Below are 114,669 nucleotides of genomic sequence, written 5' to 3' on the forward strand. Positions count from 1 at the left end.
ATGCATCGCACTTGCTTGGCCACCGCGGGGTCATGCGCGACAGCGCCAGTTCTCGCAGGCGATGCAGCCGGCGTAGCGGAGCGGAGCAGGCGTCGCGAGCCCACCCCGGCACCCGCGGGCATGCATCGCACTTGCTTCGCCACCGCGGGGTCACGCGCGACAGCGCCAGTACTCACCGGCGATGCAGCCGGCGTAGCGAAGCGGAGCAGGCGTCGCGAGCCCTCCGACTGGCCGGTTGGCGCTCAGGTGTGGGTGGGTACTGCGCCTAGTTGGTTGGCTCGGGTGCGGATGTGGGCTGGGACCAGGAGGTCGCAGTCGGGGTTGGTGATCGGTTCTTCAGCGACGACCCGGAGCGGGATGACGCCGGTCCAGTACGGCAGGTCGAGGTCTGCTTCGTCGTCGTTGGCGGCACCGGCGCGGCTTTTGACCGAAGACTCGGTCAAAGGAAGCGCCAGGACGGACGTCTTGGCCAGCTCCTTGCGGCTCGGCGGCCGGACCGAGCTCGAGCGACCTGGGACCAGGTGGTCGACGATTCGGTTGAGGCCGTGGAGCTTTTCGTCCGGGTCGGTGAGGAGGGTTGGTACGCCGAAGATGACCGCCGAGCGGTAGTTGACCGAGTGGTGGAAGGCGGAGCGGGCGAGCACGAGCCCGTCGGCGTGGGTGACGGTGACGCAGATTGTCTGGTCGGGGGACGCGACCACGCTCCGGGCGGCGACCGAGCCGTGCAGGTAGAGCGTGCCGTCGTCGCCGGCGTCCAGGTCCACCCCGTACGCCGTCGGCAGCACCAGCGGGGCTCCGTCGACGACGACTCCGAGGTGGCAGAACATCCCGTCGCGGAGGACGTCGTGCAGGGCGGCGCGGTCGGTTGCGGCGCGGTCCTTTTCCCTGCGGAGTCTGGTCCGGTCGGTCGGCGAGAGCGGCGTGGTGATGGTCATGGTTCCATCGTGGCGGCTCAATGGCATGCTGGCACGGTCCATTCCCGAACGAATCAGGTAGTCCACTTGGACAGCTCGCTCCCACTCGTCCTGGCCCGCGACGGCAGCGGCCCGCTGCATCTCCAGCTGGCTGAGCAGTTCCGCGCGGCCATTCGTGACGGCCGACTGCAGGCCGGGCACCGCCTGCCGTCCACCCGCGACCTGGCCAGGGACCTGTCCGTGTCGCGCTCGGTGGCGCAAGCGGCGTACGACCAACTGCATGCCGAGGGCTGGATCGCGGGGCGGACCGGCTCGGGCACCTACGTGGCGGACGTAGTACCGCTGCAGCCGGTACTGCGGACACCCGCGCGCAGTCCCGAGCCTGCTGGGCCGCCGTTGCTGACACTGCGTCCGGGGATCCCGTACATCAGCCCCGTGGCCGATGCCGGCTGGAAGCGGGCTTGGCGGGAGGTGTCGACCCAGGCGCCGGCCAGCGGCTATGACCATCCCGCCGGCCTACCGGAGCTCCGCTCCGCGCTGGCTGAGCATGTAGGACGCGTCCGCGGCATCGCCTGCGGCCCGGAGAACCTGCTGATCACAGACGGCACCTCACACGGCCTGCGACTACTGCTGTCCGTGACCCGACAGCCGGGCGACCGCATCGCCATCGAGGACCCCGGCTTCGCTACAGCGGTCTCAGCTGCCCGCCAGCACGAGCTCAAGGTTGTGGACATCGCTGTGGATGAGGACGGCATCCTGGTCTCCGACCTCGGCCCGGACCTGTCGGCGGTCTACGTGACGCCCTCGCACCAGTACCCTCTCGGCGGCCGCCTCCCCGTCGCCAGGCGCAACGAACTGATCCGCTGGGCAAGGCGCACCGGGGCGACGCTGATCGAGGACGACTACGACAGCGAATTCCGGTACGACGTAGCGCCACTGCCCGCGCTCGCCCAACTGGATCTCGACCGGGTGGTCCACCTGGGCACACTGTCGAAGGTGCTCAGCCCTGCCCTGCGACTGGGCTGGCTGGTGGCATCACCCGACGTGGTCGACCGGCTGGCGGCGTACCGGGAGGAGGTCGGCGACTGGCCCGGCTGGCCGATGCAGGCGGCATTCCTGGCCATGCTCAGGGACGGGTACCTCGACCAGGTCATCCGCAGATCAAAACGCCTGTACTCCGAACGCCGCAACCACACCTGCGCAGCACTCGCCCCCTACGGCCAGATCGTCGGCCAGGACGCAGGGCTCCACATCACCCTGCTACTACCCGGCACAGACGACCGGGCGCTCTCAGCCGAGGCAAGAGCGGCTGGAGTCGTGGTTGCTCCACTCTCGGACTACCAGCGCTCTGTCCCCGGACCTCCGGGCCTGGTGATCGGCTACGCCACCCCTCCTGACGACGTAGCCTTCCACCAGGCCCTGGACGTGCTCTCCGAAGTGCTCAGTCGCCATTCAGCGGGTCGAGGAACCAGACCGGACCCCAGCGGAAGTTGACCGCGTCCGGGAAGCTGCCGGTGGTCTTGCCAAGGCGGTTGATGACGGTGGACGCACCGTTCGCGTGACCGACGGCGTACAGGAAGCCGGACTTGGTCTCCTTGTCGATGGCGAGCAGCAGGGTGCCGTACTGGCCACACTTGTTGGCGATCAGCTTGTCGAGGCTGCCCCAGCCGGACCCGCGGACCTTGGTCACGATCGGCTTCATCGGCGACGTCGCCGGGATCCGGATGGTGTAGAGCGCTCCGCTGCGAGTGTTCGCCAGGAAGGTGTCGTAGGTCGCCGTCTTGCTGATCAGCGCCAGCGACTTGACCGAGCTGAAGCCGGCGGCGGAACCCTTCGCGCGCCAGACGTTCCGGGCGATGTCCCACCGCAGCAGCGTCCCGTCACTGCGCAGCCCGTACGCCGAGTGGCGGGCCCGGCTCTTGTCCTCCCACGACGACGTCTCCAGCGCGACGAAGTTCGTCCAGCCGCCGCCGACCCGCTGGAAGGAGTTCGGGACGCTCTTGTCGATGCCGCCGGCGCCCGTCTGCCAGTAGGTGTGCCAGTAGAGGCTGTCCCCCTGGATGACGTAGCCGGCGACATCCATCCCCGAGATGTTCGGCTCGTGCGCGTACGTCGACGTGATGCGCGCCTTCCCCGGCTGGAACACGCCGGGGACGGTGTGCTGGTCAGTCTTGGTCGGCGGCGTAGCGGCGGTGACGATGCTGCTCGCATGGCCACCGGTAGCCGTGACCGAGCCGGGGTTCATGGAGCAGGCCGCAGTGGTGCTCTGCGCGCTCGTGGAGGCGGCATGGGCGGGTGTCACCAGCGCTGCGGCACCCAGCAGGGACGCGCCGGCCAGAGTGAGGCCGGCGCGGATGAGGTTTTGTCGTATCGAGGTCACACTTCAGGTGATGCGGCGTGGTACGGAAAAGTTAGGGCTTCTCCGGGATTTCTTTCCTCGGTGCCTGGACGACCGGGACATCGCCGTTCCAGGTGAGCTCGGACAGCCACATCGTGCGCCCGGGCGGATCGACGCCGATGAGGGACGGGTCCCAGGCGTGGTAAACGAACCAGTAGCGGTCGTCCTTCATCAGCACCATGTTGTGGCCGGGGCCGGCCGCGTCGTCCGAGGTCGTGAGGATGGGGTCGCCCGACTTCACGCACGGACCGGCCGGCGTGCCGCAGAGCGCGTGCCCGACCGCGTACTCGGCCTTGTCGTAGGCGTTGGCCGAGTAGAAGAGGTGGAACTTTCCGTTGCGTTCGACAACATACGGCGCCTCGACCAGGTTGCCCTCCCACGGCAGCGTCTGCTTGATCAGGCGGGTGGTCTCGCCGGTCAGCCTCAGCCCGTCGTCCGACAGCCGGGACACGGAGATCCAGGTGTCGGCGCCGATCGCGTTGCCGTCGTTCTTCCAGTACAGCCAGCGCTGACCGGTCGAGTCCCGGAACGGGCTGGCGTCGATCGACCCACCCTCGGCTACCTGACAGATCAGGGGATTACTCGATTTGTCGACAAAGGGACCTTGGGCCTCGGTGGCCACCGCGACACCCACGCACTGACGCCCGGACTTGTCGTCGGACGTCGTGTAGTACATGACAAAACGGTCAGGTCCGTGCACCGCGACCTCTGGCGCCCACACCTTGCCCGCTGAGGTCCATGCGGGGAGCGAGGGCAACGCGTCGCCCACTTGTTCCCACGAAACCAGGTCCGTGGACTTCAGCGTCTGGATGTTGCCGAGCGGCCCGTTGGTCGCGTAGGCGTAGTACTCCGAACCGACCGCGATCACGTGCGGGTCGGCGAAGTTGTTGTCGTACACAGGGTTCGTGAAGCCCATTTGGGTCCCTTCGGCACCGCCGGGGTTGTCGTCGCTGCTGCATGCCGAGACGGCAAGCAAACACAGCAACAACAACCCCAGCCGGCGCAGCATCACTTGCTCGTGTAGAACCGCAGGTAGTCGAACGTCGCAACCGGCGGCGGGTTGGACCCAGTCTGGTCGCCATGCGCGTACAGACCGAGCTTCGGCGTAGTACCGGCCGGCAGCACCCAGGACGCGCCCCACGTCCACTTCTTGCCGTCCACGCTCGTTCCGGCCCGGTAGACGTGCTCCCCAGCCGCATTGCGGTGGTAGGCGAGCCGTATCCACATGGTCGGCGCCGGTCGTCCGATGGCTGCCCCGCCGTAACTGGTCGCGCCGTCAGCCCGCGCCACCAACTCCCGGCCGAACTCCGTCTGCCGCGTCCGCCAGATCGCCACATCGCCGAGCCGGGCGAAGTCGTCGTCGTTCAGGTACGCGATCATCCCGGCCTGCTGGTAGTTGCGGATGTCGCCCTCACCCAGATCGAGGTGCAGCTTCGTCTCCGCGATCCAGCTGTCCAGCGCCGGCGTCTGGTGGAACAACAGGCTCGCATTGTTGCCCGAGCCAACCAGGTCGGTGTTCTGCAGCGGCCACGACAATTTGCCATCGGCAACTACTGCCCGCGAGTGCGGTCGGACCCACGACCACTGATCCCCAAGCCCGCCAGAGAACTCGTCACCAGCCAGCAACTCCCCAGCAACCGGTACTGCGGCGGCGCGGCGTACCGGCTCCGCCACGGGCCGCACCGTCAAGTTGTCCAGCTCAGCGGTCCCAAGCCACCGCACAGGTGCAGCACCGACCTTCAGCCCCGGTACTACGAGTCGCGCCTCGGCGTACAGGTCGCCGAGCCCGGCGTCGTTCACCCGAGCCGTCACGGTGTTGCCAGAGACCTGGACGATCAGGTTGTTCCACTGCGACCGGTCGAAGTCCGCAGGCAACGCGGCATTCGCAAACCGGCCGCCCGCAACGATGCTGATCTTGTTGCTGCCAACGGTCACCACCACGGCACCGCCACCCACAACGGTGGTGAAACTGCTGCCGAGCTTCACATCGGCCTCGACCCGCAGAGATCCACCGGGCGCGGACTGCCTCGTCGCAGCCACACCACGGATCGAAGCAGTCGGTCCACCAAGCGAGTCACCAGCCAGCCTGGTCGCGCCCCACAGTCCACTCGCCGGATCGGCCGAGTCGATGCCTGCACCCGAGCCAGTGGTCGGTGCGGGCTGAGGCGTGTCCGACGGACCGGCGCCGGCCCGGGTCCGCGGCCAGCCGTCGATCCAGTCGATCCGGTCGATCAGCATCGGCCGCCGGTTGATCCCGAACGGGTCGGTCAGCCACGGCGTCGCGCGGTCGATCGCGTGGTAGACGATGTGGTCCTGACCGGCCGCGTCGGTGATGAACGCGTGGTGGCCGGGCCCGATCCACTTGTTGCCGTTCTGCGTGATGACCGTGGTCCCGCCGACGCGGGACTCGTTCATCGAGGCGCCGTCGGCGTCCAGGAACGGGCCGCGGGGCGACTTGGAGCGGCCGGCGAACACGGAGTACCCGGTGGTCGGGCCCGCGCAGCAGTTCATCGACGAGCCCATCAGGTAGTACCAGCCGTCCCGGTAGACGACGTACGCGCCCTCGTAGCGGTCGCCTACGGTCACCTGGGTCGGAGTACCGACTGAGGTCAGGCCGTCGGGGGAGAGCTCTGTGACGGAGATGCCGCCGTAGAAGCCGCCGGCGTACAGGTAGCGCTTGCCGTCGGCGGCGGTGAGCATCGCGGGGTCGATGGTGCCGAAGTAGCCGCCGTTGCCGTCCGGCTTCGGTGCGACGACCGGGCCGTCCGTTGCCGTCCATGGGCCGGTCGGCGTCGGCGCGGTGGCGACACCGATCGCAGGATCGCCACCAGGGTTGGCGAGGGTGTCGGTGACGGTGAAGTACATGACGTACCGGCCACCGAAGTACCGGATGTCCGGTGCCCAGAAGAACGAGCCGGGTGCGGCCCACTTCGGTTTGGTCTCGTCGTTGAAGACCGTGCCGAGGTACTCCCAGGAGCCGAAGTCCTTGGTCCTGGCCATGTGCATGAGACCGAACGGGCCGTTGGCAACCAGTGGGTCGGAGGTGGCGTAGGCGTACCAGTAGCCGTCGCGGCCCTGGATGACCGCCGGGTCGGCGAAGGTGTCGGCGAAGGAGGACGAGATGGCGTTCTGAGTAGTGATTGTGGGCGGAGGTGAGGCGGTAGCGGCCGTAGTACCGGTGGCAACAGCGGCGACAGCGAGTGCTGCCACCAGTAGACGTCTAGGAGGCACGGGCGGGGTCCTCTCAGGGGAGTGGGTCAGCCTTTGATGCCGCTGCGCGCGACACCTTCGATGACGTAGCGCTGGACGAACACGTAGAGGATCAGGACCGGGACGGCGGCCACGGTGGCACCGGCCATGATCACCGGGTAGTCGGTCGTGTAGGCACCCTGCAGCAGGGTCAGGCCGGCCGGCAGCGTCAGCCGCTCCGGACTGAACAGCACGAACAGCGGCCAGATGAAGTCGTTCCAGTTGGTCAGGAACGACAGCACGGTCAGCGTGGCCAAGGCGGGTTTGGCGTTCGGCAGGATGATCCGGGTGAAGACGGTCCAGGCGTTCGCGCCGTCGATCATCGCGACCTCCTCGAGCTCCTTCGGGATGGCCAGGAAGAACTGCCGCATGAAGAACACCCCGAACGCACCGGCCGCGCCAGGGACGATCAACGCCAGCAGCGTGTCCAGCCAGCCGAGGTTGTCCATCAGCAGGTAGTTCGGCATCAGGAAGACGAAGCCGGGCACGAACAGGGTCAGCAGGATCACCGAGAAGATGGCGTTCTTGAACCGGAACTCCATCCGGGCCAGGGCGTAGCCGGCCATCGACGAGACCACGACCACCAGCAGCGCGTGGAACGCTGCCGCGCCGAAGCTGTTCAGCGCCCAGCGCAGTACCGGGTTCTGGCCGCCGGTGGTGAGGATCTCGCCGTACGCCCGGCCGGTCGGGTCCTGCGGGACGAGGGTCGGTGGGTCGGCCTGCGACTCACCGATCGTCTTGAAGGAGGTGATCACCATCCACAGCAGCGGGACGATCACCAGCACGGTCAGCAGGATCACCAGGACCCAGAACGCGGCAGACGGTCGGCGCCTCATGACTTGCGCTCCCTCAGCAGGGCGAAGTTGATCAGCGAGACGACCGCGAGGCAGAGCGCCAGCAGGTAGCTCATCGCGGTGGCCTGGCCCATCCGGAACTGGCTGAAGCCGGTGTCGGTGATCACCATCAGCGCGGTCGCGGTGGAGTCACCGGGTCCACCCTGGGTGATCAGCACCGACTGGCCGAACATGTTGGCACTGGCCAGCAAGGTGATCGTGATGATGAAGACGGTGACCGGCCGCAGCCCGGGCAACGTGACGTTGCGGAACTGCTGCCAGGTGTTCGCCCCGTCCAGCTCGGCCGCCTCGTACTGCTCGGCCGGGATGTCCTGCAGCCCGGCCAGGTAGATGATCGCGTTGAAACCGGCCGTCCACCACACCGTGACCGCGACCAGCGAGACGAACGCCCAGGGCTGGTCGTTCGTCCAACCGATCTCGGAGACGCCGAACAGCCCGAGGAAGGCGTTCAGCAGACCGAAGCTGGTGTCCAGGATGTAGCGGAACATCAGGCCGATCACGGCCACGCCGAGCACGAACGGCGCGAAGTACACGGCCCGGAAGAAGGTCCGGCCCGGGAACTTGCGGTTCAGCAGCACGGCCAGCCCGAGCGGCAACGCCACCAGGAACGGCACCGACGCGACCGTGAAGATCCCGGTCGCCCGCATGCCGTGCCAGAACGGCTCGGCCGTCGCCGACAGCGGGTCGAACAGGTCCTTGTAGTTCTGCAGTCCGACGAACGGCTTGCCCGGCAACTGGAAGTCCCAGTCGTGCAGACTCATCCAGAAGCCGAAGATGGCCGGCCCGATCACGAACATCAGGAACAGCAGCAGGTACGGCGCCAGGAACAGGTACGGCGTCGCGCGGCCGTACCCGCGGACGGCGGAGGAGGCGCGGGCACGGCGCTTCCGGAGCGTGCCCGCGCTGGCCTGGACCGCCATCGCTTACGCGCCGTACTTCTTGCGGTTGGCCTCCAGGATCTTGTCTGCCCGGGCGGCAGCGTCGGAAAGGGCCTTGGCGGGCTCGGCCTTGAGCAGGACGGCCTCGTTGACCGCCTTGTTCAGCTCGGTCAGCGCGTCACCGATGCCGGGGATCGGCGGCGGGAAGTGCAGGTCGTCGATCTGGGTCGCCAGTGCGGCCTGGTCGGTGAGTGCCTTGAACTCGGCCGACTCACGCACCTGCTTGCGAGCTGGGACCTGACCACCCTTGGCCCACTCCAGCGACTTCTGGCTGACGTAGTTGACGAACACGCGCGCGGCGGTGGACTTGTTCTGGTCCGGCGTCTTCAGCTTCGGCAGGCAGAACTGGTGCGAGCCGGCCCAGGCCGCCTTCTTGCCGCCGATGTTCGGCAGCGGCGCGACGCCCCACTCCAGGCCCTTCTTCTCCTTGAAGGTGTTGATGTTCCAGATGCCGTTCCAGATGAACGCGTTCTTGCCGTTCATCACCGCGATGTTGTCGGCGTCCTGGGCGACGTTCTTCGGGCTGTAGCCCTTCTTCACCAGGTCGGTGAACCAGGTCAGCGCCTTCACCCCGGCCTCGTCGGCCCAGGTCGCCTTGCTGGAGTCGTCGTTGAACAGCTCGCCACCGAACTGCCAGAGCAGCGCCTGGACAGTGAGCACGCCGGTGAACTGGAACGGAGTCGCCCAGTGGCCCATGATGCCCTTGCCCTTCAGGGCGTCCAGCGCGGCCATGTACTCGTCGGCGGTGGCCGGCGGCTTGGCCGGGTCCAGGCCGGCCTGGCTCATCAGCGTCTTGTTGTAGAAGAACCCGAGCGGGTGCACGTCCAGCGGGATGCCGTACCGCTTGCCGTTGTACTCGCCGGCCTTCCAGACCACCTCGGAGAAGTCGTCCTGCTTGAGGTCGAGCGCCTTCGCCACGTCGTCGAGCGGTTCGATCACGTTGCGTGCCGCGTTGGTGGCCAGCGAGTCGACGTGCATGATCGCGACCGCGGGACCGCGCCCGCTGCTGACCGCGGTGGGCAGCTTCGTGTAGTAGTCGGCCCACTGCATCACGGTCATCTTGATCTTGATGTTCTGGTTCTCGGAGTTGAACTGGTCGACGATCTTGCGCATGAACGGGCCGTCACCACCGGTGAAGCCGTTCCAGAAGTCGAGCTCGACGGCCGGGCCGTCGTACCCCTTCGCGCCGCCGTCGCCGGCCGCGGGGCCCGCGCCGGGCTTACCTGCCGAGCCTGAGCCGCAGCCGGCCAGCACGCCGGCCGCCCCCAGAGCGCCGAGTCCGCCCAGCACCAAACGCCGGTTGATGGTGTTCACCGTGTACCTCCAGGGGAGAGCCTGATCATGTGCCACGAAGCAGGGGGCAACGTGGCCGTACAGCTGTCGTTGCGGACCTCGGTTCCGTCGATCCGGCGAGGGACCACCCGGTCGGGATCTTCCGCGGTGTTGACCGCGCTGCGGTCGTCGTCGTACAGGGCGAGGTGCTCCACCACCCGCAGTCCGGGGCGCAGTGGGACCTCCAGGTCGACCTTGTCGGTCTCGCTTCGATTCACCACGAAGAGCACCACCTCGCCGGTGGCTTCCTCGTAGGTCGCGGTACTCCACACTGCCGGTACCCGGCCGTACTCCGCCGTGTCGATCTCGGGGCCGGCCACCTCGGTCCGCAGTACCGTCGAGCCCGCGTACTGCGCGGTCAGCGCGAACGGGTGGAAGATCGTCTGCCGCCAGGCCCGGCCGTCGGGCTCGGTGCGGATCGGGCCGATCACGTTCACCAGTTGCGCCAGGCAAGCGATCTTCACCCGGTCGGCGTGCCGGAGGAGGGTGATCAGCAGGCTGCCGACCACGACCGCGTCGTCGACGGTGTAGGTGTCCTCGATCAGCGGGCTGACCTCGCGGATGTCCAGGCCGAGCTCGCCGGGGAAGCGCTGCTGGTACCAGACGTTCCACTCGTCGAACGAGAGGGTGATCTCCTTTTCGCTGCGCTTGAGCGCCTTGACGTGGTCGGCGGTGGCGACCACCTCGGAGATCATCCGGTCCATCTGCTCGGCGGCCGCGAGGAAGCTCTGCTGGTCGCCGTTCTTCGGCTCGTAGTACGCGTGCAGGCTGATGTGGTCGACCAGGTCGTAGGTGCGCTCGAGCACCGTGCGTTCCCAGTCGCCGAAGGTCGGCATGTACCGGTTGCTCGATCCGCAGGCGACGAACTCGACCCCGGGGTCGACCCGGCGCATCGCGTTCGCGGTCTCCTCGGCCAGCCGGGCGTACTCCTCGGCGGTCTTGTGGCCGATCTGCCAGGGCCCGTCCATCTCGTTGCCCAGGCACCACACCTTGATGCCGTACGGCTCCTTGTTGCCGTTGGCCACTCGGCGGTCCGGCAGCTCGGTACCGGCGGGGAGATTGGTGTACTCGAGCAGCTCGACGGCTTCCTTGATCCCGCGGGTACCGAGGTTGACCGCCCAGATCGGCTCGACGCCGGCCTTGCGGGACCAGCTCATGAACTCGTCGGTGCCGAACTGGTTCGGCTCGATCGCCCGCCAGGCCAGGTCGAGCTTGCGCGGCCGTTGGTCCTTCGGGCCGACGCCGTCCTCCCAGTCGTAGTTGGAGACAAAGTTGCCGCCCGGGTAGCGGACCGCCGTCACGCCCAGCTCGCGGACCAGTGCCAGCACGTCCTCACGGAACCCTTCCGGGTCGGCGGTGGCATGTCCCGGCTCGTAGATGCCGGTGTAGACGCAGCGGCCCATGTGCTCGACGAACGAGCCGAACAGGCGCCGGTCCAGGGCACCGACGACAAACGCGGGATCGACCGCAAGACGCGCCACAGATCCTCCACAGGAATCTTTACAACGATTAACCTGAGTTTTTACAACGATTGACATCGGCTGTAAAGAGCTGACCATTGGATCTACTGGTCCTGTCGCCGTCTTGTGACCGCACGAAGCGCCGCACCGGCATGACAGACTGCGATCGTTCGGGTGGAGGGAGGACCGTATGGTGACCAGGCTGAGCGACGTGGCAGCTCGCGCCGGAGTATCGGTGAAGACGGTCTCCAACGTGATCAACGACTATCCGCACATCACCGCCCGGACCCGGGCCAAGGTCCAGGCCGCGATCGAGGCCCTCGACTACACACCCAACGTGAGCGCCCGGTCACTGCGCAAGGGCAGGTCGGACTTCATCGCCCTGGCCATCCCCGAGATGGCTTCGCCGTACTTCGCGGAGCTCGGCGCCGCGATCAGCCGGGCCGCGAAGAAGCGCGGCATCACCGTGCTGATCGACCAGACCGAAGGTGAGGCGGCCGCCGAGAAGCTCGTCCTCGGCGGAATGCGCGGCCAGCTGATCGACGGCATCATCTTCTCCCCGATCACCACCGCGCCCACCAAGATCGCCCGGACCGACACGGCCAAACCGCTGGTCCTGCTCGGCGAACGGCACGCGGGCGGCACCCTCGACCACGTCGCGGTCGACTCGGTCCAGGCCTCCTTCGACGCGACCACGCACCTGATCTCGATCGGCCGGCGCCGGATCGCGGCCATCGGAGTCGGCGGCGGCGCGGGCACCGGCGCAGTACGGCGGAAGGGGTATCGCAAGGCGCTGAAAGCCGCCGGGCTGCCGCACGATCCGACGCTGGAGCTGGCCGGGACGGGCTATCACCGCGAGGACGGCGCATCGTCGATGCGGGAGTTGCTCGCCTTGCCCGAGCCGCCGGATGCGGTCTTCTGCTTCAACGATCTGCTGGCGATCGGTGCGCTGCGGACGCTTGCTGAGGCAGGGCTTTCGGTGCCGCGGGATGTCGCCGTGGTTGGGTTTGATGACATCGAGGACGGGCGCTATCACTCACCGTCGCTGACGACGATCTCGCCGGACATGGAGTGGCTGGCCGAGCAGGCCGTCGGGCTGTTGCTGGACCGGATTGCCGGAACCGGTGAGGTCGACCGGCGCGACCTCACCGTCCCGTACACGTTGCAGATTCGCGAGTCTTCGGCTGGTTAGAACGCTGCCGCGCAGGTGGTGAGGTTGGCTGTGACGGATGCGCCGCGCGCCACGGTGATCTGGCGGGTTTCCAGCACCTGGCCGGTCGGGCGCTCACAGGTCAGCGTCCACGACTCGGTCCCGCCCTGCTGGACGACGATCGGCCGGGTCGACGGGTTCGCGTGGTACGTGTAGGTGCCACCCGCCGGTACGGTCATCTTGGTTTCCAGGACATCGGGGATGTTGGTGCCGTTCCACGTCTTGGTGTTGAACGACTTCTTCAGCCGCAGTACGGCGCCGGCCGGGCCCGTGCCGGTGATGACCGAGTGGCGGGCCGGGTTGATCGTGCTCTCCGCCGCGATCAGGTAGGCCTCGCGGTTTCCCTTGCCCGCGGTGCTTCCCGAGCCGAAGTAGTAGTTGGGGATGTTGGAGAAGGCGGGATGGAAGCTGCTCGCGCCGTGCTCGAAGGTGAAGCCGAGACCGCCGGTCGCGTAGTACGACCAGTCCTCGGTGGTGCCGGTGGTGTCGTAGAGCTCGTAGCCGAACTGGCTGCTGTAGCCGTTCTGCGCGGCCATCTGGTCACCGAGCGACTTGTAGAGCGGCTCGTCGGGCGTCTTGCCGGCGCTGGCGTAGCCGGGCTCCCGTAGTACGAGGTTGGAGTAGGTGTGGTTGGTGATCAAGGTGGTCGCCTGGTACGACGAGACGAGCGCCTGGATGTTGCGCGTCTCGGGCTCGCTGAACGCGCTCGGGCCGCGGTACGTCTCGGAGGTGAGGCTGGTCGAGGCACCGGGTCCGCCCCAGAAGCCGGAGTAGTTCCGGTTCGGATCGACGCCGCGCGACTGGTTGGCTGACTGCGCGCACTGGCCGGGCGTCGGGAGTTGCCCATTGGTGATCCGGCAGTTCTTCCGCTTCATCTCGTAGCCGAGGGTGCGGCTGAGGTTGAAGCCGTCGGGGTTGACGACCGGGACGATGACGATCCGCGCTTTGTCGAGGATGTTGGTGATCCGCGGTACGACGCCGTCGTTCTTCAGCAGGTCGTAGGCGAACTCCATCGTCAACTCACCGGACGGCCACTCGCGGGCGTGATGCAGGCCCATCATGATGAAGACCGGCTTGCCGTCACTGACCTCGACGTTGCGGCTGATCTCGATCCCGCGAACCGCACGGCCCTCGAGCGAAGTGTTCTTGAGGGTGATCTGCTTGACCTTGCTTGGATATTGCGACGCCAACGAAGCGAGGTCGTTGTTGTAGTCGGCCAGCTGCCGGTACGCCGTACGTCCACTCGGGAGAGTGGCCAGAATCTGCTTGTTTCGCACGGCTTTCGCGTACGCCGCGTCTGCTGCCTCGCGTTCTTTGTCGGCGCCTTTGAGGTCGTCCTCGAGGGTTGACCAGGTGAAGCCGGCGAGCTTGAGCAGGCGCTGATCTTGCTTGCCGTAAGCAACAACGTCGACGTAGCCGGGGCCGGCCGACTCGGCCAGATCGAGGTCGAGGGTGGTGAGGCGTTTGCGATCGGCCGCTGTGGGGGTGTTGATCCGGAGTAGCTGGATCAGCTCGGAATTTTCGGTGGCCTGGACTTTGCGGTCGGGTGGCGCAACAGCCTGCACCTGACTGCCGGCGCCGACCACAACCACAGCCGCCAAGGCGAGAGGAACAAGTCGGTGCCATCGGGCGGGATGGAACACGGTGACCTCCAGTAGTGAACTAGTCGCAATAGGTAACTGGAGAGTAGGGCTCCGCTGCTACTACCGGAAGCGATTCCCGTGGGAGCACGGGGAAACCCGCGCAAGAGCCTTCGAGGGGCGGGCTCGCGACGCCTGCTCCGCTCCGCTACGCCGGCTGCATCGCCGGTCGAGTGCTGCTGGCGCGCACAACCCCGCAGTGGCGGGCCGGACCGAGCGGAGCAGACGGCTCGCGACGCCTGCTCCGCTGCGCTACGCCGGCTGCATCGCCAGCGAGTACTGGCGCTGGCGCGCACAACCCCGCGGTGGTGAAGCCGAGCGCGCAACGCCAGCTCGCGCGGAGGGCTCGCGACGCCTGCTCCGCTTCGCTACGCCGCCTGCATCGCCTGCGAGTACTGGCGCTGACGCGCACAACCCCGCGGTGGTGAAGCGAGCGCGCAACGCCAGCTCGCGCGGAGGGCTCGCGACGCCTGCTCCGCTTCGCTACGCCGCCTGCCTCGCCAGCGAGAACTGGCGCTGGCGCGCACGACCCCGCGCGGTGAAGGCATGCGCAACCAGCGAGGCCGGTGAAGGAACCGGAACTGCTGGATGAACCCCGAGCGGTGCGAGCACGGCAGACGGCGCGCAACCCTGCGATGGCGAGCCATGCCCGCGGATGCCGGCTACGCGGCGGGCTCGCGACGCCTGCTCCGCTCCGCTACGCCGGCTGCATCGCCAGCGAGAACTGGCGCTAGCGCGCATGACCCCGCCGTGGTGAAGGTGTGCGCCACCGGCACCATCGCACGAGCGCGGGCGATGCGGGTATGCGGAGGGCTCGCGACTCCCGCTCGGTTCGCTACGCCGGCTTCAACGCGCGGCCGCGACGTTCTGGTTGGCCAGTTCGTCGTCGACGTCGCTGACGAGGACGCAGTGAAGTGCGAGTACCGACGTGGTCGCCAACTGGTGAAGCGACATGGGGAAGCGACGAGTCGGGCCCCGCTGGACCGAAGGTGCTGTGCCACAGTGAGGCTCATGGGCATGTTCAAGACGCCTCAGGTCGTCCTGTTCAGCAAGGATCTTCTTCGCGCCGCCGAGTTCTACAAGGGTCTCGGGTTCGAAGAGGTGTTCAGGACTCCCACGGATGGACCTCCGATCCATGTCGATCTCGCCCTCGACGGATATCGACTCGGATTGGCGAGCGAAGGTTCGACCCGTGACGACCATGGCCTCGACCCCGTCGTCGAAGGTCAGCGGGCAGCTGTGATCTTGTGGACTGACGACACGTCATCGGCGTACGAGACGATTCAGGCCCTGGGCGCGGACCCCGTCAAGGAACCGGCCCCATGGCTCGGACGGCTGCTCATCGCCTGGGTCAAGGACCTGGACGGGCACCTCATCCAGATCGTCCAGCCCACGAACTGAACCCCTCGGGTTACGCGTGCACTCGACCAGCGGCGACGCCGGCCGCGTGGTCACGCGCCAGCGCCAGCACTCACCGGCGAAGCAGCCTGCGTAGCGGCGCGGAGCAGGCGTCGCGAGCCCACCACATGCCCACACCTGCGGGTCCTCTTCACCACCGCGGGGTCGTGCGCGCCAGCGCCAGTTCTCGCTGGCGATGCAGCCGGCGTAGCGAAGCGGAGCAGGCCGTTGCGAGAGCCCACCCCGGCATCCGCAGGCACGCATCGCGCCTGCTCCACCACCGCGGGGTCACGCGCGACAGCGCCAGCTCTCGCCGGCGATGCAGCCGGCGTAGCCGAGCGGAGCAGGCGTCGCGAGCCCACCCCAGCACCACGGGCACAGTTCGCGCCTGCTCCACCACCGCGGGGTCACGCGCGACAGCGCCAGCTCTCGCCGGCGATGCAGCCGGCGTAGCGGAGCGGAGCAGGCGTCGCGAGCCCACCACCCCCCCCGCACCCGGGGTCCCCTTCACCACCGCGGGGTCGTGCGCGCCGGCGCCAGTACTCACCGGCGAAGCAGCCGGCGTAGCGGAGCGGAGCAGGCGTCGCGAGCCCACCCGGACCGGCTAGCGGTGGTCTATGGCGGCTAGTTGGTGGGCGAAGCGGCTGCGGAAGGTGGGGATGTGGGAGAGGAGGTGGAGGGCTGCGTTGCGGGCGGGGCGGAGGGGAGCGGGGACTGTGGCTAGGCGGGTTAGGCGGTGGGCTAGGGCTACTACTCGGAGGGCTTCCTCGCGACTGGTGGTGGCGTAGTTGTTCAGGTTGGTTTCGTCGCCAGTGGTCAGGGCGGTTGCTAGCGCCTCGCCCAGGGTGATGGCGTCGCGCAGGCCGAGGTTCATGCCTTGGCCGCCTGCGGGGCTGTGGGTGTGTGCTGCGTCGCCGGCCAGCACGACTCGGCCCTCGCGGTACCGGTCCGCCACCCGTTCGTGGATGCGGAACCTCGATCCCCAGATCACCTCGGTGACCCTCGCGGTGCGGCTTCTCGGGCCGCGGGCGTTCAGCAATCGCTGGGCGTAGGCGACGTCCGGGTGCTCCGGCGCCTCGTCCACCTTGGCCACCAAGCGGAAACTGCCGTCGGGCAGTGGCGCGGCGACCAGGATGCCTGCCTTCGAGAAGTACAGCAGCACCTCCTCCCTCGGCAGGCCGTCCTCCACCCTCACATCCGCCAGCGTGAAGTTCAGGGGCAGTGTGCCGTCACCGCTGAAGCCGAGTCCGGCGAGGTCGCGGATCTTGCTGTGCATCCCGTCGGCGGCCACGACGTACTGCGCCTTGATCACCTCTCCCGACTCCAGAGTGACCTCGGCCCCCTCCTCGGTCTGCCGCAGACCGGAGGCGACGTACGGGCGGTGGACCTTGCCGCCGAGCTCCTCCAGCCGCTCGAGCAGGACCTGCTCGGTGGTGCTTTGCGGAACCATCAGGACATACGGGTACGCCGTCGGCAGTTTGTCGAAGCGGACCGGGACGAGGGTGCGGTCGCCGTCGGCGATGTTGAACTGCTTGGCGTGGATGCCGAGGCCGGCCAGGCGGTCGCCGACGCCGATCTGTTCCAGCATCTCCAGGGTCCGCGGGTGGACGACCGCTGCCCGGGAGGTGTTCGCACCCACCGCCTGACGGTCGACGACGGTCACCTGACGCCCCTGACCGGCCAGCGACGCGGCGACCGCCAGCCCTACCGGTCCGGCTCCCACCACCAGTACTTCGGTCTGTTCCGGGATCATCTTCGACTCCTTGGGTCAAGGTCAACGCTTGTTGGCCAACGCCTGTTGACACGACAGTAGAGCGCCGGACTGGCCAGGTCAACACCTGTTGACCTACGGTGTGGAGATGAGTCAGACAGGCGAGCGGCGCTCCGACCGGACCCGGGCCGGCATCCTCACGGCGGCGCGGGAGCGGTTCGCCGCCGACGGCTACGAGCGCGCGACGATCCGCGCGATCGCGGCCGACGCGGCAATCGACCCGGCGATGGTGATGCGGTACTTCGGCAGCAAGGAGAAACTCTTCGCGGCAGCGGCGGAGTTCGACCTGCGGCTGCCCGACCTGAGCCGGCTCCCGCGCGAGGAGATTGGCGCGGCGCTCACCAACCACTTCCTCGACCGCTGGGAGGAGGACGACTCCCTCCAGGCGCTACTCCGCGCCAGCGTCACCAACGCGGTGGCGGCCGAGCGGATGCGCGAGCTCTTCGCCGACCAACTGGCCCCACTGATCGCCAGCTTGCACCAGCCCGCGCCGAGCGCCCCCACGACCGCTGCCCCAACAGGCACCGCACAGGGATTCCCTTCAGACGCCGCGCAGGCAGGACGCCAGACGACCGCGCAAGATGGAGAGCCGCTGGCCAGCGCAAGCATGCCCGGCAGACAGCCGGTCAGCGCGAGCATGCCGGGCGGACAACTGGCCAGGGCGAGCATGCCGTCCGAGGTCGCGACTCGAGCCGGCCTGGTCGCCACCCAAGCCCTCGGCTTCGCACTCTGCCGCTACGTACTGGCCCTGCCGCCAGTAGCAGCCCTAACCCGCCCTGAGGCAGTCGCCTGGCTAGGCCCCACCATCACCCGATACTTGACGGGCACAGCCAGCGACTGACCCCCACTGACAATGTCGAGACGTGCATCCTCACTCCGACGTCCCCGGTGAACGGGCAGCCAACCCGGCCGCCCCTCACTGAGGAGGTCCAGGATGTTCGGCAAGGTCAAGGCGTACAGCGGTTTCTCGGTCGACGACATCCCCACGGCCGAGACCTTCTACCGGGACACCCTCGGCCTCACGGTCAAGGCGGCCCACGGCATGCTCACCCTCGAACTCGCCACCGGCGGTTCGGTCCTGATCTACCCGAAGGACGATCACGTCCCGGCCGAGTTCACCGTCCTGAACTTCCCGGTGGACGACATCGAATCCACCGTGCGCACGATGGTGGCCCAAGGCATCACCTTCGAGCGCTACTTCGACCACCACGACTCCCTCGGAATCGCCCGCGGTGACGGCCCGCCCATCGCCTGGTTCAAAGACCCGGCCGGCAACATCCTCTCGGTCATCGAAGAATGACGCGACACCAGACGCAGTTGTCCTACGGCGGAACACCGTCCACCAGCAACTCCCCAGCGTGGAAAGGTGGCCCGCGACTCGTTCAACGCCAGCCGTTCACCCCTCGGCCGGCGTCACACGATTCGCGCTGGCTTCACCGCAGCCGTGTCGCGCGCGCCAGGGCCAGTACTCGCCGGCGATGCAGCCGGCGTAGCGCAGCGGAGCAGGCGTCGCGAGCCGTCCACGCACCCCGGCAGCCCCGGGCCAGTTTCCCGTCGCAGGGTCGACCGTGTCGGCTTCAGCTTTACCGGCGATGCAGCTGGCGTAGCGCAGCGGAGCAGGCGCCGCGAGCCCACCCGACACGCCAGCCCCACCCACTTGCTCCGGCCACCGCCGGAGTCGCGCGCGCCAGCGCCAGCACTCACCGGCGATGCAGCCGGCGTAGCGAAGCGGAGCAGGCGTCGCGAGCCGTTCACGTACCACCGGCAGCCGCGTGCCAGCTTGCCATCGCAGGGTTGTGCGGGTCGGCTTCAGGTTTTACTGGCGATGCAGGCGGCGTAGCGCAGCGGAGCAGGCGTCGCGAGCCCACCGGCACGCCAGCTTCACGCAATCGATCCGCCACCGCGGGGTCGCGCGCGTCAGCGCCAGTACTCGTCGGCGATGCAGCCGGCGTAGCGCAGCGGAGCAGGCGTCGCGAGCCGTCCACGCACCCAGCAGCCGCGGGTCTGCTTCGCCATCGCGGGGGTTGTGCGGGTCGGCTTCAGCTCTTACCGGCGATGCAGCCGGCGTAGCGCAGCGGAGCAGGCGTCGCGAGCCCGCCGCGGGGGCGGTCAGCGGTTGATTTTGGCGCGGCGGCGTTTGGTGTCTTGGAGGTAGATCCAGGCGATGGCCGCGCCGGTGACGAAGCCGCCGAGGTGACCCTGCCAAGAGATGTTCGGGACGATGAATGAGAGCAGCGCAGTCACCGCCACGTAACTGATGATCCAGCTGATGTCCTGCCCTTGCGCCCTGCTGATGACCAGCAGCGCGCCGACCAGACCCAGTACTGCGCCGGATGCGCCGAGGGTCGCCCCGATCGGCGACGAGAGCAGCCAGACCGCGACCCCGCCGCCGAGGCCGGAGACGAGGTAGAGCAAGGCGAACCGGAGCCGGCCGAGCATCTGCTCGAGTTGTGGGCCAAGCATCCACAACATGAACAGGTTCGAGAGGATGTGGAAGATCTGCACGTGGGTGAAGGCCGACGTGATCAGTCGCCACGGTTCGGATTCGACGAAGACCGGGACCAGTACCAGGTCCTGCAACACCCGCGGGCTGCCTGATCGGACCGCGATGAAGACCAGCACGTTCAGCACGAGCAGGGTGATCGTGACGACCTGGTTGTTCGCGCGGGCGACTCCACCCAGCGCCGTACGCTTCTGCGGGATCGACTTCACGCCCTCGTTGAAGCACGACGGGCACTGGAACCCGACCGCTGCACTGTTCATGCAGGCAGGACAGATCGGCCGGTCGCAGCGCTGGCAGCGGACTCCCGCGCGCCGATCCGGGTGCCGGTAGCAGACGGTCTCGGTCACGCCCTGGTCCTCCGCGGTCGGCCGGCAGTCTTCGAGAATGGGTACGGACCGGCCGCCGTGGAGGCAGCCGGTCCGCGGTGGATCAGACGGTCTTGCGCTCGATCTTGACGCTGTTGATCACGATCGGCTCGGTCGGCCGGTCGCCGGCCGTGGTGGGCGCGGTCGCGATCGCGTCGACGACCTTCTTCGAGTCGTCGTCGACGACCTCACCGAAGATGGTGTGCTTGCGGTTCAGGTGCGGGGTCGGGACCACGGTCACGAAGAACTGCGACCCGTTGGTCCCGTGGCCGTTCTGGATCCCCGCGTTGGCCATCGCCAGCAGGTACGGCCGGTTGAACTGCAGCTCGGCGTGGATCTCGTCGTCGAAGCTGTAGCCCGGCGAACCGGTGCCGGTACCGAGCGGGCAGCCGCCCTGGATCATGAATCCGTCGATGACCCGGTGGAAGCCGAGGCCGTCGTAGAAACGGGCGGTGCTGGGCTGACCCGTGGTCGGGTCGGTCCACTCCTTGGTTCCCTCGGCGAGGCCGACGAAGTTCTGCACCGTCTTCGGGGCGTGGTCGGGGAACAGCTTGATGACGACGTCGCCCTTCGTCGTCTGCAGCGTCGCGAACAGTTCTTCGGCCACGGGTTACTCCTCATCGGGTTACGGCTTACGGCTTCGATCCTGTCATGGGCATCAAGTTCTGGCCGCATCGACGTGCCCGGGGAGGGCTCAGGGTGATGTCGGAGTGACGGTCCGGCTCCGCCTCGGACGTTTAGCACCCGGGTACGTCGTACGATGCAGACGAAGCCGGATTTGTCCAGAGTCGATACAGCAGCGTCCATGCCGCCGATGGGCTGGAGAGCCGTCCAGCGACCGCGGGGCGGCACCGAGGAGGAACCGTGGGTTTGTTGAAGTCCAAGGGCCGGGTCGAGACCGCGAAGGACAAGGTCCGACCGCTGGCCGAATCGGCCGTGGGCAGCGCACGGGAGCGGGTGTCGCCGTACGCCGAGAAGGCGGTCGAGCGCGGCGCCGCTGTCGCCCACGCCGCAGTCGAGAAGGCAGGGCCGGTGATCGACGACGCGTTGAGCAAGGTCGGGCCGGCCACCGAGCACGCGGCCGAGAAGGCGCGCGAGCGGTTCAACGACGACCTGATGCCGAAGGTGACCGCGGCGCTGGCGACGCTGGCCGCCGCGGCCGAGCCGGTCATCGAGGAGAGCTCACGCCGGGGCAAGGCCACCGCGGCCGCGCTCAAGGGTGAGATCGACGTACCGAAGAAGAGCCACAAGCTGCGCAAGGTGGTGCTGTTCCTCGGCTTCGGGGCGCTGGCCGCCGCAGCCGTGAAGAAGCTGCTCACCCCGCCGGAGCCGGCCTGGCAGTCGACCCCGACGAGCGGCCGCGACTACAGCTCGGCACCCGCCGGTACTACGTCGCGCCCCGCCGCCGACAAGCCGGCCAGTGCCGCGCCGAAGGCCGAGTCGGCCAACGGGCAGACCGAGGACGAGAAGACCGACGCCAAGTCGGACACGTCCGGGACGTCCGGTGCCGCCGGTTCCCAGGCCGACGACGCGCCGAAGTCCGCGTCGAACGGCGCCGCCAAGAAGACCAGCACCACCCAGCGTCGCTCGACCGACAAGCCGACCGACTCCTGACGCACCACCCCGCAACGGCAAAGGCCGCGACCCCCAGGTGGAGGCCGCGGCCTTTGTTCGTTCGTACACGCCATGCGGTGGCTCAGACAGTCGTCCGCTGGTTGTTCGAACCTGCTGGATAACGCATAGCTGCCGACCCTTCCCGCAGGCCGTCCGCAGACTCCGAGTCCCACGCCTCCGCCGCGTCGATGAGGCGGACCCTCGTCGCGGTGGCTGAGGTTGTCGTCCGCCTGTGCGGGACCAGCAACTGCCTTTGCAGGTTGCGCGCGTCGGCCCGGCCGTTGTCTGGCCGCTCCGCCACCTAGCTGTTAGGCGGGCGAGGGGTCTTCGGTGGGGTGGGTGGGGCGGGTGATGGGGATTCGGCCGGCTGAGAGGAGTTGGGTGGCGTAGCGGTGGGTTATGCAGGGGTAGCTGCCGCCGCACTCGCGGCAGACGGCGTGGTTGCGGTGCAGCCAGGGCAGGACGCCGAAGCGTTTGATCCAGGTCAGCGGTTCGCGGTCCGGGGCGTGCAGTTGCATCGCCGAGCGGGCGGCGTCCTGGATCTCCGGCGCGGACCACTCGTCCGCGCTCTTGTCCATCAGGTCGCTCAGGTCGTCGTGGGGTGCCGAGCTGGACGAGGGTTGGGTCATCTCTTTCGTCTCCGGGCAGGGTGCGGGGGCGGAACCAGGGTGCGGCAGCGGCGGACGGACCGGAGCTCTCTTTCAAACGTGTGATCGAGCCGTGTCAGCTCGATCGCACACCGCGACATTAGCGCTTGATCGGCCGAGTACAACCATCGGATCCGCCGGAGCGGTGACTTCTTTACCGTTCGACCAGAACTTCTTCACGCAGGGTTCCATTCCCGCCCCGCACTGCCGTCTACAGCCAGCTGGTTTCGAGGGTGATCCGGGCCTCGAGCTCGAGCAGGTGGCGCTTCAGCGGGATGCCACCACCGAAGCCGACCATCTTGCCGCCGGCCCCGACGACGCGGTGGCAGGGCACGATCACCGGGATCGGGTTCCGGTTACACGCAGTCCCGACCGCTCGCGCGGCTCCCGGGTCACCCACCGCCTTGGCGACATCCCCATACGTCTGCATCTCGCCGTACGGGATCCGCTTGAGCTGGTCCCAGACCGCGTGCTCGAACCGCGACCCGACGCGCACCGACAGCGGCAGGTCGAACTCCTTGAGCTCACCGGCGAAGTATGCCGCCAGCTGCTCCTCGGCAGCCGTCAGCAGCGGGTCCTGGGCGCGCTCCGGACCCAGCTCGATCGCGCCGAACCGCACCCGGCACAGACCGTCGTCGTCGACGGCCACGGACAGCTCGCCGATGGGCGAATCGAGCACAGACCAGCGCATGGCTCTATCGTCCCTCACAGCACCGACACCGAATCGGGCCGCACACAAGGTTCTCGCCCGATCACTGTCTGTGTGCTATTTCTGATCTCCTCACCGTTCCCGGTCACCGTTTCCGAGGAGGTGCACATGGTCGGTCAGCCGCCGATGGACCGCTGGTTCAGCTCCGAACAGGCCATGGGCCTGGCCGCCTCGGTCCTGATCGGGGTCGTCACGGTGCTGAGCTGGGCCACCGCGTGGTCCGACTGGAACTCCTACCAGACACTCAGGCTGTACCCCGGCGACGAGGACCGTCGCGACCAGGCCGATCTGATCTCCGGGTCGCTCGGCATCGTCGCCGCACTCGCGCTGTTGGGCGCGGCGGCGGTCTTCATCGTCTGGCTCTGGCGGGTCCGCTGGAACGCGGAGATGTTCTGCCGCGGCGAGCACCGGCTGAGCCGCGGCTGGGTGCTCGGCAGCTGGATCTGCCCGGTGGTCAACCTCTGGTACCCCAAGTGGGTGGTGGACGACATCGTCGCGGCCAGCGACCCGCGCACCCCGCCGCAGACCGAGAACCTGCGTGGCATCCCCGGCACCCGGCTGGTCTGGGCCTGGTGGCTGACCTGGGTGGTCGGGCTGGTCCTCGACAACGTCGGGCAGCGCAGTGTCCTGGTGGGCGAGCCGCCACTTTCCGAACTTCGGACGAACGCTGTGATGTCCGGCATCTCGGCGCTCAGTACGACGGCCGCGGCAGTACTCGCAGTGATGTTGATCCAGCGCGTGAACGAGCTCCAGCTGCACCGGCCGTGGACGCCGTGGTGGGCCCAGGACCAGGCAGGTTTCCCGCTGGGACGCGGATTCCAACCGCCTGCCACGTAAACCAAAGCGTCACGGACGGTCGACTTGGTCGTTACAAGTGGTGATGGGCGTACGAAAAGACCGCGTTAAGTCGATACCCTCTGTGCTGGCATCGACTCCACACGAGTACTTACTTCGTGGTATCAATGTGGCTCGGTCACGCGGGGGCAGGACTCGACCGAAACGCCGAACAGACGGAGTTCCAGCAACGCGAGGGACGCACGACGTGAGCCACCCGCAACGAGCAGTTCTTTCTGCTGTTGAAGAAAAAGATGAGTGGCAGCCACACGCGGCTGAGGAGTTTCAGCAGGTCGGCACCATCGGCCGGATCGCGATCGGGCTGCTCGGCGCCTCGACCGTCACTCATCTGCTCTGCACGTGGTCCGACTGGAACACCTACGGCGTCGTCAACAGCTACCTCGGTGGCGGCCCGAACGTCGACGACGCGGATCTGAACCGCGCCGACAGCATCTCCCGGCTCACCTCGATCCCCAACGTCGTCATCTCCGTCGCCGCCGCCGTGGTCTTCGTGATCTGGCTGTGGCGGGTCCGGGTCAACTCCGAGGTCTTCTGCCAGGCCGACCATCGCCGCAGCCACGGCTGGGTGCTGGCCAGCTGGTTCTGCCCCGGCCCGAACCTGGTCTATCCCAAGCAGATCGTCGACGACATCTGGCTGGCCAGCGATCCGAAGACCCCCGTGTACGCCGACGACCTCCGCCGGCTCAGGAAGCCCCTCCTCACCTCGGTGTGGTGGGTCGCCTGGGTCGGCGCTCTGGTGTTCGACGTGGTGATCCGCCGGGCGCTGATGTGGATGGAGGCGACCGTCGGCTCCCTGCGCGGCATCGCCCTGGCCGGTACCGCCTCGATGGCGCTGACCGCCGTCTCCGCGGTGGCCGCGACGCTGATCATCCGCCGGATCAACACCATGCAGACCACCCGCGAGTGGATGCCCTGGTGGGACCAGCGCGAGCCCAAGCTGGTGGCCGTCCCGTCGTACCGGGTCGCCGCCGACGACGACACGTCCGAGCAGCCGGTGATCGCCGAGCCGATCGCGGCCCCGGCCGCGCGGCAGGAGCGTCAGCCGGCACTCCAGCTGGCCACCGCCACCCCCGCCGCCGAAGAGGCCCCGCCGAAGTGGAGCCCGTTCGCTCCCGTCGCCGACGCGCCCGCCGCCCAGTCCTGGGAGGACACCGGCCCGGCCACGGAGCAGTTCAGCCCGGTGGAGAGCTGGCGCGAGGACACCGGTCAGGTGATCGAGGCGACTCCGTCGTACCTGCAGACGGCTTCCGGACTCGAGACGCCGACCTGGTCGAGCCCGTCCAACCCGTACCCGCCCACGCCGAGCGACGACCTGCTGTCCGCGCCGCTGCCGAGCTGGCAGGCCGAGACCGTCGCACCGCCGACCCTCGCCCCGGCCCAGCCGAGCCCGTACGCGTACCAGCCGGCCGCCCGCGCATCGGAGCCGTCAGAGCCGTCCTGGACCAGCCCCTACTCCGAGCCCTACTCGTACGGCGGCAGTTCCTCCGACTACCTGACCTCCACGGAGCCGGCAGCCGCTCCCCAGCCCGCACCCGAGCCTGAGCCCGCGCCTGTTGCGCGCGCTGGTCGCAGGGCCGCTCGGGTCGCGGTCGACAGCCCGTCGACCGTCCAGGCCGCGGTGCCCGCGTCGGACAGCTACTACCAGTCGGCGCCCGCCCTCCCGGAGCAGGACGACTTCCTGACCCCGTCGAAGCCGCTGCCGACAGTCCCGTCGTACGGGCCGGAGCCGTCGTACACCCCGGCCGCCAGCTACAACAGCCCGGCGCCGACCTACGCGCCGGAGACGACCTACACCGCGTACGACGCCCCGGCTGTCCCGGCGAGCACGTCGGACTACGAGACGTCGTACACCTCGGACTACTCGCCCAACTACCAGTACTCCGAGCCGGCGACGCCCGCCGCGCCGGAGCCGACGTACACGGCGGACACCAGCTACAGCACCCCGTCGTACGACAGCTACTCGTCGGAGAGCTCGTACGAGTCGTACAGCCCGACCACGAGCTACGACTCGTACACGCCGGCCCAGGAGACCTCCTACAACGCTCCTGACTACGGCACCCCGAGCTACTCGCAGGAGAGCTACTCCAGCGACTACAGCTCGGACTACGGCACCAGCTACTCCGATCAGCCGGCAACGGACTACCAGTCGTCGCCGTACTCCTACGAGGCCCCGGCCGAGCCGGCCGCCCCGGAGAAGAAGGACGACGACTCGGAGATCACCGCACCCCGGACCCACCCCCGGCGACGCTGGGTTTGACCGACCGACCCCCCAACCAGCGTCGCGATGGCCTGATCCCTCCCCCCGGGATCAGGCCATCTTTAGTATCAAGAGATGACGCGACTTGGCTTCTCCACGCTCGGCTGTCCTGGCGCCCCGTTGGACCACGTGCTGGAACTCGCCCAAGTCAACAACTTCGCGGGCCTGGAGCTACGGACCGCAGACGACGAGTTCACTCATGTCGGCCTGACCGCCGCCGAGCGCCGGACGCTGCGGACCCGGATCGAGGACGCCGGCCTGGAGATCCTGTCGGTCAACAGCTACGTCCGGCTGTGCGCGGTCGAGGAACAGCCGCTCGAAGCACATCTCGAGCTCGCCGCCGATCTCGGTGCCCGCGGAGTCCGGGTGTTCCCGGGTGACGACCCGGCAAAGCCGGGCAAAGCGTCGGCGCAGACCGGCGCCTCGCTGACGCCCGGCGAGATCCGCGCGCTCGACCGGGTGGCCTCGGCCCCGACGGACGCCCGGATCCTGCTGGAGACCCACGACTCGCACTCGGCCGGCGCAAAGATGGCCGCGCTCTGCCGGCACCTCGACGCCGAGGTTCCGCACCACAACGCCAAGGTGATCTGGGACAGCGCGCACACCTGGAGCCACGGCGAGACGCCCGCCGAAGCCTTCGAGCTCCTCAAGCCCTGGATCGACTTCATCCAGATCAAGGACGAGGACTCCACCCAGGACTACCAGCCCGTCCCGATCGGCACCGGCGACTACCCGATCGCCGAGCTCCTGCAGACCCTGCAAGGCACGGACTACTGGCTCTCCCTCGAGTGGGAACTGAAGTGGCACCCCCACCTCCCGCCGCTGGCCGAGGCGCTCCCCGCCACGATCAACTGGCTAGCCAACTGAGTGCTTCGTCCGGCGGGGCGCGAAATCCTCGTCCTCGTGCGACAGCGGCCGGCCATCCAAGTGCCAGCTCCACGACGTGGTCGGGGTGATCCGCAGATAGACACCGGCACCGAACATCCCCGAGCGCTCGACGACCTCGGCGGTGCCGTACACCCGCAGGAAGCGCGGGGACCAGGGATCGACTGACACCAAGTCGTCGATGACGAGTGCGACCTTCTCCTGCCCGGCCCGCACGTTGAGCACTTTGCGCGTGCGTCGTGGATCCACGCCGCCGACGTAGAAGTAGCGGCCGTCGTACTCGAAGCCGACCGGTACGACGTCCGGCTGGCCGTCCGGGCCGACGGTGGCGATCCGGGCGAGTCGCTGGGTCTTCAGGTAAGCGAGTTCTTCTTCGGTGAATGCCATGATCCGAAGGTACAACGAGCGTTGTAGTTAGTACAACGGTCGTTGTAGACTCGGGCTTGTGGACAAGCGACAGGCAGTGCTCTCCGGCGGCTTGACCGTGTTCGCGCGGGATGGGTACGCCCGCGCGAGTATCGACGTGATCGCGGCGGAGGCTCAGGTTTCGTCGCGGACGATCTACAACCACTTCCAGGACAAGGCCGACTTGTTCAGGGCGGTGATCCAGGACAGTGCGCAGCGGGTGGCCGCCGCGCAGTTGGGGATCGTCGATCGATACTTCCGCAAGATCACCGACCTGGAGGCCGACCTGACCGAGTTCGGTATCGCCTGGCGGACGCCGATGCCGGACTACGCCGAGCACTCCGCGCTGGTCCGGCAGGTCAACGCCGAGGCCGGACACATCCCGCAAGCGGCGATCGACGCGTGGCAGGAGGCCGGACCCCTCGCAGTACGTCGTGCGCTGGCTGATCGCCTGGCCGCATTGGCCGAGGAAGGGCTGCTCCGCGTCGACGACCCGATGCGTGCCGCTCTGCACTTCTCGCTGCTCATCTCGGGCGCCAATCCGTCCTACCTAGGAGCACGCATGACCCCCGAAGAAATCACCGAGGCCGTCACCACGGGCGTGCATGCCTTCCTGCACGGGTACGGCCGCTGATGCGCTACCGCCTGTTCGGGCCGACCGGCCTGCGCGTTTCCGAGCTCGTCCTCGGCGCCATGCGGTTCGGCTCGGTGGACCAGGCCCGGCCGATCATCGACGCGTACGCCGAGGCCGGGGGCAACTTCATCGACACGGCGGACGCCTACCAGACCGAGCAGATCGTCGGCTCGGTGCTGGCCGAGCGCCGGGACCGGTTCGTGGTCGCGTCGAAGTACACGCTGCTCCGGGACCACACCGATGTGAATGCCGCCGGCAACCATCGGAAGAACCTCCGGCTCGCCCTCGAAGCCAGTCTGCGCCGGCTCGGCACGGAGTACCTCGACGTCTACTGGGTGCACTGCTGGGACCCACACACGCCGATCGAGGAGACGCTGCGCGCACTCGACGACGCCGTCCGGGCCGGCAAGATCCTGTACGCCGGGATCTCGGACGCGCCCGCCTGGATCGTCTCGCAGGCGAACACGCTGGCCCACTTCCGGGATTGGACTCCTTTCGCCGGGCTGCAAGTGCCGTACAGCCTTCTGCAGCGGGACATCGAGCGTGAGTTGCTCCCGATGGCCGAGGCTTTCGGGATGTCCGTCACGGCCTGGGCCCCGCTCGCGCACGGGAAGCTGGCCCGGCCGGTCGAGTCAGCAGCGGACGATCGCGAGCGGGCCGTGCTGGCCGCAGTACGGGATGTCGCCGAGGAACTGGGCGTGAGTCCGCCTCAGGTGGCGCTGGCGTGGACCCGGGTGCGGTCGCGGACCGTCCTTCCTTTGGTGGGGGCCAGCTCGGTCGAGCAGATGACCGACAACCTCGCTGCACTCGAGGTCGAGCTGCCGGTCGAGGCCGTCGCCAAGCTCGAGTCGGCGACCGGATTCGAGGTCGGGTTCCCCACCGATTTCATCCCCGCCGAGCTGTCTCATCCCGGTCAGGTGGTCGGCCGTTGAAAACCGAACCAGTTCGGGCCTAGGCCACAATTTCGCGTCGGTGCATGACGCGGGGTACCCCTGCCTCGTCAAAGGAAGTGAAGTCCCAACGGGGGACCGTGCAGGTAAGGACATTCATGATGGGCATCAACAACACACGGTGGCCGCGGTGAGTCCGCGGGCGGTCGACAAACGGGCCCGGCCCGGGAACGAAGCCGGCCCGGCGCCGATCGGACCACCAGCAGCGCTCACTCCCGCCGACTTCGACCCGGTCGAACCGGTGGAGGCCGAAGCGGAGAGCGCCGAGGTCAGCGACGCAGCAAAAGACTGACGTCACCGAACTCGTGCCACAGGTAGGAGTGTTCGAGGGCGGCGTCGTAGGCATGCTGGACGACGTCGCCCCCAACCACTGATTCGAGCAGCAACAGATGGGACGCCTCCGGCGCATGCATGCCGGTGATCAGCCCGTCCACTACAGTCGCCGGATGGTCGGGTCCCAGGACGAGGTCGGTCCACCCCTTCGACGCGGCCACTGAGCCATCAGGCTGAGCCGCCGACTCGATCGCCCGAACAGCCGTCGTCCCGACCGCGATCACTCGACCGCCATTGGCCCTCACCCAGTTGACCAGCCCCGCAGTGTGCTCCGGTACGTCGTACCGCTCGGGCAGGGGTGGCTCGTGACTCTCCAGGGACGACACCCCGCAATGCAGCAGGATCGGAGCGATCAGTACGCCGGCCGCCGCCAGCTGACTCACCAGCTCGAAGCTGAACGGCCTGCCGGCACTAGGCATCTCCGCAGAGCCCGGCTGGTTCGCGAACACCGTCTGGTAGAGCGCCAACGGCCACTGCTGGCCGACGTACTTGTAGGTGATGGGCCGCCCGTTGCGTCGCAGGTAGTCGACCACGTCGGCCACTGGCGGCTTGGCGCGCCACAGTCGGGTGCCACTCGGCTCATACGGCTCGAGCAGCGTCAGCACCCCTTCAGGCAACTCCACCTGGTCACCTGCTGAGGCATCGAACAGAGGGGAGCCGCCATTGCGCAGCTCCACCACCCAGCTGCCGTCGTCAAGAGCAGTGGAGAAGTGCACGACCACCGGAGCGACGCCTGAGCCCGTGATCCAGGAGCCGTCGACTGCGGCAGCCAGCGTGCCCGACGTGTTGACCAGCAGCAGGTCACCCGGCCGCAAGTACTCACCGATCCGGTCGAACCGAGTGTGCGTGACGGTCGACCCCTCCGCGACCAGCAGCTTCACCTGGTCGCGAGCGAGCCCGCGTGCCTCCGGTGGTTCGACAGCGTTCAGCTCGTCCGGCAGCGTGAACCTGGTCTGTGGCTGGACTTTCACGAGGTCACCGCCGGAGCGAACTCAGCGGCACGGTAGCGACCACTCGCCGGCCGGCTGTCCAGCAACTGCAGGAACGCCGGTACTACGCTCGCAGGCTCCGGCCGGTCCGAGATGTCCTCACCGGGGAACGCGGCCTGGTGCATCGCAGTACGGAGATCACCCGGGTCAACCGCGTAGACGGCGAGCCCAGGATGCTCTGCGGCCAGTACTGCGCTGGCGTGGTCCAGTGCAGCCTTGGCCGAGCCGTACCCACCCCAGCCTTCGTAGGCCTCGACTGCCGCGTCAGAGCTGATGTTGATCACTGCCCCGGAGGCAGCGGTCAGCTCGGGAAGCAGCGCCTGGGCCAGCGCGATCGGCGCGATCACGTCGACCTCGTACACGCGCCGCAGCTCGGCGAGATCGGTAGCGGCGAAGCGCTGGAGCGGGCTCGGTCCGAGGTAGCTGGCGTTGTTGACCAGCAGGTCGAGCCGCCCGAGTTCACCAACGGCGTCGACCAGGTCGGCCCGGTGCTCGGGATCGGTGACGTCACCGGCCAGCGGTACGACGTCGGTGTGGGCGGCGAGTGTGTCCGCCGCGTTCTTGAGGGCATCCGCCGCACGGGCATCGATGATCAGCGCCCAGCCGCGCTCGGCCAGCCCGTTCGCGAGGGCGAGGCCGAGCCCGGCGGAGGCACCGGTGATGAGAGCAACGGGACGGGTCAGGGATTCAGAGGTCATGCCCGTCACTCTCATACTTCAAGCAGACTTGAGGTCAAGAGTCCTGCACTGCGGCAAAGCTTTCAGGAGTGCGGGCAGGTGTCCCGGTACTCCGCGATCTGCAGGTTCGGCGCCGGGGCGGGGCAGAGGAACTGCTCGTAGCGGGTGTCGTTGTCGATGAACCGCTTGAGCCACGAAACGCTGTACTTCGCGATCGTCGTGTTCGAGCTGTTCGGCGCGAAGTGGTTCGCGTTCCGCAGCTCCAGGTACGCCTTGTCCAGGGTGGCCGGCAGGCTGGTGTAGAACGGCTCGGAGTGCGACGCCACCGGCGCCACCGAGTCGTTGTCAGCCCCGACCACCAACGTCGGCACCTGAACCTCGCCCCACGTCTTGTCGGTGTGCCACCCCGTCAACGGGATCGCCGCCTGCAGAGCCGGTCGCTGAGAGGCCGCCCGCAGGGACCCGCCGCCGCCCATCGAGTGGCCCATCACACCCAGCCGGCTGGCATCGATCCGGGTTCGGACCGTGCTGCGCTGAGTCAGGTAGTCCAGCGCCGCCAGCAACTGGGTCGCCCGGCTGTCGGGCTGGTCGTAGATCGAGTTGGTGTCGATGGTGATCACCACGAAGCCCTGCGAAGCCAGCCGCGGGCCGAGCCAGGAGATCGACGACTGCCGACCGGTGTAGCCCGGCGAGATCGCGACCGCGCCGAAGGTGCCGGCGGACGTGGTCGTCGGGTAGTAGATCGTGCCGCCGCCGAACCCGGTGACGGTCGACGGGACCGTGGTCGTGGCGGTCGCGAACGGGCCGCGGGAGGCCTCGATGCTGGAAGTGGTCGGAGCGGGCCCGCGTTCGTACGGGTTTTCGGCGGCGAGGACCGGGGGAGCCGTGACCGCGGCGCCGACCAGGGCCGCTGCCAGCGTCACTGTCGTGGCCAAGCTGCGAAACTTCACGTCGTTCACACTCTTTTCGCTCGGGACGGAATGCGCCGGTCACCCACAGTGCCTGACTGGTTACCGACTTGCTGCCATCCTGCGGGTCCGGCCCCGCACCCGCATCGGTGCAATCACCAGCCGATTGCCCCCTTCCTGGCTGGGCGCCGACAGGGATACTGGTCGGTATGGCTGCCGAGGTCGTACTCCGCGGACGGGATCGGGAGCGCGCCAGCCTGCAGGAAGTGCTCGATGCTGCTCGCGACGGGCGTGGATCCGCGTTGGTGATCACCGGTGGCGCCGGCGCCGGTAAAAGCTCGCTGCTGCAAAGCGTGCCGACGACCGGATTCCGCGTGCTGACCGCCAACGGAGTACCGGCCGAGTCCGCCCTGGAACCAGCAGGACTGCACCAGCTGCTCCAACCACTGGCCGGCGTCCCAGAATCATTGCGCCAGGCAACAGGACTGGCCACCGGTACTCCGAGCAGCGCCTTCACCCTGTACGCCGAAGTCCATCGCCTGCTCGTCGAGCTGGCGACCGAGCAGCCGGTACTCGTCCTGGTCGACGACGCCGGTTCGCTGGATCGGCCGTCGCTAGAGGCCCTGGCCTTCGTCGCCCGGCGCGCCACCGGCCACCGACTCGCCATGCTGTTCGCCGTTGAATCCGGCCGCGATCTCTTGGCTGGTCTCCCCGTTCTGCCGTTGGGTCCGTTGGACGACCCAGCAGCGATGGAGCTGCTCTCGGATCTCAACCCGCTGGGCCTGTCCGAGGACTTCGCCGAAGAGGTCCTGCATCTCGCGGGCGGCAATCCCTTGGCGCTCACCGAGCTTGCCAGGACCGGAGAGCTGCCACCGGACAGCGCGCTGCGGGCTCGCCTGCGAGCCACTTTCCTTGCCCTGTCACCCGATGCCCGACGTCTGAGCCTGCTCGCGATCGCCGACGAGGATCTGGAACTCGACACCGTCGTCCGCGCGGACCTCGACGGCGCGGCGTGGGAGGAAGCCCGTGACAGCGGGTTGCTCGTGCTGCGCGGTCAACAGGTCGAGGTGTCGACCCACCTGACCCGCTCCGTACTGCGAACCGAGATCCGGTCGGTCGAGCTCCGTCAGGCTCACGAACTCCTCGCCACACTCCTCGATCCGGAGCAGCACAGGGCACGCTGGCTGTGGCATCGAGCCGCGATGAACCGTGACGTGGTCGGGAGTCGAGCCGGTGAACTGGGTGCCGCGGCCGCCCAGGCGCGGCGTACGGGCGACTATCTGGCCGCTTCGCTGGCTTCTCAGCGAGCCGCTTCCTTGGCGGTGTCGCCACACGCCAAGGCCGCGCACCTGATCGCAGCCGCGGCCGATCAGTGGTCGACCGGGCGGCCGCGACAATCCCGCGTGATCCTCGGTGAGGCCGCCGTCCACCTGCGCGGTTCTGAGCTGCAGGGACTGGCCGACTTCGTCCGCGGTGGCATCGAACTCGGCGACAGCGTGCCCGGTACTGCGGTCCGCCGCCTGCTCAAGGCTTCCGACGAGCTGCTCGACTCACACCGTACGGCGGCCGTCACCGCGCTGGTCTTCGCGGCAGAGGCCGCCAGCATCGCGGGCGACCAGACCGTCCACGCCACCATCGCCGAACGCGCGGCCGCACTGCGTCAGCCGGACGAACCGCCGGTGACTCAGTTGATGTTCGATCACCTCGAGGGCATGGCCGCCACCTTCGCCGGCAACCATCTCGCCGCCAGGCCGGCGCTCGGTCGAGCCATGCGACTCGCGAACGAGCTGACCGATCCGCGGTCGAAACTCTGGGGGAGCCAGGCGGCGTACGTGCTGGGTCGGGCCAGCCGTTCACTCGAACTCGCCTCCCAGGCGGAGGTGACCGCCCGCGACACCGGGCTGACCTCGCTTGTGCCGTGGGCGCTGGTTTACAAGTCGCTGGCGGCGCTCCTGCTCGACCAGCACTCGATCGCGGTCGACACCTCGCTCGAGGGGGTCCGCGAGGCGACCTCGATGGGCCAGCCCAACACTGTGGTCGACCACCTGATCATCCTCGCGCTGACGGCGGCGTTGCAGGGTGACAAGGCCACCGCCCTCCACCGCGTGCGTCTCGCCGCTGCTGACGTCACCCGTCGCGGCCTCGGCCGGCCCAGCACGTTCGGTTCCTGGACGCTGGCGTGTGTCGACCTGGTCGACAACCGTCCCGCCGACGCGCTCAACCGGCTGCGGTTGCTCGCAGTCGAGACCGGCCGCGTGCATCCGGGCATCAAGGTGATGACCGCGCCGCACTTCGTGGAGGCGGCGGTGGGTTGCGGGAGGCAGGCCGCGGCCGCGAACGTGCTGCGCCAGTTCGAGGGCTGGGCGATCGGCACGGGCAGCCCGGCAAGGCTCGCGCTCGCCCATCGGTCACACGCCTTGCTCGCCGGTGCCGACCCCGCGTCCGACGAGCACTTCCGCGAGGCGATCCGGTTGCATCGGGCCGGCGGTACCCCGATGGAGCTGGCCAAGACCGAGTTGTTCTACGGCCACCGGCTGCGCCGCGATCGTCGTCCGAAGGCAGCCCGCGAGCATCTCCGCGACGCGTTGCGGATCTTCCAGCAGTACGACTCCGCCCACTTCGTCGGCCTCGTCCGTGCGGAACTGCGGGCCTCCGGCGACACCATCGAGCCCAGCCGCACGAAGGCCGTCGCCGAACTGACCCCACAGCAGTCGCAGATCGCGCACCTGGTCGCCGAGGGCGCCACCAACCGGGAGATCGCCGCCCAGCTGTTCATCAGCCATCGCACGGTCGAACACCACCTCCGCAACATCTTCGCCCGGCTGGAGGTCCGCTCCCGCGTCGAACTCTCCCGCCTGCTGGGCTGACCGGCTGCACCGGCGGCTCTGACACGATGGGCGGGTGACGGGGCTGACGGATCAATGGCATGAGCTCATCCCGGACGCAGCGCCGCTGGCCGAGGATCTGGCGGCGCGCTACACCGACCGCGACCGCACGGCATATCGCGACCGGTACCTCGAGACGATCCTCGACGCGCTCGACTCGCTCGACCAACTGAGCACCGATCCCACCGCGGTCCGGCTCGCGGTCTGGTTCCATCGCGCCGTCCACGCACCCGGCGGCCGGTCCGCTGACGACGCCGAAGCCTCCGCCGCGCTGGCCGAGGAGCTCCTGCCGTCGTACGACGTCAGCTCGGCCCGGATCGCCGAGGTCGCCCGACTCGTTCGCCTGACCGGTGGCGACGCGGCAACCGCAGCCGGCGACCCGAACGCCGACGTCTTCCTCGATGCGGTCAACGCCACCCTCGCAGCCGACCACTACGCCGACCACGCTTCCGAAGTACGCCGCGACGCGAACACTCCCGTCAAAGAACGCCACGCCGTACTGCGGGACGTCCTGGCCGCACCGATCTACCGAACCCAACTGGCGCGTGACCATTTCGACCGCGCCGCGCGAGAGAACCTCGCCGCGGAATTCGCGACCCTGGACGCCCAACTGCCCGCGCCTTGGCGTGGTTGGCAGCAGGCCGGTCTGGTCGCCCTCGCCGGCTTCGGCGCGTTCACCGCGTTCGTCTTGGCTTTCGTGGCCACCCAGGTGCCCTGGCGGATCCCGGAGTTCGGCTCGGACCAGCTCTGGCTCGCCATCGTCCTGACCGTCCTCGCCCTCGCGGCTGTTCCTCTGCTGCTCCGCTTCTCGCGTCGCAAAGGCCGCACCGCGCGGATCGTCGACGGCGGGGTGATCGGCGCCGGAGTTCTCGGGCTGGTCGCGGTCCTGGTCCTCGCGCCCGACACGAACCCGTCGGTCGGTATCGGCGAGCGGGCTCCGTTGCTGCTCACCGCCTCGATCCTGCTCATCACCGCCGGCGCTGCCTCCGTGGCTGCGTCCGCTGCGGCCGGCGCACGGATCGGCAACCGGGCTCAGTTGCTGGCGCGGATCGTCGTACCGGTGGCAGTCGTGCTGGCGATGGTCTTCATCACCCAGCCGCTCTGGCGCAGCTACTCGCTGAACGCCAACGAGTTCCTCGACGGGCCGAACGGGCCGGCCGCTCAGGAGGTGCGTTCGGAACTGACTGGCGATGTGGCCTGGTCCAGCAGGTCGAACGGGTACAACTCGGACAGCTTCGGCCGGGCCGTGTCCACCCGGTACGGGATCGCGACCACCCGCAGAACCGCGACGATCGAGATGCTCGACGCGGCAACGGGCGAATCGCGGTGGCGCTACACGCGCTCCGACGCCAGCGGCCTGCCTGATCTCTCGGTCACCGGCAACGGCGAACTCCTGCTCGCGCATTTCGACGATGTCGGCTACCTCCTGCTGGATGCCGATACCGGCAAGCGGAAGGCGGCCTGGCCGGGGCGAACCCGGGATCACGACATCCAGAACGCGGACCCCCTGCTCACCGAGGAGCGCGTCGGCAAGGGATCGAACAAGCTGCGCGGCGTCGATACCGACGGCCAGGATCGCTGGACCTTCGAGCCCGGACGCTGCACCAGCATCAACGCAGTAGCCACCGCTGACACAGCCGTCGCGTTCCTCCGCCGTAGTTGCGGTAAGGGCGCTGATGAGCTGGCCGCACTGGACCTCCGCACCGGGAAGAAGCTGTGGAGCCGGGCTGAGGAATGGGCCGGCAGGCCGTTGGTGGCCGGCGGTTTGGTCGTCGGGCTGAAGTCGGACCGGGAGCTGGTTGGCATGAATGCCCGGAGCGGAGAGTTCAAGTGGCGCTGGCCGCTCCCGTCAGCCTTGAGCTGCAAGACCCGGGTCGAGCAGGCGGGTGACAAGGTCGTCCTGATGAACTGCCCTGCGGGGTCGGACAAAACGCAGACCGTGGTCACGGTGATCGACGCCAGCACGGGTGGTGTCAGCTGGCAACGTAGCGCCCCGATCGACGTGTCCAGGCGGGTGGCGGTGACGGCCGACGCTCGAGTGGTCACGCTGAAGCGGCTGGATACCTGCAAACTCCAGGTGGTCGAGGAGTCCGGCTATCGCCAGGTCTCGGTGCCCAAGGAGATTTTCTGCAACCAGGGGGTGCGGGCCGTCGGCGACGTCGTACTGGCTCGCGGCTCGGACGGGCTCATCGCCCTTCGCTGACGGGGGGAATCAGGATGCCGGGGTTGAGGATGTTGTTCGGGTCGAGCACCTGCTTGACCGCCTGCAAGGCTTCCACCGCCAGCGGGCCGAGCTCCTGCTCGTAGGCGTCGCGGTGGTCGGTGCCGACGGCGTGGTGGTGGGTGATCGTGCCGCCGGCCGCCCCGATCGCCCGGCTGGCTTCGGTTTTCGCCTTACGCCATTGGGCTACCGGGTCATCGGTCTGGGCGGAGATGACGGTGAAGTAGAGCGAGGCGCCGGTTTCGTACACGTGCGACACGTGGCAGAGCACGATCGGCGGAGTTCCTTGCTCCGAAAGCGAACTGACCAAGGCCTCGGTGACGGCAGCCTTCAGCCCGGGGAGTTTCGACCAGAAGCCGGCTGTCTCGAGTGTCTCGACCAGCGCGCCTTCGTCGAGCAGAGGGTCGCGGAGATAAGGAGCGCGGTAGCGGCCTTGCCGCCAGGTCTCGCCCGGACCTTCGCCCACCGGCTCGCCGCCGGCCGCGGTGAGGACGTCGGCGACCTCGGCGCGGCGTACCGCAGTACGGGTGCCTTCGAAGCCGACGATTGCGAGGGCTCCGCCTGAGCCGCCGCCGAGGACGTTCGGGTCGGCGAGGTTGATCGCCGTCTCGGCTTCGTCCGACAGGCGCAGTACCGTCGGCAGCGGGCCGTCCTGCGCGAGCCGGCGGATCGCGGTCAGGCCGTGGTCGAAGGACTCGAAACGCCAGCCCTCGAAGGACCGCTCGCCCGGCCGCGGGCGGATCCGGACGACGACGCTGGTGATGATGCCGAGTGAGCCTTCGGAGCCGAGCACGAGCTGGCGCAGATCCGGGCCGGCCGCGGACATCGGGGCGCGGCCGAGTTCGATGGTTCCGCGCGGGGTGGCCAGGGTGAGACCGACGACCATCTGGTCGAAGCGGCCGTACCCCGCTGACGACTGGCCGCTCGACCGAGTCGCCGCATAGCCGCCGATGCTCGCGCCTTCGTAGGACTGGGGGAAGTGCCCGAGCGTGTAGCCGCGCTCGGCGAGCATTTTTTCGGCCGCGGTACCGCGGACTCCCGCCTCGATCGTTGCGGTCCGGGAGACCTCGTCGATGTCGACCAATCGATTCAGGCGACGCAGGTCGACGGCGATGAAGGAGGTGTTTTGAGGCGCAAGCCCACCGACCACGGACGTGCCACCGGCGTACGGGACGACGGCCACGCGCCGCTCGGAGCATGCGGTCAGCAGCGCTTGTACTTCGTCGTGCGAGCCGGGGTAGACGACGGCGGCGGGCATATCGGTGGTATCGCCGGCGCGGTAGCGGAGGAGATCGGGCGTCGAGTAGCCACGGGTGTGGCTCCATCGCGTCTCGAGATCGGTCTTCACGTGGTCGGGACCGAGCACCTTGGCCAGCAGGATGGCGATGTCATCGTCGACCGCGCCGGGGTCCGTGGGCAGAACGGCAGCCGGCGGGCGGCGTACGCCGAGGTGCTTGAGCGCCTCCAGCGCGGCGGCGGGCAGCTCGACCACTTGCGCGGGATCGCCCCAGCGGCCGGGCGTGAGGTTGACCACCGGGAGGTCGGACTCGGTCATGGAGGTTCCTCATCTGAGAGGTTCGGAGGTAGCGTCCGCGGGAGAAAGTTGGTGCGGGTTCCGGCGGGTCGCTGATACACTCTGACGTGTGATGTCTCAGCGTAGCAGCGAAACCGACAGCTCCTCCAGTACGTCCGGATCGACCCGGCCGACGCCGGCCAATGCGATCGGCGAGGAGCGGATCCTCGACGCGGCGTACGAGTTGCTGCTGGCGATCGGGATGCGCCGGATGACGATGGCCGACATCGCCCGGCACGCGGAAGTCTCCCGCGCCACGCTCTACCGGCGCTGGCCGAACGTGCAGGCAGTGGTCGCCGCGCTGATGACGCGCGAGTGGACCACGGCGCTCGTCTCGGCCTTCCAGCCGGACGCGGTCGACGGCCGGTCCCGGCTGGTCGAGGGTGTCGTCGAGGTGGTCGCGAAGACCCGGACCCATCCGCTGATGCGCAAGATCATCGAGCTCGACCCCGAGTTCCTCACGCCGTACCTGCTGGAGCGGCGTGGCAGCAGCACGGTCGCGCACCTCGCGCTGGTGAAGGCCGGGATCGAGTCGGGCCAGGCGGACGGCTCGATCCGGGCCGGTGACTCCGACTGGCTGTCCCGGCAGATCATCCTGGTCTCGCTCGCCTCCGCGGTGTCCGGGCCCGTGCTGGCCGAGCCGGCGGAGTACCCGGAGCTGGACGAGGAACTGCGTGTGATGCTCACCAGGTATCTGATGCCATGACCATGATCGCCGTGGGCAACCCGAGCCTCAACGCTGCGCGGCGGACCCGTGAACTCGACTGGCTCGACACGACCGGCCGAGTCGACGTCCTGGTGATCGGCGGCGGCGTGACCGGCGCCGGAGTCGCGCTCGACGCGGCCGCGCGCGGTCTCACGGTGGCGCTGGTCGAGAAGCACGATCTTGCCTTCGGCACCAGTCGCTGGAGCTCGAAGCTCGTTCACGGCGGCCTGCGGTACCTCGTCTCCGGGCATGTCGGGATCGCGTACGAGAGTGCTGTCGAGCGCGGCATCCTGATGAAGACCACGGCACCACATCTCGTCCACCCGGTGCCGCAGGTGGCGCCGTGGTTGCCGCAGGCTCGTCTAGCGCAGGCGGCTTTGCTGCGTGGGGCTTTCCTCGGTGGCGACGTTCTCCGCACGGTCGCCCGCACGAGTGACGACTACCTGCCGCACTCCCGTCGCGTGAGTTCTGCCGAGGTACTGCGGTACGCCCCGACCGTCCGCCCGGAGGGTCTTCGCGGCGGCTTCCTCACCTGGGACGGGCAGCTGTACGACGATGCGCGGCTGGTCGTCGCGATCGCCCGCACCGCGGCGTCGTACGGGGCTCGGGTGATCACGCACTGCGCGGCCGAACAGGTGACCGGGCGCGGCGCGGTGCTGGTCGATCAGCTGTCCGGCCGGCGGCTCGACCTCGACGCCCGGATCGTGATCAACGCGACCGGGATCTGGGCCGATCAAGTTGCCTCCGGCATCAAGTTACGGCCGAGTCGCGGCACGCATCTGGTCTTGCCGCAGTCGGCGTTCGGTGGGCTGTCCGCCGTACTGACCGTGCCGGTGCCGGCGGAGCTGCGGCGCGTGGTGATGGCGATCCCGGCGCCCGACGGCCGGGTCTACGTCGGGCTGACCGACGAGGAGGCACCGGGGCCGGTCAGTGATGTGCCGCGCGCGACCGACGCCGAGATCGACTTCCTGCTGGCCACGATCAACACCGCTGTCCGAGAGCCGCTGACCCGGGCCGACCTCCTCGGCAGCTACGCGGGCCTCCGTCCACTGCTGGACACCGGCCACCACAAAGGCCAGGACAAAACCGCCGACATCTCCCGGCGCCACGCGGTGATCACCAGCCCCGACGGCATAGTCACCATCGTCGGCGGCAAGCTGACGACGTATCGGCGCATGGCCCAGGACGCTCTCGACACCGCGCTTGCCCAGTCCGACCTCGAAACCAGACGGCCCTGCCTGACCCACCGCATCCCCTTGGTCGGAGCCGCCGATCGCGTCCAGCTAGCGGCGGTGAAGGCCCCTGCCCGCTTCGTAGCCCGCTACGGCGTCGAAGCCACCGACGTCATCGCCGTACCCCCACACCTTCTCGCCCCGATCGCCCCCGGCTTGTCCACAACCCACGCCGAACTCCTCTTCGCCATCCGCCACGAAGGCGCCCTGACCGAAGACGACCTCCTGGACCGCCGCACCCGCCTAGGCCTCTCCCCAACCGACCGAGCCCTAGCCCAACCCGCCGCCCAGGCAGCCTTCGCTTCCGTCTGATCCACTGGTTCTTGCTTGTGGATAACTGGGGGACGCTCCCGCGGGCGGGTTAACTTATTGGGTGGGGAGGTGGGGTAGGTGAGTCAGCCGTATCCGGGGCCGCCCGGGTATTTTCCGGTGCCTCCGCTGGTGCTGCCACCGGTGCGGAGGTATCGGCCGCTGCGCCGGGTCACCACCGCCTTCCTCGTCCTCGCGGTGCTCACCCTGATCCTCACCGCCGTCCAGGCCGTGCTGATGTGGCGCTCGTACGACGAGGTGAAACGGTTCGTCTACGGCCTACTGTCCGATGATGAGCTCGATCGCGCGGTGGCGTCGATCGCCGGGAGCGGCCCGCTGCTCAACCTGATGTGGATGACGTTCGCCGGCGCCGGAGCCGTGTTCCTGATTTGGCTGTGGAAAGCCCGCGAGAACACCGAGCTCCTCACCCCGTCGGTCGGTGTCACCTACCAGGGCGGCCAGCGTCTGGGCAGCGGTCGGCATCGGCTGGACACCGGGTGGGTGATCGGCAGTTGGGTCTGCCCGATCGTCCAGTTCTGGTATCCGCTGCAGGTGGTCGAGGACGTCGTTCAGGCGAGCGAGCCGACCGACGAGCCGAAGCGGGTCAAGACACTGCTCTACGCCTGGTGGGCGTGCTGGACCGCGTTCTGGGTGATCATCGTCGGCGGCGGCAGCCTCGCCTTCTTCAGCATCGCGGTCTGGATCGTGCGTGTCCTCGACCGCGCCGAGGCGGCCACCGAGAGCGGCGACTACCTGGACCTCTACGACCTGCAGAGCTTCATGGTCGGCTTGGCGCTCACGGTGAACATCGCCTTCACCATCGCGACCGTGCTGCTCGCCGCAGCCGGGGCGGCCGTGGTCATGCTGATGTACCGCACCAACGCCTGGCAGGACGCCCGCATGTCCCGCCCGACCGACCAGCCGCCGCCCGGCCCGCCGCAGTACGCGCCGCGGCCGGAGTTCCCGTCGTACGCACAGCGATCACCGTGGCAGCGGTAGGCGGCACAGTACTGCGGTCGCGTCGTCATACCGCTTGCCCAGGAACGACCCGGCAGCCGCATCACCGTCGTACCGCCTGACCTGGTCGATCAGTTCTCGCGGCCCGGCCGTCTCCAGCAGCTCGACCAGGTCCTCCCACGAGTGCCCGTACCGCTCGGAGTACCGCGAAGCGCCGTCGGTCAGCAGCGCGACCACCTCGACCGCAGCGCGTTCCGTAGTACCGGCGACTGCTTCGTACGCCGCCTTGGGTTCGGTGCTCGCGACCCAGAACCCACCTGGCTGGTTCCGCCACCGACGTACGGACTCGAGCGTGTACTCCGGCAGCAGGTCGATCCGGTTGTCGGCGAGCACCGTCACGCGCCGGTCCGGACCGCGCAGCACGATCGGCGAATCGGCCAGCACCAGATGTTCGACCACCTCGTCGGAGATCCGCACCATCGCCACGGTCGACGACGGACTGTCGGGGTTCGCCAGATCGCACGTGTCCTCATGCTCGGCCCGTACGGCGAGAATCGCGTCCGCCAGCAGCTCGGCCAGCGGCGCCCGCGAGCGCCCGAGCAGCGGGATCGCCAGCTGAGTCCCCAGCCGCGCAACCAGCCAAGCCACCGAGTGCACACACCCCGACTCGACCCCGGCCGGCGCCGTCGCCCCGTCCAGCACCACAACGAAGTCCGGCCCAGCAATCACCAGATCCTCGTTGACCCCCACTCGATCCGGCGCAGGCTCACAGACCGACCGGATATCCACAGCCCTATTCTCGGGGGCGGGCGGTCCAGGTGTCGGCGAGGGACTGGTCGAGGGGGATCTTGCTGGACCAGCCGAGGTGCTTGCCGATCAGGGTGGTGTCGGCTTGTTGCCAGGCGACCGTGTCGGCGGGGGAGCCCGCATGGCCGGCGTGCACCTCGCCCTCGACGATCTTCGTCGTGGTCCCGCTCAGCTCGACCAACTGGTGGACCGCGTCCCGCGCCAGCGTCGCCTTGCCCGAGCCGACGTTGAGCACCGGCGGCAGGTGTCCCTCAGCCGTCGCGACCGCGACCACCGCCTCCGCGACATCCCGTACGTCGACGTAGTCCCGCCACGCCTCCAGCGATCCCAGCTCGATCGTGTCGGTCGTACCGAGCTGGCGGAGCACCCGGCCGAAGAGGGTGCTCGGCGGCGATCCCGGGCCGGTGATGTTGAACGAGCGCAGCACGATCGCGTCGGCGCCGTTGCGTTGCGCCCGCAGTACGAGCTCGGAGCCGGCCAGCTTGGTGTACCCGTACGCCCCGCCCGGCCGCAGCTCGGCCTGCTCGTTCTGACTCGTGCCCCGCGGCGCACCGCCATACTCCGCGGCCGAGCCGATTTGGATGAACCGCGCGTTGCTCGCGTGCCCGTTCATCGAGGAGAGCAGCGACTGGACGGCGACGACGTTGCCCCGGGTGAGCTCGAGAACATCGCCCTGGGTCGCGGCCGCCGCGTTGACGATCACCGTCGGCTTGTAGAGCCCGAACTGGGTGTCGAGTGCGAAACAGTGCCCGGTGGCCAGGTCGAAACGCCGATGCGGATCGCCGGTACTGCGGGTGAACCCGCGGTAGTCGATGCCGCGTTCCTCCAGCAGCCGGCAGATCGCACCGCCGAGGAACCCGCCCGCGCCGAACACCATCACTCGCTCTGATCCGCTCACATCGTTCATCCTCCTGGTTCGGCCGACCTCTGTCGGTGGGACAAGGCAAACTGCGGGCTAACTGATGGGAGTGTCATGACAGAACGCACAGGTGGCCGGGCGGCACCGAAGACCGAGTCGACGATTCGCGACTGGGACGACGCCGACCCGTCCGGGCAGACGTACACCAGGGTGCTGTTCATCGACTCCGACTTCACCGAGATGAACAACCAGCGCGGCGTCTTCGAGGAGTGCGTGTTCCGCGGGGTCCGGTTCAACGCGTCGGTCCACCTGGAGGCCGCCTTCGTGAACTGCACCTTCGTCCGGTGCTCGTTCTTCGACAGCACCTTCACGCGGTGCAAGCTGATGGGGAGCATGTTCGACGATTGCACCTACAACCTGCTCAAGGTCGAGGGCGGCGACTGGTCGTTCGTGGGGCTCCCCGGAGCCGACCTGCGCGGAGCCGAACTGACCGGCACGAAGCTCCGCGAGGCAGACCTCACCGGTCTCCGCGCCGGCAAGGCCGTACTGCGCGACGTGGACCTGTCCGGAGCCTGGATGCAGCGGGCGGACTTCACCGGCGCTGACCTGCGAGGGTCCGACCTGTCGACCCTTGACCCGCTCACGGTCGAGCTCAAGAACGCCATCGTCGATCTTCCCCAGGCGATCGCGATCACCACCTCGCTGGGTTTGGAGGTGCGTCCCTGAGCGTGCCGCCTGTGGATATCTCCAGGGTGATGACCATTCATCCCCCGGTTCATCCACAACCTGTGGAAAACCATCCAGATCTCCTCACCGGGCCCTGGCGACGGGCCGGACTTCGGCCAAAGCGGGTGCCAGTTCGCCCCGGCGGTGCCTCGCGACGGGGCGTCCACGGGTCACGAGCAGTGCGCCGTGCTCCACGAAGTACCCGGGATTGGTGCTGAGGACGGGACGCGTTGCTGCTCGCAGTACGAGCTGAAGGGCGGCTGCGAGGCCGACGCCGATGAAGGCGCCGAACGTGTTCGCGACCAGGTCGTGCAGCTGGCAGGAACGGCCGAGCTGCGGGATCAGCGCCTGAACCGCCTCGACCGCGGCTGACATCCCGATCCCGGCGGCGATCGCGTCCGCGGGCCGGCCACTGGCCAGCGCCAGCAGGGCGGCGATCGGGATGAAGAGCAGCACGTTGAGCAGCCCTTGGATCGAGGTGAGGCCGCCGGTCGTGCTCAACTGCGTGCCGCAGCTCGCCGGGAACCGGTGCGCGGTCGGGCTGAGCGTCGCGGCAAGGATCAGGGTGCAGGCGGCCGGCAACAGCAGTGAGGCGATCTTGGGGATCACCTCACGCGGCCGGCGGATCGACGAGACGGCGATCGGGACGGCCATCCCGGTCAGCACGATCCAGGTGTCCAGCAGGTGCGGAATGCCGCGATAGGTCTCGAGCACGCGTCCGGAACCTCCGTAGTCGACCGGCTCACGCATCCCGCGGCGGCAGCGGTTACTACCAACCGTTGCCACCAGCCGTGGGTGCTCGCGCGATCACGTCGTCAGTGGTCTGCCCGATGTCTCTTCCTCCACAGAGACTCCGGCGTCCACTCCGTCGACCGCTAGGTCACTCAGAACATCTGCACGCACCCGCAAACAAACAGTGAGACCCCCGTGACAATATGTGCGCGAACTGTCACGCACAGTGGCTCTTCGCTCGTAATCCTGACCTCCGGGAATTCCGGTCCAATACCGGTTCAGTGACATCGCAACCATTCGCCTCCTGCGCGTATCGAGCCTTCTGAGGAAGGACAACCAAGGAGGACATTCATCGTGGTTTCCCGAAGACGACTGGCGCTCGTGCCGGTCGCAGCCCTTTCCCTGAGCATCGTCGTCGCACCCGCACACGCGACGGCGCCCGCCAAGCCCAAGCCCAAGGCTCCAACCGACCATCAGGTCACGCTGATCACCGGCGACCGCGTCCTGGTGCACGGCGACGCCCTGTCCATCCAGCCCGGTCCCGGCCGGGCCGGCATCCCCTTCGAAACCCGACGGTCCAAGGGCCGGCTGCAGGTCATCCCGGCCGACGTCACCGGCCAGCTCGCCAGCGGCCGCCTGGATCGCCGGCTCTTCGACGTCACCGGCCTGATCGAGGCCGGGTACGACGACAAGGCGGCCACCGCGATCCCGCTGGTCATGACGTACACCGGCCGGGCGAAACGCGCCGCGACCGTACCCGCCGCGACGGTGACCCGCCAACTGCCGTCCGTGAACGGTACGGCGGTCAAGGTGGCCAAAGCCAACGCCGGCTCGTTCCTGAAGCAGAACGCCTCCGGCACCAAGATCTGGCTCGACGGCAAGCGGAAGCTGACGCTCGACCAGTCGGTCCCGCAGATCGGCGCCCCGGCCGCATGGCAGGCCGGCTACACCGGCAAGGGCGTCTCGGTCGCGGTTCTGGACGGCGGCATCGACACCACCCACCCCGACCTCGCCACCCAGGTCGCCGGCGAGAAGAACTTCACCAGCGCGAGCACGCCCGACGACATGGTCGGCCACGGCACCCACGTCGCGTCGACCATCGCAGGTACGGCTGCCGCGTCCGACGGCAGGTACAAGGGCGTCGCGCCGGAAGCCACGCTCTACGACGGCAAGGTCTGCGAATACCAGTCCTGCTACGAGTCGGCGTTGCTGGCCGGGATGGAGTGGGCCGCGACCGAGGTCAAGGCCAAGATTGTCAGCATCAGCATCGGCGGCAGCGACACGCCCGAGCTCGACCCGCTCGAGGAAGCCGTCAACCGGCTGACCGCGCAGACCGGCACGCTGTTCGTGATTGCCGCCGGCAACGACGGGTCGAGCGAAGGCACGATCAACTCGCCCGGCAGCGCGGACGCCGCGCTGACGGTCGGCGCGGTCGACAAGTCCGACCAGCTGGCCTGGTTCTCCAGTCGCGGCCCGCGGGCCGGCGACGGCGCGATCAAGCCCGACGTGACCGCGCCCGGTGTGGACATCGTCGCGGCCAAGGCGAAGAACGCCTACATCGGCGAGCCGGTCGGCGACAACTACCTGAAGCTCTCGGGGACGTCGATGGCGACCCCGCACGTGGCCGGCGCCGCCGCCCTGCTCGCGCAGGCACACCCGGACTGGAAGGCTCCCCAGCTGAAAGCCGTGCTGATGTCGTCGGCGAAGTCGATCGACGGCCAGAGCCTCTTCGAGCAGGGCAGCGGCCGGGTCGACGTCGCCCAGGCGATCAAGCAGACCGTGGTCAGCGAGCCGGCCAGCGTGTCGTTCGGACTCGCGCTCTGGCCGCACGACGACGACGTACCGGTGACCAGGACGATCACCTACCGGAACCTCGGCACCGCGGCCGTCACGCTCGACCTCTCGGCCACGCTGACCGGCCCGGGCGGACCGGCACCGGAGGGCGCGATCAAGCTCAGCGCCACCTCGGTCACTGTCCCCGCGGGCGGGACGAGCTCGGTCGACGTCACCTCGGACACGCGGCACGACGGCCAGGACGGCAGGTACGCCGGCAAGGTCGTCGCGACCGGTGACGGGACGACGGTGTCGACCCCGCTGGCCCTCGAGAAGGAGGCCGGCCCACGCTACTCGGTCACGGTGCAGCAGATCGGCCTGGACGGCGGCGTCCCCGCGAGCTCGTCGGCGACACTGATGAACGTCAAGACCGGCGCGCAGTTCTACTACTCGCACCCGAGCGGTACAGCGACCGTCCGCGTGCCGCCGGGCGAGTACATCCTGGACGGCAATCAGTCGGTGTTGCTGCCGGACAACCAGACAATCGACACGTTCAAGTTCGTCCAGCCGCGGCTCGTGGTGGACAAGGACGCCAAGGTCGTGATGGACGCCCGGACCACCAAGCCGGTCAAGGTGACCGTGCCGCGGGCCGGCGCGGTCGCGGCGGTCGCGGCCGTGGGGTACACCCGGACGATGAGCTGGGGCCCGTTCGACGCGACCATGTTTGTGAGGTCGTTCGACCACCTGCGGACCGCGCAACTCGGTCCGGACGTGCCCGCGGACGTGCTGATCGGTCATGTCAGCGGTCAGTGGGCGAAGCCCGCCGGCAACGGTTTCCGGAACTCGCCGTACCTCTACTCGACCCTCGACAGCTTCCCCGGGAAGTATCCGACCGGCTTCACCCGGACGACGGCGGCAGGCGACTTCGCGGTGATCGACCAGAGCGTCAACGCGACGTCCGATCGGACCGCCGCGTTGATGGTGTACGGCCGGGACCCGGGCGTGAGCGGCTCGGCGGCCGAGATCCTGAACTACGACCTGCCGGCCCGGCGGACGGTCTACGTCGACGCGGACACGACGTGGCAGACCGAGCTGAACGAGGTCGTCGAGATGCCTGGCTGGCCGTTCCCCGACCCGGTGACGACCCTGCGGACCGTACCGCGGACCTATCAGGTCGGTCGCAGCTACCGGGAACGGCTGAACGCGGCCGTGCTCGGTCCGGCACCGGAGCACGCCACCCGGGACCAGGCGCACCTCAAGCTGAGCCTGCCCGGCCTCTCGGACGCCGACGGCCACTTCGGTGAGTCGCTGACGGACACGGCCACCGGCCAGCTGTACCGCAACGGCGAGCCGATCGGCTTCGAGTTCCCCTGGTTCGGCCGTCTCGACAACTACGAACTACCTGCGGAAAAGGCCGACTACAAGTACGTCACGTCGCTGACCCGGCCGTCATACTCGAAGCTTTCGAGCCGGATCGACTACTCGTGGTCGTTCTCCTCCTCCGCGGCGGACAAGGTGCTGCCGATGCTCGCGGTCCGGTTCCAGCCGGCCGTGGACGGCACGAACACGGCCGCTCGCCCGACCGTGACCACGCTGCCGGTCCAGGTCGTCGGGCAGCCGGGACAGCCGGTGCCGACGGTCCGGAAGGCCGAGCTCGCGGTCTCCGGTGACGGCGGCGCGACCTGGAAGAACGCCTCGCTGGTCCCGCTCGGCAGCGGGAAGTACCAGGCGGTCTTCGGTACGCCCGCCGGCTCGGCGGTCTCGCTCAAGGCGAAGATCGTCGATGCCGCCGGCAACGTCACCGAGCAGACCGTGATCGGCGCCTACCTGCTCAAGTAGCTCGAGCCGGTAGCTCAGCTCTCGGCGCGCACGCAAGTGCGCGTCGAGAGCACCGCCGGCCCCCGAGCCGAGCATCGCCACGAGCATGTTCGGGGAGAGCTTCGCATGCTCAGCCGTCCTCGCAGCCGATGCCGTCGTTGTCGCGGTCCAGGTCGTAGATGTCCGATCCGATCACGTTGACCGGCCCGGTGACGTACTCCGGGCCGTTGCCGCTGCCACTCGAGCAGTCGACATCGCTGGCGATCGGAACGCAGGCACCGCTGTAGTTCGGATCGCAGTCGCCGGCCGGCTCGGCTTCCTCCACCTTTGTGCCGATCGACGTGATCTGAGTGACCGGCGGAAGGGTGACCGTCTGGCTGACGATTCGCCGGCTCGTCTCGCGCCCGTCGGTGTAGGTCACCGCGTAGGTGACCTTCTTGCTGCCCTTCACCCCACGCGTCGACACGACGACTTCGCCCTTCGGCAACTCCGGATCCTTGACGTTCTTCTTCTTGAACGGCACCGGCCGGATCTCTACGACGTTCTTCGTCACCACACTCGGCGCAACCCGCTTGGGCACCGGCACCGACGGCTTGACCGAAGGCGTGCCCGGCGTCTCGACCGGCGTCTCGACCGACGCCGGACTCGACGGCTGGGCCGACGGCTCGACGGATGGCTCGACCGTCGGCGGCGCGCTCGAGTTCGTAGTACCGGCCTCGCCTGCCAGCGGCACAGGTGCTGCGCCCTCGGCTCCGCAGCCAGTCAGCAGTAGTCCCAGTGCGAACAGCAGTCCCCCCGCTGAACGCCTACCTCTTGCCCCCCACATACTTCAGCACCACACTTCAGTTTTCATCCACACACCATCCACCCAACCGATCCCACCCGCCAGACTTCGGAGGCTCCGAAATCATCACGCGCCTGGAGATGACGTCACCGGACCAGTTGGTCCCCGGTGCGCCCTCACCGAGCCCGATCGACCTGATCGTGGCCGGCCCGGAAGCAGCTCCCGCAGTCCGCGCCACCTACGTCCGGATCTGGTCCCCACTGAGCGCCCACGGACGGATGGAATGGAGCGACGACGAGTGGCGCGCCGAGCTGTCCCACCCCGACGCCCGCAGCTGGTTCGCCCAGGTGGACGGCGACATCGCCGGCTTCGTCGAACTCTCCCGCGGCCGCAACGGCGACGTAGGCATCGTGGTCTTCGGCCTGGTCCCGGAGTACCAGGGCAAGGGTTTCGGCGCAGCCTTCCTCACCGCCACCACCCAACTCGCCTGGACCCTGGGCGACCCCACCCGCCGCGTCTGGCTACAAACCTCCTCCGACGACCACCCCCACGCCCTCCCCAACTACCAACACCGAGGCTTCAAACCCTTCTCCACGGAGTAGCCCGCACGCCGCGAGCCGGCTGGCCTCGGGCACGAGCCGAGCGTTGCTGAGCACCTTCTATGCCGAGACGAGCGTCCCTTGGTGGTAGAGCGCCTGCCACTCACGACCGGTCCAGCGCCAGACAGTCGCGCGCCGACTCAGCCGGGCATCCTGCCGGAGCTGGTACGTCAGCAGGTACGTATCGGGCCCGAGCTGACGGCACTCGAAGTCATCCGTCTCCCAGACATCAGGCGCCTCTTCGGCGTACCGCCGTTCCAGAGTGGTCCAGATGAACTCACGGTCGTACCGTCGGCCGGAGGCGCCGACCTCCCAGTAATCAGGTGCTGTCATCGCCTCGAAGTCGGCTCGGGTAGCACCGAGTTCCGGGTGATGGAAGATCGGCTCCCGCGCGCGCAACTCCGCAACGACCTCCGCAATCGCCCGCCCGCCGTCACCAGTCACTCACGCACCCTCTCCCACCGTTGCCCTCAACACCTAGCCAATCCCGGCAGAAGCGATCTGACGGGCGAAGCCAGGGCATGATGTGGCGATGACTGAGGGCCGATCTCGCCTCCCCGATTCGATCTCGACGCGGCTCGCGGTGTTTCTTGACGAGCTCAGGGGCGAGCTGGGGGATGCTGTCTCGATCGAGGTCGAGGATCGGGATGGGTGGCGGGGCGTCGATCTGAGTCCGAAGCGGGAGGACGCGTTGGGTGTCTACTGGACGGACTTCTATCTGCTGGGTGATGGATCTCCGGGTGCTCTTCAGGTCGAGGCCGGGCATCAGGGCGGTCGGTGGGAGTTCGGACGGGACGAGGATGACCTGTTGCTCCTGATTGACCTCGTGCGGTCGGTTGTCGCTGGTCGCGTGGTCGAGGTGTTCGGTCCCGCGCGATCGCGGGTCGAGGTGACCCTGTCCGACGGGACCAAGCAGGTCGAAATCGGCGCGCTGGCTCCGGTCGGCTGCCTGCCAGTGCCGGGGTGGATGCGACTCGGCCGGCGAGTGCACTATGCGCCGTACCGGTAGAACGGACGGACCTCGAGCGACGTACGCGCTCGCCCCAGCAGGCGACATCATTGTCCGCGGGGACCTGCCTCTTCGCTAGGTTTGACCGGACTTGGCCGGAGAGGGGCTGGATGTTGTGCGGGCAATACTCCTGAGCGGCGCGCTGGCGGTCGTCTGTTCGCTGCTGGGGACCCGGGTCGCCATCGGGTGGTTCGCCCGTCACGGCTTCGGCCAGCCGATCAGACAGGACGGACCGACGACCCATCACGTCAAGCGGGGTACGCCGACGATGGGCGGCCTTGTCATCCTGCTGAGTGCCACCGCGGCGTACCTGGTGGCAACGATCCTGACCGGCGGATGGCCGAGTGCCAGCGCCTGGCTGCTGATGTTGCTGTTCTTCGGCTGCGGCGTAGTGGGCTTCCTCGACGACTTCATCAAGGTCTACACCCAGAACAACCAGGGTCTGAGTAGCCGGGGCAAGATGGCGGGGCAGACCCTGGTCGCGCTCGGCTTCGGGATCCTCGCCACGCAGTTCTTCGCCAACGAGCACGGCGTCCGGCCGGCCTCGCAGTACATCTCCACCACCCATGACTGGGGGATCAAGCTGCCGCTGGTCGTGATCCTGCTGGTGATCTGGTTCATCGTCACCGCGACCTCCAACGGCGCCAACCTCACCGATGGCGCCGACGGGCTGCTCGCCGGCTCTTCGGCGTTGATCTTCGGTGCGTACACCATCGTGAACGTCTGGCAGAACAACCAGCTGTGCGACTCCTCGCGGCCGACGGTGGTGGAGTCCCAGTGCTACCAGGTGCGCGACCCTCTCGACCTCGCGGTGTTCGCGACCGCCATCGCCGCCGCGTGCATCGGCTTCCTGTGGTGGAACGCCAAGCCCGCCCGGATCATCATGGGCGACGTCGGCTCCCTCGCCATCGGCGGAGCCTTGGCCGGGCTGGCGATCATGTCCCGCACCGAGCTCCTGATGACCGTCATCGCCGGGCTGTTCGTGCTCGAGACCCTGTCCGTAATGCTGCAGATGATCTGCTTCAAGGTGACCAAACGACTCACGGGCACGGGCCGCCGGATCTTCCGCATCGCGCCCATTCACCATCACTTCGAACACGTGGGATGGGACGAAGTCACCGTGGTGATCCGCTTCTGGATCGTCGCCGGCCTCTTCGTCGCGACCGGGCTCGGCATCTTCTACGCCTCTTGGCTGGCCTGACCGACCTTGCGATTAGCATCGTCGACGTGGCGACTCGGCTGGTACAGATCAACATGAAGGCTCACGACGACTCCGCGCTGGGCAGGTTCTGGGCGGATGCGCTCGGCTGGAGCATCTCCAGCGAGGGCCCCGGCGTGACCAACCTCGAACCCGAGGGCTTCGTCTACCCCGACCCCACCGCCATCTGCATCGACCTCGTCGCCTCCCCGGAACCCAAGACGGTGAAGAACCGCGTCCACCTCGACCTGGCCACCAAGTCGCCGGCCCATCAGGCGGAACTGGTCGCCCGCCTGAAGAATCTAGGCGCGACCCCCATCGACATAGGCCAAGGCGACGTCCCCTGGGTGGTCATGGCCGACCCAGAGGGCAACGAGTTCTGCGTACTGGACTCCCTCTACGAAGAGACCGGCCCGATCGCCACGGTAGTAGTCGACTGCGCGGACCCGCACACGATGGCCACCTTCTGGAGCCAGGCCACCGACTGGACCCTGCACAAGGTGACCGACCACAACGCAGTACTACGCTCCGCCGCCGGCGTAGGCCCGTACCTCCAGTTCCTCCGCACCCCCGACCCAAAAACCGTCTGGAACCGAGTCCACCTAGACGTCCGCCCCTACCCAACCGACAACCTGGAAACAGAAGCAACCAGACTCCAGTCCCTAGGCGCCACCGTGATCGACCTAGCCGACAGCGACATCCACTGGAAGGTCCTAACCGACCCAGAATCCAACGAATTCTGCCTCCTCACCCCAGCCTGAACCGACCGATGGTTGGCAGGTCATTCCAACGACCTCCACGATGAGCACATGCGCAGGAGAGACCGCCGCCATCAAGACGCGGCAGCGACGGCCATCGCTCACGCCGTCCACGACGCCATCCTGATGATCCGAACAATGGCTTACGTCCGCGAACGGCCGAGTGTAATTTTCCCCGAGGTCGACGACTACCAGGAGGAAATCCGCCTCCTGGCCGACATCTGCGACACCCTCATCCCAGGCCTACGACGTGACCCACCGGCCTATCGGCCCGTAGACGCCCTCCAGTACACCTGGGACTCACGAAACGACCACCAGCGCCGCTGGCTAACAGAAACCCTCGCCCAACACAACATCACCCTGACCGACTTCATCATCGACAGCCCTAGACGGCCGGCAACTTGCCGCGATGATTTGGCCGACAACGATCCGCGCTGACAGAGACGGGGCAGGTGATGGGGAGATCGCTGTGAAGCCGTTGCTCAGGCTGGCTCTTGTGGAAAGAGCACGGGCTCGATCTCAGCCAGCATCTCGCGCAGTTCGGCGCTTCCCTGCCGAACTCGCGCACTGGCGTCGCGCGACAGTGCATCGCATCGCTCCAACGCGCGATCCCTCTCCGAGGCAAACACCATGAAGACGGTCCCGACGGCATCCTGGATGTAAGCGCTCTGCTGAACATCCGCCAAGGCCAACGCTTCAACCACGATCCTGAGCCCCGCGACGTCCTGCCGCCGGAGCAATGCCTCCGCGGTCTCCAGCGTCACGTACGTGTCCTGAACATCAAGAACAAGCCGAACCAGCACCTCCCGCGCCTCAGGCACCTCAGCAAAACTCGCCAGAGCACGACCCGCATCAGCCCGATCCCGGTGGTCGTCACTGGCCGCGAGCTCGATCAACGCGGTGACGGCCGAGCGTCGTCGGTCCTGATCCACCGCAGCATCGTTTCATCTCGCCGTGCCTGATGGCGCGAAGCGCAACGAGGCGTCTGGCTTGCGGCATGATCGGATCACGGCAACCACGCCGTTCGTGGCACGGTGCGCTGATGGAGGGACTCGGGATGCCCTGGAATCCGCCGTACGCTGAACCGCCTGTGCCGCCCCGGCTAGCGACCTACGCGAATCGTGTTGCGGAGATAGTGAAGGATGGGCGACCGGCTGGCTTCATGCTGGTTGAGCCGGAGGTGTACGTCGAGCAGGTTGGCGGGGCGCTATGGTGGCGACGCTGGACGGAGTTCGGGTGGGCTGCACACGTGTGGCTCAACTTGCCCGGCCCGGGGCGGTGCGCCGATGCAACGGACACACTCATCGCGCCCGAAGACCTCGAGGCAGAGCTGGACGACTGGGATGCCAGTCGGTTCACGTTTGCTGGCCAGCTCGTAACCCTCCGGTGGCTCGGCCCGGACGAATCGGCACGAGTAGCCGAGGCCGAATGGGACAACGAGTCACCTGCCCAGACATAGCAGACCGCCACACCTACGCCGTCCCTGTGATATCCGTTCTCCGCCCAGTCCGAGCTCAATCAGCGCGCCGACAGCCGAGCATCTCGGACCTGACCCACGAGAGCACCATTCAATCGCCCGCGTAGCCGATCGCCGCGGCCGTCGCTAACCGCTGCCTTGCAAAGGCGGTTGTGCCGCTCCCGCTGATCTGAGCGGTAGATCGTCAAGCGTGGACTCGACCGGTTGCACCCCGTGAGTGACCGGCTGAGCCCGCAGGCATGTTCTCGCTAGGGCACGCGGAGGGCACGGCCCCTCGGCCGAGACTCGCCGCCAGCGTCATACTGACGCGATGGATGAGATCTCGCTATCGGTCCCGCGCTATCGCCCAGATATCGGAGTCATCGCACCGGTCGAAGGTGGAACGGTCCGCGTCGAGGTGGTCGACGGCGTTGTCCAATTCGTCGGCGACCCCGCCGGCCTTCGCGATCTGGCCCGCTGGTGCCTGTCGCTGTCCGATCCCTCAGTACCGGACGGACGCCATGTCCACCTCGATCCGGGATACGGACCTCTCAGCTCGGAGTCAGTTCCCGTCCTCATCGCCCGGCACGACAGCATCGACGGCACATCTGCTTCGTCTCCCTGAAAAGCGGAAGGTCGGCGGTTCGAGACCGCCCCTGACCACCATCTCCAAGCGTGATTCCAGCCCATCTGGGCCGACCGCCAGTACCCGTGAATCCCCCTCAGCGGCCATCCGTAGTTGCACGGATGTTGCACGCCGTGGTGACGGCGGCTACTCAACCAATCCGAAGTGGACTAGGTTCCTGCCCATGCGTGTTGGTGTTTACGTGGATGGATACAACCTGTACTACGGCGGTCGTGAGCTGTGCGGCCGAAGCCAACCGGGTTGGCGATGGCTTGACATCCGAGCGATTGCCCAGCGGGTCCTCGTCCAAGCCTCCACCTGGACAACTGCAACTATTGATCGCGTCGTCTACTGCACAGCTCGCATCGACGCCCTCACGAACCCGAGTGGCCAGGTCGACCAAGACACCTATCTCAAGGCGCTGCTAAGTAGCGGCAGCGTGGATCACATCGAGTACGGCAAGTACGTCGCCAGGCTCAAGCACGCACCTCTGGCGGTCAGAGGTAAGAACAACCGCCCCATCGTCGCGAAGGCAGCATGGCCGATCATGGTGCAAGACTCGTCGTCAAGCCCTGTGCCCGACGCTCAGTTTCTAGTCAGCGTGCTGAACACAGAGGAGAAGGGTTCCGATGTCAACGTGGCGTCGCACCTCCTGATCGACGCGCTCACGGGCGTCATCGATGCGGCGGTAGTCATCTCGAACGACAGCGATCTGCGATTCCCTATCCAGAAGGCACGGGAGCTAGTCCCCGTCGGGCTCATCAACCCGCAGAAGGGTTACCGCGCCGGCGATCTCAGAGGGTTGCCGTCTGATGGAGTAGGGAATCACTGGTGGCACCAGCTCGATCCAGCCGACTTCACCAGCTCGCAGCTCCCGCCTACGGCCGGGAAGTACACCTGTCCTGCTGGCTGGTAAGCCTCCGTAGCACGGCGGTCAAGATCTGGGTTAACAAGCTTGCTACTTTGAGGACTAAGAAGCAGACATACTTTCGGGATAACTTGTTGCAACAAGTCTGACCAGCTAGAGTTGCTTACATCATCCACCCGCCCCCTCGTGGGGCGGGTTTTTTATTGCCGGACAGAGGCTCGAAGAGACGCAGCGCACCTGCCCCGTCCCCCTGATAGCTGCCAACCCGGCGCGGCGCGGGTCAAGAGTCGGCTTGCCGATCCCGCTCATGTTCCCGTCGACCTTCAGGATCATCGTCTAACAGTTCTCCGCCGCTGCGTCATCGCAATGGCCGACGGATCGATCATCGGCACAATCCTTGGCGGCCTCCTCGGCGTAGTCCCCGAGACCGTGCTGATTCCGCTCCTGGTCGTCTTGCTGCTCGCCTCGTCGGTCAAGGTCTGGCGACACGAGTAGTCGAGCCCAACCATGAACTCCAGATCTCCCGGTCCGGTCTTCTGCGCGCTGGTACGCCATGCCAGGCCCAATCTCACGTCCGGAAAGCGGTTGGCGGCGCGACACGCCGCGCGATGCTGGGTCGTTACAGCTGTTGTGTCGATGTCCGCGCGTACAGTCAAGACGACGAAAAACCCCGGCATGGGCCGTGGTAGGGCCGTCATGCCGGGGCTGTGGTTGAAGAACCACGGTTTAGTCAACCTGACCATAGCTCGGGTAAGCATGGATGGCACGCATTTGTGCCGTTCCACACGTGCCGGCCCCGTCGCTAAAGGACGGAGTCGCCCTATGGCGAATGCATCACCGGTGGTCCCGATGACCACCTTCAGCGACTACCTGGTCGCGCCCGGAGGAAACAAGAAGATCAGCCTGGTCCGCCAGCAGATCTCCCAGTTCGGCGCCGACTACCACCCTGGCCACGACTTCTATCGCCCGATGGGTCTGGCGATTCAGGAAGCGATCCGGTTCCGCACCGGTACGGCACCGATCGAACGTGCCGTACTCAACGCGAACCCCCGCGCCGTCGACCACTTCAAAGAGGTGGGCGACAACGTGGCGAAGTACATCAAGCGCGCGCAGACCGCGAAGATCTTGGACGCGGGCCGCTGGGAGTGGAGCCAGCCGACCGTGACGGTCAAGATCAACCCTGACTTCGCACTCGTCTGGCCGGATGGTCGCGTCGAGGTCGTCAAGATCTACTTCAAAGCGCCCCCGCTCGGACGCTTTCAGGCGGACGCCATGCTGCGCCTGCTTGAGTACGCCATGCCGAGCTTGAGTGTGAAGGGCACTCCTGTGATCCTCGACGCTCGACGCGGCAAGGAGTGGCGGCCGACCGCCAAGCCGCGGGCCGGCCTCGATGACTACTTGAAGAGCGAGGCTCTGGGCTACGGCTCTCTCTGGCAGTCGCTCACCGCGTAACACCACGCCTGCCCCGTCCCCCTGATAGCTGCAAACCCAGGTCAGCACGGCGCACGTCAAATGTCGAGCTTGCTCGATCCCGTAGGGACGCGAAGCGCTCTTGACGTGGGTCGTGGTGGCCGGACAATCGAGCGGCCAGGGGGACGAGGCCAACCAGCGGCCAGACGCCTAACACGGGTCTGGCTGCTGCCTCTTTGTACGAGGTCTTCCGGTCTCAGGCCGGGTCGGTCTCCGGGGCGCGGGGTTCGGCCGGCAGGCCGCATGGGCCCGCGCCCCGGAGGGCGGTCCCGGCCTGGCGCGCCGGAGGCGCGCCCTTGATCCATAAGAGGTCGATTCGGCAGATAGGACGTCGCCCTTCACCGACTGATGTATGAGTCGCCCGCCGTGTCAGCGCGTCCGGACCTGCGGTAGGAGGCTGCCGGCGCGGGGGCACCCACCGCGACGGAGGAGCGGTACCTCGCGCGACGCAGGAGCGGGCGCTAGTGATCGGGCGGGCGGGAGCGGCCAGAGCGGCTCGCGACGGAGGAGCGTGCTGGCGGCGGCTGCGTGGGGAGAAATACTGCGGTGGAGACGAGGGGACTCGAACCCCTAACCCCTGCCTTGCAAAGGCAGTGCTCTGCCAGTTGAGCTACGCCCCCGAGGGGGTGGTGTCAGCGGCCCGGGGTGACCGGGTCGACGGCTTCGGCCCAGAGGTCCTGTTCGGCGCGGGACTGCTGGGTCTTCTTGTAGACGAAGTATCCACCGACGCTGGCCAGCAGGACCAGCATGACCTTCTTCAGCATCGGGGATCTCCTCGGATCGGGTGTCGATCTGGGTGGGCCTAACAGGACTTGAACCTGTGACCTCTGCCTTATCAGGGCAGCGCTCTAACCGTCTGAGCTATAGGCCCGCAATCGCGGGTTTCGAACCTCGGAGAGATTACCGCACTCGGTGCCCGTCTCCCAAACTGGTTCCGATCGGGCCGCGTTACGACCCGATCGAAGCCGGTTCTGCGGCCTCAGTCTTCCGAGGCCAGGGTCACTTCGAGGCCGCCCAGCAGGGTGGCCGCGATGTTGTAGAGGAACGACCCGAGCGTCGCCAGGGCCGTGATGATCAGTACGTCGGCGCAGGCGAGCAGGGTGGTGAATCCCATCACCTTGCCGGTGTTGATGTAGTCCTGGATCTGGAACTGGTTGCCCTCCTGGGTGCCCAGCACCTCCCGGACGGTGTTGTTGATGTTCTCGAAGACGCCGGCCGCGCCGATCGCCGACCAGACGATGAAGACGGCGACCCAGATGACGATGCCGAACGCGATCGAGAGCAGGAACGCGGTCTTCATCACCGACCAGGGGTCGATCCGGGACAGGCGCAGGCGGGCCTTGCGGGTCTGCGGCCGCGACGAGGCCTTCGCGACCGGCTCGGCCGCCGGCTTGAAGTCGGTGTGCTTGACGTCGGCACCCTTGACCTCAGGCTGCTGCTTCAGCTCGGCCCGCTTGTCAGCCTTGGCCGCCTTCGGCTCCGAGCTCTGTGTCGCGGACTCCTTGAGCGCCGTCGCCCGGCCCAGCACGGCCTGCTTGGCCGCGTTGAGCTTGTCCCCGAACGACTCGGTCGGGGTGTGGGTCGGCGTCGCCACCTTGCCGGTCTGCCCGTACGCCGATGCGCCGGGCTGGCCGCCGCTCGACGGCAGCCGCTGCTCCGGGCGCCCCGGAGTACTGGGTGGGGCGGCCGGGTACGAGCTCGAACCGGGTCGGACCGGAGGCTGCTGTGGCGGTCGCGACGGAGTCACCGAGGCGGGCGCCGGCCCGCCTGGGCGAGGCTGGCGCGCATCGCCGGGCCGCTGGCCGTTCGCAGTACCGGGTCTCGGCTGGCCGCTGCCGTTGGAACTGCTACGACCGTTGGAGGCCGGGTTGCCAGGTGGGGTGGACTTGCCCGTCCCGGGGCCGCTCTGCGGCCGTTGGGACTGCGGGCTGTCCGCTCCATCGGGCCAGGTCGGCCTCGCGCGGTTGGTCATCAGGTGCCCTCCTGGCCGGCTTCGTCATCCTCGACCGTAGCCGGGTCCTCAACGTCAGTCGAATGCTGGTCATCAGTGTTGACGTCCGCGGCACCCGATTCGGTTGTCGCGGTGTCCACATCCTGGGCACCGTCGACCTCGCTGCTGTCGATCACCACCCCGTCCAGGGAGCCGGCCTCGTCGACCACCACCCCATCGGTCACCACCGCGTCCGTACCCGCCGCGGCGTCCAGGTCGTCGGCCACGGCCAGATCGGTGTTGCGCGCGATCGCGACCACAGCATCCGATTCCCCGACTCCGGCGAACTTAACCCCCATCGTGTCGCGGCCCTTGACCGGAACACTGTCCACCCGGCTGCGGACGACCTGGCCGCTGTTCTTGATCGCGAGCACCTGATCGGAGTCGACCACGATCAGCGCACCGACCAGCGAGCCGCGCTCGTCGTTCAGCTTGACCGCCTTGATGCCCAGGCCGCCACGTCCCTGCTGCCGGTACTCCGAGACCCGGCTGCGCTTGGCGTAGCCGGCATCCGTCACGGTGAAGACGAACTGCGCGTCCTCCTCCGAGCCGGCCCGGATCACGGCCATCGACAGCAACTCGTCGCCGTCGCGGAACTTCATCCCGGTCACGCCGGAGGTGGCCCGGCCCATCGGGCGGAGCTGCTCGTCGTTCGCGGTGAAGCGGATCGACTGGCCCTTCTTGGAGACCAGCATCAGGTCGTCCTCGGCCGAGGCCAGCTCGGCGCCGATCAGTTCGTCGTCCTCGTCGCGGAAGTTGACCGCGATGATGCCGCTCTGCCGGGCCGAGTCGTAGTCGGCCAGGGCCGTCTTCTTCACCAGGCCGCGCTTGGTCGCCAGCAACAGGTACGGCGCCTGCTGGTAGTCGCGCAGGGTCAGGACCTGGGCGATCTCCTCGTCCGGCTGGAACGACAGCAGGCCGGCCACGTGTGAACCCTTGGCGTCCCGCGCCGACTCCGGCAGCTGCCACACCTTGGCCCGGTAGACCCGGCCCTTGGTGGTGAAGAACAGCATCCAGTGGTGGTTCGTGGTGGCGAAGAAGTGCCCGATCTCGTCCTCGGCCCGCATGGTCGCCCCGCGAACGCCCTTACCGCCACGGTTCTGGGTGCGGTACAGGTCGGTCTTGGTGCGCTTCGCGTAGCCGCCGCGGGTGATCGTGACGACCACTTCCTCGTCCGGCACCAGGTCCTGGACGGACAGGTCGCCGTCGGCCGCGATGATCTCGGTACGCCGCTCGTCGCCGTACCGGTCGACGATCTCGGCCAGCTCGTCGCGGACGATCTGCCGCTGCCGGACCGGGTCGGCCAGGATGTCCTCGAGGTCGGCGATGACGGCCTCGAGCTCGTTCAGCCGGTCGACGATCTTCTGCCGCTCGAGGGCTGCCAGCCGCCGCAGCTGCATGTCCAGGATGGCCTGGGCCTGGATCTCGTCGATCTCCAGCAGCGACATCAGGCCGCCGCGGGCTTCCTCGACGTCCGGGCTGCGGCGGATCAGCGCGATGACCTCGTCCAGCGCGTCGAGCGCCTTCACCAGACCGCGGTAGATGTGCGCCTGCTTCTCGGCCTCACGGAGCCGGTACCGGGTCCGCCGCTGGATGACCTCGATCTGGTGGTCGATCCAGTAGGTGATGAACAGGTCGAGGCTGAGCGTGCGCGGTACGCCGTCGACCAGCGCGAGCATGTTGCAGCCGAAGGTGTCCTGCAGCTGTGTGTGCTTGTAGAGGTTGTTCAGTACGACGCGCGGCTGGGCGTCCCGCTTCAGCACGATGACGAGTCGCTGGCCGGTCCGCGAGGAGGTGTCGTCGCGGATGTCGGCGATCCCGGTCATCTTGCCGGTATTGACCAGCTCGGCGATCTTCTGCGCCAGGTTGTCCGGGTTGACCATGTAAGGCAGCTGGCTGACGACCAGGCTGGTCCGGCCCTTGGCGTCCTCCTCGACGTCCACGACCGCGCGCATCGTGACCGAGCCACGACCGGTGCGGTACGCGTCGTCGATGCCCTTGTAGCCGACGATCAGCGCGCCGTTCGGGAAGTCCGGGCCCTTGATGTTCTCCATGCACGCCGCCAGGACCTCTTCCTGGGTGGCGTCGGGGTGCTCGAGGCACCACTGCGCCGCGGCGGCGACCTCGCGCAGGTTGTGCGGCGGGATCATCGTCGCCATGCCCACCGCGATACCGGCCGAGCCGTTCACCAGCAGGTTCGGGAACCGGCTGGGCAGGATCACCGGCTCCTGCGAGCGGCCGTCGTAGTTGGGGCGGAAGTCGACCGTCTCCTGGTCGATGTCGCGCACCATCTCCATCGCCAGCGGCGCCAGCCGGCACTCGGTGTACCGCATCGCGGCGGCCGGGTCGTTACCCGGCGAACCGAAGTTGCCCTGCCCCTGGATCATCGGCGCGCGCATCACCCACGGCTGCGCCAGCCGGACCAGGGTGTCGTAGATCGCCGAGTCGCCGTGCGGGTGGTACTGACCCATCACGTCACCGACGATGCGCGAGCACTTGGAGAAACCACGGTCGGGCCGGTAGCCACCGTCGTACATCGCGTAGAGGATGCGGCGGTGCACCGGCTTGAGGCCGTCGCGGACCTCGGGCAGCGCCCGGCCGACGATGACGGCCATCGCGTAGTCGAGGTACGACTGCTGCATCTCCGTCTGCAGATCGAGGGGCTCGATCCGGTCGTGTCCCGGAGAAATGGGGGTCTCGGTCATCTGGTGCTCGTCCCGTTCGTTTCAGTCCGTCGGTGAGGTCGGCGCTGCGCGAGGTGGGCCCGGGGCAGAACCCGGGCCCCGCCCTCAGATGTCAAGGAAGCGGACGTCCTTGGCATTGCGCTGGATGAAGTTGCGACGGGCCTCGATGTCGTCGCCCATCAACGTCGCGAAGGTCTCGTCGGCGCGGGCGGCGTCGTCCAGGGTGATCTGCAGCAGCACCCGGTTGGCCGGGTCCATCGTGGTCTCCCACAGCTCCTGCGCGTTCATCTCACCCAGACCCTTGTAGCGCTGGATCGCGTTGTCCTTGGGCAGCTTCTTGCCCGCCTCGACGCCGGCCTGGATCAGGCCGTCCTTCTCCCGCTCGGTGTAGGCGAGCTCGGGCGTCTGGTTGCTCCAGCGGATCTTGTACAGCGGCGGCTGCGCGGCGTACACGTGACCGCGTTCGATCAGCGGGCGCATGAAGCGGAACAGCAGCGTAAGCAGCAGCGTGCGGATGTGCTGGCCGTCGACGTCGGCGTCGGCCATGATCACGATCTTGTGGTACCGCAGCTTCTCCTCGTCGAAGTCCTCGTGGATCCCGGTGCCGAGGGCGGAGATGATCGCCTGGACCTCGTTGTTCTGCAGGACCTTGTCGATCCGGGCCTTCTCGACGTTCAGGATCTTGCCGCGGATCGGCAGGATGGCCTGGAACTTCGGGTCCCGGCCGCCCTTGGCGGAGCCACCGGCCGAGTCACCCTCGACGATGTAGACCTCGCACTCCTCCGGGTTGGTCGACTGGCAGTCGGACAACTTGCCCGGCAGGCCGCCGCCACCCAGCAGGCCCTTGCGGTTGCGGGCCAGGTCGCGCGCCTTGCGGGCGGCGATCCGGGCACTCGCGGCCGCGCTGGCCTTGCGGATGATCTCCCGGCCTTCCTGCGGGTTCTGCTCGAACCAGGCGCCGAGCCGGTCGTTCACGACCCGCTGGACGAAGCCCTTCACCTCGGTGTTGCCGAGCTTGGTCTTCGTCTGGCCCTCGAACTGCGGGTTGCCCAGCTTGACCGAGACGATCGCGGTCAGGCCCTCGCGGACGTCGTCGCCGGTGAGCCTGTCCTCTTTCTTCTTGATCATGCCCTGGTCCTCGCCGAACGAGTTGACCAGTGAGGTGAGCGCGGCCCGGAAGCCTTCTTCGTGCGTGCCGCCCTCGTGGGTGTTGATCGTGTTCGCGAAGGTGTGCACGGACTCCTGGAACGAGCCGCTCCACTGCATCGCGACCTCGAGGCTGAGGCTGTCGTCGCCCTGGGCCGCCTCGAACGCGATCACGTCGCGGTGCACGGTCTCGCGGATGCCGGTCAGGTACTTGACGTAGTCGACCAGGCCGTCGTCGTACTTGAAGGACTGCTCGACCGGCTCGCCGTCGGGGGTGTGGTCCGGGCGCTCGTCGCGGATGACGAGCTCGAGGCCCTTGTTCAGGAAGGCGTACTCCCGGAAGCGGGTGGACAGCGTCTCGTACGAGTACGTCGTGGTCTCGAACACGTCCGCGCTGGGCCAGAAGGTGATCGTGGTGCCATTGGAGTCCGACGTGCCGATCTCGGCCAGGTCCGCGTCCGGGACACCGATCGTGAAGGACTGCTGGTAGGCCTTGCCGTTCTTCCGGACGTCGACCTGGAGCCGGCTGGACAGCGCGTTCACGACGGACACACCCACGCCGTGCAGACCACCGGACACCTTGTACCCGCCGCCGCCGAACTTGCCGCCGGCGTGCAGCACGGTCAGTACGACGGTGACGGCCGGCTTGCCCTCGGACTCGACGATGTCGACCGGGATGCCACGGCCGTTGTCCACGCACCGCACGCCGCCGTCGGGCAGCAGGGTGACGACGATCTTGTCGCAGAACCCGGCCAGCGCCTCGTCGACCGCGTTGTCGACGACCTCGTAGACGAGGTGGTGCAGACCGCGCTCACCGGTGGAACCGATGTACATACCCGGACGTTTCCGGACCGCGTCGAGGCCCTCGAGGACCTGGATGGCGCTGGCGTCGTACTCCTTCTCCACCACACTGGAGGGGATGACGCTGAGCGGTGCCTCTTCTGCTGCGATACCGGTGCTGTCGGCGGACGGGGTTACGTCGATCTCGGTCGGCTCGTCGGTCACCGGCTGTTGTCCTCCTCGGACCCCGCGTGCGCGGGGCATCGATGCACAGTAGAAGCCGCCCCTACTGTGTTCATCAGCGGTGCGGCTTTCTCAACAGCTCCATCTTACCCGTCGACCGAAGCAGAACCTGCCATCAGGCGGCTAGAACTGTGGACAGGGCGTGTTTTCGGACTCCTCGCCATGTCCCCCCACGCGGGGAGGGGGATTGGATAGCGCTCACGGCGCTCAGTGCCTTCTGGCCGGATCGCCCCTGACTGTCTGGGAACCGAGACCTGATCGCGCCGGGACCGCCGCCCCCGGCGCCCCCTAAGATCGCTGCCGTGGAAAGTCTCGACGACGTCATCGATGCCATGATCGCCGACCGGGTGATCCACCGGCACCGCCGGAAGTGGCTGATCGCCATCGGCATCGTCGTCGTGCTCGCGGTGGTCATCTTCTTCACCGGCGGCTGGAAAGAGAAGAAGGGACGGACCGTCGACACGGTGGACGCCCCGGTCACCCTCGAGGCCGGCCGGTTCGAGATCGGCGTCAGCGACGCGAAGATCATCCGCACGCCGAAGACGGAGTACAGCCCGGCCAAGGCCCGGCTCGAGGTCGCCCTGCAACTGAAGAACATCGACGAGGAGGAGCACACCAGCGCCAGGTTCGGCAGCGACATGCTCAGGTGGGTCATCCCGGGCAAGGAGCCGGTCAAACCGAAGTACAACGTGAAGTGCAAGAACACGGACGCCGGCGCGGTCATTGTCTACGGGCTCCCTGCCGAGGCCTGCGTCGTCACCTTCGACACCTCGCCCAACTTCAAGACCGACAAGGTCGAGATCGGCGTACTGAAGGAGAGCTACCGTTCCGCCAGCGGCCTGCTCGGCGCGACGGAGAAGCCGTACTGGCAGGGCGAGGAAGCAGTGGCCGTGGTCCGGGTCCCCACCAAGATCGAGACGGAGACCGAAGAGTGAAGCTCTATCGGCCGGCCACTGTGCTCGTCGGCATCCTGTTCGTCCTGCTCGGCGGCCTCACCCGGCTCGCCGAACCCGACCAGGTGTACGACGACGAGTCGAACCGGGTGGTCGTGAAGGGCACCATCGGCGAGACGCTGGACTACAACGGCTCCTCCTTCACCGTGCACCGGATGAAGTTCGCCCGGGCGTACCTGACCGGCAGCGGGGACGACAAGGCGGTGCCGTCCAGCGGTATCTACGTCGCGCTCGAGTACTCCACCTCCCGCGGTACGGCGGAGGTCCCCAACCCGGGCGCCGAACTGGTCACCGACGAGGGCACGACGTACATCCCGATCGGCGAGACCTGGGGCAGCAAGATCGACTTCGGCGATCCGGGCTTCGCGGTGGACAGCGCGGTGGTCTTCGAGGTCAACCCGGCCGACGTGAAGGGGCTCACCCTGCGGGTCCGCACCAGTCCGTTCTTCAACGTGCTGACCCAGGACGTCGCGGTCGACCTCGGCGTACCGGACGACAAGGTCGCCAAACAGCTCATCGATGCCGCGACGCCGGAGTACCTGCTCCCTCGTGGGGTCAAGCGGGTGGCCGAATGAAGTCCCAGCGTCTGCTCCGGCTGACCGCCCAGGTGTCCCTGCTGGTCGCCCTCGCCTCCACCAGCGCGTTCGTGCTGGTCCGGCCGTACATCACCGACAGCGACAAGGTCTACCGCCAGGGCGCGATCACCGAGGTGGTCGAGCGTGGGCCGGTGATCGTCGACCGGGTGGAGTGGAAGCTGGACTCGCTCGACGTCTACACGCAGTTGGTGGACAAAGAGAAGAAGACGGTCACTTCACTGGATCGGCCGGCCGGCTCGGTGATCGTGCTCGCCAAGTCCACCGTCACCGCACTCGACGGCCTGAAGATGGGTGCCGACGGCTTCACCTGTACGGCGAAGCTGCGCGACGACCGCGGCAACGTGTGGGAGAGCCAGAGCGCCTACGGGCTGGCGTTCGCGATCCGTTGCAGCGACGAGGACTTCCCGTTCGTCCGGAACAAGCCGGGTGTGGTGGCACACATCTTCGTCGTACCGGAGTCGGCCGTGCCGCATCTGGTCGGCATCCAGGTCGAGAACCTGTCGGACTACCGACGGGTCCTGATCACCCGCTGAGGTCCGCCGGCCGGCCCGTTGAGGGTCGGCCGGAAGGTTCGCAGTACCGGCGGTCAGGCCGGAGTGGACTCGGTCTCGGCCTGGTCCTTCGCGGCCGCGGCCTCGGCCCGGCGCTCGGCGCCGACAGAGATGCAGAGGTCGAAAGCCGCCGCCAGCAAGGAGATCCGGAGCGTCTCGAAGATCACGTCGGTCACCAGTGCGGCGATCTCGTGGTTCATCAGGCCCCAGTCGGTGCCGACGCCATGGATGCCGATCGCCCGGACCAGCAGGTTGAAGCCCCACTCGTTGGCCAGCAGCCAGCAGGTGTAGACCATGCACACGACGCCGAGGAAGACCGGCCCGACCCGGACCAGCAGCCGGAACGCGGTCAGCGTCGGATAGAACTTCTCCCGCAATCCACCGAGCAGCAGGTTCGGTGCCTGGTTGGTGAGCGCCACGAGGCGGTTCTTCGGCGCCTCCTCCGTCACGGCCACTCGACTGCCCAGCCGCTTCTCAATCCGCGTCCCGCGGAGTACGCCGCTGCTGGTCAGCACCCGGTGGCCGAAGACCACGGTGGTGATCGCAAGCCAGGTCAGCGGCTCGGCAACACCGAGCTTGAACAGCGGCCAGAGGCTTTCCCAGAAGACGCCCCAGAGGAACTCGATCCCGGCCGGGATCGGGACGTGGATCCCGGCGAAGAAGTCCTTCAGCCCGCTCCACCAGTTGACCGAGACGTACCAGACGTTCCGGTCCTGGATCCAGTTCTTGGCGTCGCCGACGGCGTACGGCGTGACGACGACCGTGATCAGCAGGAAGAACGCCTCGGCCCAGACCTGGGCGAACTTGACCGGCCGGTTCGGCCAGCGATCGTCGATCCCCTCAAGGGCGCGGCGCAGGATCAGCAGGATCAGGATGGCCGGCAGGTAGGACTTCCAGCCGCCGTTGTTCAGCTCGAAGAAGCTGGCCCCTCCGCCGATGCCCCGCTGGACGATGTTGCTGACCGTCAGTTCGTGCACGCGGGCGTCCAGGAAGCCCCAGGCCGACCAGACCGCGACCAGCGGCAGCAGGGTGACGGCCAGCAACTCCATCAGGCCCTGCTGGGTCGGGTCGGAGGTCTCCTCCGCCTTGTTGCTGGCGGCGTCGCGCCAGCGGTACAACGAGGTGGCGCAGGTTCGGATCATGCCGACCGTGGCGGCGATCTGGATCAGTACGCCGGTCGAGAACAACCCGACGCCGAGACTCGAGTGCTGATGCTCGGACAGCCAGATGGCACCGTTGATGGAAGCCCGGAAGCCTACGTACCCGGCGAGGTACCAGGTGATCAGTGGCAGGAGGTTGCGCCACCACAGCCGAAACGTGTCGGCGATGAGGTGGACCATCTCGCGGAAGCCCTCAACGATCGTGCGCATCGCGCCTGATCCTAGAGGACTGCCAGGGTCCCACTGGCCGGTGCCGGTGGCTCACTGTTCAGCCGTAGGTGTCGCGCGGGCCGCGGCCGCCACGGACAGTGCGCGGGCCCTTGCGCCAGCTGGGGGCGTTGGGGCCTTCCACCTTGACCCGGGTGACCGTACCGTCGCCGAGCTCGGCGTTCAGGCGGCGTACCAGGTCTGGTGCGAGCAGCCGGACCTGAGTCGCCCAGGCGGTGGAGTCGGTGCGGACGGTGAGCTCTGTGTCCTGGTAGGTCTCGGGCTGGCAGTGCGAGGCCATCTCCGGGCCGACGATCGACGGCCAGCGGGCCATCACGCCGTGGACCGCGACGTCGACCTCCCAGCCCTGTTCGCGCATCAGCCGGCCGAGGGTGTTGGTCAGCAACTGCGGGTCGCGATCGTCGGCGCGCGCGCTGCTGATCTGGTTTCCGGTCGGGCGACGGCGGCGCGTCTTCTTGACAGGCTGGACCGGACCCGCCCCTTTGAGCCTGCTGGCGAGCGTCTTCGCCAGCTCGAGGCCCCGTTTGTCGTGCTCGGTGGCTTCGACGGGCTCGCTCTCGAAGCCGCTCTCAGAGGAATTCTGGCGTTCTGGCTCACTCCGCGCGGGTTCCGCGCGAGGTGCGGGCTCCGGGCGGAGGTCGTCAGGCACGGCGAACCGTGCCCTCGCCGACGTCGAAACGCACCCCACTCAACTCCGCCGGTACGTCGGCGCCGACCGCCGCGGTGACCAGGACCTGCTCGGCGGGCGCGACCAGCTCGGCCAGCCGGTCCCGGCGACTCGTGTCGAGCTCGGCGAACACGTCGTCCAGAATCAGCACCGGCTCACCCCCGTCCGTCCTGAGCAACTCGTACGACGCCAGTCGCAACGCGAGCGCGAACGACCAGGACTCACCGTGACTCGCATACCCCTTCGCAGGCAAGTCCCCGAGACCCAGTACTACGTCGTCGCGGTGCGGGCCGACCAGCGAGACACCCCGGTCGAGCTCGTCCGGCCGACGCTCGATCACCGCTGCCTTGAGCACCTCGGCCAGTTGCTCGCGGCTCGCCACGCCGGGTTCCAGCCCGACCGACGACTTGTACTCCAGCCGCGCATCTCCTTTGCCTCTGGCAACGGCATCGTAAGAGCCGGAGACCAACGGACGCAGGGATTCCAGCAGCTCGAGTCGCGCTGCGAGCAGCTCTGAGCCGACCCGGACCAGGTGGTCGTCCCACACTTCGAGGGTGCGCAGCTGGGCCTCGCCACCGGACCGATTCTGCCGGCGGGCGATCGACGCGCTCTTCAGCAACGAGTTGCGTTGCTTGAGCACCCGGTCGTAATCCTGCCGGACGCCGGCCAGCCGGGGTGTCCGCAGGGTGAGCAGCTCGTCCAGGAAACGGCGCCGTTCGGACGGATCACCCTTCACCAGGGCGAGGTCTTCGGGCGCAAAAAGCACCGTACGGAGCAATCCGAGCACTTCGCGCGGCCGGGGGACCGGCGAACGGTTCACCCGGGCCCGATTTGCCCTCCCAGGATTGATTTCCAGCTCGACGATCAGGTCTCGCTCGTGGTCGGAACGGATCTCGGTCCGCACGATCGCCCGCGGAGCGCCGGCCCGCACGAGTGGCGCGTCGTTGGCCACCCGGTGCGAACTGAGCGTCGCGGTGTAGTGGATCGCCTCGACCAGATTCGTCTTGCCCTGACCGTTCGGCCCGACAAAAGCGGTCACGCCCGCGGCGAGCTGGACCTCCACCTGCTGGTACGACCGGAAGTCGAGCAGGCCGAGAGCGGTGACAAACACTGATATTCCTCTGCTGGGCGGATCCTGAGGCTAGTGCTTGACCGGGGGCGTCGCGTACGACGGGTCTTCGGCGCCCTTGACCGCGTGGCCACCGAACTGGTTGCGCATCGCGGCGATCGCCTTCATCGCGGGGGAGTCGTCCTGGCGAGACGCGAACCGTGCGAACAGCGACGCGGCGATCGCGGGCACCGGTACTGCGTGGTCGATCGCGGCCTCGACGGTCCAGCGGCCCTCGCCCGAGTCGTCGGCGTACCCGCGGATCTTGTCCAGGTGGGAGTCTTCCTTGAGCGCGTTGACCATCAGGTCGAGCAGCCAGGACCGGATCACCGTGCCCTCGCGCCAGGAGTCGAACGCCTCCGGCACGTTTTCGACGATCTCGGCGGCCTCGAGCAGCTCGAACCCCTCGGCGTACGCCTGCATGATCGCGTACTCGATGCCGTTGTGAACCATCTTCGCGAAGTGACCGGCGCCGACCTTGCCGGCGTGCACGAAGCCGAACTCACCCTCGGGCTTGAGCGCGGTGAAAATGGGCATCAGCGTGCCGATGGTCTCAGCGTCTCCGCCGCACATCAGCGCGTAGCCGTTCTCCAGACCCCAGACGCCACCGGAGACTCCGCAGTCGACGAACTTGATGCCCTTGTGAGACAGCAGTTCGGCCCGGCGGATGTCATCGGTCCAGCGGCTGTTGCCGCCGTCGATCACGATGTCACCCTCGGACAGCAGCTCGGCCAGCTCGGTCAGCACCGGGTCGATGGCCTGTACCGGCACCATCACCCAGACGACCTTCGGCTGACCGTCCGCGGTCAGCTTGCTCACCATGTCGGCGAGATCGGTCGCGTCAGAGATGGCCGCGTTGTGGTCGAAACCGACTACGGTCAGGCCGGCTTTGCGCAACCGCTCGCGCATGTTGCCGCCCATCTTGCCGAGACCGACAAGGCCGAGCTCCATCGTGAATCCCCTTGTTCTGTTGGCTTCTTAGCTGTTCAGGCGAACCGGCATCAGCACGTAGCGGAACTCAGCAATCGGGTCGCCGTCGAAATCCCGCACACCGGTCAGTTCGGCCGGCTTCGTCGCCTGCGTGAAGGCCAGGTGCGCGACCGGAGTACCGATCGCGTTCAGACCGTCCAGCAGGTACGTCGGGTTGAAACCCACGGTAACCGGCTCGCCAACCACGCGCGCCTCGATCGACTCCGACGCCTGGGCTTCGTCGCCGCTACCGGCGTCCAGCGTCACGGTGTCCTCGGAGAACGTCAGCCGGACCGGTGCGTTCCGCTCGGCCACCAGGGCGACTCGCTTGACCGCCTCGACCAGGGTCGCGGTGTCGATCCGGACCCGGGTCGCGATCGCCGCGTCGGTCGGGATGATGCCGCGAACCTTCGGGAACTCGCCGTCGAGCAACCGGGTGGTGGCCCGCCGGTTGCCACCGGAGACCTCGCCCTCGAAACCGACGATGCCGTCACCGCTGCCAGGGGCGGCCAGCGAGACGATGATGTCGGTTCCGGTCATCGCTTTCGCGGTTTCGGAGAGCACCCGGGCCGGGATAAGGGCTGCAGCAGAGGCATCTGGGCTTTGCGGGTTCCATTCGAGCTCGCGGATCGCCAACCGGTACCGGTCGGTGGCGAGCAGCGAGATGGTGGATCCCTCGATCTCGACCCGTACGCCGGTCAGCACCGGGAGCGTGTCCTCGCGACCGGCTGCGGTCACCACTTGAGCGACCGCCTGGGCGAAAACGTCACTGCGAACGGTGCCGCTGGCCGCCGGGAGGTCCGGCAGAGCCGGATATTCCTCTGTGGGAAGCGTTTGGAGCGTGAACCGCGACGTGCCGCAGGTGACTTGCGCCTTCGCGCCGTCCACAGCGATGTCCACGGGCTGGTTCGGAAGGCTCTTGGAGATGTCGGCGACCAGCCGGCCGGAAATCAGGCACTTCCCGGTGTCCGCCACCTGGGCGGGCACGGTGACGCGCACGGAAGTCTCGTAGTCGAAACCGGACAGGGTGATTTCCCCGTCCCCGGCTTCGACAAGAAGGCCGGCAAGGATCGGAACACTCGGACGGCTGGGCAAACTGCGCGCGGCCCAGGCCACCGACTCGGCCAGGACGTCGCGCTCGACGCGGAACTTCACCGCTGGGTGCCTCCTGATTCGGCTGTGTGCCAGGCAGATCCTGCCACGGACAGATGTGATGTGCGCCAACCGGGCTTGACGTGGCGGTTCGGGCGGGTCGCGTCCGCGTCGTCGTGGTGCTGACAGGGACAGCCTGACAGAGGCATTCCGGGGGCCGGCGGGCAGGTGCGAAATCCGAGTTTTCCCCAGGTTGGGCCGCCAGAACCTTTTGTGGACTGGGAACTCCTTAGGGATTCCATAGGGTTGTTCGCACGTGTGGATACTGTGGAAAAGCCGTGAGTTCGCAGGTCAGAGGCGGTTTTGCCCTGAGGACGAGGTGTGGATGAAATCGGGGCAGTCTCTGGACGGCTGGTGATGACGAGATTTCTCCACACAGCCAATCCACAGGCGAGACGAGAGTGTCCACTGGGATACCCCCAGTTATCCACAGGACTGTCCCCAGCCTGTGTGGTTCGTGTGACCGCGTCGTAGCGCTCGGCGTACACGCTCTCTGACCCGGTCACACGACACCTCATTGCTGCTTGGCCTGGTGCTTGATCCGGTTGGTCAGCTCGGTGACCTGGTTGAAGACGGAGCGCCGTTCCGACATCAGCTGCCGGATCTTCCGCTCGGCGTGCATCACGGTGGTGTGGTCCCGGCCGCCGAACTGCTGACCGATCTTCGGCAGGGACAGATCCGTCAGCTCGCGGCACAGGTACATCGCGATCTGCCGGGCGGTCACGAGCACCCGGCTCCGGCTCGAACCACACAGGTCGTCGATCGACAGGCCGAAGTACGAGGCGGTCTGGCCCATGATCATGCTGGCCGTCACCTCGGGCTTGCTGCCTTCGGGGATCAGGTCCTTCAGCACGATCTCGGCCAGGGACAGATCGACCGGCTGGCGGTTCAGGCTGGCGAACGCGGTGACCCGGATCAGCGCGCCCTCGAGCTCACGGATGTTGGTCTGCACCTTGCTGGCGATGAACTCGAGCACCTCGGGCGGCGCGGTCAGCCGCTCGGTGGCGGCCTTCTTGCGCAGGATCGCGATCCGGGTCTCCAGGTCGGGCGGCTGGATGTCCGTGATCAGACCCCACTCGAACCGGTTCCGCAGCCGGTCCTCCAGCGCCTCGAGCCGTTTCGGCGCCCGGTCGGAGCTGATCACGATCTGCTTGTTCGCGTTGTGCAGCGTGTTGAAGGTGTGGAAGAACTCTTCCTGGGTCTGGATCTTGCCTTCCAGGAACTGGATGTCGTCGATCAGCAGCACGTCGACGTCGCGGTACCGGCGCTGGAACTGCGCGGCCTTGTCGTCGCGGATGGCGTTGATGAAGTCGTTGGTGAACTCTTCGCTGGAGACGTACCGAACCCGGGCGCCGGTGTAGAGACTGCGGACGTAGTGCCCGATCGCGTGCAGCAGGTGGGTCTTGCCCAGACCGGAGTCGCCGTAGATCAGCTGCGGGTTGTACGCCTTGCCCGGTGCTTCGGCGACCGCGACGGCCGCGGCGTGCGCGAACCGGTTCGAGCTCCCGATGACGAAGGTCTCGAACGTGTACTTCGGGTTGAGTCGCGCCTCACCCTGCGCCTCGGTGGCCGTCTGGGTCTGCGCCGAACCGTTCGGTGGCGGCGCGACCGACCCGAGCGGCGGCGGAGAGATCTGCGCGACCGGCTGGGGCTGCTGTTGCGGAATATGCGCCGGCTCCTGCAGCCCCTGGTGCATCGGCTGGCCGAACGGCTGAGTCAACGGCTGGTTCGGCGGCTGGTTCAGCGGCGAATGAATCACCGGCGCCTGCTCCCGTACTACGGGCTGCGGCGCGGGGGCCGGCTCGCGAAGCTCGGGATCGAGCGACGGGTCGACCGTGACGGCGATCCGGATGTCCCGGCCGAAGCTCTCGGTGAGGATGCGCTCCAGGTCCGGCCGGAGCCGGGTTTCCAGCTGACCGCGGGTGAAGTCGTCCGGTACGGCGACGATCGCGGTGCTCTCGTGCAGCGTCACCGGCCGGGAATTCGTCAGCCAGGCTCGCTGGTTCGGTGGCAGTCCGGCCAGCACCCTGGTCCAGGCAACGTCCAGATCATTCACTTCCGCCTTGCTTTCCGCACTGGCGGACTGGTCCTCGACCACGCGTTGCTCCCCGAATCCTCTGCTGCGGTGGCCGTGCTCCCGGGCTGGTTCCCGGTGCCGCGCGACCATTCGACCCGGCACCCCGCTCGCGCCGCCGGTCGGCCGCACGAAGCAGTGGCTTTCTCCTCAGCCGGTTTTCCTCATTGTCCACATCGTTGTCCACAGTTGTGAACGAAGCGCGGAGTTACTTGGTTACCGGTCTCGGGGTGTGGGACCTCTGGTGTGAGGGGCTGACGCTAACAAGTCCGCCCACACCGCTTCAAGCCGTCATCCACAGGCTATGGGACGCAATTTGGGGGCAACCTTCGGCGTGTCGGGTGGACGCCGGAGCGTAGTCATGGTTGCGCGACCTGCTGTTAGTCGCCGTCCGTAGCGATGGTGACCAGCCTGTGACGGGGTCTCCGCACCCTCTTCCATCCACAGGCCTGTGGAAAACTATGGGGACGGCTGGTTTGACCTGTCCACAGGCCGCCACGTACCGTGGATCAGTCGGTGTTGAGCCGGCCGTTTCGTGCTGCGCTCGCTACGGGACCGACCTTCCATGAAGGTTTCTCGAGTGGCGTGCAGGACCTGCACCAGGGACAGATCTATCAGTGGATTTGTCGACAAACGTGATCTCGAGTAACCGGAGTCATTCCAGTGAGCAAGCGGACGTTCCAGCCGAACAACCGTCGTCGGCACAAGAAGCACGGCTTCCGTCTTCGGATGCGCACCCGTGCGGGCCGCGCCATCCTCGCAACGCGTCGTGCGAAGGGTCGCCAGCGCCTCGCGGCCTGACGCCGGTGAGCTGGCGACAGTGACCACCTCGTGCTTCCCGCGTCGAACCGGCTCCGCCGGTCCGACGACTTCCGCCGCGCCGTCCGAAGTGGACGGCGGGCTGGTCGGCGTGCCGTGGTGGTCCACCATCTGTTGCCGGGGCCCGGCTCTTCGGCCGAGCCCGCTCGCGTCGGATTCGTGGTGAACAAGGCGGTGGGCAATGCGGTTCTGCGGAACCGCGTCCACCGCCGTCTGCGTGCCGTGATGGCGGCGCAGCTCCCCGGCCTGCCGGCCGGCAGCCTGACAGTGGTTCGGGCTCTGCCGCCGTCGGGCTCTTCGTCGTACGAGGAACTGGCGGCCGATGTGCAGGGCGCGCTGCAGCGGGTGCTGACCGCACCTGTGAAGCCTGCGTCTGCGCCTTTGGAGTCATCGCCTCAGCAGGCTGCACCTCAGCAGGCTGCACCTCAGCAGACTGCACCTCAGGCTGCGCCGAAGGACGGGCGATGAAGATCGCGCCCGTGAAGTACGGGATCATCGGATTTCTGAAGCTGTACCGGAAGTTCGTCAGCCCGATGTACGGACAGGTGTGCCGGTTCTACCCCAGTTGTTCTGCTTACGCCCTGGAAGCGGTCGAACGCCACGGCGCGGTGCGCGGTAGCTGGCTTGCGGCGAAGAGACTCGCCCACTGCCACCCGTGGAACCCCGGCGGCTACGACCCCGTTCCACCCACAGATGTCGACCAGCGCGGAGATGCCGTCTCCGCCAACCAGCCCGGGCCGTCAGCCGACGCCGGGCCTGTGCAGCGAGGTGCTTGAGTGATTGATCTGGCCATCCCCCAGCTCGCCTTGTGGGACGGGATCGTAGACGTTTTCAACGCCGTCATGACGCCGCTGTACTGGGCGGTCTCGGCGCTGCTGGTGGGATGGCACTGGTTGCTGTCGCAGGTCTTCGACAAGGACAGCGGCTGGGCCTGGGCGCTCTCGATCGCCGGCCTGACCATCGTCATCCGGACGCTGCTGATCCCGCTGTTCGTGCGGCAGATCCGCTCCAGCCGGAACATGCAGCTGCTGCAGCCGAAGATGAAGGAGCTGCAGAAGAAGTACGGCCACGACCGGGAGAAGCTCGGTCAGGAAATGATGAAGCTGTACAAGGAGACGGGCACCAACCCGTTCTCCTCGTGCCTGCCGCTGCTGCTGCAGTCGCCGATCTTCCTGGCGCTGTTCCGCGTCCTCGACTACGCGTCGAAGGGCAAGACGCACAGCTCGATCATGGACCCGTACGTCCAGTCCCTGCAGCACGCCAAGATCTTCGGTGCGGAGATCTCACAGACCTTCCTCAAGGCCAACGGCTCCGGCTCCGGCAACGTCAAGGTCGTCGCCGTCGTGCTGATCATCCTGATGACCGCCACGATGTTCATCACGCAGCTGCAGCTGATGCGCAAGAACATGCCGAAGGAGGCCCTCGAGGGCCAGGCGGCGCAGATGCAGAAGATCATGCTCTACGTCTTCCCGGTGTTCTTCCTGATCGGTGGCTTCAACTTCCCGATCGGTGTGCTCATCTACTGGTTCGTCTCGAACGTGTGGACGATGGGCCAGCAGTTCTACGTGATCCGCCGCAACCCGGCCCCCGGTACTCCGGCCTTCGACGCGCTGGAGGCCCGCAAGCGCGAGCACAACCTGCGCGCCGGCAAGCCCGCCGACGAGGGTCTGGGTGGCGCCGAGGAGGGTTCGGTCGCGACCGACCGGCGCCCGGCGAACAGGCAGCAGCCGAAGCGTCAGTCCCGGAGTACGCGGAAGACCGCGGCGGCCGAACCGTCGACGGTGCAGGACGCCCCGAAGGTTCAGGACAGCCCGAAGGCGTCGAGCAACGGCCAGCAGCCGGCCAAGAAGACTCCGGCCAAGCAGACCTCGGGCGGCGCGAAGCGACAGCCGGCCGCGAAGTCGCGCGCCGCTCGCCAGGCCGCCCAGAAGAAAGCCGCGCAGAAGAAGCCCGGCGGTGGCTCCGGCCGCTCCTGACGCACCCCGTCGGAACGGCCGGTTGACCCGGCACCCCGTTTTTCTCTGCTGTGTACCACCTGGGTCCCCGTGGGGCGGATCTCGAACTGTGAAGGAGTGGCCGTGAGCGACGGCATGCAGGACACCGAGGCGCCGGAGAAGTCCGCGCCGGCCGACCATGCGGGCGACCGCCTGAAGGCACTGGAGGCCGAGAGCGACATCGCGGCCGACTACCTGGAAGAGCTGCTGGACATCGCCGATCTCGACGGCGACATCGATATGGACATCGACGGCGACCGGGCGGCGGTGTCGATCGTCGGCGCCGACCTGAGCAACCTGGTCGGTGAGAACGGCAAGGTGCTCGAGGCGCTGCAGGAGCTGACCCGGCTGGCTGTCTACCGGGAGACCGGTGAGCGGTCGCGGCTTATGCTGGACGTCTCGAACTACCGGGCGAACCGAAAGGCCGAGCTGGAAGAGGTCGGCCGGAAGGCGATCGAGGAAGTGAAGGCTTCGGGTGAGGCCGTGAAGCTGCCGCCGATGACGCCGTTCGAGCGCAAGGTCGTGCACGACGTCGTCGCCGCGGCGGGCCTGACCAGCGAGTCCGAAGGCGAGGAGCCGCGTCGCCGGGTCGTCGTCCAGCCCGCGTGATCGCCGTGTCCTGCTCGTGACGGACCACGTTTCACGTGAAACACCGCCGCTCGTGGAGGAGCTCTTTCCGCGAGCGGCGGAGCGGCTTGCGGAGTTCGCGGAGCTGCTCGCCACCGAAGGAACACTGCGCGGACTGATCGGTCCGCGCGAGGTGCCGCGGCTGTGGGACCGGCACCTGCTGAACTGCGCGGTCCTGGAGCGCTTGATCCCGGAGGAGTCCACCGTCGCCGACATCGGCACCGGTGCGGGCCTGCCGGGGATCGTGCTCGCCCTCGTTCGCCCCGACCTCCAGGTGTCGCTCGTCGAGCCGTTGCTCCGGCGTACCACCTTCCTGCAGGAGGCGGTGGACCAACTCGGCTGCAGCAACGCCGAGGTGGTTCGCGCCCGTGCCGAAGACTTGATCCCCGGCCACAAGTCCGGTGCGGAAGGCGCCGCGCGTGGCAAGGCGCCGTACGACGTGGTCGCGTCGCGCGCGGTGGCACCCCTCGGCAAGCTGGCCGGCTGGTGCCTGCCACTGACGTACGAGGGTGGCCTGATGCTGGCGATGAAGGGAGCCTCCGCGGAGGAGGAACTCGCTGCGTCGGAAGCCGAACTCGAGGCTCTTGGCGCCGAGGAATGGCATGTGCACCAACTCGGTGTCGATGAACTGGCCCAGCCGACGACAGTCGTGAGTATTGTGGCCGGACGTGCTGCGCGGGGATCCCAGCACAGGAGACGCGGGAGGTGATCGGGTTCGTGAGTCGTGCCCTCGGATGGCCTGAGAAAAGTACTGGTGAACCTAGAACTTCACAAGGAATCGGCTGGCCGGCAGACCCCCCCGCCGCCACCGTCCAAGTAACCAAAAACCCACCCCCCGCCCCCACCCCGGCCCACCCAGCAACCCCCGCCCAGGCCGAGTCCGCCACGCCCAACCAGGCTGTGGGCGATGTGCCCGACCAAGCCGAGGGCGCAACGCCCAGCCACGCGGAGGATACCGAGCCCGACCAGGCCGCGCGCAATCTGCCCAGCCGAGCCGAGGGCACCACGCCCAACTCGGCTGTAGGCAACCTGCCGGACCAAGCCGAGGACGCCACACCCGACCAGGCCGTAGGCAACGCGCCCACCGAGACCGCGACCGCCACGCCCGACCAGCCAGCAATGCCCGCGCCGGACCAGCCTGCGCCCACCACCCTCGACCAGCCTGCCCCCGCCGGTCCGGCTCAGCCACCAAACCTGGCGCCGACCCACTCGACCAGCCCGGCCTCCGGCCAATCCGAGGGCGCAACACCCGACCACGCTGTGGGCAATCTGCCCAGCCAGGCCGCGGGCGCGACGGCCGACCAGCCTGACCAGCCTGCGGCAGCCATCTTCGGCCAGCCTGCGGGCGTCGTGCCGGAGCAAGCACCAAACCTTGCGCCCGACCACTCGACCAGCACGGCCATCGGTCAGGCCACGAGTGCGACGACCGAGCAGTTGGCGAACCCGTCGACTGGCCAACCGACTGAGGCCGCGACACCCGAGCCGGCTGCCTCACCGGTCGCCCATGGGCTGACCGCGGCACCGGTGTTCGCCTCACCGACCCAGGCCCAGCCGTCCGCAGCCAGCTCCTCGCCAGCGGGTCCGTCAGCACTCCGAGCCGCCGCTTCCATCGGCCTGGGAGACCACCCCAGCGAGACCTCTTCAGAACCGGTTTCACGTGAAACCGAAGAGCCCGCAACCCCGGAAACGGACGCCGCGGACCGGCCTGAGGAAGAGTTCCCAGAATCACCCCGGCCTGTGGATGACTACCCCCTGGAAACGCCTCCTCACGCGGGAATTCATCCACAGGTGCCTGTGGATGAACCTGGGGGCAAACCCGCTCCGACCCCCACGGACATCCTCTTCGGGCCAAGTACCGCACCTATCGGAATGGGCGCTATGACTGCCGCACAGATCGCCGCGCGGGCCACCTCGGACGAGCTCCAGCGGCGACTTCTCGAGACTCCGATCGCCGCCGCCACCGAACGGACCCTGCTGGTGAATGAAGGACGCACGATGGGCCGCGAGTTCCCGCTGCCCGCAGAGACCCGGGTCTTCGTGGTCGCCAACCAAAAGGGCGGCGTCGGCAAGACCACCACCACCGTCAACGTCGCCGCGGGCCTGGCCCTGTACGGCGCACGCATCCTGGTGATCGACCTCGACCCCCAGGGCAACGCGTCGACGGCGCTGGGCATCGAGCACTCGGAAGGCACCCCTGGTGTCTACGAGGCGATCATCGAGGGGGAGCCGCTGAGCAAGCTGCTCGCCCCCTGCGCCGAGCACCCCGGCATCGTGGTCGTCCCGGCCACCATCGACCTGGCCGGCGCCGAGATCGAACTGGTCAGCATCGTCGCCCGCGAAAGCCGCCTGAAGAGAGCCCTCGACGCCCACCTGGCCGAGACAGAGGCTGCAGGCGAAAAGTACGACTACGTCTTCATCGACTGCCCGCCCTCACTAGGCCTGTTGACGGTGAACGCCCTCACCGCAGCCCGCGAAGTACTCGTCCCGATCCAAAGCGAGTACTACGCCCTCGAGGGCCTCTCCCAGCTGCTCCGCCACATCGACATGGTGAAGTCGCACCTGAATCCAACTCTCGACGTATCGACAATTCTCCTCACCATGTACGACGCCCGCACCAAACTGGCCGGCGAGGTAGCAGCCGAAGTCCGAGGCCACTTCCAGGACGCCGTACTCCGCACCGCGGTCCCACGCTCGGTCCGCATCTCCGAGGCCCCCAGCCACGGCCAAACAGTCCTGGCCTACGACCCAGCCTCCGCCGGCGCCCTCTCCTACCTAGAAGCCTCCCGAGAAATAGCCATGCGCAACACCCCCTCCTGACTAACAACCCCAACCCCCAGAACGGCCCGCCAACTCCCGGCGGGCCGTTCTGCATAACCCCCCAGAGCCGCGGCCAGGCGGCGTCTACTAGAAGGCGCAGCTCTCGGACTCGATACACGCGACGCCAGGCATCGCCCTCCCACAGCCAGTTGAGAACGAGATACCAACCGGCGCCTCCGCAGCGAGGGGGGACAGCATCGCACCCTCCCATCGGCCATCAGCGCCGCTCGACCGACTCACGGCGAGTAGAAGCCAGCGCACCCCCGCGATCACCAACCGACCCAAGCACCGCCGCCGCCGCATCGACCGCCACCCGAGGTCGCCGCACCCAGGACGGCGGCCGCCCGGACGCCAGGTTCTTCGCAGCGTGCTCGGGAAGCGTCCGGCGAACGTGGATTCCAGGCTGCTCTACCAGTTCGCCGGCGCGACGACTCCGAGCGGCCGCAGTCCAGGCATCGGCAGGGCAGAGGCACTGAACCCAGATTCGCCAGTGGAGCGGACATCACGTACCGAGCCGGAGAGCTCCCGCGACGAGCGGCAGTTGCCGGACGGCCTGCTGCGAACCACCGAGCGATGCCGGCTGCTGGCCGCAAGCCCTCAGGCGCTTGCCCTTCGGACGCCCGTACGTCGGCGGCCCGTCGCCGAACCGCTCGTACGCCGGCCCGCCGGGCCGGGCGGCGCGGATAGCGGTCTGGCGGGTGCTCGGGTGAGACTCAGCCGAGGGTGCCGGCCGCGACAGGCATCCCAGGAGTTCTCCAAGACTGGCGCGGTGGTTCGTAGTACTGGGGAACCGGCTGCATGGACGCCCGGTTCTGTTCGAGGCAGCTCCGGAGCCCGGATGCCGCGCGTCAACCCGCGGGAGCGGGCGAGGGTGAGTACTAGAGGACGGGGCGGGCGTGACGGTCGAGGTGATTGCCGGAGGCGCGCGACTCTGAGGCCGGCAGCACGCAGTCCGAGATGGGTTGGAGCTTCAGCTGCGGGAAGGATGGCTCCGCCGCGCGTCCTGGCTAGTGGGCGCACCAGGCGCGGTGCATGTCGAGAGCAGCCGTCGTGGTTCCACGTGAAACGTAGCGGGACTCCTGAGCGCGCGAGTTGCAGCTGACTCCGAGAGTGGCTGACGTGTTCCACGTGAAACAGAGGTCGATCAGCGCTTAGGGGAGCAGCGGCGCGTTGTATCTACGCATCGCACGGGCGATCTCTTCCTGGCTGGTTGCCGGGCTGATTGCGTGGGCGCTGGGTCGGACTGGACGACGTTCCACGTGAAACGGAAGGGCGGGAACGCGGTCGGCGGGCGACTGCGACCGGAGGAGTAGCGGGCTGCGTGGCGCAATGAGCTGATGACTTCGGATCATCGAACTTCTTCGGCATGAGGGCGGCTCTGTGAGTTCGAAAGAACGGGGAGCGGCTCGGGACGAGGAGCAAACGTGCCGGTGCCGATGAATACATCCGGATCGGCCAAGTGGATATGCGCTGCGCCCGGCGGAATCACGGCGGACCGTGCGGGGGCGTATTGAGCGGGCCGCCCTTGGGGGGTGCGCGTGCGCGGGGTGCTGGCAGCCACCAGACGTGTTGGCCCTCTGAAACGTCGACGGCGCCGACCCCGCTTCGTCGCGTACCGCACCGCCCCACGTCGCCTCGCACCCCCACCTCGCCTCGCGCCGCATCGCTTCGACCGCGCCGCGCTGCCCCGCTCGCATCGCCCCGACCTCGCCTCGCACTGTCTCGCCCCGCACTGTCTTGCCCCGCACCGCTCCGCCCAGCCCCGTGCCGCCCTGCTCCGCGCCGTCCTGCCTCGCATGCCCCGCTCCGCCGCGCTCCGCCTCGCTCGCGCCGCATTGTCTTGCCCGCACCGTCTTGTCCCCGGCGCCCCGCACCGCACCGCTTTGCCCCGCACCGCGACGCTCCGCCCGCCCGCTCCGCGACGCTCCGCCCGCCCGCTCCGCGACGCTCCGCCCCGCACCGCCCCGCTCTGCCTGCACCGCGACGCCGGTGGCTGCCCCAGCCGACATCAGTGCCGCATCAGCAGCCGGCTGTAGGGTCTGTTCTGATCCGCGGGCCGGTCGGCGGTCTGCCCAGCGCGGGCGGCATCGCCGGCGCGATCGGTCTCGATGTCGCGAGTTGCAGGCGTCGTAGCTGAGCGCCGGGGGTCGGCCTGTTCGACGGCTGGGGCGGCGCGGGTGACGAGTTCGGTTGCCGACCCAGGCCGACTGGCACTGGGCTTGGCCAGCGTTAGCCACGCCGCCGCGATGCGACATTGAAGTTCGGGGCGAGGTCGCGGGTGGGACACCGCTACTCGACTCGGTGGCGTGATGTCGACGACAGGTGCGAGTTCGGCCCATCCTGGGCGGTCGTCGGAGAGTGCGGCGCGGGGTCGTTTTGTGGTTGGTGTGGGAGGTTGGGGTTGGGTGGAGGTTAGTGTTTCTGGGGTTGGATTGGGTGGGGAAGGGTGGTGTGGGGGGTGGTTGTGTTCCACGTGAAACGGGAGATGGGCGGGGGGCCTGGTCTGTGGGGGTGGTGGGGGACCGGATACCGTGGCGCAGTTGGGTTGTGGGGCGGGGGATGTGGATGGGTGGATTGGTGAACTTGAGACTTAGGGAGCGGCGATGAATACGCGACTCGGACGTGGGCTCGGTGCGCTGATTCCCAGCACGCCGGCTCCTGGGGCGGGGAATGCGTTGGGGAGCAAGTCGAACTCGATTCCGGGGGCGCCGCCGGTGCCGGCTGGGCCTGAGCTTGCCGTGGTGCCGGGGGCGGAGTTCGCGGAGATCGAGGTCGACAAGATCTCGCCGAACCCGAAGCAGCCGCGCAGTGTGTTCGACGAGGACGCGATGGCGGAGCTGGTCCACTCGGTGAAGGAGATCGGTCTGCTCCAGCCGATCGTGGTGCGGCGGCTGACCGACACGACGTACGAGCTGGTGATGGGTGAGCGTCGTTGGCGGGCTACCCAGGAGGCCGGGCTTACGACGATTCCGGCGATAGTTCGGGAGACTTCCGACGATGTCATGCTCCGCGATGCGCTGTTGGAGAACCTGCACCGGAGCCAGCTGAACCCGTTGGAAGAGGCGGCTGCGTATCAGCAGATGCTCGACGACTTCGGGTGTACGCAGGAGGTGCTGGCGACGCGGATCGGTCGCTCGCGTCCGCAGATCTCCAATACGCTGCGTCTGCTGAAGCTGCCCGCGTCGGTGCAGCGTCGGGTCGCGGCTGGGGTCCTTTCGGCGGGGCATGCTCGGGCGCTGCTTGGGTTGCCGAGTGGAGATGCCATTGAGCGGTTGGCGCAGCGGATCGTTGCTGAGGGGCTGTCGGTGCGCACGGTCGAGGAGATCGTGTCGATGGGGGACATGTCGGCTGATGACCCGACGCCGGCTCGGCGGCGCAACAAGCCGGTGGCTCCGAGGCTCGTCGACCTGGCGGACCGGCTGTCTGATCGGTTCGAGACTCGGGTCAAGGTGGACCTCGGTAAGACCAAGGGGCGCATCACCGTTGAGTTCGCGACGATCGACGACCTGGAGCGGATCGTCACGTTGATGGACCCGACGAAGGGCGCTTCGGAGTCCGCGGGGTCTGAGCAGTCGACGGGGGCCGGGGACTCCTGAGTCTGGGCACCTTCCTCATCCGCCCTGTGGCATCTGTGATGTCACAGGGCGTTTTCTATGGAATCAGCGCGGTGCGTCTTCAGGTCGAGCTCGCTCAGGATGGCGCTCACAGAACTATTGGGCGCCTTTTGAGAGTCAGATCAGTTCTGAGCAGCTGGGCGGGATTTGTCGACATAGAGCTTTAGAGATGAATCTCGGGCCGATGTTTCATGTGAAACATCGCTCTGCGGTTGCCCGGAGGTGGTGGTGGCGTCGCACACGGGACGCGCGAAGCATTGGAGGGCCGGGGCGAGGCGGAGTTGCAGGGCTGCCTCGAGAGGGATCTCGGCAGAGCGGTACTGCGAGGTGGTTTGGTGCGCGCCTCCACCGGATCGGCCGTCGGCCGCCTGGTCGACCGGGCGCGATCCGGCGGCGCCGCTGGAGTCGGCCAGGTGGTCGAGCGGGTGCGGCCGGAGCCGGTCAGGTGATTGGAGCGGGTGTGGCCGGGGTCGGCGACGTGGACAGAGCGGAAGGCCGCCGCGAGGACGATGCCGGCAGGGCGGAAGTGCGGGGTTGGCCCGACGGGCCGATAGGGCGGCCGGGTGCCTCACCGCCATGTAGTCGACGCGAGGCGATCAGCCGCGGAGCCGGTCAGATGATTGGAGCGGGCGCGGCCGGAGTCGGTCACGTGGATAGAGCGGGGACCGCTGGGGTCGCTCACGTCGACAGAGCGGAGGGCGCCGGGGTTGGTTGGTCGTTCGGATCGGGCGGCGCCGGAGTTCGTTGAGTGACTGCAGGGGCGCCGCGGAGTCAGGCAGGCGTGCGGCGAGGTCGGTGGGGGTGGGTTAGGAGGGGGTTAGTTCGTGGGTTACTTTGCGTTCGGCGTAGAAGGAGAGGAAGGGGATGGTGCCGGCTAGGGCTACCAGGAGGAGGCGGGGGAGGGGCCAGCGGAGGCGGCGGGCCAGGTCGAAGGCGCCGAGGAGGTAGACGACGTACAGGAAGCCGTGCATCGGGCCGACCACGTTCATTGCTGACGGGTTGTCGCCGAGGTACTTCAGCGGCATCGCGACGAACAGCAGGACCAGCAGCATGACGCCGACGATGTAGGCGATCACGCGGTACCGGGTGAGGGCGCTCTTCACCGCCGGGGTGAGCGGGCTGGCGGACGTGGCGGGGTCTGCAGGGGAGGTCACGCTGAAACGGTACCGCTTGGCTCCAGGTCGTCCTCAAGCTGGTCGGAGCGGTGTGCGTCGAGCACCATCCGGCCCCACATCCACAGCGTGAACGCCGCGAAGATCCACCACTGGAAGGCGTAGGCCACGTTGCGCAACCCGGCATGATCGGTCGGCGGCGCGGGCGCCGGGACGATCGCGGGCGCCTCGCCGGCAGGCGCGCCAGCAGAGATAGATGACAGTACGACGAACGCGTCGTAGATCCGGTAGTCGACCAGGTGCACGATCGTCGGGATCCGCAGCGACTGCAGCGTCCGGCCCTTCGCGGCGTCACCCGAGGCGTCCTGAGCCTCCGACTGCGCGATAGCCCCACTCAGCGAGACCCGTCCACTCGGCGGTCGCGCGGCCGGATCCGAGACCGACGGCACCCAGCCGCGGACCACCATGACCGCGCCCTTCGAGTCATCCGTGCTGCCGGTCGAGTCCAGTACGACGGGAGTCACGACCCAGAAGCCGTCCCGATCACCCAGCCGGCGGTCCGTGATGAACAACTGGTCGACAGCCGGCCCCCACTCGCCCTCGACCGTCACCCGGCGCCCGACAGCCTTCGACGGCAGTCCCTCGTCGATCGTGAAGAGCGTGTGCAGCGGCACCGGCGCACCCTCGGCCCGCTTCGCCGTCGCAGCGGCGGTCTTCGACTGGTAGACGTCCAGTTGCCACACACCAAGCATCGACATCACCGAAGCGATCGCCAACGCGAGCAGCAGCAGGCCGGTCCAGCGCGGCGTGAGCACAGTTCGCCAAAGCGGTCGCACCGAGGGCACAGGCGAGGTGGTCGGCGCGACGGGCATCAGGACCTCAACGAGCAGCGGCCGCGGCCAGCAGGTCGCGGCACAGCACACCAAGCTCGATCCCGGCGGCCTCGGCGGCCAGCGGCACCAGCGACGTCTCGGTCATCCCCGGCGCCACGTTGACCTCGAGGAACCAAACCAGCCCGTCCGCGTCGACAACGAGATCCGAGCGCGACAGGTCCCGCAGCCCCAGCGCCCGATGCGCCGTCACGGCAGCCTCAGCACAAGCAAGAGCGACAGCGGCATTCAACCGAGCCGGTACGACGAACTGCGTCGCCCCCGCCGTATACCGAGCCTCGTAGTCGTAGAACCCAGAGTCAGGCTGGATCTCCACAGCCGGCAGCGCCCGCGGCCCATCGCCGGTGTCCACCACCGTGACAGCAACCTCGACACCGTCGATGTACCGCTCGATCAGCGCGACCGGTCCATACGCGTAGGAGTTCACCATCGCCGCTGGGAGCTCATCGGCCGAGCGCACGATCGAGGCGCCGAGCGCGGATCCACCCCGAGCGGGCTTGACCACGAGCGGCAGGCCGATCTGGCCGACCACGGCCTCCATCAGCGCGGCGGCGCCCAGTTCGCGGAAGGTGTCGTGCCCCAGTACGACGGACTGCGGCGTGTGCAGCCCGGCCGCACCGACCATCGTCGCCGCAACCGGCTTGTCGAAGGCAGTCCGGCAGGCCGCAGCATCGGCGCCGACGTACGGCACGCCGTACAGGTCGAGGACCTGGCGGAGTGCGCCGTCCTCACCGGTGACGCCGTGCAGGACCGGGAAGACCGCATCGGGCGGGTCGTTGCGCAGCCGCTCGACCAGGCTGGCGTCGACATCACGCTGCTCCACCTCGACGCCGACACTGCGCAGCGCGTCCGCGACGCGGCGCCCGGAGCGCAACGAGACGTCCCGCTCGTGCGAGAGTCCACCAGCCAGTACCAGCACTCGACCCAGATCACTCATAAGAAACTTTCCCGATCGCTCGTGGGCGACTCCGGCGGCCGCCGGTCCCGAGGCCCATTTGAACGGTACCGCTACCCGCGGGCCGATCCCTCGGGAGCCCGGTAAACCTTTAGCTAAGCTCCGGACCCGGAGCGTCGTAGTCGCGGCCGGCGCCAGGCTTCAGCGGGCCGAAGGTCTGCCGGAGCTCGAGCTCCTCGTTGATCACCGCGGCGAGCCGGGCGACCCCTTCGGTGATCCGCTCCGGTGTCGGATGACAGTAGGACAGCCGCATGCACTGCGAGCCGAAGCCGTCCGAGAAGAACGCCGTCCCGGGCACATACGCGACTCGCGCAGTCACCGCTCGTGGCAGCATCGCCTTCGCGTCCAGCCCACCGGGCAGCGTCAGCCAGACGTAGAACCCACCACCAGGCCGGGTCCACGTCGTTGCCGCGGGCATCTTGTCGGCGAGTGCCGCGAGCATCGCGTCCCGCCGCTCGCGGTACATCTCCTGGAACTGCTTCACCTGACCGAGCCAGTCGTGCCGGCTCAGGTACGACGAAATCGCGAGCTGGCTGAACACCGGCGGACACAAGGTCGCCGACTCCTGCGCCAGCACCAGCTTCTCCCGTACTGCGTGCGGCGCCACGGCCCAGCCGACCCGGAAACCCGGAGCGAACGTCTTGGAGAACGACCCGAGGTAGATGACCCCTTCGCGATCGTCGGCCCGCAGCGCGCGCTTCGGCCCGCCGTCGAACCCGAGCAGCCCGTACGGGTTGTCCTCGAGGATCAGCAGATCGGCCCGCTGGCAGATCTCCAGCACCTTGCGGCGGCGCGAGTCGGCCAGCGAGACACCGGCCGGGTTGTGGAAGTTCGGGATCGTGTAGAAGAACTTGATCTTCTTGCCGGCCGCCCGGACGGTGGCGATTGCCTGCTCCAGCGCCTCCGGTACGACGCCGTCGTCGTCCATCGCGACGTGAACGACCTCACACTGATAAGCCCGGAAAACCCCCAGTGCACCCACGTACGACGGGGCTTCGCAGATCACCACGTCGCCCGGATCACAGAACACCCGGGTGACCAGGTCGACCGCCTGCTGACTCCCGACGGTCACCACGACGTCGTCGGGATGGGCGTCGATCCCCTCGATCCGCATCACGTCGCAGATCTGGTCGCGCAGCGTCGGGTCGCCCTGGCCGGAGCCGTACTGCATCGCGACCGAGCCGTGGTCGACCACCAGGTCGCGGACCGCGCCGCCCACCACATCGAGCGGAAGCCCTGCAATATTGGGCATTCCGCCCGCGAGCGAGACCACCTCGGGGCGGCTGGCTACCGAGAAGAGCGCCCGGATCTCGGACGCCGTCATGCCCTTGGTCCGTGCCGCGTACCGGTCGACGTAGTTGTCGAGACGGGTCTGCCGGACGTCGGGCAGGTCAGCACTCACGGAGCAACTCCAAGAACAGGCGACGAGGGGCATGCCGGGGAAGGCACCAAGGCTACGCCGAACCGGCCGAGCGCGCGCCCGGGCTGTGGATCGGTGCAACCTCTCACTACCATGCCTTATAGGGGCAGCTTCGACCATGGTGCCGACTGGTGGCTGAGACGGTCACCGGCCCTCGGCGCCACCTGGAGTGCTGCGGAAGGCAGGATCGGATGAGCGTGGGCAAGGCGTTCGGATGGACGCTCGGCGGACTACTGCTCGGCGTACTCGCCGGGTTCGCGGGTGAACTCTTCAGACGGCAACCCGCGGCCAAGGTGCAACAGCGCTACGTCGCCCCCGAGGCGGCCGAGACCCCCGGCGCCCGGACGCCGGCGCCGGCCGCCCGGTGAGCCAACGGATCTCCTGATGGCACGACGGCTGGAACCGCTCACGCTCGCGAATCTCGACGAGCTGCCGGTGCCCTGCCGCTCCTGCGTGTTCTGGGAGCTCGATCCGGTCGCGGCACGGCAGGCGAGCCGCAACGGCGGCACCCAGCTGGAGAAGGAGGCCTGGCTCTCCCAGCTGCTGCTCGACTGGGGCACTGCCGGAGTCGTCCTGTACGTCGACGACTCCCCGGCCGGCTATGCGGTCTACGCGCCCGCTGCGTACCTGCCCAGGACCCAGGCCTTCCCGACCGCTCCCGTCAGCCCAGACGCCGTAGTACTGGCGACTGGGCGGATTCTGCCGCGGTACCTCGGGATGGGGCTCGGCAAGATCCTGGTCCAGGCCGTGGCGAAGGATGTGCTCAAGCGTGGCTTCAAGGCTGTCGAGGCGTTCGGCGACAACCGGTGGGACGGGCCGGGGTGCGTCTGGCCGACCGACTTCCTGCAGGCGGTCGGGTTCGCCGTAGTACGGGATCATCCGCGCAATCCACGCCTGCGGCTGGATCTCCGCTCGGCCGTCACCTGGCGCAGCGAGATGGAGGCCGCGCTCGAACGCCTGATGGGCGCGATCCGGCCCGAACCAGCCCGGCCGGCACCCGCCGCTGTCCGTGACACGGTCAAGCGCGGGACGGACCTGCCATGATCTACCGGCTGCTGGCCGACGGGATGATGATCCTGCACGGCGCCTTCCTGCTGTTCTTCGTGATCGGCGGCTTCCTGGCCTGGAAGTGGCGGCGAGTGATCTGGGCCCATCTGGCCGTCGGCCTGTGGAACATCACCATCGTTCTGCTCGACTTCGAGTGCCCGGTGACCGGCGTGGAGAAGCACTGGATGCGCAAGGGCGGCGAGGAGCCGTACGCCGGCGGCTACATCAAGCACTACCTCGACGGCACCATCTGGCCGGCCGGCTACACCTGGCTGGCCGAGATCGTCGGCTTCGCGCTGTTGGTGATCTCCTACATCGGCCTGTACTTCGTCAGTCGGCACAGCCGGCGAACCAGGGAGGACTCAGTGGAGTCCCGGACGTGATTCCGGGTTGAAGTCCCCATACTGGTAGCCGTGTCCAGCCACGGAACCCTCGTCCAGGACCCGGTCGAGCAGTACCTGACCGGACTGAGTCGCGCCCTGGTGGGACCGCGCCGCCGCAAGGCTGACCTGCTGGCCGAGGCGCGGGACAGCCTGGTCGACGCCACGGAGGCCTACGAAGCGGATGGGTTCGGTCCCCGCGAAGCGGCCGAGCGGGCGGTGGCCGACTTCGGCGACCTGGCCGAGGTCGTCCCGGGCTACCGCTCGGAGCTCGGGATCGCACAGGGACGCCGTACTGCGGTCCTGCTGGTCCTCGTGATGCTCGCTCAGCCGATCGTGTGGCTGGAGGGTGTCTGGAGCTGGAACCAGCAGCCTGTCTCGGACAATCCGCTCGTCCTCTTCCTGAACGACCTGGTGCAGCTGGTCGGAATGGTGGCGATGGCCGGCAGCGTTCTCGCCCTGGTCGCCACCGGGATCGGGCTGCGTGTTCCCCTGGTCCGCGATCGGGCGACCAAGCTGACGGCACGGTTCGCCTTGTCGAGCTGTGCCGCGGTAAGCCTCATCGGGCTGCTGCTTGCGATCACCAGCGCGACAGTGCACGGCAACGGCGCGGCAGGGCTCGGCGCGGTCAGTGGTTTCGTCATCGCACCGCTGCTGCTTGTCAGCCGCTCAGCCCACCGCTGCCTACGGCTGGCCTGAACCTGCTCAGACCTAGGCCTGCTCGGGCCTAGGCTGCTCCGGCCGGGGCTGCAGGACGCCTTCGACGACAGCGCGGAACGTCGCCCACTCGGACTTGCCGGTGGCGAGCATCTTCTCGCCGGCTGACGTCAGCTGGTACGTACGCCGCTTGCGTCCGCCCACAGTGCTCCATTCGCTGGCCAGGTAGCCGGCCCGCTCCAGTCGCCGCAGCGCCGGGTAGAGCGTGCCGGTCGGCAGGTCCAGCTCGCCGCCGCTGCGCTCGAGCAGCGCCTCCATGATCGCGTAACCGTGCAGCGGCTCCGACTCGACCACGGCCAGGATCATCGGGTCCAGGTGCCCGCGCAGCGCATCCGCCTTCATGTAGGCAGTCTACTCATAAGCGTGTTACCGTCGCTAGACGACATGTAGATGAGCTACATGTAGACGCGCACGAAAGGATCCGAGATGTTGCATCGGGTGGCGGGCTGGGCGATGCGCCGGGCGGGCTTGGCTGTCGCGCTGTGGGTGGTGGCCCTGGTCGCGGTGACGGCGGGGTCGGCGCTGATCGGCAATGCCTACAAGAACGACAACTCGCTGCCGGGGACGGACTCGCAGCGGGTGATCGACACCTTCGCCGAGCACCAGCCGCAGGGTGCGACCGAGTCGGTCCAGATCGTGGTGCACGACGAGAGTGGGCTGGCCGCGGAGAAGAGCCGGATCGGCGGGATGCTGACGGAGGTCGGCAAGCTGCCGCACGTGAGTGGCGTCGCCGACCCCTTCACCGCGAATGGCTCTTTGTCGACAGACGGCAAGACGGCGTACGCGACCGTCCAGCTCGACGTCCCCGCGGCGGACATGCCGGCCGAGGACGTCCGGTCGATCATCCACAAGGCACAGGAGATCGCCGGCGACGGGCTGCAGGTCGAGCTGGGCGGTGACCTGGTCCGGGAGGCTCAGGAGAGCGGCGGTGGAGCGTCGGAGGGCGCGGGAATCCTTGCTGCGTTGGTGATTCTGGTCTTCCTCTTCGGTTCCCTGCTCGCCGCCAGCCTTCCACTGCTGACCGCCGTCTTCGCCGTCGGCAGCACGCTAGGCCTGCTGGTGCTGGCTTCTCACGTCTTCACGATCCCCGACTACACGGCTCCGGTGATGATGCTGGTCGGTCTCGGTGTCGGCATCGACTATGCGCTGCTGATCTTCTCCCGGTACCGCAGCGAGCTGCTCAAGGGAGCCGAACGCCCGCAGGCAAGCCGGATAGCACTCGACACCGCCGGCCGTTCCGTCCTGTTCGCAGGTTGCACCGTGGTGATCGCCCTGCTGGGTCTACTGGCTCTCGGACTCGGTTCGCTGCAAGGTCTCGCGCTCGGTGTGACCGTCACGGTGCTGATGACCATGCTGGCGGCCGTGAGTCTGTTGCCCGCGTTGCTCACCTTGTTCGGCAAGCGGATCGAGCGCAGTGTTCGCAAGCACGCGGCCAAGTCGCGGCGGCACCCCGGCGACGGCTGGCGCAAGCTCGCGACGATCGTTCAGCGTGGTCCGTGGATCCCGTTGGTGCTCGGAACCGCCGCCCTGGTTGCGCTCTGCCTGCCGGCGCTCGACCTGCGGCTCGGCTTCGCGGACGCCGGTACCGACGACCCGGCCAAGACCAGCCGCAAGGCCTATGACCTGCTGGCGAAGGGATTCGGGCCCGGCTTCAACGGTCCGCTGATCGTCGTCGCGGACGGGTCGCCGGCGGCGGCGCAGGCCCTGAACGCCAAGCTGGCAACGGATCCGGGTATCGCCGCAGTGACGCCTCCGCAACAACTTGCCGATGGCAAGGTTTCCACTGTGCTGGTGTTCCCGAAGTCGGCACCGCAGGACGCGGCGACGAGTGATCTGGTCCAGCGCCTTCGCAAAGAGACGCTGCCGCATCTGGCCGGCCAGACCAACGCGACGTACCTGGTCGGTGGGTCGACCGCGGCCGCTGACGACTTCGCCGGTGCGGTGAGCAACCGGCTGCCGTACTTCGTCCTCATCGTGGTCGGGCTGTCCGCCCTGCTGCTGACGGCGGTGTTCCGGTCAGTACTGATTCCGCTCAAGGCCGCCGTCCTCAACCTGCTCAGCATCGGCGCCTCGCTCGGCGTCATCACGCTGGTCTTCCAGCAGGGCTGGTTCGGCGCGCAGGAAGGGCCGATCGAGGCGTTCGTCCCGGTGATGATCTTCGCCATCGTGTTCGGCCTGTCGATGGACTACGAGGTGTTCCTGATCTCCCGGGTGCACGAGGAGTGGCGGCGGACCGGCGATGCCCGGGAGGCTGTCAAGGAAGGGCTCGCGAACACCGGCAGCGTGATCACCGCCGCGGCCGCGATCATGATCGTCGTCTTCGGCGCCTTCCTGCTCAGCCCCGACCGGATGCTGAAGCAATTCGGTCTTGGCCTCGCGGTCGCCGTCCTGCTCGACGCGTTGCTGATCCGCTGCGTGATCGTGCCCGCCGTACTGCGCCTGATGGGCCCCAGCGCCTGGTGGCTCCCGGGCTGGCTCGACCGCCTGCTCCCGTCCATCGCCCTCGAGCGCGAGGAGCCGGCGGACGTAGTACCGGTTGAGCAGGAGCGGCAGACCGTCTGAGTTCGAGGGCGGGTCGGACAGTCCGATCCGCCCTGAACGTCAGACCGTGAGTTGGCCCAGGCGCAGCATGCCGGTGGCCGCGTCCTGCTCCGGCGGGAGGTAGACGCGCTGGATCGCGACCACGATCGCCTCGGCGATCACGTCCCGGAAGGCCGGGTCGGCCAGTCGCGAGGCGTCGTGCGGGTTGGTCACGTAGCCGATCTCCAGCCGGACCGCGGGCATCTTGGTGCGGCGCAGCAGGTCCCAGGTCTTCTGGTGGGTGCGGCAGTTCAGCAGGTCGGTCCGCGCGACGATCTCGCGCTGCACCAGGCCGGCGAACTGCTCGCCGACGCTGGACGAGGCGCCGTGCAGGTCGGTGCCGTAGTAGTACGTCGCGACGCCCTGCGCCTCCGGGTTCATCGAACCGTCGGTGTGCAGCGAGACGCACAGGTTGGCGTCCGTCTCGTTGGCGAACGCGGCCCGGGCCAACTCGTCCGGCCCCTGGTCCCGCCCCCGCGACAGATAAGCCCGTACGCCGGTAGCGCCCAGCCGGCCCTCGATCCGGGAAGCCAGGTCGTAGGCCACGTCGGACTCGCGCAGCCCGAACCCTTCCCAGCCGTAGTCGAAGCCACCGTGCCCGGGGTCGATCACGACGGTCTTGCCCGACAGTCGCGGACCGGCCGCCCGAACAGCCTCGGACGCCCGCAACGCGTCGGGCCTGCCACCGGTCGCCATCGGGCGGATCCGCTGCAGCGCCTTGAAGGTGGAGGGGCCGCAGGTGCCGTCGGCAGGCAGGCCCATGTTGCGCTGGAACTCGGTCACCGCGCGCTGGGTGTCCGCTCCGAAGATGCCGTCGACGCGGGCGACCGCGAAGCCCAGCTCCTGCAGTTTCGCCTGCAGCGCCTGGACGTCGTCGCCGGTGAGCGGATGCGAGACGACGTACGTCAGCAGCCGGTCGCCCAGCCGCCAACGTGCGTCGTCGATCGCACGGTACGTCTGCGGACCGACGATGCCGTCGATCATCAGTCCGCGTTGCTGCTGGAACCCCCGCACGGCATTGGCGGTCGCCTCGTCGTAGACGGAGTGACCACCTGGCTCCAGCAGCCCGAGCCGCTGAAGCTTTCCGATGATCTCGGCAACGGCCTCACCGCTGTCGCCGATTCGGTAGATGCCCTGGGAGGCTGCCATCAATGCTCCTTGCCGTGCGGCGGAAGTACGTTCGTTACCGAACGTCAAAGCAGTATCTCAGCCGGTGAAGTCACCCGGTACTGCGTCAGCTTGTAAACGCGGCCAGCTCCTTGAGCAGCGCGGCCTTCGGCTTGGCGCCGACGATGGACTTGGCCAGCTCGCCGTTCACGTAGACGTTGATGGTGGGGATGGAGACCACCCGGTAGTTGCTCGGGGTGACCGGGTTCTCGTCCACGTTCATCTTCAGGAACGTCAGCTTGTCGCTGTGGTCGCCGGCCAGCTCCTCCAGGATCGGCGAGACCTGACGGCACGGACCGCACCACTCTGCCCAGAAGTCGACCAGGACCGGCTTGTCGCTCTTCAGCACGGTCGCGTCGAACTCGGCGTCGGTCACTGCGTTCATCTTCTCGCCCACGGCGATCTCCTTAAGGGGTTGTTGCTCGAAGTGGTGGTGGTCGGAACTCAGACGGTGACGGGCTCGGTGGCCTCGGCGGCCGCGGCGGTCGCCTCGAACTCCAGCGTGGCCAGGAACCGCTCGGCGTCCAGGGCTGCGGCACAACCGGTGCCGGCGGCCGTGATGGCCTGGCGGTAGGTGTGGTCGACCAGGTCGCCCGCGGCGAACACACCGGGCAGGTTGGTCCGGGTGCTGTCGTTCTGGACCAGGACGTAACCCTCCTCGTCCAGGCGCACCTGGCCCCTGACCAGCTCGGAGCGCGGGTCGTGACCGATCGCGATGAACAGTCCGGTGATCGGCAGTTCACGGGTCTCGCCGGTGACGGTGTCCCGGATGACGATCCCGGTCAGCTTGTCGTCGCCCTTGATCTCGGCGACCTCGGAGTTCCAGGCGAACTCGATCTTGTCGTTGCTGAACGCGCGCTCGGCCATGATCTTCGACGCCCGCAGCTCGTCGCGGCGGTGCACGATGGTGACCTTGTCGGCGAACCGGGTCAGGAAGGTGGCCTCCTCGATCGCGGTGTCGCCACCGCCGATCACGGCGATCTCCTGCTGGCGGAAGAAGAAGCCGTCGCAGGTCGCACACCAGGACACACCGTGGCCGGACAGCCGCTCCTCGTCCGGCAGGCCGAGCTTGCGGTAGCCCGAGCCCATCGCCAGGATGACGGCCTTGGCGCGGTGCACGGTCCCGGCGGAGTCGGTGACGGCCTTGATCTCACCGGTCAGGTCGACGGCGACGATGTCGTCGGCGACCAGCTCGGCGCCGAAGCGCTCCGCCTGGGTCCGCATCTCGTCCATCAGCGCCGGGCCCATGATGCCCTCGGCGAAGCCCGGGTAGTTCTCCACCTCGGTGGTGGTCATCAGCGCGCCACCGGCCGTGACGGAGCCCTCGAAGACGAGCGGCGCCAGCTGGGCACGGGCGGCATAGACCGCGGCCGTGTAGCCGGCCGGGCCGGAGCCGATGATGATGACGTTGCGGACTGCTGCCTCGCTCATACAGGCGTTCCTCGGTGTCGTCGAGACGGTCATTACGTCGTACTCAACGGATCCTAGAGGCCGACCATTCCCACGGTACCCATAGGCCACTGAGGGCATGCCGCCGCCTCACCGAGTGGACGCGGCCCGCCTCACCGCACGGGGTCACCGCTTACGCAACGTCACCGAGGTCTCGTAGAACGGCGCCGCGACGCCGGCCACACCGCTACATCCGGTCACCACGGTGACCTGGATGTCCCGTTGCGAGCCGCCCTGCAGACCGATCACCGTCGCGCGCTTGCCGTCGACCTTGGCCTGCTGGACCAGCCGCAGCGCACCACCGGACCGGTCAGTGGCGAACTTCCGGGCGCACTCGACCTCAGCCTGGCCGGCGTGCAGCACGGGACCGTTGGCGTTCTCCAGCCAGCGTTGGACGTTGGGGCCGACCTGATCGCTGGTCAGTGCCGGGACCGAATCGGTCGGCACGGTCGGGTTGATCCCGGCCACGCCCTTCTTGCCCTGGTCGCCCGTAGCGATCACGACTCCCACGCCGATCGCCGCGACCACGATCACGCCGGCGGCGGCGAGGACCAGCTTCGGCAGATGCCGGCGCGGCTCCTCCCGCAGCTGGACCAGCGAGTGCACACCGACGGTGGAGGCTCGTAGTACGGACTCGGAGACCAGGACGGCGTCCAGGTGCTCGGCGACGTGGGTCGGCATCGGGATGTCCGCGCGGCCCTCGTCGGCGAGGTCTTCGGTCAGTTGGACCAAGGCGTCGTACGTCTGCTGGCAGTCCGGGCAAGCCTTCACATGCTCACGAGCCCGATGGGCCTCGGGGGCTGGTAGCAGGTTCTCGATCAGGTCGGCGATGGTGTCCGTGTCCAGGTGCTCGAGGTGCTCACTGGTCGGCAGACCTGATTCGGTCATCGGGTTCTCGCCTCCTCACGGGAGGTGCGCAGTGTGGTCATCGGTGAAATGCTCCGGTCGGCGATCACGGGGTCGCAGGGTGGCGACTCCGCTTCGACGAGACGCCGCCTCATTCGGTTCCCACCGATCCTGTCGCGGTCTTGTCCAGTACGCCGGACCCGCCGCGGGTGGTCTGCCAGTGCCGGAGCAGCGGCAGCAACCGGGCCCGCCCGCGGGCGCACCGGCTCTTCACCGTGCCCGGAGCGCAGCCGAGAATCGCCGCGGCCTCCTCGATCGAGTAGCCCTCCATGTCGACCAGGACGAGTGCGCTGCGCTGGTCGACGTTGATCTGCTTCAAGGCGTTCAGTACGTCGAGCCGGCGCTCGCGGACCTCGGCGGCGTCCTCCTCGACCGGCCCGGCCAGCTCGGCCGCGCGGTCCTCGTCCTCCGGCAGCGGATCGGCCTGGCGGACCTGCCGGCGGCGGATCCGGTCCAGACACGCGTTCACCACGATCCGGTGCAGCCAGGTGGTCACCTTGGCGTCGCCGCGGAAAGAGTCGGCCCGCCGGAACGCCGAGATGAAGGCCTCCTGCAAGGCGTCGGCCGCCTCCTCGGGCTCGCCGAGGGTGCGGATCGCCACCGCCCACATCCGGTCCCGGTGCCGCTTGACCAGGATGCCGAAGGTGTCCGGGTTGCCGGACACGTGCAGCCGGAGCAGTTCGTGGTCGTCCATCGAGTCGTACCCGGGTGGCGGCGCCATCGGACCGCCCACCGGGTCGGGCTGGCCGATCCGCGGGATGTCCGCCCCGGGTGGCGGGGACAAGCGGCTCGAATCTGTTTCGGAGGTCATTTCTGAACCGTGACCTCCGAGATCTCGCCGCGGTACCCGCTGCCTTCCTTCGGCAGCTTGGTCAGCCAGACCAGCACGTACCGGGTCTTGACCGGCGCCGCCGGCGTCAGCACTGCCTGCTCACCCTGGTCCTCGAGCGAGGCGGCGGCCTTCCAGCCGCTGACGTCCGGCGCCGACGCGCTCGGATCCGACTTGGGCACCATCAGCGAGAGGCTGGTGCCCTCGCCGACCAGGCCGACCGTCACCTTGGAGACGTCGGTGACCGCACCGAGGTCGTAGATGATGCCGACCCCGTCCTTGAGGCCGCCGAAGTCCGGGCGCTTCTTGTACGACATCGTCGTCCAGGTCGTGCTGGCCTTGCCGTCGTAGGTGTTCTCGACGTCCTCGGGGTGCTCTTTCTTGTCGCCGTCCGGATCGAAGTCCTTGGCGGCGGCGATCTTCGCCGGTCCGCCGGCGGCCTGCGAAGGCGTCGAGGCGACCGGCGGCTTGCTGGTCTTGGTGTCGTTGCCCTGGTCCTTGTTGATCGCGCCCTTCACCAGGAACTGTGCCATCGCGACCACGGACAGCAGTGCCAGGACGGCGAGCAGGATCAGGATCCGGCCACCCCAGCTGCCGCGCGGCTTCGGCTCGTCAGGCGGCGGCTTGCGCCGGCCGTGGCCGTTCTGTCCCGACGAGGGCTGCTGGGGCACCGGACGGGTCTCTGCCGCGGTCGCGTACGCCGGTTGTGGCGCGACGCGACCGTTGTTCTCGGCGTACGCGCTCTGCTGGTACTCCGGTATCGCGGGTGTCGGGTCGATGGCAGGCGGAGCCTGGATGGCCGGTGCGATCTGCGTCGCGTCGTCGACACTGCCGTTCTGCCGGGCCACCGCGACGGTCTCGTCCATCTGGGCCGGCGGCTCGTGGGAGCTGCCGATGACCCCGGAGAGCGCAGCCGACAGGCCGGCGGCACTCGTGATCGGTACGGAGTGGTGGCGCGGCGGGTCGCCGAGCAGCCGGTCAGTGATGTCGTCCAGGGACCGCGGTACGCCGGCACGCACCTGGCGGGGGCTCAGGAGCCGGCCGTGCTCCACCGGAGCGGGCTGCAGACCCCACGCGGGAGCAGGTCCAGGCCAGCGCCCGGTCAGAGAGGCGTACAGCAGCTCCCCGAGCGCACGGACGTCCTCCTCCGGGGAGCCAGGGCCGGTCGAGCGCAGCGCGGCTTCGGTGGCGAGGCCGACGACCTTGATGGCTCCGGCATCCGTCACGACGACAGTGGAAGGGCTGATCGAGCCGTGCGAATGGCCGGTGCGGTGCAGGTTCTCCAGAGCCTCGGAGACCTCGCGGGCCAGCCACCCGGCCTGCTGGCCGGTCAGCGGTCCCGCACTGAGCATCCGCTCCAGTGGCCGTCCACCGGCCCACTCGCGGACGCAGTACGTGACGCCTTCGTGCATGTCGCAGTCGAGCACGCGCAGGAAGCGCGGATCCGCGGCCGCGGCCGCGCGCCGGGCGGCGTCGAAGAGCAGGTTGGTCCGCGGGTCGCCAACCGGCAGGACATCCACCACAACGGCTCGGCTGAGCACCTCGTCCACTGCTCGCCAGACCCGCGCACCGTCGATCTCCGCGAGCAACTCGGCGATCCGGTAGCGGCCGGCGAGCAGGGCACCAGGACTGACGGTCTGGTTCGACACGGTGTCTCTCGCCCTCCTCGATGCACTGGTCGTCCTGCGGCTCCGCTCCGGATCCGGTCGGGCGGCCCGAACCGGCGGTACAGCGGTTGCGAGCGGCTTGGCGGTCCGATCGCAGCCCCATGCTAATGCCCCACTGACCGGACAAGGGGTGCACGAGTGCACAAGCGAGCCGATCAGGACCTCTTGGGCCGCCCCGGCAGCTTGGATGTGACCATGGCCACCACGTCGGTGACCTCATGGATACGCAGTACCCGCGCCACCCCGACGTACACCGGAAGCATCACGATTCCGGCGATCGCGAGCTCCAGTACGGCGGCCAGCGGGCCGGACCAGTCGGTGGCAGCGCGGATCACCGACAGCACCACCCGGGCGAGGCCCGCCCCGGCCACGGCGGCGATCACCATGGCGAGCAGCGGTAGACCAATTCCCGCACCGGTCACCCGCGGCACCTTGCGGGCGAGCACCCGCCGCGACATCAGGACGGCGACGAGGTAAGCCAGCGCGTAGGCAGCACCCAGCACGACACCGCTGAACCGCAGGTGGTCCTCGTCGAGCAGGACCCGCACCCCGATCACGGCGGCCGCGATGTTCGTCGCGGCGATCACGCACTGCAGGAAGAACGGCGTCCGGGTGTCCTCGAACGCGTAGAAGGTGCGCAACTGGAAGTACTGCACGGTGAACGGCACCAGCCCGAGCGCCAGCGCCATCAGCGTGTAGGCCATCAGTTGCAGGTTGTTCTTACCGGCGCCGTAACCGGCGATCAGCGTCACGATCGGATAGGCGAACGCGATCATCGCGGCAGCCGCCGGTACGACGATGGCCAGCGTCTGCCGGATCGACCGGGCCGACAGGCGGGCCACCTCGGTCACGTCGCCCTCGGCCGCCAGCGACGACATCTGCGGCAGTGCCGCTGTCGCGAGGGAGACGGTGACGATGCCGTGTGGCACCAGGATGATCAGCATCGCGGTGCTGTACGCGAACAGGCCGGCCTTCGCGCCCGGAGCATCCGAGGCGCTACCGGCGATGGCCAGCTTGGTGACCACGACCAAGGTCACCTGGTTCACCGCGACGAACAGCACGGTCCAGATCCCGAGCTTGGCGGTCTGCCCGAGGCCGGTCCCGCGCAACCCGAACTTCGGGGCATAGCTGTGACCGCTGGCCTTCAGGTACGGCAGCAGGACGAGGAGCTGGATCGCGATCCCGAAGGTGTGGCCGAGCCCGAGGAGCAGCACCTCGCGGTCGGAGTATGTCGGCGGGGTGTCGCCGGCCCGGTAGATCAGCAGGAAGACCACGATCGACGCGCAGGCGACGATGTTGTTCGCGATCGGCGCCCACATCATCGGGCCGAAGCGACGGCGCGCGTTCAGCACCTGGCCGACCAGGACGAACGCGCCGTAGAAGAAGATCTGCGGCAGGCACAGCTGGACGAACATGATCATCGACGCGCGCTCGGAGGCCCGCGACGGGTCGTGCAGTTCCTCGGGCAGGTAGAGCCCGGCGATCTGCGGTGCCAGCAGCACGCAGCCGACGGTAACCACCGCGAGGACGACGAAGCCGAAGGTGAGCAGCCGGTTGGTGAAGTCCCGGCCACCGTCCTCGTGGTTCTTGATCGCGCGCACCAGCTGCGGGACCAGCACGGTGTTGAAGATGCCGCCGGCCAGCAGGATGTACAGGCTGTTCGGGATCGTGTTGGCGGCGGTGAAGATGTCGCCGCGCAGCGCGGTGCCGACGGCGGCCGCGAGCAGGGCGATCCGGACGAATCCGAGCAGGCGTGACAGAACCGTTCCGGCTGCCATCACCGCCGCGGAGCGCAGGGTGCGGTCAGCCATCCTTCGTACCGACTCCTTCTTTCAGGCTTTCCAGCTCGCTCCGATCGGAAGCCGCCGGTGCTGGTACTTCGGGGGTCTCGTCGCCCTCCGGACCCGGGGTGAGGTCCTCGGTGGGCAGCGGTTCGGGGTGCAGCGCGTCCGCCTCGGGCTCGGGCTCCGTCGGGTTGCGCCGCTCGGAACGCACCCGCCGGTAGATCCGGACGATCGACGTACCGAACAGCAGCGCGACCGCGGCGCCGACCAGGATCCAGCCCACGCTGCCGTACTGCGCGGCCTCGATCAGCAGCGGCTGGGGATCGCCGACCGGATCGCCACCGGCCGTCACCAGTTGCGCCTTGGCGTTGATCAGGCCGTTCTGCTCCGCGCTCGCCTTGACCTGGAAGGTGCCCTTCTGGCCGGCCGGCAGGATCTTCGTGCTCAGCGTCTCGATCCGCAGGTCGTTCCGGTTGCCGGTGGAGGTGACCACCAGCTTGACCCGGATCGACACGTCCAGCCCGTTCTCGACGGTCAGCGGGAAACTGCCCTTGCTGCCGGACAGGTTCACCTTGATGGCCTCTTGATGACCCTTGGTGTTGTTCCTGACCAGCCGGACCTGCTTGAGCAGGGTGGAGACGGCCTTGCGCTGGTAGTCGACGAAGCGCCCCGCGTCCTCGGGGGATGCCTCCCACTGCCGGGAGGTGCTCCGGACCAGGGCCTGCTTCATGTCCGCCGGGATCTCGCCGGCCGTGCTGAGCAGTTCCTGGTAGGTCTTCGCGGACTGGTTCAGGTCCTTGATCTTGTCCAGCTGATCGTCGCTCAGGCCAGGGGCGTCGGCCGGCGCGGCCGGGGCAGCGACCGGTCGCGGATTGCTGTCAGTGATCTGGTTGATCCCCACCGCGGTGATCCACGGAGCGGTCATCGCCTGCTGCACGGCGGCGATCGGCCGCGGATCGTCCTTCCAGCTGTCGGGCGGTACGACGACGACACTCGCCGGACCCCTGCCGGCGCCGGCCAGCAACGAGGTCTGGGCGACGAACCGCTGCCGCAACTGCAGTGGCTGAGTCGCCGTCGCAGGGTCGGGGCCCCCGGCCAGCAGGTCGGAGTCCGCGATCACTGCCCGGACGGACTTCGGTGGGCCGGCCGGGGTCAGCACGTGAACCACCGGGCTGGTCAGCAGCTTCGACCGCTCGCTCGGTGCCCAGCCCGAGCTGGACAGGAGGTTCACCTCGTCGCCGCGCTGGCCGGCGAAGCCGAAGGCTCCACCGGTCAGGGTCTTCGCGCTGACCTCACCGCCCTCGAGCCAGAGCCCGGACGGGTTCGCCGGCTCCGGAAGGCCCAGCGGGTACTGCGCGCTCATCGACCGCGCGTTGTTGACCAGCCCCTCGGCCGCCTTCCCGGCCGCGACCAGGCTGGCGATGTCCGCATCGGCGTACGGGAGCAGGACGACGGGGTTGCGCTTGCGGGTCTCGTTGAAGGCGTCGAGCCAGGCCTTGACCACGGCCCGGCCGGTACCGGGCTTGCTGCGGCCGGTCCCGGTGGCGATCTTGTAGTCGGAGCCGGCGATCGTGACGGCCTCGTCGATCATCCCCGGGTCGACCAGCCAGGTGACGGTCTGCTTCTTGCCGAGCTCGAGCAACTTGCCGAGCTGACCGGTCGGGGCCATCGACTCGGCCAGCGAGTCGTTCAGGAAGAGGTGGTCGGCCAGCAGCGTCGGGCGGTGCCGCAACGGAATGGCCAAGGCGGTGTTCACCCGGCGCGGCATGGCGGTCTTGCTGATCACCGGCATCAGCGTCCGCGCCTGGCCGGCGGTGGCCCGCTCGCTCTGGCGGTCGCTGGGATTGCCGCGGAAGGCGACGCCGACGACGTACACGCCGGGTTGTTCGGTAAGGCCCCACTCCTGCCAGTGGACGACGAGCTTGAAGGGCACCGACGCCTGCGGTGCCAGTGGGTCACCGAGCGGCAGGTAGGCGGTCGACTCGGAGATGACCTTGCGGCGGACGCAGGACGAGTTGTCGTCGGCCGCCTCGTCCTCTTCGGGCGAGATGGCGGCAAGCTGCTCAGGGGTGGTCAGCCGCTTGCTGTCGATACAGGCGATCGCCTGCGGGTTGTCGAAGGTGACCGCACTCTTGTTGATGACCTTGCCGGTGATCGTCACCGAGTCGCCCGGCTTGGGCATCGCCGGGGTGAACGAGTCGATCGTCACCTGCACCGAGTCGTCCGCGACCGGCGCCGCCGTCGCTTGGGTCGGGGCGGTCACCGCAGCCGACGCAGCGATCAACAGGCTCGCACCCGCGGCCACAGGCAGCCTCAGTCGCCGTCTCAACACGCCGTCACCGTAACGCAGTGCACCCCTGAGGGGACTACTCGGCGCCGGGGGCGCCCAGGACGGCACCTCGCGGCGGCGGCGAAGCGGCCACGATGAACCCCGCATCGCGGCCGCTTCGCCGCCTTGCGATGCACCATCCTGGACACCCCCGTCACTCGAGCATTCCCCTCAGCGGCACACTTGTTCCCCGTGTCCTCTACTCCCGACCGCTCAGCCTCTGCCGGATCGTTGTCCGCTGTCCAGCGGCAAGGTGTGCAGTCACTGCTGCGGATCGCGCCGGTCGTCGACGAGCTCGGTAGCCGGTTCGCCGACGCCGGGCACGAAATCGCCCTGGTGGGCGGCCCGGTGCGGGACATTCTGCTCGGCCGCGGGAGCAAGGATCTCGACTTCGCCACCTCGGCCCGGCCGGACGTGGTCGAGCGGCTGCTGGCCGGCTGGGCTGACCACGTCTGGGACATCGGCAAGGCCTTCGGCACGATCGGTTGTCGGAAGGGTGACTGGGTGCTCGAGATCACCACGTACAGGTCCGAGTCCTACGATCCCACCTCGCGCAAGCCTGAGGTTGCCTACGGCGACAACCTGCAGGGCGACCTGGCCCGCCGCGACTTCGCCATGAACGCGATGGCGGTGCTGCTCCCGTCCCACCAGTTCGTCGACCCGTACGGCGGGATCGAGGACGTCGCCAACAAGGTGATCCGCACCCCGGGATCGCCCGAGGACTCGTTCTCCGACGACCCGCTGCGGATGATGCGCGCGGCCCGGTTCGCCGCCCAGCTCGGCTTCACGCCGGATCCGGCCGTGGTCGCCGCGATGACCGCGATGGCCGAGCGGATCACCATCGTGTCGGCCGAGCGGGTCCGCGACGAGCTGATCAAGCTGGTCTGCTCGCCGTACCCGCGGATCGGTCTCGACCTGCTGGTCTCCACCGGGCTGGCCGACCACGTGCTGCCCGAGCTGCCCGCGCTGCGGCTCGAGCTCGACGAGCACCACCGGCACAAGGACGTCTACCAGCACTCGCTGATCGTGCTCGAGCAGGCGATCGACCTGGAGTCCCGGATCGGTACCGACGAACCGGACTTCGTGCTCCGGTTCGCCGCGCTGATCCACGACATCGGCAAGCCGAAGACCCGGCGCTTCGAGGGCGACGGCAAGGTGACCTTCCACCACCACGACGTGGTCGGCGCCAAACTGGCCAAGAAGCGGATGAAGGCGCTCCGGTTCAGCAACGAGCAGATCGAGCAGGTCGGCAAGCTGGTCGAGCTGCACCTGCGGTTCCACGGTTACGGCACCGGCGAGTGGACCGACTCCGCCGTACGCCGGTACGTCCGCGACGCCGGCGAGCTGCTCAGCCGGCTACACGTCCTGACCCGGGCCGACTGCACCACGCGCAACAAGCGCAAGGCCGACGCGTTGCGCGCGGCGTACGACGACCTGGAGCAGCGGATCGAGCACCTGCAGGAACAAGAGGAGCTCGACTCGATCCGTCCCGACCTCGACGGCAACCAGATCATGGAGATCCTCGGCATCGGACCCGGTCGCGAGGTCGGCCAGGCCTACAAGTACCTGATGGAACTCCGGATGGACGAGGGCCCGCTCGGCGAGGAAGCAGCCCGGGCGAAGCTCCTCGAGTGGTGGAACGCCCGCTCCTAGATCTTCTGCGGCGGGATCGCCTCGTAGGCAGCACTGATCAGTGCTGCCGATTGACTGTCCGGCTCGTACTGCGTAGTCCCGGCCGGCGTGGTGATCGACGCGACCGGTAGGGCCGGGTCGATCGAGTTGGTCAGGTAGGCGGCTCGGTAGCCGGCCAGGTCGGTCAGGGAAATGTCGACAGTTTCACGTGCAACGGTGATGGCGTCGAGGCCGGCCTGGAGCGTGAGCATGGTGATGCCGGGCAGGACGTCGGCGGCCGGCCAGACGATGCGGTCGTCGACAGCGAAGCAGATGTTCCAGACAGATGCCTCGGAGACGTGGCCGTGGCGGTCGTAGAAGAGGGCGTTGTCGTAGCCGGCCAGGCGGGCGCGGCGGATCGCGTGGGTGAGTGAGAACGTCCCGGTGTGCTTGACGTGTGGCGTCGTGCGCTCGTGCTCAACGGCCAGCAGCCGCGGCGGTTCGCTGGTGGGTTCGATCGGGTCTGTTGCCGCGATCAGGAGGTCAGGCTCGACCGGAGTACCGTCCAGGACCGCCCGGTCCCGGGTGAACGCGGTGACGCGAAGCGACAAGTCTCCCGACGCCGACCGGGCGAGCGCAGTACGGAGGTAGCTGAGGACGCGGTCGGCCGAGATGCCGTGGCCGAAGAGTTCGCGGGAGCTGCGGTCCAGGCGTTCCAGATGGAGGTCGAGGCCGCGGACCTGGCCGTCACGGACCTGCACCGAGGTGAAGTGCCCGTAGCTGGTTGCGGTGAGCAACAGAGGGTCGACGAGCTCGAGCGGGGAGTCGTTCAGCAGCACGAGGTGGGTCACACGCCCAGTCTGCGTCAACCAGTCCACCCGTCCGGCTGGTCTAGTCTCACGCCGTGGACCTCTTGAGCATCATCGGGTGGGGCGGATCGGCGCTGGTCGTCGTGTCGTTGCTGCAGACCCGAATCCTTCGGCTTCGCGTACTGAACCTGATCGGCTGCGTCATCCTGGTCGGCTTCAACCTCGCCATCCCGGTCTGGCCGATGGTCGGGATGAACGCCGTCCTGGCCGTCATCAACGTGATCCAGCTCTGGCGCCTGCTCCGGCACCGGCACGACGAACTGGAGTACGCCGTGCTCGAGGTGAACAGCTCCGACGCGTACCTCGGCCATGTGCTGACCGCCCACCACAAGGACATCACCAAGTTCAACCCGGGCTTCACGTCGGCAACGAGCCCCTACGCGTTCCTGGTCCAGCGCGGCGAACGCACCGTCGGCGTCGTCCTGGCCCACGACGCCGGCTCCGGCCGCGCGCAGATCGACCTCGACTACGTCCTCCCCGAGTACCGCGACTTCACCCCCGGCGAGTTCGTCTACCGACGCAGCGACGTCTTCACCGACCACGGCTTCCACCAGGTCCTCGCTCCACCCCGCATGCGCGACTCGGCCAACTACCTCAAGAAACTCGGCTTCCACCGCGACGGCGAAAACCTGGTCCTCGACCTGCCCGACTAGTCGAGGGTCTTGGCGAAGCAGAGGGAGGCTGGTTCGTTCTCGAAGGGTGGGTACGGCGGGATCGGGTGGTAGCCGTTGTGGGTGTAGAGGGCGATGGCTTCGTGTTGCTGGGTGCCGGTCTCCAGGCGGAGGGTGGTCAGGCCGCGGGTGCGGGCGTGTGACTCGATCTCCGCAAGGAGCCGGCGGGACAGGCCCCACCCGCGGGAGGACGGTTCGACGTACATGCGCTTGATCTCGCCGAGCCCAGGGCTGATCGGTTGCAGGCCGACGCAGCCGACCGGGGTCTCGTCGAGAGTCAGCAGGATGAACTCGATGTCCGGGTGCAGGGTGACCAGCGGTTGGTCGTCGCCGTAGATGGCGGCGAGTTCGGCCTGTTGCGCGGTCGTCAGGGAGAGGATGGCCGGGTCGGTGCGGTCGGCTCGGCGTACGGCGACGCCCTCCATCAGTTCCATCTCCCGGACGGTAGCAATCGGGGGTGACGCTCCTGTTTCGCTTTCCTCACTGGCCGGACGGCAGTCAGTGAGGTCTACGGGCTGTCACTGATCGGTCGCGCTGAGGTCTTCCCAGATTCATTATTACCTCTCAGTATTTTCTCCATGGCTGACCTCACCCGCAGAACCGTCCTCGGCGCGATCGGCGTCGCAGGTGTCGCCGCAACAGCTCCGGCCACCGCCTGGAGCACCGGTACTCCGACGCTCCGCACTGCCGCCGACGCGTCCCCGACGCTGGTCCGTGGCGCCACTTTCCCGGAGGGGATCATGGCCGGCGTCCCGCGCACGGACGGCGCGACGCTGTGGACCCGGGTGCCGCGCGGACTCTTCGACGGCGACGCAGAGTTGGCCGTCGTGGTGTCGAAGCAGCGCGACCTGAGCCGGCCGGAGATCGTCGCGACCGTGATCGCGGAGAAGCAGTGGGACGGCTGCGTGCACTTCCCGGCGACCGGGCTCACCGCCGGAGCGGAGTACTTCTACCAGTTCCGCGGGCAGGACACCGTGTCGCCGGTCGGCCGGTTCCAGACCTTGCGCCCGGCCGACTCGAACCAGCCGGTCCGGATCGGCTTCTTCACCTGCCAGGGCTTCACCGAGGGGTACTACGCGACGCATCGCCACCTCGCCGCCGAGGACCTCGACCTGGTCGTCTGCCTCGGCGACTATGTCTACGAAGCGACCGTGCCCGGCGTACGGGGGATCGATCTCAACCTTTATCCACAGGTGCTGTCGAGCATGCGGGCGAAGTACACGCTGTATCGCAGTGACCCGAACCTGCGCGCGATGCACGCGCAGCACGCGTTCCTGCCGCTGTGGGACGACCACGAGTTCCGCAACAACTACAGCAAGGACAACTGGACGCTGCCGGAACTGTTCTTCCAGGAGAAGAAGAGCGCGGCCTGGCACGCGTGGTTCGAGCGGATGCCGGTACCGCGGTACGGCGGCGACCTGACCCGGACCTATCGCTCGCTCAAGCTCGGCCGGACCGTCGAGTTGTTCGCCATCGACAATCGTCAGTACAAGGACGACCAGCCCTGCGACGACGGCGGCAGCATCGTCTGCGCGGCCGCCGACGCGCCGGGGCGCAGCATGCTCGGGCCGGCGCAGAAGGCCTGGCTGAAGGACGGTCTGCGCTCCTCGGGTGCTCGCTGGAAGGTGCTGGCCAACCCGAACATGATGATGGGCATGGTCACCGGCGCCGCGGGCGAGCGCGCCTTCATGGACACCTGGGACGGGTACGGCGCCGAGCGCACCGAGTTGCTGTCGCTCGCGGCCGAGCGGGTCTCCGATCTGGTGGTGGTGACCGGCGACGACCACGACACGTTCTCCGGCGAGCTCTGGGACACCGGCTTCGCGCCTGGCGCACCCGGCGCGGGCAACTCGGGTGGGACGCGGCGGGCCGGCGTCGAGTTCGTCGTACCGTCCGTGTCGTCGACCAACACCGGCGACACCAAGGGCGCCACCGGGGCGAAGGCCGAGGAGCAGAAGCGGCTGCAGTACAACCCGCATCTCAAGCTGATCGACATGCGCCAGCACGGGTACGGCGTACTCGAGGTGACGCAGGACGAGGCCAAGCTTGCCTACCGAGCCGTCAACAGGCTGCAGGCCAATGCAGGCGTCAGCACCAGCTACCAGGCTCGTACTGCACGCGGCAGCTCGACCGTGGAGGTGATCTGATTGACGAGTGACTTCACTGCAGAGGACCGCGGCCGCTGTCCGGGCAGGTGAACTCGACCCGGTCGCCCTGGTCGAGCAGGCTCTGCAGCGAGCGGCCGATGCCGAGCAGCTGAACGCCATCGTCCACCTGGACGTTGAGGGCGCGCTGACAGCGGCCAAGCGGGCAACACGAGGCCCGCTGGCCGGGATCCCGGTCCTGGTCAAGGAGATCGTCGAGGTCGAAGGCCTGCCCTACCGCTGCGGCTCCGCCTCCATGACGGGTGTCGCGACAAAGGACGCAGACGTCGTACGCCGGTTGCGCGCAGCCGGTGCAGTCATCATCGGGCTCAGCCACTCGCACGAGTTCGCCTACGGCTGCACCGGTACGTCGAACCGCGTCGGGCCTTGCCGCAATCCGCGTGACCTCGCCCGGATGACCGGCGGCTCCAGTTCGGGCGCGGGCGCGGCTGTGGCGGCAGGAGTGGTACCACTGGCGATCGGCACCGACACTGCCGGTTCAGTACGCATGCCGGCTGCCCTGTGTGGAGTGGTGGGCTACAAGCCGGCCCGGGACACGCTGCCGGCCGATGGAGTCTTCCCACTCGCCCAGAGCCTCGACACCGTTGGCGTGCTGACGACAACCGTCGCTGACGCGGTCTATGCGATGGCTGCGCTCTCGGGCCAACCAACAGCAAGCGAGGTGGGCACTCCGCGACTAGGGATCGCCACCAACCCGGAGTACGGAGACTGCGACGCGGAAGTCGCTGCGGCGTGGTCCCACGCCATGGCGAAGCTGGAGACGGTCGAGGTCGAGCTGCCCGACTGGAACACGACCCAGCAAACAGGAGTGGACATGCAAGGCCCGGAAGCAGTCGCCAACCACCTGGGCCGCTCCACGGAGACCTACCAACCTGATGTCCAGCAGCGACTACGTGAAGCAGCAGAAGTCCCAGCCTGGCGCTACATCCAAGCCCGCGCCGCCGCTACCGACCTAACCAACCAACTGTCCGCTCTACTGCAGCAAGTAGACGCAGTACTCCTACCTACTGTCCCGATCGTCGCGCCCCTACTCGACGCTGATGACGTCCGCGCAAGTCTCATGCGCCACGTCCGCCTACCCAACATCACCGGCCACCCCGCAATCAGCATTCCCTTGAAGACCCCCGGCCTCCCGGTAGGCCTCCAGCTCATCGCCAGAGACAACCAAACTGCCGGCACCGTCGCCAGCTGGATCGAGCGGGCCCTTGACTTCGAGCGAGCTTGAGCTCCGAGGATCTCCGGTATGGAGCTGAGTCTGCGGATCGAGGTGTTCGCTGCTGACCCCGAGACGTCTGGTGAGTTCTACCGGCGCGTGCTGGGGTTCGAGGAACTGTCCAGGCAGCAGGTCGACGGGCAGGTGCATTACCTGTGGATGGGCCGCGGCACTGCGCGGATCGGGATCGGTGTCCACCGCGAACGCGTGGATCCGGCGGCCAGGCGGGTGCCGAGCGGGACCGAGATCGTGCTGGAAGTGGATGACATCGACAGCGAGTTCAGCCGGATCGAAGCGACCGGATGGCCACTGGAGGCCGGGCTGAAGGAGCAGCCGTGGGGTCTGCGGGACTTTCGTCTGCACGACCCCGACGGCTACTACCTGCGGCTGACGTCGCGTCAGTTGTAAAGGCGGACGTCGGCGAGGGACCACCAGTGGTCGCTGGTGCTGGTGGAGGTGATGCGGACGTAGCGGGCGCGGGTGGGCGGCACGTCTACGTTGGTGAGTTGGCCGGAGGCTGTGCCTGATGCCAGTGGGTGCCAGGTGGTCCCGTCGAAGCTGGTGGAGAGCTGCCAGCCGCGGGCGTAGTCGTCGGTGTTGCCGCCGCTGTCGAGCGCGATCCGTCGGAACTGCTTCGCCGTACCGAGGTCTACCTGCACGTACTGCCCCGCCGCCTGTGCTGCCTTCGACTGCCAGACAGTGGAGCCGTCAGCGTCGAACGCCAGTGCAGCATCAGCAGCCGGTACTGCGCTCGCCGTCGCCCCCGCCAGCGAGACAGGTGTCAGCACCGGCTTCGGCGTGCGCTCCCAAACGAACGTCCCGATCGCACCACCAGGCAGCGTGTACTCGAAGGACTGGTCGCCAACGGCAACTGCAAAGCTCCGCGGCTCGTCGTTCTCGTTGTGCACCAGCAGCGCGGTCGAGCCGTCCGGGTTGCGGAAGGCCGACGACATGAGCTGCCCATTCCACCCGGTCGTCCCGTACGACGTACTGGCGATCCGCACCGCCCCACTGCGCACGAACTTCGACAGGTGCCCGATCGTGTAGTACTCCGCGTCAGTGGTGACGCTGCCGTCCGGCTGGACCGTGACGAGCCCGGTGCAAGTGGTGCAGCCGCCGTTGTACGGGCCGCCCTTGTCGTCCAGCGCGATGTTCCAGTTGACGACCGACTTGGCCCAGTTGCGCGTAGTACCGAGCATCAGCGTGCGGGCGTGCCAGGTGAGGGTGCCGCGGAAGATCTGCGCCGGAGTGTCGTTCGGCCCGTGCGACCCGGAACACTCGGTGAACCAGATGCCCTTGTCCGGGAAGGTCTGCTGCATCGCGGTCTGCGCACTGGGGTTGCCGGAGTAGCAGTGGTACGCCGTACCGGCCAGCCACTTGCCGGCTGGACTGTTCAGCAGTTGGTACGGGTAGTCGGTCTCGGGGTCCTCACCGGGCGGGGTGCTGGCGACGTCCCCGGGATGGGTCGACCAGTTGTGGTCGTAGCCGAGGATCTTCGTCCGTGGGCTGGCCGCGCGCAGTAGCGGGCCGAGCTGGGAGATCACTGCGGCCTGCTGCCGCACAGGCATGTCCGTGCCCGGGTAGCCGCTCGGCTTGCGGTTCTGCGGCTCGTTCTGCACGGAGATGAAGTCCACCGGTACGCCGGCCGCTTCGTACGCCTTCACGAACTTCACCAGGTAGCGCGCGTAGGCGTTGTAGATCGCCGGGTCGTCCTTGAGCCGGCCACCGACCAGCGAGTCGCCGGTCTTCATCCAGGCCGGCGGGCTCCACGGTGTGGCCATCACCTTGAGCGACGGATTGAGCTGCTTGGCCCGGCGTAGCAGCGGAAGGATCTGCGCCTGGTCGTGGGCGATACTGAAGTGCCGCAACGGGAAGTCGGTCTGCCCGGCCGGTACGTCGTCGTACGTGTAGTGCTGCGGCGATGCGGTGAAGTCCGACGAGCCGACCACCTGACGCAGGAAGCTGACCGCGATGCCCTGCTCGCGGTCGAACAGCGAGCGCATCGTCTGCTCCCGCACGGCAGGGCTCAGCCGGTAGAGCACGCTCGCCGACGAGTCGGTGATCGAGGCGCCGAACCCGTCCATCGTCTGGTACTGCGTCCCGGGGTCGACCGTGATGGTCGTCCGCGCGCTCTGCCCCTTGCCAAAGGCAACGGACGGCCGCTCGTGCAACAGCTCGGCCCGTTCCGGGGTGGTCACCCAGACGCGTGCGGTGGTCTTCGCGGCGGGCCGCTCGACGGCTTGGGTGCCGACGGCTTGGGCGCCGGCTGAAAGGCCGCTGAGCAGGAGGGCGGAGCCGGCCACGACAGCACCGATCGCTGGTCTTTTCATCGTTCTCCTCAGGTCAACCCCGATGTAACAAATGAAACAAACACGCAACATTCGGCCTTCAGGAAACGCTGGTAGACCCGGGCTGTCAAGGTGATCTAGAGTGCGAATCGTGAAACAAGGCGATGTAACAAATGCCCGCTAGAGCCACTGTGCGGGAGATCGCGGCAGAGACCGGTGTCTCTATCGCGACGGTCTCCCGCGTGCTCAACCAGCAGGGCAACGTCGCGCCCCAGACGCGTGAACTGGTCGAGCGGGCCGTCGAACGGCTCGGCGTACGGGCGCCGAGTCCGCGCGGCGGATCACCGAAGCCTGTCGGGGGAGCCGTCTACGTGCGCTGCCCGTACTTGCTCACCGACTACTTCGGCCTGATCGTCTCGTCGATCGCAGAGACACTCGATCGCCACGACCGCCAGCTGGTCCTCAACGCGGGCGAGGCGACCCAGCACGACGCCGTGCTGGCCAAGCTGCCCGGGCAACGCGACCTGGCCGGCGGGATCCTCATCCTGCCGCCGGAGTCGGGCGACGAGCTGATCCAACTCCGCGCCCGCCGCTTCTCGTTCGTCGTCGTCGACCCCCGTACTCCGCTGCCGCGTGACATCGCCGCCGTCTCGGCAGCGCATTTCGCCGGCGCGCGGCAGGTGACCTCGCACCTGGTTCGCTTGGGGCACACGCGGATCGGCGTCATCGGCGGCCCGAGCGAATGGCTGGCCAGCGACGCCCGCCTCGGAGGCCACGCCGCGGCCCTCGCCGACGCCGGAATCCTCCCCGACCCGGCCCTCGTCCGCCCGATCCAGCCCACCACCGACCACGGCTACCGAGCCGCAGCCGAACTCCTCGACCTCCCAGAACGCCCCACCGCGCTGGTCGCCTTCAATGACAAGGCCGCGGTCGGAGCCCTCCAAGCCGCCGCCGACCGCGGTCTCGCAGTACCGGACGACCTCTCGGTCGCAGGCTTCGACGACATAGACGTCAGCCGCGCCACCACCCCCCGCCTCACCACAGTCCGCCAACCCCTTCAGGAAATGGGCCGCATGGCCGTCAGCCTCCTGATCCGCCTCCTCAACCACCACGAGGTGGAGGCCCTGCACGTTGAGCTCGCCACCGAACTGGTGGTTCGTGACTCCACTGGGCCGGCTAGGCGTCCCGCTTGAGGAAGGTTGCCGCCGACACCACATGTGCGACGGCCAGCCATCCGACGAGTACCGCAGAGCCCTGGAGCACGGTGAGACTGTCGTCCGCGCCCTGGTAAAGCCGCATTCCGGCGCTGTCGGGGAGGTAGGAAGCGGCCGTGGTGATGCTGCGCAACAACGGGGACACGATCAACACCAACGCGGTCATGCCGATGACCGCAGCGAGCAGGTTGCGAGTCAGGGTCGCGATGGCGGCTGCCAGGAGCCCGATGAGGACGAGGTACGCGACCGCGCCGAGAAGGGCGCCTAAATCACCGGCAGGCTGGTCGCTGGACAGTCGGGACGCTACGAACGCAGCAGTGACGGTGAGCACCGCGGCGACGAGAGCCGTCATGCCGTAGGCGGTCGCTTTGCCCGCCAGCAGGGCCAGCCGGTTCGGCATGCTCAGCAGCGTGGTGTGGATCTGGCTGCCGGCGTACTCGCTGCCGATGGTGAGGACGCCCAGCACGATGAAGCCGACTTGGGCGTACTGGATGGTCTGCAGGGGTGTCTCGTCGCTGGTGGCGAGGAGGACCGAAAGGCCGGTGGTGCAGACCAGGGTCACGGCGAGCGTGATGGCCACGGCCGGAAGGCTGCGCAGCTTGAGCAGTTCCGCTGCGCAGACGGCACGGAAGTCGTTCGTCACCTCAGGCATCCCGCCTGGCGAAGATCCAGCCCGCCGCCACCAGCAGCAGTGCCGTCCAGCCGGCCATCACCAGCGCACCGGTGGCCGGACTGAGCATGTCGTCGGCGGGGTAGCGCGTGGTGAAGCTCTGCGCCCCCGCGACGTCGGGCAAGTACTTCGCCAGCGGCGTGACCTTGGTGAGCAGGAACGACACGGACACCATCGACGAGTTGACGATCAGCACGACCAGCGGGATTACACCGCTGCGCGTGACGACCGTGACGGCCAGCGCGATCAGTGCGGAGAACACCCAGAAGGCGACCGCGCCGGCGATCCGCCAGCCGGACTTGTCCAGCACGGTGCCGAAGGAGTGGCCGTGATCGCCCAGCACAGCTTGAGTCACCGCGAGCCCACTGAGGATGCTGATCATCGCGATCAGCGTGGTGAGGACGGCGACCACCAGTGCCTTCGCTGCCAGCAGGAGACTGCGCCGCGGAACGCTGGTCAGGCTCACCAGGATCTGCCGGCCCGCCCCGGCGTCCTTCCGGTTCGGCGTGTACTCGCTGCTCATGATGACGACGGCGAGCACCGCCACCCCGATGACGCCGGGCCCGACGATCTCGAAGCCGGCGTCGAGCGGCGAGGAGTTCCGGAAGGCGTTCGTGTCACCCCGGTCCATGGCCGCGCGGCGCGAGCTCGCTGCCAGCGCTGAGAGACCGACGGTCCCCACTGTGGCGAGTGCGATACCGACGTAGGCCGAGGGCAGCGAGAACGCCTTGCGCAGTTCCGCGACAGTCAGGTTCAGCATGCCTGCCCCGTTTCGCTGGCCGGAGCGGCGGTCCGCGGATCGGTGAGGGCGAAGAAGGCTTCCTCCAGCGACGCGTGGCCGGCGGTGACCTCGGCGAGCGGTCCGGCCGCGACCACCCGGCCGGCCATGATGACGACCAGGTCGGTGGCCGTTTCCGCCATCTCGCTCATCAGATGACTGGAGACCAGGACGGTGCGCCCGCCGGCGGCGTACTCGGTCAGGAAGCGGCGGATCCAGCGGATGCCTTCAGGGTCAAGGCCGTTGACCGGCTCGTCCAGCACCAGGACCTCGGGCTCACCGAGCAAGGCGGTGGCGATGCCGAGGCGCTGACCCATGCCCAGTGAGTACTTGCCGACTCGCTTGCCGGCCACGTCGGACAGCTCGGTCAGGTCGAGCACCTCGTCGACCCGGGACCGGGAAATACCGTTGCTGCGGGCAACCCAGGACAGATGCGCCCGGGCAGTCCGGGAGCGGTGGGCGCCGCTGCCGTCCAGCAACGAGCCGACGGTGCGCAGCGGATTGCGCAGCTCCCGGTACGGACGCC

General features: G+C 68.0%; 106 protein-coding genes and 2 tRNA genes (1 of these 108 only partly in view). 51 read left to right on the forward strand and 57 right to left on the reverse strand.

Features of this window, described 5'->3' with window-relative positions; genetic code table 11:
- Positions 1–242 precede the first annotated feature (242 nt).
- Positions 243–935 carry a pyridoxamine 5'-phosphate oxidase family protein gene (locus AB0F51_RS09800; protein ID WP_360276735.1) on the reverse strand — a complete coding sequence of 231 codons (693 nt, stop codon included), beginning with the start codon at positions 933–935 and terminating at the stop codon, positions 243–245.
- 66 nt (positions 936–1,001) lie between these two features.
- Here AB0F51_RS09800 and AB0F51_RS09805 point away from each other — a divergent pair, with 66 nt between their 5' ends.
- Positions 1,002–2,408 (forward strand): PLP-dependent aminotransferase family protein, encoded by a 1,407-nt coding sequence (locus AB0F51_RS09805; protein ID WP_360276738.1) that lies wholly within the window; start codon positions 1,002–1,004, stop codon positions 2,406–2,408.
- On the opposite strand, the gene AB0F51_RS09810 is transcribed toward AB0F51_RS09805, so the two are convergent.
- The 7 genes from AB0F51_RS09810 to AB0F51_RS09840 are packed head-to-tail and all read right to left on the reverse strand — an operon-like array spanning position 2,356 to position 11,166.
- Positions 2,356–3,294 carry a hypothetical protein gene (locus tag AB0F51_RS09810; protein ID WP_360276740.1) on the reverse strand — a complete coding sequence of 313 codons (939 nt, stop codon included), beginning with the start codon at positions 3,292–3,294 and terminating at the stop codon, positions 2,356–2,358. The genes AB0F51_RS09805 and AB0F51_RS09810 overlap by 53 nt on opposite strands.
- A 31-nt stretch (positions 3,295–3,325) precedes the next feature.
- Positions 3,326–4,321, reverse strand: a complete 996-nt coding sequence (locus AB0F51_RS09815; RefSeq protein WP_360276743.1) for a glycoside hydrolase family 43 protein — start codon at positions 4,319–4,321, stop codon at positions 3,326–3,328.
- A complete protein-coding gene (locus AB0F51_RS09820; protein ID WP_360276746.1) occupies positions 4,321–6,522 on the reverse strand; it encodes a family 43 glycosylhydrolase in 2,202 nt (733 codons plus the stop codon). Before AB0F51_RS09820 ends, AB0F51_RS09815 begins: the two co-directional genes overlap by 1 nt.
- A gap of 47 nt (positions 6,523–6,569) precedes the next feature.
- Positions 6,570–7,397, reverse strand: a complete 828-nt coding sequence (locus AB0F51_RS09825; RefSeq protein ID WP_360276749.1) for a carbohydrate ABC transporter permease — start codon at positions 7,395–7,397, stop codon at positions 6,570–6,572.
- Positions 7,394–8,335: a sugar ABC transporter permease gene (locus tag AB0F51_RS09830; RefSeq protein WP_360276753.1), complete on the reverse strand. Its 942-nt coding sequence runs from the start codon at positions 8,333–8,335 to the stop codon at positions 7,394–7,396. Before AB0F51_RS09830 ends, AB0F51_RS09825 begins: the two co-directional genes overlap by 4 nt.
- A 3-nt stretch (positions 8,336–8,338) precedes the next feature.
- On the reverse strand, positions 8,339–9,667 hold the full coding sequence (locus AB0F51_RS09835; protein WP_360276756.1) for an ABC transporter substrate-binding protein: 1,329 nt from the start codon (positions 9,665–9,667) through the stop codon (positions 8,339–8,341).
- Positions 9,664–11,166 carry an alpha-N-arabinofuranosidase gene (locus AB0F51_RS09840; RefSeq protein ID WP_360276758.1) on the reverse strand — a complete coding sequence of 501 codons (1,503 nt, stop codon included), beginning with the start codon at positions 11,164–11,166 and terminating at the stop codon, positions 9,664–9,666. Before AB0F51_RS09840 ends, AB0F51_RS09835 begins: the two co-directional genes overlap by 4 nt.
- 169 nt (positions 11,167–11,335) lie before the next feature.
- Between AB0F51_RS09840 and AB0F51_RS09845 the strand changes: the two genes are divergently transcribed.
- Complete coding sequence (locus tag AB0F51_RS09845; RefSeq protein ID WP_360276761.1) at positions 11,336–12,337, forward strand: LacI family DNA-binding transcriptional regulator; 1,002 nt, start codon at positions 11,336–11,338, stop codon at positions 12,335–12,337.
- Here AB0F51_RS09845 and AB0F51_RS09850 read toward each other — a convergent pair.
- Positions 12,334–13,947: a M14 family metallopeptidase gene (locus AB0F51_RS09850; RefSeq protein WP_360277266.1), complete on the reverse strand. Its 1,614-nt coding sequence runs from the start codon at positions 13,945–13,947 to the stop codon at positions 12,334–12,336. The two genes, AB0F51_RS09845 and AB0F51_RS09850, sit on opposite strands and share 4 nt — an antisense overlap.
- 1,065 nt (positions 13,948–15,012) lie before the next feature.
- Between AB0F51_RS09850 and AB0F51_RS09855 the strand changes: the two genes are divergently transcribed.
- Positions 15,013–15,396 carry a VOC family protein gene (locus AB0F51_RS09855; protein WP_360276764.1) on the forward strand — a complete coding sequence of 128 codons (384 nt, stop codon included), beginning with the start codon at positions 15,013–15,015 and terminating at the stop codon, positions 15,394–15,396.
- A gap of 601 nt (positions 15,397–15,997) precedes the next feature.
- On the opposite strand, the gene AB0F51_RS09860 is transcribed toward AB0F51_RS09855, so the two are convergent.
- Positions 15,998–17,146: an NAD(P)/FAD-dependent oxidoreductase gene (locus AB0F51_RS09860; protein ID WP_360276767.1), complete on the reverse strand. Its 1,149-nt coding sequence runs from the start codon at positions 17,144–17,146 to the stop codon at positions 15,998–16,000.
- A gap of 106 nt (positions 17,147–17,252) precedes the next feature.
- On the opposite strand from AB0F51_RS09860, the gene AB0F51_RS09865 reads away from it, so the two are divergent.
- Positions 17,253–18,005 (forward strand): TetR family transcriptional regulator, encoded by a 753-nt coding sequence (locus AB0F51_RS09865; RefSeq protein WP_360276770.1) that lies wholly within the window; start codon positions 17,253–17,255, stop codon positions 18,003–18,005.
- 93 nt (positions 18,006–18,098) lie between these two features.
- The gene (locus AB0F51_RS09870; protein ID WP_360276773.1) at positions 18,099–18,464 is read left to right on the forward strand and encodes a VOC family protein; all 366 of its coding nucleotides are present in this window, start codon (positions 18,099–18,101) and stop codon (positions 18,462–18,464) included.
- An 809-nt stretch (positions 18,465–19,273) separates the two neighbouring features.
- Here AB0F51_RS09870 and AB0F51_RS09875 read toward each other — a convergent pair.
- Together AB0F51_RS09875 and AB0F51_RS09880 are read right to left on the reverse strand one after the other, a co-directional pair.
- Positions 19,274–19,927, reverse strand: a complete 654-nt coding sequence (locus AB0F51_RS09875) for a rhomboid family intramembrane serine protease (protein WP_360276776.1) — start codon at positions 19,925–19,927, stop codon at positions 19,274–19,276.
- Between the two features lie 169 nt (positions 19,928–20,096).
- Entirely contained in the window at positions 20,097–20,627 is a 531-nt protein-coding gene (locus AB0F51_RS09880; protein ID WP_360277268.1) for a peptidylprolyl isomerase, read from the reverse strand.
- Between the two features lie 269 nt (positions 20,628–20,896).
- Between AB0F51_RS09880 and AB0F51_RS09885 the strand changes: the two genes are divergently transcribed.
- Positions 20,897–21,646 (forward strand): hypothetical protein, encoded by a 750-nt coding sequence (locus AB0F51_RS09885; RefSeq protein WP_360276779.1) that lies wholly within the window; start codon positions 20,897–20,899, stop codon positions 21,644–21,646.
- Positions 21,647–21,954: 308 nt separating this feature from the next.
- On the opposite strand, the gene AB0F51_RS09890 is transcribed toward AB0F51_RS09885, so the two are convergent.
- The gene (locus AB0F51_RS09890) at positions 21,955–22,275 is read right to left on the reverse strand and encodes a hypothetical protein (protein ID WP_360276782.1); all 321 of its coding nucleotides are present in this window, start codon (positions 22,273–22,275) and stop codon (positions 21,955–21,957) included.
- A 229-nt stretch (positions 22,276–22,504) separates the two neighbouring features.
- Positions 22,505–22,984: a methylated-DNA--[protein]-cysteine S-methyltransferase gene (locus AB0F51_RS09895; protein ID WP_360276785.1), complete on the reverse strand. Its 480-nt coding sequence runs from the start codon at positions 22,982–22,984 to the stop codon at positions 22,505–22,507.
- 126 nt (positions 22,985–23,110) lie between these two features.
- Here AB0F51_RS09895 and AB0F51_RS09900 point away from each other — a divergent pair, with 126 nt between their 5' ends.
- From AB0F51_RS09900 to AB0F51_RS09910, 3 genes are all read left to right on the forward strand, one after another.
- Positions 23,111–23,839 (forward strand): DUF4328 domain-containing protein, encoded by a 729-nt coding sequence (locus AB0F51_RS09900; protein ID WP_360276788.1) that lies wholly within the window; start codon positions 23,111–23,113, stop codon positions 23,837–23,839.
- A 205-nt stretch (positions 23,840–24,044) separates the two neighbouring features.
- Positions 24,045–26,114 carry a DUF4328 domain-containing protein gene (locus tag AB0F51_RS09905; protein ID WP_360276791.1) on the forward strand — a complete coding sequence of 690 codons (2,070 nt, stop codon included), beginning with the start codon at positions 24,045–24,047 and terminating at the stop codon, positions 26,112–26,114.
- 75 nt (positions 26,115–26,189) lie between these two features.
- Positions 26,190–26,981: a sugar phosphate isomerase/epimerase family protein gene (locus AB0F51_RS09910; RefSeq protein ID WP_360276794.1), complete on the forward strand. Its 792-nt coding sequence runs from the start codon at positions 26,190–26,192 to the stop codon at positions 26,979–26,981.
- On the opposite strand, the gene AB0F51_RS09915 is transcribed toward AB0F51_RS09910, so the two are convergent.
- A complete protein-coding gene (locus AB0F51_RS09915) occupies positions 26,970–27,386 on the reverse strand; it encodes a PPOX class F420-dependent oxidoreductase (protein ID WP_360276797.1) in 417 nt (138 codons plus the stop codon). The two genes, AB0F51_RS09910 and AB0F51_RS09915, sit on opposite strands and share 12 nt — an antisense overlap.
- A gap of 58 nt (positions 27,387–27,444) precedes the next feature.
- Between AB0F51_RS09915 and AB0F51_RS09920 the strand changes: the two genes are divergently transcribed.
- From AB0F51_RS09920 to AB0F51_RS09930, 3 genes are all read left to right on the forward strand, one after another.
- Positions 27,445–28,038, forward strand: a complete 594-nt coding sequence (locus AB0F51_RS09920) for a TetR/AcrR family transcriptional regulator (RefSeq protein WP_360276800.1) — start codon at positions 27,445–27,447, stop codon at positions 28,036–28,038.
- Positions 28,038–28,970 carry an aldo/keto reductase gene (locus AB0F51_RS09925; protein WP_360276802.1) on the forward strand — a complete coding sequence of 311 codons (933 nt, stop codon included), beginning with the start codon at positions 28,038–28,040 and terminating at the stop codon, positions 28,968–28,970. Before AB0F51_RS09920 ends, AB0F51_RS09925 begins: the two co-directional genes overlap by 1 nt.
- A 148-nt stretch (positions 28,971–29,118) precedes the next feature.
- Complete coding sequence (locus AB0F51_RS09930; RefSeq protein ID WP_360276805.1) at positions 29,119–29,280, forward strand: hypothetical protein; 162 nt, start codon at positions 29,119–29,121, stop codon at positions 29,278–29,280.
- On the opposite strand, the gene AB0F51_RS09935 is transcribed toward AB0F51_RS09930, so the two are convergent.
- The 3 genes from AB0F51_RS09935 to AB0F51_RS09945 form a co-directional block, all read right to left on the reverse strand.
- The gene (locus tag AB0F51_RS09935) at positions 29,258–30,292 is read right to left on the reverse strand and encodes an S-adenosylmethionine:tRNA ribosyltransferase-isomerase (protein WP_360276808.1); all 1,035 of its coding nucleotides are present in this window, start codon (positions 30,290–30,292) and stop codon (positions 29,258–29,260) included. The two genes, AB0F51_RS09930 and AB0F51_RS09935, sit on opposite strands and share 23 nt — an antisense overlap.
- Positions 30,289–31,008, reverse strand: a complete 720-nt coding sequence (locus AB0F51_RS09940; protein WP_360276811.1) for an SDR family oxidoreductase — start codon at positions 31,006–31,008, stop codon at positions 30,289–30,291. Before AB0F51_RS09940 ends, AB0F51_RS09935 begins: the two co-directional genes overlap by 4 nt.
- 62 nt (positions 31,009–31,070) lie before the next feature.
- Entirely contained in the window at positions 31,071–31,937 is an 867-nt protein-coding gene (locus AB0F51_RS09945) for a dienelactone hydrolase family protein (protein ID WP_360276814.1), read from the reverse strand.
- Positions 31,938–32,104: 167 nt separating this feature from the next.
- Here AB0F51_RS09945 and AB0F51_RS09950 point away from each other — a divergent pair, with 167 nt between their 5' ends.
- Entirely contained in the window at positions 32,105–34,762 is a 2,658-nt protein-coding gene (locus AB0F51_RS09950; protein WP_360276817.1) for a LuxR family transcriptional regulator, read from the forward strand.
- Between the two features lie 34 nt (positions 34,763–34,796).
- Complete coding sequence (locus AB0F51_RS09955; RefSeq protein ID WP_360276820.1) at positions 34,797–36,983, forward strand: PQQ-binding-like beta-propeller repeat protein; 2,187 nt, start codon at positions 34,797–34,799, stop codon at positions 36,981–36,983.
- Here AB0F51_RS09955 and AB0F51_RS09960 read toward each other — a convergent pair.
- Positions 36,967–38,556, reverse strand: coding sequence for an FAD-binding oxidoreductase (locus tag AB0F51_RS09960; protein WP_360276823.1), 1,590 nt, complete (start codon positions 38,554–38,556; stop codon positions 36,967–36,969). The genes AB0F51_RS09955 and AB0F51_RS09960 overlap by 17 nt on opposite strands.
- 91 nt (positions 38,557–38,647) lie before the next feature.
- Here AB0F51_RS09960 and AB0F51_RS09965 point away from each other — a divergent pair, with 91 nt between their 5' ends.
- The 3 genes from AB0F51_RS09965 (at position 38,648) to AB0F51_RS09975 (ending at position 41,820) form a co-directional block, all read left to right on the forward strand.
- Entirely contained in the window at positions 38,648–39,280 is a 633-nt protein-coding gene (locus tag AB0F51_RS09965) for a helix-turn-helix domain-containing protein (protein ID WP_360276826.1), read from the forward strand.
- Complete coding sequence (locus AB0F51_RS09970; protein ID WP_360276829.1) at positions 39,277–40,824, forward strand: glycerol-3-phosphate dehydrogenase/oxidase; 1,548 nt, start codon at positions 39,277–39,279, stop codon at positions 40,822–40,824. Before AB0F51_RS09965 ends, AB0F51_RS09970 begins: the two co-directional genes overlap by 4 nt.
- Before the next feature lie 78 nt (positions 40,825–40,902).
- Positions 40,903–41,820: a DUF4328 domain-containing protein gene (locus AB0F51_RS09975; RefSeq protein WP_360276831.1), complete on the forward strand. Its 918-nt coding sequence runs from the start codon at positions 40,903–40,905 to the stop codon at positions 41,818–41,820.
- Here AB0F51_RS09975 and AB0F51_RS09980 read toward each other — a convergent pair.
- Both AB0F51_RS09980 and AB0F51_RS09985 read right to left on the reverse strand, forming a co-directional pair.
- Positions 41,803–42,567: a protein phosphatase 2C domain-containing protein gene (locus AB0F51_RS09980; RefSeq protein WP_360276834.1), complete on the reverse strand. Its 765-nt coding sequence runs from the start codon at positions 42,565–42,567 to the stop codon at positions 41,803–41,805. The genes AB0F51_RS09975 and AB0F51_RS09980 overlap by 18 nt on opposite strands.
- A 4-nt stretch (positions 42,568–42,571) precedes the next feature.
- A complete protein-coding gene (locus AB0F51_RS09985; protein WP_360276836.1) occupies positions 42,572–43,483 on the reverse strand; it encodes an NAD-dependent epimerase/dehydratase family protein in 912 nt (303 codons plus the stop codon).
- 75 nt (positions 43,484–43,558) lie between these two features.
- Here AB0F51_RS09985 and AB0F51_RS09990 point away from each other — a divergent pair, with 75 nt between their 5' ends.
- Positions 43,559–44,170: a pentapeptide repeat-containing protein gene (locus tag AB0F51_RS09990; protein WP_360276839.1), complete on the forward strand. Its 612-nt coding sequence runs from the start codon at positions 43,559–43,561 to the stop codon at positions 44,168–44,170.
- 84 nt (positions 44,171–44,254) lie between these two features.
- Here the strand turns inward: AB0F51_RS09990 and AB0F51_RS09995 are convergent, their stop codons facing one another.
- Positions 44,255–44,884: a VanZ family protein gene (locus AB0F51_RS09995; protein ID WP_360276842.1), complete on the reverse strand. Its 630-nt coding sequence runs from the start codon at positions 44,882–44,884 to the stop codon at positions 44,255–44,257.
- Positions 44,885–45,256: 372 nt separating this feature from the next.
- Here AB0F51_RS09995 and AB0F51_RS10000 point away from each other — a divergent pair, with 372 nt between their 5' ends.
- Positions 45,257–48,514 (forward strand): S8 family serine peptidase, encoded by a 3,258-nt coding sequence (locus AB0F51_RS10000; protein WP_360276844.1) that lies wholly within the window; start codon positions 45,257–45,259, stop codon positions 48,512–48,514.
- 109 nt (positions 48,515–48,623) lie between these two features.
- Here AB0F51_RS10000 and AB0F51_RS10005 read toward each other — a convergent pair whose 3' ends face one another.
- Positions 48,624–49,226, reverse strand: a complete 603-nt coding sequence (locus AB0F51_RS10005) for a G5 domain-containing protein (RefSeq protein ID WP_360276847.1) — start codon at positions 49,224–49,226, stop codon at positions 48,624–48,626.
- Between the two features lie 191 nt (positions 49,227–49,417).
- Here AB0F51_RS10005 and AB0F51_RS10010 point away from each other — a divergent pair, with 191 nt between their 5' ends.
- Positions 49,418–49,879: a GNAT family N-acetyltransferase gene (locus AB0F51_RS10010; RefSeq protein WP_360276850.1), complete on the forward strand. Its 462-nt coding sequence runs from the start codon at positions 49,418–49,420 to the stop codon at positions 49,877–49,879.
- Between the two features lie 57 nt (positions 49,880–49,936).
- Here AB0F51_RS10010 and AB0F51_RS10015 read toward each other — a convergent pair whose 3' ends face one another.
- Positions 49,937–50,320, reverse strand: a complete 384-nt coding sequence (locus tag AB0F51_RS10015; protein WP_360276852.1) for a DUF4440 domain-containing protein — start codon at positions 50,318–50,320, stop codon at positions 49,937–49,939.
- 88 nt (positions 50,321–50,408) lie between these two features.
- Here AB0F51_RS10015 and AB0F51_RS10020 point away from each other — a divergent pair, with 88 nt between their 5' ends.
- From AB0F51_RS10020 to AB0F51_RS10035, 4 genes are all read left to right on the forward strand, one after another.
- The gene (locus AB0F51_RS10020) at positions 50,409–50,885 is read left to right on the forward strand and encodes a hypothetical protein (protein WP_360276855.1); all 477 of its coding nucleotides are present in this window, start codon (positions 50,409–50,411) and stop codon (positions 50,883–50,885) included.
- Between the two features lie 115 nt (positions 50,886–51,000).
- Positions 51,001–52,086 (forward strand): phospho-N-acetylmuramoyl-pentapeptide-transferase, encoded by a 1,086-nt coding sequence (mraY, locus tag AB0F51_RS10025; protein ID WP_360276858.1) that lies wholly within the window; start codon positions 51,001–51,003, stop codon positions 52,084–52,086.
- Positions 52,087–52,112: 26 nt separating this feature from the next.
- Complete coding sequence (locus tag AB0F51_RS10030; RefSeq protein ID WP_360276860.1) at positions 52,113–52,844, forward strand: VOC family protein; 732 nt, start codon at positions 52,113–52,115, stop codon at positions 52,842–52,844.
- Between the two features lie 48 nt (positions 52,845–52,892).
- A complete protein-coding gene (locus AB0F51_RS10035) occupies positions 52,893–53,279 on the forward strand; it encodes a hypothetical protein (RefSeq protein ID WP_360276863.1) in 387 nt (128 codons plus the stop codon).
- A gap of 44 nt (positions 53,280–53,323) precedes the next feature.
- On the opposite strand, the gene AB0F51_RS10040 is transcribed toward AB0F51_RS10035, so the two are convergent.
- Positions 53,324–53,737, reverse strand: coding sequence for a hypothetical protein (locus tag AB0F51_RS10040; RefSeq protein WP_360276866.1), 414 nt, complete (start codon positions 53,735–53,737; stop codon positions 53,324–53,326).
- A gap of 146 nt (positions 53,738–53,883) precedes the next feature.
- Between AB0F51_RS10040 and AB0F51_RS10045 the strand changes: the two genes are divergently transcribed.
- From AB0F51_RS10045 to AB0F51_RS10065, 5 genes are all read left to right on the forward strand, one after another.
- Positions 53,884–54,300, forward strand: coding sequence for a hypothetical protein (locus tag AB0F51_RS10045; RefSeq protein ID WP_360276868.1), 417 nt, complete (start codon positions 53,884–53,886; stop codon positions 54,298–54,300).
- 328 nt (positions 54,301–54,628) lie between these two features.
- Entirely contained in the window at positions 54,629–54,922 is a 294-nt protein-coding gene (locus tag AB0F51_RS10050) for a hypothetical protein (RefSeq protein WP_360276871.1), read from the forward strand.
- A 184-nt stretch (positions 54,923–55,106) separates the two neighbouring features.
- Entirely contained in the window at positions 55,107–55,838 is a 732-nt protein-coding gene (locus tag AB0F51_RS10055; protein ID WP_360276873.1) for an NYN domain-containing protein, read from the forward strand.
- A 318-nt stretch (positions 55,839–56,156) separates the two neighbouring features.
- On the forward strand, positions 56,157–56,285 hold the full coding sequence (locus AB0F51_RS10060) for a hypothetical protein (protein WP_360276876.1): 129 nt from the start codon (positions 56,157–56,159) through the stop codon (positions 56,283–56,285).
- Between the two features lie 327 nt (positions 56,286–56,612).
- Entirely contained in the window at positions 56,613–57,242 is a 630-nt protein-coding gene (locus tag AB0F51_RS10065; protein WP_360276879.1) for a hypothetical protein, read from the forward strand.
- 565 nt (positions 57,243–57,807) lie between these two features.
- Here the strand turns inward: AB0F51_RS10065 and AB0F51_RS10070 are convergent.
- From AB0F51_RS10070 to gyrB, 6 genes are all read right to left on the reverse strand, one after another.
- Positions 57,808–57,880: transfer RNA gene (locus AB0F51_RS10070), tRNA-Ala, on the reverse strand.
- A 12-nt stretch (positions 57,881–57,892) separates the two neighbouring features.
- Entirely contained in the window at positions 57,893–58,021 is a 129-nt protein-coding gene (locus AB0F51_RS10075) for a DLW-39 family protein (RefSeq protein WP_360277271.1), read from the reverse strand.
- Positions 58,022–58,057: 36 nt separating this feature from the next.
- Positions 58,058–58,131: transfer RNA gene (locus AB0F51_RS10080), tRNA-Ile, on the reverse strand.
- A 108-nt stretch (positions 58,132–58,239) separates the two neighbouring features.
- On the reverse strand, positions 58,240–59,232 hold the full coding sequence (locus tag AB0F51_RS10085; protein WP_360276882.1) for a DUF3566 domain-containing protein: 993 nt from the start codon (positions 59,230–59,232) through the stop codon (positions 58,240–58,242).
- Entirely contained in the window at positions 59,232–61,955 is a 2,724-nt protein-coding gene (gene gyrA / locus AB0F51_RS10090; protein ID WP_360276885.1) for a DNA gyrase subunit A, read from the reverse strand. Before gyrA ends, AB0F51_RS10085 begins: the two co-directional genes overlap by 1 nt.
- An 84-nt stretch (positions 61,956–62,039) precedes the next feature.
- The gene (gyrB, locus tag AB0F51_RS10095; protein WP_360277273.1) at positions 62,040–64,031 is read right to left on the reverse strand and encodes a DNA topoisomerase (ATP-hydrolyzing) subunit B; all 1,992 of its coding nucleotides are present in this window, start codon (positions 64,029–64,031) and stop codon (positions 62,040–62,042) included.
- A gap of 374 nt (positions 64,032–64,405) precedes the next feature.
- Between gyrB and AB0F51_RS10100 the strand changes: the two genes are divergently transcribed.
- From AB0F51_RS10100 to AB0F51_RS10110, 3 genes are read left to right on the forward strand one after another with little or no spacing between them, the layout of a single operon-like run.
- Positions 64,406–65,038 carry a hypothetical protein gene (locus tag AB0F51_RS10100; RefSeq protein ID WP_360276887.1) on the forward strand — a complete coding sequence of 211 codons (633 nt, stop codon included), beginning with the start codon at positions 64,406–64,408 and terminating at the stop codon, positions 65,036–65,038.
- Entirely contained in the window at positions 65,035–65,631 is a 597-nt protein-coding gene (locus tag AB0F51_RS10105; RefSeq protein WP_360276889.1) for a hypothetical protein, read from the forward strand. Before AB0F51_RS10100 ends, AB0F51_RS10105 begins: the two co-directional genes overlap by 4 nt.
- On the forward strand, positions 65,628–66,185 hold the full coding sequence (locus tag AB0F51_RS10110) for a hypothetical protein (protein WP_360276892.1): 558 nt from the start codon (positions 65,628–65,630) through the stop codon (positions 66,183–66,185). Before AB0F51_RS10105 ends, AB0F51_RS10110 begins: the two co-directional genes overlap by 4 nt.
- 53 nt (positions 66,186–66,238) lie before the next feature.
- Here the strand turns inward: AB0F51_RS10110 and AB0F51_RS10115 are convergent, their stop codons facing one another.
- The 6 genes from AB0F51_RS10115 to dnaA form a co-directional block, all read right to left on the reverse strand.
- Positions 66,239–67,573 (reverse strand): hypothetical protein, encoded by a 1,335-nt coding sequence (locus tag AB0F51_RS10115; RefSeq protein ID WP_360276895.1) that lies wholly within the window; start codon positions 67,571–67,573, stop codon positions 66,239–66,241.
- A 58-nt stretch (positions 67,574–67,631) separates the two neighbouring features.
- Positions 67,632–68,240, reverse strand: a complete 609-nt coding sequence (locus AB0F51_RS10120; protein WP_360276898.1) for a DciA family protein — start codon at positions 68,238–68,240, stop codon at positions 67,632–67,634.
- On the reverse strand, positions 68,233–69,369 hold the full coding sequence (recF, locus tag AB0F51_RS10125) for a DNA replication/repair protein RecF (RefSeq protein ID WP_360276901.1): 1,137 nt from the start codon (positions 69,367–69,369) through the stop codon (positions 68,233–68,235). The genes AB0F51_RS10120 and recF overlap by 8 nt, the downstream gene beginning before the upstream one ends.
- A gap of 30 nt (positions 69,370–69,399) precedes the next feature.
- On the reverse strand, positions 69,400–70,317 hold the full coding sequence (gene gnd / locus AB0F51_RS10130) for a phosphogluconate dehydrogenase (NAD(+)-dependent, decarboxylating) (protein ID WP_360276903.1): 918 nt from the start codon (positions 70,315–70,317) through the stop codon (positions 69,400–69,402).
- 27 nt (positions 70,318–70,344) lie between these two features.
- Positions 70,345–71,490, reverse strand: a complete 1,146-nt coding sequence (gene dnaN / locus AB0F51_RS10135; RefSeq protein WP_360276906.1) for a DNA polymerase III subunit beta — start codon at positions 71,488–71,490, stop codon at positions 70,345–70,347.
- 511 nt (positions 71,491–72,001) lie between these two features.
- Complete coding sequence (gene dnaA, locus AB0F51_RS10140) at positions 72,002–73,543, reverse strand: chromosomal replication initiator protein DnaA (RefSeq protein WP_360276908.1); 1,542 nt, start codon at positions 73,541–73,543, stop codon at positions 72,002–72,004.
- 681 nt (positions 73,544–74,224) lie between these two features.
- Between dnaA and rpmH the strand changes: the two genes are divergently transcribed.
- From rpmH to rsmG, 6 genes are all read left to right on the forward strand, one after another.
- A complete protein-coding gene (rpmH, locus tag AB0F51_RS10145; RefSeq protein WP_083933330.1) occupies positions 74,225–74,362 on the forward strand; it encodes a 50S ribosomal protein L34 in 138 nt (45 codons plus the stop codon).
- Between the two features lie 30 nt (positions 74,363–74,392).
- The gene (rnpA, locus tag AB0F51_RS10150; protein ID WP_360276912.1) at positions 74,393–74,848 is read left to right on the forward strand and encodes a ribonuclease P protein component; all 456 of its coding nucleotides are present in this window, start codon (positions 74,393–74,395) and stop codon (positions 74,846–74,848) included.
- Entirely contained in the window at positions 74,845–75,156 is a 312-nt protein-coding gene (gene yidD / locus AB0F51_RS10155; RefSeq protein ID WP_360276915.1) for a membrane protein insertion efficiency factor YidD, read from the forward strand. Before rnpA ends, yidD begins: the two co-directional genes overlap by 4 nt.
- Positions 75,157–75,159: 3 nt before the next feature.
- Positions 75,160–76,356, forward strand: a complete 1,197-nt coding sequence (gene yidC / locus AB0F51_RS10160) for a membrane protein insertase YidC (RefSeq protein WP_360277276.1) — start codon at positions 75,160–75,162, stop codon at positions 76,354–76,356.
- A 114-nt stretch (positions 76,357–76,470) separates the two neighbouring features.
- Entirely contained in the window at positions 76,471–76,983 is a 513-nt protein-coding gene (locus AB0F51_RS10165; protein WP_360277279.1) for a R3H domain-containing nucleic acid-binding protein, read from the forward strand.
- Between the two features lie 52 nt (positions 76,984–77,035).
- Positions 77,036–77,710, forward strand: a complete 675-nt coding sequence (rsmG, locus tag AB0F51_RS10170; RefSeq protein WP_360276917.1) for a 16S rRNA (guanine(527)-N(7))-methyltransferase RsmG — start codon at positions 77,036–77,038, stop codon at positions 77,708–77,710.
- Between the two features lie 697 nt (positions 77,711–78,407).
- Here the strand turns inward: rsmG and AB0F51_RS10175 are convergent.
- Complete coding sequence (locus AB0F51_RS10175; protein WP_360276920.1) at positions 78,408–78,611, reverse strand: hypothetical protein; 204 nt, start codon at positions 78,609–78,611, stop codon at positions 78,408–78,410.
- 268 nt (positions 78,612–78,879) lie between these two features.
- Between AB0F51_RS10175 and AB0F51_RS10180 the strand changes: the two genes are divergently transcribed.
- Positions 78,880–79,818, forward strand: coding sequence for an AAA family ATPase (locus AB0F51_RS10180; protein WP_360276921.1), 939 nt, complete (start codon positions 78,880–78,882; stop codon positions 79,816–79,818).
- 2,603 nt (positions 79,819–82,421) lie between these two features.
- Positions 82,422–83,414: a ParB/RepB/Spo0J family partition protein gene (locus tag AB0F51_RS10185; RefSeq protein WP_360276924.1), complete on the forward strand. Its 993-nt coding sequence runs from the start codon at positions 82,422–82,424 to the stop codon at positions 83,412–83,414.
- Between the two features lie 824 nt (positions 83,415–84,238).
- Here AB0F51_RS10185 and AB0F51_RS10190 read toward each other — a convergent pair.
- From AB0F51_RS10190 to AB0F51_RS10205, 4 genes are all read right to left on the reverse strand, one after another.
- Entirely contained in the window at positions 84,239–84,586 is a 348-nt protein-coding gene (locus AB0F51_RS10190) for a DUF3817 domain-containing protein (RefSeq protein ID WP_360276926.1), read from the reverse strand.
- A complete protein-coding gene (locus tag AB0F51_RS10195) occupies positions 84,583–85,416 on the reverse strand; it encodes an SURF1 family protein (RefSeq protein WP_360276929.1) in 834 nt (277 codons plus the stop codon). The genes AB0F51_RS10190 and AB0F51_RS10195 overlap by 4 nt, the downstream gene beginning before the upstream one ends.
- 7 nt (positions 85,417–85,423) lie before the next feature.
- Complete coding sequence (locus AB0F51_RS10200; RefSeq protein ID WP_360276931.1) at positions 85,424–86,371, reverse strand: D-alanine--D-alanine ligase; 948 nt, start codon at positions 86,369–86,371, stop codon at positions 85,424–85,426.
- 109 nt (positions 86,372–86,480) lie between these two features.
- Positions 86,481–87,791: a PLP-dependent aminotransferase family protein gene (locus AB0F51_RS10205; RefSeq protein WP_360276934.1), complete on the reverse strand. Its 1,311-nt coding sequence runs from the start codon at positions 87,789–87,791 to the stop codon at positions 86,481–86,483.
- A gap of 209 nt (positions 87,792–88,000) precedes the next feature.
- On the opposite strand from AB0F51_RS10205, the gene AB0F51_RS10210 reads away from it, so the two are divergent.
- The 4 genes from AB0F51_RS10210 to AB0F51_RS10225 are packed head-to-tail and all read left to right on the forward strand — an operon-like array spanning position 88,001 to position 89,935.
- Entirely contained in the window at positions 88,001–88,177 is a 177-nt protein-coding gene (locus AB0F51_RS10210) for a hypothetical protein (protein ID WP_360276937.1), read from the forward strand.
- A gap of 16 nt (positions 88,178–88,193) precedes the next feature.
- On the forward strand, positions 88,194–88,853 hold the full coding sequence (locus AB0F51_RS10215) for a GNAT family N-acetyltransferase (RefSeq protein ID WP_360276940.1): 660 nt from the start codon (positions 88,194–88,196) through the stop codon (positions 88,851–88,853).
- Positions 88,850–89,239 carry a DUF2784 domain-containing protein gene (locus AB0F51_RS10220; protein ID WP_360276943.1) on the forward strand — a complete coding sequence of 130 codons (390 nt, stop codon included), beginning with the start codon at positions 88,850–88,852 and terminating at the stop codon, positions 89,237–89,239. Before AB0F51_RS10215 ends, AB0F51_RS10220 begins: the two co-directional genes overlap by 4 nt.
- Before the next feature lie 30 nt (positions 89,240–89,269).
- The gene (locus AB0F51_RS10225) at positions 89,270–89,935 is read left to right on the forward strand and encodes a permease prefix domain 1-containing protein (protein WP_360276945.1); all 666 of its coding nucleotides are present in this window, start codon (positions 89,270–89,272) and stop codon (positions 89,933–89,935) included.
- A 12-nt stretch (positions 89,936–89,947) separates the two neighbouring features.
- On the opposite strand, the gene AB0F51_RS10230 is transcribed toward AB0F51_RS10225, so the two are convergent.
- A complete protein-coding gene (locus AB0F51_RS10230) occupies positions 89,948–90,295 on the reverse strand; it encodes a helix-turn-helix transcriptional regulator (protein ID WP_360276948.1) in 348 nt (115 codons plus the stop codon).
- 84 nt (positions 90,296–90,379) lie between these two features.
- On the opposite strand from AB0F51_RS10230, the gene AB0F51_RS10235 reads away from it, so the two are divergent.
- Positions 90,380–92,515 carry an MMPL family transporter gene (locus AB0F51_RS10235; RefSeq protein WP_360276951.1) on the forward strand — a complete coding sequence of 712 codons (2,136 nt, stop codon included), beginning with the start codon at positions 90,380–90,382 and terminating at the stop codon, positions 92,513–92,515.
- Positions 92,516–92,554: 39 nt separating this feature from the next.
- Here AB0F51_RS10235 and AB0F51_RS10240 read toward each other — a convergent pair whose 3' ends face one another.
- From AB0F51_RS10240 to AB0F51_RS10275, 8 genes are all read right to left on the reverse strand, one after another.
- The gene (locus AB0F51_RS10240; RefSeq protein ID WP_360276954.1) at positions 92,555–93,682 is read right to left on the reverse strand and encodes an N-acetylmuramoyl-L-alanine amidase; all 1,128 of its coding nucleotides are present in this window, start codon (positions 93,680–93,682) and stop codon (positions 92,555–92,557) included.
- A gap of 85 nt (positions 93,683–93,767) precedes the next feature.
- The gene (gene trxA / locus AB0F51_RS10245; RefSeq protein ID WP_360277282.1) at positions 93,768–94,085 is read right to left on the reverse strand and encodes a thioredoxin; all 318 of its coding nucleotides are present in this window, start codon (positions 94,083–94,085) and stop codon (positions 93,768–93,770) included.
- A gap of 59 nt (positions 94,086–94,144) precedes the next feature.
- Entirely contained in the window at positions 94,145–95,131 is a 987-nt protein-coding gene (gene trxB / locus AB0F51_RS10250) for a thioredoxin-disulfide reductase (protein WP_360276957.1), read from the reverse strand.
- Between the two features lie 144 nt (positions 95,132–95,275).
- A complete protein-coding gene (locus AB0F51_RS10255; protein ID WP_360276960.1) occupies positions 95,276–96,037 on the reverse strand; it encodes a hypothetical protein in 762 nt (253 codons plus the stop codon).
- A gap of 109 nt (positions 96,038–96,146) precedes the next feature.
- The gene (gene sigM / locus AB0F51_RS10260) at positions 96,147–96,866 is read right to left on the reverse strand and encodes an RNA polymerase sigma factor SigM (protein WP_360276963.1); all 720 of its coding nucleotides are present in this window, start codon (positions 96,864–96,866) and stop codon (positions 96,147–96,149) included.
- Positions 96,863–98,533 (reverse strand): hypothetical protein, encoded by a 1,671-nt coding sequence (locus AB0F51_RS10265; protein ID WP_360276966.1) that lies wholly within the window; start codon positions 98,531–98,533, stop codon positions 96,863–96,865. The genes sigM and AB0F51_RS10265 overlap by 4 nt, the downstream gene beginning before the upstream one ends.
- A 173-nt stretch (positions 98,534–98,706) precedes the next feature.
- Complete coding sequence (gene murJ, locus AB0F51_RS10270) at positions 98,707–100,362, reverse strand: murein biosynthesis integral membrane protein MurJ (protein ID WP_360276969.1); 1,656 nt, start codon at positions 100,360–100,362, stop codon at positions 98,707–98,709.
- Positions 100,355–102,667 carry a hypothetical protein gene (locus AB0F51_RS10275; RefSeq protein ID WP_360276972.1) on the reverse strand — a complete coding sequence of 771 codons (2,313 nt, stop codon included), beginning with the start codon at positions 102,665–102,667 and terminating at the stop codon, positions 100,355–100,357. The genes murJ and AB0F51_RS10275 overlap by 8 nt, the downstream gene beginning before the upstream one ends.
- 228 nt (positions 102,668–102,895) lie before the next feature.
- Here AB0F51_RS10275 and AB0F51_RS10280 point away from each other — a divergent pair, with 228 nt between their 5' ends.
- Positions 102,896–104,317: a CCA tRNA nucleotidyltransferase gene (locus AB0F51_RS10280; protein WP_360277285.1), complete on the forward strand. Its 1,422-nt coding sequence runs from the start codon at positions 102,896–102,898 to the stop codon at positions 104,315–104,317.
- Here the strand turns inward: AB0F51_RS10280 and AB0F51_RS10285 are convergent.
- The gene (locus AB0F51_RS10285; RefSeq protein WP_360276975.1) at positions 104,314–105,126 is read right to left on the reverse strand and encodes an aminotransferase class IV; all 813 of its coding nucleotides are present in this window, start codon (positions 105,124–105,126) and stop codon (positions 104,314–104,316) included. The two genes, AB0F51_RS10280 and AB0F51_RS10285, sit on opposite strands and share 4 nt — an antisense overlap.
- 53 nt (positions 105,127–105,179) lie before the next feature.
- Here AB0F51_RS10285 and AB0F51_RS10290 point away from each other — a divergent pair, with 53 nt between their 5' ends.
- Complete coding sequence (locus AB0F51_RS10290; protein WP_360276978.1) at positions 105,180–105,797, forward strand: hypothetical protein; 618 nt, start codon at positions 105,180–105,182, stop codon at positions 105,795–105,797.
- On the opposite strand, the gene AB0F51_RS10295 is transcribed toward AB0F51_RS10290, so the two are convergent.
- Positions 105,794–106,249 (reverse strand): GNAT family N-acetyltransferase, encoded by a 456-nt coding sequence (locus AB0F51_RS10295; protein ID WP_360276980.1) that lies wholly within the window; start codon positions 106,247–106,249, stop codon positions 105,794–105,796. The genes AB0F51_RS10290 and AB0F51_RS10295 overlap by 4 nt on opposite strands.
- A 144-nt stretch (positions 106,250–106,393) precedes the next feature.
- Here AB0F51_RS10295 and AB0F51_RS10300 point away from each other — a divergent pair, with 144 nt between their 5' ends.
- Genes AB0F51_RS10300 through AB0F51_RS10310 form a run of 3 tightly spaced genes read left to right on the forward strand, consistent with a single transcriptional unit; the run spans position 106,394 to position 109,601 of the window.
- Complete coding sequence (locus AB0F51_RS10300; RefSeq protein WP_360276983.1) at positions 106,394–107,962, forward strand: alkaline phosphatase D family protein; 1,569 nt, start codon at positions 106,394–106,396, stop codon at positions 107,960–107,962.
- Positions 107,963–107,969: 7 nt separating this feature from the next.
- On the forward strand, positions 107,970–109,205 hold the full coding sequence (locus AB0F51_RS10305) for an amidase (RefSeq protein WP_360276986.1): 1,236 nt from the start codon (positions 107,970–107,972) through the stop codon (positions 109,203–109,205).
- 18 nt (positions 109,206–109,223) lie between these two features.
- Entirely contained in the window at positions 109,224–109,601 is a 378-nt protein-coding gene (locus AB0F51_RS10310; RefSeq protein WP_360276989.1) for a VOC family protein, read from the forward strand.
- Here AB0F51_RS10310 and AB0F51_RS10315 read toward each other — a convergent pair.
- A complete protein-coding gene (locus AB0F51_RS10315; protein WP_360276992.1) occupies positions 109,592–111,523 on the reverse strand; it encodes a discoidin domain-containing protein in 1,932 nt (643 codons plus the stop codon). The genes AB0F51_RS10310 and AB0F51_RS10315 overlap by 10 nt on opposite strands.
- A gap of 131 nt (positions 111,524–111,654) precedes the next feature.
- On the opposite strand from AB0F51_RS10315, the gene AB0F51_RS10320 reads away from it, so the two are divergent.
- The gene (locus AB0F51_RS10320) at positions 111,655–112,674 is read left to right on the forward strand and encodes a LacI family DNA-binding transcriptional regulator (protein WP_360276995.1); all 1,020 of its coding nucleotides are present in this window, start codon (positions 111,655–111,657) and stop codon (positions 112,672–112,674) included.
- On the opposite strand, the gene AB0F51_RS10325 is transcribed toward AB0F51_RS10320, so the two are convergent.
- The 3 genes in view from AB0F51_RS10325 to AB0F51_RS10335 are tightly spaced (each overlapping or abutting the next) and all read right to left on the reverse strand, a layout consistent with a single transcriptional unit that may run on beyond the window.
- A complete protein-coding gene (locus AB0F51_RS10325) occupies positions 112,658–113,347 on the reverse strand; it encodes a hypothetical protein (RefSeq protein WP_360276997.1) in 690 nt (229 codons plus the stop codon). The genes AB0F51_RS10320 and AB0F51_RS10325 overlap by 17 nt on opposite strands.
- Positions 113,340–114,125, reverse strand: coding sequence for a hypothetical protein (locus AB0F51_RS10330; protein ID WP_360277000.1), 786 nt, complete (start codon positions 114,123–114,125; stop codon positions 113,340–113,342). The genes AB0F51_RS10325 and AB0F51_RS10330 overlap by 8 nt, the downstream gene beginning before the upstream one ends.
- On the reverse strand, positions 114,119–114,669 hold the 3' portion of the coding sequence (locus AB0F51_RS10335; protein WP_360277003.1) for an ATP-binding cassette domain-containing protein. The gene runs 184 nt beyond the window's last position; the window shows 551 of its 735 coding nt (coding positions 185–735); its start codon lies off the right edge, out of view; its stop codon occupies positions 114,119–114,121. The genes AB0F51_RS10330 and AB0F51_RS10335 overlap by 7 nt, the downstream gene beginning before the upstream one ends.

It is taken from the genome of Kribbella sp. NPDC023855 (genome assembly GCF_040639475.1).
Lineage (GTDB): Bacteria > Actinomycetota > Actinomycetes > Propionibacteriales > Kribbellaceae > Kribbella.

Excerpts from the sequence above, each read along its gene's own strand:
- AB0F51_RS09800 (WP_360276735.1), bottom strand. The coding sequence starts at position 935 with ATGACCATCACCACGCCGCTCTCGCCGACCGACCGGACCAGACTCCGC.
- AB0F51_RS09815 (WP_360276743.1), bottom strand. The coding sequence starts at position 4,321 with ATGCTGCGCCGGCTGGGGTTGTTGTTGCTGTGTTTGCTTGCCGTCTCG.
- AB0F51_RS09825 (WP_360276749.1), bottom strand. The coding sequence starts at position 7,397 with ATGAGGCGCCGACCGTCTGCCGCGTTCTGGGTCCTGGTGATCCTGCTG.
- AB0F51_RS09830 (WP_360276753.1), bottom strand. The coding sequence starts at position 8,335 with ATGGCGGTCCAGGCCAGCGCGGGCACGCTCCGGAAGCGCCGTGCCCGC.
- AB0F51_RS09845 (WP_360276761.1), top strand. The coding sequence starts at position 11,336 with ATGGTGACCAGGCTGAGCGACGTGGCAGCTCGCGCCGGAGTATCGGTG.
- AB0F51_RS09855 (WP_360276764.1), top strand. The coding sequence starts at position 15,013 with ATGTTCAAGACGCCTCAGGTCGTCCTGTTCAGCAAGGATCTTCTTCGC.
- AB0F51_RS09860 (WP_360276767.1), bottom strand. The coding sequence starts at position 17,146 with ATGATCCCGGAACAGACCGAAGTACTGGTGGTGGGAGCCGGACCGGTA.
- AB0F51_RS09865 (WP_360276770.1), top strand. The coding sequence starts at position 17,253 with ATGAGTCAGACAGGCGAGCGGCGCTCCGACCGGACCCGGGCCGGCATC.
- AB0F51_RS09870 (WP_360276773.1), top strand. The coding sequence starts at position 18,099 with ATGTTCGGCAAGGTCAAGGCGTACAGCGGTTTCTCGGTCGACGACATC.
- AB0F51_RS09875 (WP_360276776.1), bottom strand. The coding sequence starts at position 19,927 with ATGAACAGTGCAGCGGTCGGGTTCCAGTGCCCGTCGTGCTTCAACGAG.
- AB0F51_RS09890 (WP_360276782.1), bottom strand. The coding sequence starts at position 22,275 with ATGACCCAACCCTCGTCCAGCTCGGCACCCCACGACGACCTGAGCGAC.
- AB0F51_RS09895 (WP_360276785.1), bottom strand. The coding sequence starts at position 22,984 with ATGCGCTGGTCTGTGCTCGATTCGCCCATCGGCGAGCTGTCCGTGGCC.
- AB0F51_RS09900 (WP_360276788.1), top strand. The coding sequence starts at position 23,111 with ATGGTCGGTCAGCCGCCGATGGACCGCTGGTTCAGCTCCGAACAGGCC.
- AB0F51_RS09910 (WP_360276794.1), top strand. The coding sequence starts at position 26,190 with ATGACGCGACTTGGCTTCTCCACGCTCGGCTGTCCTGGCGCCCCGTTG.
- AB0F51_RS09915 (WP_360276797.1), bottom strand. The coding sequence starts at position 27,386 with ATGGCATTCACCGAAGAAGAACTCGCTTACCTGAAGACCCAGCGACTC.
- AB0F51_RS09925 (WP_360276802.1), top strand. The coding sequence starts at position 28,038 with ATGCGCTACCGCCTGTTCGGGCCGACCGGCCTGCGCGTTTCCGAGCTC.
- AB0F51_RS09940 (WP_360276811.1), bottom strand. The coding sequence starts at position 31,008 with ATGACCTCTGAATCCCTGACCCGTCCCGTTGCTCTCATCACCGGTGCC.
- AB0F51_RS09950 (WP_360276817.1), top strand. The coding sequence starts at position 32,105 with ATGGCTGCCGAGGTCGTACTCCGCGGACGGGATCGGGAGCGCGCCAGC.
- AB0F51_RS09960 (WP_360276823.1), bottom strand. The coding sequence starts at position 38,556 with ATGACCGAGTCCGACCTCCCGGTGGTCAACCTCACGCCCGGCCGCTGG.
- AB0F51_RS09965 (WP_360276826.1), top strand. The coding sequence starts at position 38,648 with ATGTCTCAGCGTAGCAGCGAAACCGACAGCTCCTCCAGTACGTCCGGA.
- AB0F51_RS09970 (WP_360276829.1), top strand. The coding sequence starts at position 39,277 with ATGACCATGATCGCCGTGGGCAACCCGAGCCTCAACGCTGCGCGGCGG.
- AB0F51_RS09990 (WP_360276839.1), top strand. The coding sequence starts at position 43,559 with ATGACAGAACGCACAGGTGGCCGGGCGGCACCGAAGACCGAGTCGACG.
- AB0F51_RS10010 (WP_360276850.1), top strand. The coding sequence starts at position 49,418 with ATGACGTCACCGGACCAGTTGGTCCCCGGTGCGCCCTCACCGAGCCCG.
- AB0F51_RS10020 (WP_360276855.1), top strand. The coding sequence starts at position 50,409 with ATGACTGAGGGCCGATCTCGCCTCCCCGATTCGATCTCGACGCGGCTC.
- AB0F51_RS10035 (WP_360276863.1), top strand. The coding sequence starts at position 52,893 with ATGCGCAGGAGAGACCGCCGCCATCAAGACGCGGCAGCGACGGCCATC.
- AB0F51_RS10045 (WP_360276868.1), top strand. The coding sequence starts at position 53,884 with ATGGAGGGACTCGGGATGCCCTGGAATCCGCCGTACGCTGAACCGCCT.
- AB0F51_RS10050 (WP_360276871.1), top strand. The coding sequence starts at position 54,629 with ATGGATGAGATCTCGCTATCGGTCCCGCGCTATCGCCCAGATATCGGA.
- AB0F51_RS10055 (WP_360276873.1), top strand. The coding sequence starts at position 55,107 with ATGCGTGTTGGTGTTTACGTGGATGGATACAACCTGTACTACGGCGGT.
- AB0F51_RS10060 (WP_360276876.1), top strand. The coding sequence starts at position 56,157 with ATGGCCGACGGATCGATCATCGGCACAATCCTTGGCGGCCTCCTCGGC.
- AB0F51_RS10065 (WP_360276879.1), top strand. The coding sequence starts at position 56,613 with ATGGCGAATGCATCACCGGTGGTCCCGATGACCACCTTCAGCGACTAC.
- AB0F51_RS10085 (WP_360276882.1), bottom strand. The coding sequence starts at position 59,232 with ATGACCAACCGCGCGAGGCCGACCTGGCCCGATGGAGCGGACAGCCCG.
- gyrA (WP_360276885.1), bottom strand. The coding sequence starts at position 61,955 with ATGACCGAGACCCCCATTTCTCCGGGACACGACCGGATCGAGCCCCTC.
- AB0F51_RS10110 (WP_360276892.1), top strand. The coding sequence starts at position 65,628 with ATGAAGTCCCAGCGTCTGCTCCGGCTGACCGCCCAGGTGTCCCTGCTG.
- AB0F51_RS10115 (WP_360276895.1), bottom strand. The coding sequence starts at position 67,573 with ATGCGCACGATCGTTGAGGGCTTCCGCGAGATGGTCCACCTCATCGCC.
- gnd (WP_360276903.1), bottom strand. The coding sequence starts at position 70,317 with ATGGAGCTCGGCCTTGTCGGTCTCGGCAAGATGGGCGGCAACATGCGC.
- yidD (WP_360276915.1), top strand. The coding sequence starts at position 74,845 with ATGAAGATCGCGCCCGTGAAGTACGGGATCATCGGATTTCTGAAGCTG.
- AB0F51_RS10165 (WP_360277279.1), top strand. The coding sequence starts at position 76,471 with ATGCAGGACACCGAGGCGCCGGAGAAGTCCGCGCCGGCCGACCATGCG.
- AB0F51_RS10175 (WP_360276920.1), bottom strand. The coding sequence starts at position 78,611 with ATGGAAGCGGCGGCTCGGAGTGCTGACGGACCCGCTGGCGAGGAGCTG.
- AB0F51_RS10180 (WP_360276921.1), top strand. The coding sequence starts at position 78,880 with ATGACTGCCGCACAGATCGCCGCGCGGGCCACCTCGGACGAGCTCCAG.
- AB0F51_RS10185 (WP_360276924.1), top strand. The coding sequence starts at position 82,422 with ATGAATACGCGACTCGGACGTGGGCTCGGTGCGCTGATTCCCAGCACG.
- AB0F51_RS10195 (WP_360276929.1), bottom strand. The coding sequence starts at position 85,416 with ATGCCCGTCGCGCCGACCACCTCGCCTGTGCCCTCGGTGCGACCGCTT.
- AB0F51_RS10200 (WP_360276931.1), bottom strand. The coding sequence starts at position 86,371 with ATGAGTGATCTGGGTCGAGTGCTGGTACTGGCTGGTGGACTCTCGCAC.
- AB0F51_RS10210 (WP_360276937.1), top strand. The coding sequence starts at position 88,001 with ATGAGCGTGGGCAAGGCGTTCGGATGGACGCTCGGCGGACTACTGCTC.
- AB0F51_RS10215 (WP_360276940.1), top strand. The coding sequence starts at position 88,194 with ATGGCACGACGGCTGGAACCGCTCACGCTCGCGAATCTCGACGAGCTG.
- AB0F51_RS10220 (WP_360276943.1), top strand. The coding sequence starts at position 88,850 with ATGATCTACCGGCTGCTGGCCGACGGGATGATGATCCTGCACGGCGCC.
- AB0F51_RS10230 (WP_360276948.1), bottom strand. The coding sequence starts at position 90,295 with ATGAAGGCGGATGCGCTGCGCGGGCACCTGGACCCGATGATCCTGGCC.
- AB0F51_RS10235 (WP_360276951.1), top strand. The coding sequence starts at position 90,380 with ATGTTGCATCGGGTGGCGGGCTGGGCGATGCGCCGGGCGGGCTTGGCT.
- AB0F51_RS10240 (WP_360276954.1), bottom strand. The coding sequence starts at position 93,682 with ATGGCAGCCTCCCAGGGCATCTACCGAATCGGCGACAGCGGTGAGGCC.
- trxA (WP_360277282.1), bottom strand. The coding sequence starts at position 94,085 with ATGAACGCAGTGACCGACGCCGAGTTCGACGCGACCGTGCTGAAGAGC.
- trxB (WP_360276957.1), bottom strand. The coding sequence starts at position 95,131 with ATGAGCGAGGCAGCAGTCCGCAACGTCATCATCATCGGCTCCGGCCCG.
- AB0F51_RS10255 (WP_360276960.1), bottom strand. The coding sequence starts at position 96,037 with ATGACCGAATCAGGTCTGCCGACCAGTGAGCACCTCGAGCACCTGGAC.
- sigM (WP_360276963.1), bottom strand. The coding sequence starts at position 96,866 with ATGACCTCCGAAACAGATTCGAGCCGCTTGTCCCCGCCACCCGGGGCG.
- murJ (WP_360276969.1), bottom strand. The coding sequence starts at position 100,362 with ATGGCTGACCGCACCCTGCGCTCCGCGGCGGTGATGGCAGCCGGAACG.
- AB0F51_RS10295 (WP_360276980.1), bottom strand. The coding sequence starts at position 106,249 with ATGGAACTGATGGAGGGCGTCGCCGTACGCCGAGCCGACCGCACCGAC.
- AB0F51_RS10300 (WP_360276983.1), top strand. The coding sequence starts at position 106,394 with ATGGCTGACCTCACCCGCAGAACCGTCCTCGGCGCGATCGGCGTCGCA.
- AB0F51_RS10310 (WP_360276989.1), top strand. The coding sequence starts at position 109,224 with ATGGAGCTGAGTCTGCGGATCGAGGTGTTCGCTGCTGACCCCGAGACG.
- AB0F51_RS10315 (WP_360276992.1), bottom strand. The coding sequence starts at position 111,523 with ATGAAAAGACCAGCGATCGGTGCTGTCGTGGCCGGCTCCGCCCTCCTG.
- AB0F51_RS10320 (WP_360276995.1), top strand. The coding sequence starts at position 111,655 with ATGCCCGCTAGAGCCACTGTGCGGGAGATCGCGGCAGAGACCGGTGTC.
- AB0F51_RS10325 (WP_360276997.1), bottom strand. The coding sequence starts at position 113,347 with ATGCCTGAGGTGACGAACGACTTCCGTGCCGTCTGCGCAGCGGAACTG.
- AB0F51_RS10330 (WP_360277000.1), bottom strand. The coding sequence starts at position 114,125 with ATGCTGAACCTGACTGTCGCGGAACTGCGCAAGGCGTTCTCGCTGCCC.